The 115,343-nt window shown below is 49.1% G+C and carries 108 protein-coding genes, 3 tRNA genes and 1 pseudogene (1 of these 112 running past the window's edge); 47 read left to right on the plus strand and 65 right to left on the minus strand.

Annotated elements, in window-relative coordinates:
• The 3 genes from OCL06_RS14505 to OCL06_RS14515 form a co-directional block, all read right to left on the minus strand.
• Positions 1-57, minus strand: a tRNA-Met gene (locus OCL06_RS14505).
• A gap of 95 nt (positions 58-152) precedes the next feature.
• Positions 153-229 (minus strand) — tRNA-Met (locus OCL06_RS14510).
• Positions 230-390: 161 nt separating this feature from the next.
• Positions 391-693, minus strand: a complete 303-nt coding sequence (locus tag OCL06_RS14515) for a 4a-hydroxytetrahydrobiopterin dehydratase (RefSeq protein ID WP_262995828.1) — start codon at positions 691-693, stop codon at positions 391-393.
• A gap of 607 nt (positions 694-1,300) precedes the next feature.
• Between OCL06_RS14515 and OCL06_RS14520 the strand changes: the two genes are divergently transcribed.
• Together OCL06_RS14520 and OCL06_RS14525 are read left to right on the plus strand one after the other, a co-directional pair.
• Positions 1,301-2,287 carry a mechanosensitive ion channel family protein gene (locus OCL06_RS14520; protein ID WP_262995831.1) on the plus strand — a complete coding sequence of 329 codons (987 nt, stop codon included), beginning with the start codon at positions 1,301-1,303 and terminating at the stop codon, positions 2,285-2,287.
• Between the two features lie 29 nt (positions 2,288-2,316).
• Entirely contained in the window at positions 2,317-2,478 is a 162-nt protein-coding gene (locus OCL06_RS14525; protein WP_262995833.1) for an entericidin A/B family lipoprotein, read from the plus strand.
• A 28-nt stretch (positions 2,479-2,506) separates the two neighbouring features.
• Here OCL06_RS14525 and OCL06_RS14530 read toward each other — a convergent pair whose 3' ends face one another.
• On the minus strand, positions 2,507-2,965 hold the full coding sequence (locus tag OCL06_RS14530) for a MaoC/PaaZ C-terminal domain-containing protein (RefSeq protein ID WP_262995834.1): 459 nt from the start codon (positions 2,963-2,965) through the stop codon (positions 2,507-2,509).
• A 135-nt stretch (positions 2,966-3,100) separates the two neighbouring features.
• On the opposite strand from OCL06_RS14530, the gene OCL06_RS14535 reads away from it, so the two are divergent.
• The 4 genes from OCL06_RS14535 to OCL06_RS14550 all read left to right on the plus strand — a co-directional run bounded on the left by OCL06_RS14535 (position 3,101) and on the right by OCL06_RS14550 (position 5,895).
• Positions 3,101-4,003, plus strand: coding sequence for a LysR family transcriptional regulator (locus tag OCL06_RS14535; protein WP_262995836.1), 903 nt, complete (start codon positions 3,101-3,103; stop codon positions 4,001-4,003).
• A 168-nt stretch (positions 4,004-4,171) separates the two neighbouring features.
• Positions 4,172-4,564, plus strand: a complete 393-nt coding sequence (locus OCL06_RS14540) for a DUF3718 domain-containing protein (protein ID WP_262995838.1) — start codon at positions 4,172-4,174, stop codon at positions 4,562-4,564.
• Between the two features lie 321 nt (positions 4,565-4,885).
• The gene (locus tag OCL06_RS14545) at positions 4,886-5,281 is read left to right on the plus strand and encodes a DUF3718 domain-containing protein (protein WP_262995840.1); all 396 of its coding nucleotides are present in this window, start codon (positions 4,886-4,888) and stop codon (positions 5,279-5,281) included.
• 218 nt (positions 5,282-5,499) lie between these two features.
• The gene (locus OCL06_RS14550; protein ID WP_262995842.1) at positions 5,500-5,895 is read left to right on the plus strand and encodes a DUF3718 domain-containing protein; all 396 of its coding nucleotides are present in this window, start codon (positions 5,500-5,502) and stop codon (positions 5,893-5,895) included.
• Between the two features lie 140 nt (positions 5,896-6,035).
• On the opposite strand, the gene OCL06_RS14555 is transcribed toward OCL06_RS14550, so the two are convergent.
• Positions 6,036-7,835 carry an acyl-CoA dehydrogenase C-terminal domain-containing protein gene (locus tag OCL06_RS14555; protein WP_262995843.1) on the minus strand — a complete coding sequence of 600 codons (1,800 nt, stop codon included), beginning with the start codon at positions 7,833-7,835 and terminating at the stop codon, positions 6,036-6,038.
• Between the two features lie 429 nt (positions 7,836-8,264).
• On the opposite strand from OCL06_RS14555, the gene OCL06_RS14560 reads away from it, so the two are divergent.
• A complete protein-coding gene (locus OCL06_RS14560) occupies positions 8,265-8,531 on the plus strand; it encodes a hypothetical protein (RefSeq protein WP_262995845.1) in 267 nt (88 codons plus the stop codon).
• Positions 8,532-8,630: 99 nt separating this feature from the next.
• Here the strand turns inward: OCL06_RS14560 and OCL06_RS14565 are convergent, their stop codons facing one another.
• From OCL06_RS14565 to OCL06_RS14580, 4 genes are read right to left on the minus strand one after another with little or no spacing between them, the layout of a single operon-like run.
• Positions 8,631-9,620, minus strand: coding sequence for an NADPH:quinone oxidoreductase family protein (locus tag OCL06_RS14565; RefSeq protein ID WP_262995847.1), 990 nt, complete (start codon positions 9,618-9,620; stop codon positions 8,631-8,633).
• An 18-nt stretch (positions 9,621-9,638) separates the two neighbouring features.
• On the minus strand, positions 9,639-10,676 hold the full coding sequence (locus OCL06_RS14570; protein ID WP_373318495.1) for a phosphotransferase family protein: 1,038 nt from the start codon (positions 10,674-10,676) through the stop codon (positions 9,639-9,641).
• On the minus strand, positions 10,669-11,910 hold the full coding sequence (locus tag OCL06_RS14575; RefSeq protein ID WP_262995850.1) for an acyl-CoA dehydrogenase family protein: 1,242 nt from the start codon (positions 11,908-11,910) through the stop codon (positions 10,669-10,671). The genes OCL06_RS14570 and OCL06_RS14575 overlap by 8 nt, the downstream gene beginning before the upstream one ends.
• A gap of 13 nt (positions 11,911-11,923) precedes the next feature.
• The gene (locus OCL06_RS14580; protein WP_262995851.1) at positions 11,924-12,598 is read right to left on the minus strand and encodes a histidine phosphatase family protein; all 675 of its coding nucleotides are present in this window, start codon (positions 12,596-12,598) and stop codon (positions 11,924-11,926) included.
• A 267-nt stretch (positions 12,599-12,865) separates the two neighbouring features.
• Here OCL06_RS14580 and OCL06_RS14585 point away from each other — a divergent pair, with 267 nt between their 5' ends.
• Complete coding sequence (locus OCL06_RS14585) at positions 12,866-13,192, plus strand: Plug domain-containing protein (RefSeq protein WP_262995853.1); 327 nt, start codon at positions 12,866-12,868, stop codon at positions 13,190-13,192.
• A 22-nt stretch (positions 13,193-13,214) separates the two neighbouring features.
• Here OCL06_RS14585 and OCL06_RS14590 read toward each other — a convergent pair whose 3' ends face one another.
• From OCL06_RS14590 to moaB, 7 genes are read right to left on the minus strand one after another with little or no spacing between them, the layout of a single operon-like run.
• The gene (locus OCL06_RS14590; RefSeq protein ID WP_262995856.1) at positions 13,215-14,216 is read right to left on the minus strand and encodes an ATP-binding cassette domain-containing protein; all 1,002 of its coding nucleotides are present in this window, start codon (positions 14,214-14,216) and stop codon (positions 13,215-13,217) included.
• The gene (modB, locus tag OCL06_RS14595; protein WP_262995858.1) at positions 14,213-14,893 is read right to left on the minus strand and encodes a molybdate ABC transporter permease subunit; all 681 of its coding nucleotides are present in this window, start codon (positions 14,891-14,893) and stop codon (positions 14,213-14,215) included. The genes OCL06_RS14590 and modB overlap by 4 nt, the downstream gene beginning before the upstream one ends.
• Complete coding sequence (modA, locus tag OCL06_RS14600; protein ID WP_262995860.1) at positions 14,890-15,648, minus strand: molybdate ABC transporter substrate-binding protein; 759 nt, start codon at positions 15,646-15,648, stop codon at positions 14,890-14,892. Before modA ends, modB begins: the two co-directional genes overlap by 4 nt.
• Positions 15,641-16,129, minus strand: a complete 489-nt coding sequence (locus tag OCL06_RS14605; protein ID WP_262995862.1) for a molybdenum cofactor biosynthesis protein MoaE — start codon at positions 16,127-16,129, stop codon at positions 15,641-15,643. The genes modA and OCL06_RS14605 overlap by 8 nt, the downstream gene beginning before the upstream one ends.
• Positions 16,130-16,378 carry a molybdopterin converting factor subunit 1 gene (gene moaD, locus OCL06_RS14610; RefSeq protein ID WP_262995864.1) on the minus strand — a complete coding sequence of 83 codons (249 nt, stop codon included), beginning with the start codon at positions 16,376-16,378 and terminating at the stop codon, positions 16,130-16,132.
• On the minus strand, positions 16,369-16,875 hold the full coding sequence (gene moaC / locus OCL06_RS14615; protein WP_262995866.1) for a cyclic pyranopterin monophosphate synthase MoaC: 507 nt from the start codon (positions 16,873-16,875) through the stop codon (positions 16,369-16,371). The genes moaD and moaC overlap by 10 nt, the downstream gene beginning before the upstream one ends.
• Positions 16,872-17,387, minus strand: coding sequence for a molybdenum cofactor biosynthesis protein B (gene moaB / locus OCL06_RS14620; RefSeq protein WP_262995868.1), 516 nt, complete (start codon positions 17,385-17,387; stop codon positions 16,872-16,874). Before moaB ends, moaC begins: the two co-directional genes overlap by 4 nt.
• Positions 17,388-17,489: 102 nt before the next feature.
• Here moaB and OCL06_RS14625 point away from each other — a divergent pair, with 102 nt between their 5' ends.
• Together OCL06_RS14625 and OCL06_RS14630 are read left to right on the plus strand one after the other, a co-directional pair.
• Positions 17,490-18,257 carry a HesA/MoeB/ThiF family protein gene (locus tag OCL06_RS14625; protein ID WP_262995870.1) on the plus strand — a complete coding sequence of 256 codons (768 nt, stop codon included), beginning with the start codon at positions 17,490-17,492 and terminating at the stop codon, positions 18,255-18,257.
• A gap of 5 nt (positions 18,258-18,262) precedes the next feature.
• Positions 18,263-19,393: a M14 family metallopeptidase gene (locus tag OCL06_RS14630; protein WP_373318496.1), complete on the plus strand. Its 1,131-nt coding sequence runs from the start codon at positions 18,263-18,265 to the stop codon at positions 19,391-19,393.
• Positions 19,394-19,425: 32 nt separating this feature from the next.
• Here OCL06_RS14630 and OCL06_RS14635 read toward each other — a convergent pair whose 3' ends face one another.
• The 4 genes from OCL06_RS14635 to recC all read right to left on the minus strand — a co-directional run bounded on the left by OCL06_RS14635 (position 19,426) and on the right by recC (position 30,677).
• Positions 19,426-21,807 (minus strand): zinc-dependent metalloprotease, encoded by a 2,382-nt coding sequence (locus OCL06_RS14635; RefSeq protein WP_262995872.1) that lies wholly within the window; start codon positions 21,805-21,807, stop codon positions 19,426-19,428.
• Positions 21,808-21,922: 115 nt separating this feature from the next.
• The gene (recD, locus tag OCL06_RS14640; protein ID WP_262995874.1) at positions 21,923-23,806 is read right to left on the minus strand and encodes an exodeoxyribonuclease V subunit alpha; all 1,884 of its coding nucleotides are present in this window, start codon (positions 23,804-23,806) and stop codon (positions 21,923-21,925) included.
• On the minus strand, positions 23,803-27,393 hold the full coding sequence (recB, locus tag OCL06_RS14645; protein ID WP_262995876.1) for an exodeoxyribonuclease V subunit beta: 3,591 nt from the start codon (positions 27,391-27,393) through the stop codon (positions 23,803-23,805). Before recB ends, recD begins: the two co-directional genes overlap by 4 nt.
• Positions 27,390-30,677 carry an exodeoxyribonuclease V subunit gamma gene (gene recC / locus OCL06_RS14650; protein ID WP_262995878.1) on the minus strand — a complete coding sequence of 1,096 codons (3,288 nt, stop codon included), beginning with the start codon at positions 30,675-30,677 and terminating at the stop codon, positions 27,390-27,392. The genes recB and recC overlap by 4 nt, the downstream gene beginning before the upstream one ends.
• Before the next feature lie 512 nt (positions 30,678-31,189).
• Between recC and OCL06_RS14655 the strand changes: the two genes are divergently transcribed.
• The gene (locus OCL06_RS14655; RefSeq protein WP_262995880.1) at positions 31,190-31,846 is read left to right on the plus strand and encodes a dUTP diphosphatase; all 657 of its coding nucleotides are present in this window, start codon (positions 31,190-31,192) and stop codon (positions 31,844-31,846) included.
• A gap of 21 nt (positions 31,847-31,867) precedes the next feature.
• Here OCL06_RS14655 and OCL06_RS14660 read toward each other — a convergent pair whose 3' ends face one another.
• Both OCL06_RS14660 and OCL06_RS14665 read right to left on the minus strand, forming a co-directional pair.
• Complete coding sequence (locus OCL06_RS14660) at positions 31,868-32,242, minus strand: hypothetical protein (protein WP_262995882.1); 375 nt, start codon at positions 32,240-32,242, stop codon at positions 31,868-31,870.
• 136 nt (positions 32,243-32,378) lie between these two features.
• Positions 32,379-34,058, minus strand: a complete 1,680-nt coding sequence (locus tag OCL06_RS14665; RefSeq protein WP_262995884.1) for an AMP-binding protein — start codon at positions 34,056-34,058, stop codon at positions 32,379-32,381.
• Between the two features lie 316 nt (positions 34,059-34,374).
• On the opposite strand from OCL06_RS14665, the gene OCL06_RS14670 reads away from it, so the two are divergent.
• A complete protein-coding gene (locus OCL06_RS14670; protein ID WP_262995887.1) occupies positions 34,375-34,830 on the plus strand; it encodes a (2Fe-2S)-binding protein in 456 nt (151 codons plus the stop codon).
• The gene (locus OCL06_RS14675) at positions 34,827-37,070 is read left to right on the plus strand and encodes a xanthine dehydrogenase family protein molybdopterin-binding subunit (RefSeq protein WP_262995888.1); all 2,244 of its coding nucleotides are present in this window, start codon (positions 34,827-34,829) and stop codon (positions 37,068-37,070) included. The genes OCL06_RS14670 and OCL06_RS14675 overlap by 4 nt, the downstream gene beginning before the upstream one ends.
• A gap of 77 nt (positions 37,071-37,147) precedes the next feature.
• Here OCL06_RS14675 and OCL06_RS14680 read toward each other — a convergent pair whose 3' ends face one another.
• From OCL06_RS14680 to OCL06_RS14730, 11 genes are all read right to left on the minus strand, one after another.
• Positions 37,148-41,272: an EAL domain-containing protein gene (locus tag OCL06_RS14680; protein ID WP_262995890.1), complete on the minus strand. Its 4,125-nt coding sequence runs from the start codon at positions 41,270-41,272 to the stop codon at positions 37,148-37,150.
• Positions 41,273-41,574: 302 nt separating this feature from the next.
• Positions 41,575-42,078, minus strand: a complete 504-nt coding sequence (locus tag OCL06_RS14685; RefSeq protein WP_262995892.1) for a hypothetical protein — start codon at positions 42,076-42,078, stop codon at positions 41,575-41,577.
• Entirely contained in the window at positions 42,078-42,281 is a 204-nt protein-coding gene (locus OCL06_RS14690; RefSeq protein ID WP_262995894.1) for a hypothetical protein, read from the minus strand. The genes OCL06_RS14685 and OCL06_RS14690 overlap by 1 nt, the downstream gene beginning before the upstream one ends.
• A 145-nt stretch (positions 42,282-42,426) precedes the next feature.
• On the minus strand, positions 42,427-43,731 hold the full coding sequence (locus tag OCL06_RS14695; RefSeq protein ID WP_262995896.1) for a ribonuclease J: 1,305 nt from the start codon (positions 43,729-43,731) through the stop codon (positions 42,427-42,429).
• A gap of 216 nt (positions 43,732-43,947) precedes the next feature.
• A complete protein-coding gene (locus tag OCL06_RS14700) occupies positions 43,948-46,116 on the minus strand; it encodes a S46 family peptidase (RefSeq protein WP_262995899.1) in 2,169 nt (722 codons plus the stop codon).
• 256 nt (positions 46,117-46,372) lie between these two features.
• On the minus strand, positions 46,373-46,609 hold the full coding sequence (locus OCL06_RS14705) for a DUF2789 domain-containing protein (RefSeq protein WP_262995900.1): 237 nt from the start codon (positions 46,607-46,609) through the stop codon (positions 46,373-46,375).
• Positions 46,610-46,797: 188 nt separating this feature from the next.
• Positions 46,798-47,154, minus strand: coding sequence for a DUF2750 domain-containing protein (locus OCL06_RS14710; RefSeq protein ID WP_262995902.1), 357 nt, complete (start codon positions 47,152-47,154; stop codon positions 46,798-46,800).
• 1 nt (position 47,155) lies between these two features.
• Complete coding sequence (locus OCL06_RS14715; RefSeq protein WP_262995904.1) at positions 47,156-48,565, minus strand: M16 family metallopeptidase; 1,410 nt, start codon at positions 48,563-48,565, stop codon at positions 47,156-47,158.
• The gene (locus OCL06_RS14720; RefSeq protein ID WP_262995906.1) at positions 48,565-49,977 is read right to left on the minus strand and encodes a M16 family metallopeptidase; all 1,413 of its coding nucleotides are present in this window, start codon (positions 49,975-49,977) and stop codon (positions 48,565-48,567) included. The genes OCL06_RS14715 and OCL06_RS14720 overlap by 1 nt, the downstream gene beginning before the upstream one ends.
• Before the next feature lie 65 nt (positions 49,978-50,042).
• A complete protein-coding gene (locus OCL06_RS14725; RefSeq protein ID WP_262995908.1) occupies positions 50,043-50,876 on the minus strand; it encodes a LysR family transcriptional regulator in 834 nt (277 codons plus the stop codon).
• A 123-nt stretch (positions 50,877-50,999) separates the two neighbouring features.
• Positions 51,000-51,164 (minus strand): hypothetical protein, encoded by a 165-nt coding sequence (locus OCL06_RS14730; RefSeq protein WP_262995910.1) that lies wholly within the window; start codon positions 51,162-51,164, stop codon positions 51,000-51,002.
• A gap of 340 nt (positions 51,165-51,504) precedes the next feature.
• Here OCL06_RS14730 and OCL06_RS14735 point away from each other — a divergent pair, with 340 nt between their 5' ends.
• The 3 genes from OCL06_RS14735 (at position 51,505) to OCL06_RS14745 (ending at position 54,116) form a co-directional block, all read left to right on the plus strand.
• The gene (locus OCL06_RS14735; RefSeq protein ID WP_262995912.1) at positions 51,505-51,861 is read left to right on the plus strand and encodes a MaoP family protein; all 357 of its coding nucleotides are present in this window, start codon (positions 51,505-51,507) and stop codon (positions 51,859-51,861) included.
• A gap of 198 nt (positions 51,862-52,059) precedes the next feature.
• Entirely contained in the window at positions 52,060-52,797 is a 738-nt protein-coding gene (locus OCL06_RS14740; protein WP_262995913.1) for a PRC-barrel domain containing protein, read from the plus strand.
• Positions 52,798-52,799: 2 nt separating this feature from the next.
• Positions 52,800-54,116: a class II fumarate hydratase gene (locus OCL06_RS14745; RefSeq protein WP_262995916.1), complete on the plus strand. Its 1,317-nt coding sequence runs from the start codon at positions 52,800-52,802 to the stop codon at positions 54,114-54,116.
• Positions 54,117-54,165: 49 nt separating this feature from the next.
• Here the strand turns inward: OCL06_RS14745 and OCL06_RS14750 are convergent, their stop codons facing one another.
• Positions 54,166-54,480, minus strand: coding sequence for an ArsR/SmtB family transcription factor (locus OCL06_RS14750; protein ID WP_262995918.1), 315 nt, complete (start codon positions 54,478-54,480; stop codon positions 54,166-54,168).
• A 191-nt stretch (positions 54,481-54,671) separates the two neighbouring features.
• On the opposite strand from OCL06_RS14750, the gene OCL06_RS14755 reads away from it, so the two are divergent.
• A complete protein-coding gene (locus OCL06_RS14755) occupies positions 54,672-55,019 on the plus strand; it encodes a rhodanese-like domain-containing protein (RefSeq protein ID WP_262995920.1) in 348 nt (115 codons plus the stop codon).
• A gap of 107 nt (positions 55,020-55,126) precedes the next feature.
• Positions 55,127-56,062: a LysR family transcriptional regulator gene (locus OCL06_RS14760; RefSeq protein WP_262995922.1), complete on the plus strand. Its 936-nt coding sequence runs from the start codon at positions 55,127-55,129 to the stop codon at positions 56,060-56,062.
• A gap of 29 nt (positions 56,063-56,091) precedes the next feature.
• Here the strand turns inward: OCL06_RS14760 and OCL06_RS14765 are convergent, their stop codons facing one another.
• Positions 56,092-56,697 carry an exopolysaccharide biosynthesis protein gene (locus tag OCL06_RS14765; RefSeq protein WP_262995924.1) on the minus strand — a complete coding sequence of 202 codons (606 nt, stop codon included), beginning with the start codon at positions 56,695-56,697 and terminating at the stop codon, positions 56,092-56,094.
• Positions 56,698-56,871: 174 nt separating this feature from the next.
• Here OCL06_RS14765 and OCL06_RS14770 point away from each other — a divergent pair, with 174 nt between their 5' ends.
• From OCL06_RS14770 to OCL06_RS14815, 10 genes are all read left to right on the plus strand, one after another.
• Positions 56,872-58,206: a sigma-54-dependent transcriptional regulator gene (locus OCL06_RS14770; protein WP_262995926.1), complete on the plus strand. Its 1,335-nt coding sequence runs from the start codon at positions 56,872-56,874 to the stop codon at positions 58,204-58,206.
• A 13-nt stretch (positions 58,207-58,219) separates the two neighbouring features.
• On the plus strand, positions 58,220-58,444 hold the full coding sequence (locus OCL06_RS14775; protein ID WP_262995928.1) for a hypothetical protein: 225 nt from the start codon (positions 58,220-58,222) through the stop codon (positions 58,442-58,444).
• Positions 58,445-58,449: 5 nt separating this feature from the next.
• Positions 58,450-59,961, plus strand: coding sequence for a sensor histidine kinase (locus tag OCL06_RS14780; RefSeq protein WP_262995930.1), 1,512 nt, complete (start codon positions 58,450-58,452; stop codon positions 59,959-59,961).
• Positions 59,954-60,406 carry a response regulator gene (locus tag OCL06_RS14785; RefSeq protein ID WP_262995932.1) on the plus strand — a complete coding sequence of 151 codons (453 nt, stop codon included), beginning with the start codon at positions 59,954-59,956 and terminating at the stop codon, positions 60,404-60,406. The genes OCL06_RS14780 and OCL06_RS14785 overlap by 8 nt, the downstream gene beginning before the upstream one ends.
• Positions 60,407-60,421: 15 nt before the next feature.
• Positions 60,422-62,413 (plus strand): response regulator, encoded by a 1,992-nt coding sequence (locus tag OCL06_RS14790; RefSeq protein ID WP_262995934.1) that lies wholly within the window; start codon positions 60,422-60,424, stop codon positions 62,411-62,413.
• Between the two features lie 218 nt (positions 62,414-62,631).
• The gene (locus OCL06_RS14795; RefSeq protein ID WP_262995936.1) at positions 62,632-62,958 is read left to right on the plus strand and encodes a DUF883 domain-containing protein; all 327 of its coding nucleotides are present in this window, start codon (positions 62,632-62,634) and stop codon (positions 62,956-62,958) included.
• A complete protein-coding gene (locus OCL06_RS14800) occupies positions 62,958-63,473 on the plus strand; it encodes a hypothetical protein (RefSeq protein WP_262995938.1) in 516 nt (171 codons plus the stop codon). Before OCL06_RS14795 ends, OCL06_RS14800 begins: the two co-directional genes overlap by 1 nt.
• Positions 63,470-63,727 carry a hypothetical protein gene (locus tag OCL06_RS14805; protein WP_262995940.1) on the plus strand — a complete coding sequence of 86 codons (258 nt, stop codon included), beginning with the start codon at positions 63,470-63,472 and terminating at the stop codon, positions 63,725-63,727. Before OCL06_RS14800 ends, OCL06_RS14805 begins: the two co-directional genes overlap by 4 nt.
• A 14-nt stretch (positions 63,728-63,741) precedes the next feature.
• Entirely contained in the window at positions 63,742-64,302 is a 561-nt protein-coding gene (locus OCL06_RS14810; protein ID WP_262995942.1) for a CC0125/CC1285 family lipoprotein, read from the plus strand.
• Between the two features lie 255 nt (positions 64,303-64,557).
• The gene (locus OCL06_RS14815) at positions 64,558-65,013 is read left to right on the plus strand and encodes a DUF2383 domain-containing protein (protein ID WP_262995944.1); all 456 of its coding nucleotides are present in this window, start codon (positions 64,558-64,560) and stop codon (positions 65,011-65,013) included.
• A 4-nt stretch (positions 65,014-65,017) separates the two neighbouring features.
• On the opposite strand, the gene yfbR is transcribed toward OCL06_RS14815, so the two are convergent.
• Positions 65,018-65,680, minus strand: coding sequence for a 5'-deoxynucleotidase (gene yfbR / locus OCL06_RS14820; RefSeq protein WP_262995946.1), 663 nt, complete (start codon positions 65,678-65,680; stop codon positions 65,018-65,020).
• Positions 65,681-65,917: 237 nt separating this feature from the next.
• Here yfbR and OCL06_RS14825 point away from each other — a divergent pair, with 237 nt between their 5' ends.
• Together OCL06_RS14825 and OCL06_RS14830 are read left to right on the plus strand one after the other, a co-directional pair.
• A complete protein-coding gene (locus OCL06_RS14825; protein ID WP_018982048.1) occupies positions 65,918-66,094 on the plus strand; it encodes a DUF1328 domain-containing protein in 177 nt (58 codons plus the stop codon).
• Between the two features lie 34 nt (positions 66,095-66,128).
• Positions 66,129-66,323, plus strand: coding sequence for a hypothetical protein (locus tag OCL06_RS14830; RefSeq protein WP_262996244.1), 195 nt, complete (start codon positions 66,129-66,131; stop codon positions 66,321-66,323).
• Positions 66,324-66,761: 438 nt separating this feature from the next.
• On the opposite strand, the gene OCL06_RS14835 is transcribed toward OCL06_RS14830, so the two are convergent.
• From OCL06_RS14835 to OCL06_RS14855, 5 genes are all read right to left on the minus strand, one after another.
• Entirely contained in the window at positions 66,762-69,212 is a 2,451-nt protein-coding gene (locus OCL06_RS14835) for an MMPL family transporter (RefSeq protein WP_262995951.1), read from the minus strand.
• The gene (locus tag OCL06_RS14840; protein ID WP_262995954.1) at positions 69,169-70,047 is read right to left on the minus strand and encodes an MlaA family lipoprotein; all 879 of its coding nucleotides are present in this window, start codon (positions 70,045-70,047) and stop codon (positions 69,169-69,171) included. Before OCL06_RS14840 ends, OCL06_RS14835 begins: the two co-directional genes overlap by 44 nt.
• Complete coding sequence (locus OCL06_RS14845) at positions 70,034-70,384, minus strand: hypothetical protein (protein WP_262995955.1); 351 nt, start codon at positions 70,382-70,384, stop codon at positions 70,034-70,036. The genes OCL06_RS14840 and OCL06_RS14845 overlap by 14 nt, the downstream gene beginning before the upstream one ends.
• Positions 70,385-70,578: 194 nt before the next feature.
• The gene (locus OCL06_RS14850) at positions 70,579-70,758 is read right to left on the minus strand and encodes a hypothetical protein (RefSeq protein ID WP_262995956.1); all 180 of its coding nucleotides are present in this window, start codon (positions 70,756-70,758) and stop codon (positions 70,579-70,581) included.
• Between the two features lie 280 nt (positions 70,759-71,038).
• Positions 71,039-71,722 (minus strand): BON domain-containing protein, encoded by a 684-nt coding sequence (locus tag OCL06_RS14855; protein WP_262995957.1) that lies wholly within the window; start codon positions 71,720-71,722, stop codon positions 71,039-71,041.
• A gap of 301 nt (positions 71,723-72,023) precedes the next feature.
• Between OCL06_RS14855 and OCL06_RS14860 the strand changes: the two genes are divergently transcribed.
• Positions 72,024-73,028, plus strand: a complete 1,005-nt coding sequence (locus tag OCL06_RS14860; protein WP_262995959.1) for an endonuclease/exonuclease/phosphatase family protein — start codon at positions 72,024-72,026, stop codon at positions 73,026-73,028.
• Here OCL06_RS14860 and OCL06_RS14865 read toward each other — a convergent pair.
• The 6 genes from OCL06_RS14865 to OCL06_RS14890 all read right to left on the minus strand — a co-directional run bounded on the left by OCL06_RS14865 (position 72,967) and on the right by OCL06_RS14890 (position 77,122).
• Entirely contained in the window at positions 72,967-73,407 is a 441-nt protein-coding gene (locus OCL06_RS14865; protein WP_262995962.1) for an MgtC/SapB family protein, read from the minus strand. The two genes, OCL06_RS14860 and OCL06_RS14865, sit on opposite strands and share 62 nt — an antisense overlap.
• A 242-nt stretch (positions 73,408-73,649) precedes the next feature.
• Complete coding sequence (locus OCL06_RS14870) at positions 73,650-74,048, minus strand: response regulator (protein WP_262995964.1); 399 nt, start codon at positions 74,046-74,048, stop codon at positions 73,650-73,652.
• Between the two features lie 190 nt (positions 74,049-74,238).
• Positions 74,239-74,826, minus strand: a complete 588-nt coding sequence (locus OCL06_RS14875; protein WP_262995966.1) for a hypothetical protein — start codon at positions 74,824-74,826, stop codon at positions 74,239-74,241.
• Positions 74,827-74,957: 131 nt separating this feature from the next.
• On the minus strand, positions 74,958-75,548 hold the full coding sequence (locus tag OCL06_RS14880) for a hypothetical protein (RefSeq protein ID WP_262995968.1): 591 nt from the start codon (positions 75,546-75,548) through the stop codon (positions 74,958-74,960).
• Positions 75,549-75,818: 270 nt separating this feature from the next.
• Complete coding sequence (locus tag OCL06_RS14885) at positions 75,819-76,349, minus strand: DUF3750 domain-containing protein (protein ID WP_262995970.1); 531 nt, start codon at positions 76,347-76,349, stop codon at positions 75,819-75,821.
• 377 nt (positions 76,350-76,726) lie between these two features.
• Positions 76,727-77,122 carry a DUF3718 domain-containing protein gene (locus OCL06_RS14890; RefSeq protein WP_262995972.1) on the minus strand — a complete coding sequence of 132 codons (396 nt, stop codon included), beginning with the start codon at positions 77,120-77,122 and terminating at the stop codon, positions 76,727-76,729.
• A 287-nt stretch (positions 77,123-77,409) separates the two neighbouring features.
• On the opposite strand from OCL06_RS14890, the gene OCL06_RS14895 reads away from it, so the two are divergent.
• The 11 genes and pseudogenes from OCL06_RS14895 (at position 77,410) to OCL06_RS14940 (ending at position 84,635) form a co-directional block, all read left to right on the plus strand.
• Positions 77,410-77,850: a hypothetical protein gene (locus OCL06_RS14895; RefSeq protein ID WP_262995974.1), complete on the plus strand. Its 441-nt coding sequence runs from the start codon at positions 77,410-77,412 to the stop codon at positions 77,848-77,850.
• 290 nt (positions 77,851-78,140) lie between these two features.
• The gene (locus tag OCL06_RS14900; RefSeq protein ID WP_262995976.1) at positions 78,141-78,638 is read left to right on the plus strand and encodes a phage tail protein; all 498 of its coding nucleotides are present in this window, start codon (positions 78,141-78,143) and stop codon (positions 78,636-78,638) included.
• Between the two features lie 27 nt (positions 78,639-78,665).
• Complete coding sequence (locus OCL06_RS14905; RefSeq protein WP_262995978.1) at positions 78,666-79,253, plus strand: phage tail protein; 588 nt, start codon at positions 78,666-78,668, stop codon at positions 79,251-79,253.
• 9 nt (positions 79,254-79,262) lie between these two features.
• Positions 79,263-79,853: a phage tail protein gene (locus OCL06_RS14910; protein WP_262995980.1), complete on the plus strand. Its 591-nt coding sequence runs from the start codon at positions 79,263-79,265 to the stop codon at positions 79,851-79,853.
• 13 nt (positions 79,854-79,866) lie between these two features.
• Positions 79,867-80,568 carry a hypothetical protein gene (locus OCL06_RS14915; RefSeq protein WP_262995982.1) on the plus strand — a complete coding sequence of 234 codons (702 nt, stop codon included), beginning with the start codon at positions 79,867-79,869 and terminating at the stop codon, positions 80,566-80,568.
• A gap of 351 nt (positions 80,569-80,919) precedes the next feature.
• Positions 80,920-81,039, plus strand: a pseudogene (locus tag OCL06_RS14920) (transposase); the annotation flags it as partial.
• Positions 81,040-81,415: 376 nt separating this feature from the next.
• A complete protein-coding gene (locus OCL06_RS14925; protein WP_262995984.1) occupies positions 81,416-82,597 on the plus strand; it encodes a tyrosine-type recombinase/integrase in 1,182 nt (393 codons plus the stop codon).
• Positions 82,598-82,684: 87 nt separating this feature from the next.
• Positions 82,685-82,891, plus strand: a complete 207-nt coding sequence (locus tag OCL06_RS16225) for a helix-turn-helix transcriptional regulator (RefSeq protein WP_373318497.1) — start codon at positions 82,685-82,687, stop codon at positions 82,889-82,891.
• Between the two features lie 676 nt (positions 82,892-83,567).
• Positions 83,568-83,861, plus strand: a complete 294-nt coding sequence (locus OCL06_RS14930; RefSeq protein ID WP_262995986.1) for a hypothetical protein — start codon at positions 83,568-83,570, stop codon at positions 83,859-83,861.
• Positions 83,861-84,424: a recombinase family protein gene (locus tag OCL06_RS14935; protein WP_262995988.1), complete on the plus strand. Its 564-nt coding sequence runs from the start codon at positions 83,861-83,863 to the stop codon at positions 84,422-84,424. Before OCL06_RS14930 ends, OCL06_RS14935 begins: the two co-directional genes overlap by 1 nt.
• A 4-nt stretch (positions 84,425-84,428) precedes the next feature.
• Positions 84,429-84,635 carry a hypothetical protein gene (locus tag OCL06_RS14940; RefSeq protein WP_262995989.1) on the plus strand — a complete coding sequence of 69 codons (207 nt, stop codon included), beginning with the start codon at positions 84,429-84,431 and terminating at the stop codon, positions 84,633-84,635.
• A gap of 247 nt (positions 84,636-84,882) precedes the next feature.
• Here the strand turns inward: OCL06_RS14940 and OCL06_RS14945 are convergent, their stop codons facing one another.
• The 13 genes from OCL06_RS14945 to OCL06_RS15005 all read right to left on the minus strand — a co-directional run bounded on the left by OCL06_RS14945 (position 84,883) and on the right by OCL06_RS15005 (position 105,779).
• Complete coding sequence (locus tag OCL06_RS14945) at positions 84,883-86,298, minus strand: UvrD-helicase domain-containing protein (protein WP_262995991.1); 1,416 nt, start codon at positions 86,296-86,298, stop codon at positions 84,883-84,885.
• 9 nt (positions 86,299-86,307) lie between these two features.
• Complete coding sequence (locus OCL06_RS14950; RefSeq protein ID WP_262995993.1) at positions 86,308-88,017, minus strand: ATP-dependent nuclease; 1,710 nt, start codon at positions 88,015-88,017, stop codon at positions 86,308-86,310.
• A 185-nt stretch (positions 88,018-88,202) separates the two neighbouring features.
• A complete protein-coding gene (locus tag OCL06_RS14955; protein ID WP_262995995.1) occupies positions 88,203-88,664 on the minus strand; it encodes a hypothetical protein in 462 nt (153 codons plus the stop codon).
• A 429-nt stretch (positions 88,665-89,093) separates the two neighbouring features.
• A complete protein-coding gene (locus OCL06_RS14960) occupies positions 89,094-90,827 on the minus strand; it encodes a DNA-binding transcriptional response regulator (RefSeq protein ID WP_262995997.1) in 1,734 nt (577 codons plus the stop codon).
• Between the two features lie 2 nt (positions 90,828-90,829).
• A complete protein-coding gene (locus OCL06_RS14965; protein ID WP_262995998.1) occupies positions 90,830-91,180 on the minus strand; it encodes a hypothetical protein in 351 nt (116 codons plus the stop codon).
• A gap of 18 nt (positions 91,181-91,198) precedes the next feature.
• The gene (locus OCL06_RS14970; protein ID WP_262996000.1) at positions 91,199-93,616 is read right to left on the minus strand and encodes a reverse transcriptase family protein; all 2,418 of its coding nucleotides are present in this window, start codon (positions 93,614-93,616) and stop codon (positions 91,199-91,201) included.
• 271 nt (positions 93,617-93,887) lie between these two features.
• Positions 93,888-94,289, minus strand: a complete 402-nt coding sequence (locus OCL06_RS14975) for a hypothetical protein (protein WP_262996002.1) — start codon at positions 94,287-94,289, stop codon at positions 93,888-93,890.
• Between the two features lie 16 nt (positions 94,290-94,305).
• On the minus strand, positions 94,306-95,568 hold the full coding sequence (locus tag OCL06_RS14980; RefSeq protein ID WP_262996004.1) for a DUF2130 domain-containing protein: 1,263 nt from the start codon (positions 95,566-95,568) through the stop codon (positions 94,306-94,308).
• A gap of 160 nt (positions 95,569-95,728) precedes the next feature.
• On the minus strand, positions 95,729-97,669 hold the full coding sequence (locus tag OCL06_RS14985) for a nuclease-related domain-containing DEAD/DEAH box helicase (RefSeq protein WP_262996006.1): 1,941 nt from the start codon (positions 97,667-97,669) through the stop codon (positions 95,729-95,731).
• A 337-nt stretch (positions 97,670-98,006) separates the two neighbouring features.
• Complete coding sequence (locus tag OCL06_RS14990; RefSeq protein ID WP_262996008.1) at positions 98,007-99,182, minus strand: restriction endonuclease subunit S; 1,176 nt, start codon at positions 99,180-99,182, stop codon at positions 98,007-98,009.
• Positions 99,179-100,747, minus strand: a complete 1,569-nt coding sequence (locus OCL06_RS14995; protein ID WP_262996010.1) for a type I restriction-modification system subunit M — start codon at positions 100,745-100,747, stop codon at positions 99,179-99,181. The genes OCL06_RS14990 and OCL06_RS14995 overlap by 4 nt, the downstream gene beginning before the upstream one ends.
• A gap of 42 nt (positions 100,748-100,789) precedes the next feature.
• Positions 100,790-104,221 (minus strand): DEAD/DEAH box helicase family protein, encoded by a 3,432-nt coding sequence (locus OCL06_RS15000; protein ID WP_262996012.1) that lies wholly within the window; start codon positions 104,219-104,221, stop codon positions 100,790-100,792.
• A 64-nt stretch (positions 104,222-104,285) separates the two neighbouring features.
• On the minus strand, positions 104,286-105,779 hold the full coding sequence (locus tag OCL06_RS15005; RefSeq protein ID WP_262996014.1) for a sigma-54 interaction domain-containing protein: 1,494 nt from the start codon (positions 105,777-105,779) through the stop codon (positions 104,286-104,288).
• Between the two features lie 257 nt (positions 105,780-106,036).
• On the opposite strand from OCL06_RS15005, the gene OCL06_RS15010 reads away from it, so the two are divergent.
• Positions 106,037-106,771 (plus strand): hypothetical protein, encoded by a 735-nt coding sequence (locus OCL06_RS15010; RefSeq protein ID WP_262996016.1) that lies wholly within the window; start codon positions 106,037-106,039, stop codon positions 106,769-106,771.
• On the opposite strand, the gene OCL06_RS15015 is transcribed toward OCL06_RS15010, so the two are convergent.
• Both OCL06_RS15015 and OCL06_RS15020 read right to left on the minus strand, forming a co-directional pair.
• Entirely contained in the window at positions 106,726-108,354 is a 1,629-nt protein-coding gene (locus OCL06_RS15015) for a hypothetical protein (protein ID WP_262996018.1), read from the minus strand. The two genes, OCL06_RS15010 and OCL06_RS15015, sit on opposite strands and share 46 nt — an antisense overlap.
• Positions 108,355-108,663: 309 nt before the next feature.
• A tRNA-Pro gene (locus OCL06_RS15020) sits at positions 108,664-108,740 on the minus strand.
• Between the two features lie 299 nt (positions 108,741-109,039).
• Between OCL06_RS15020 and OCL06_RS15025 the strand changes: the two genes are divergently transcribed.
• Positions 109,040-109,255 (plus strand): hypothetical protein, encoded by a 216-nt coding sequence (locus OCL06_RS15025; protein WP_262996020.1) that lies wholly within the window; start codon positions 109,040-109,042, stop codon positions 109,253-109,255.
• Between the two features lie 34 nt (positions 109,256-109,289).
• On the opposite strand, the gene dcd is transcribed toward OCL06_RS15025, so the two are convergent.
• The gene (gene dcd / locus OCL06_RS15030; protein ID WP_262996022.1) at positions 109,290-109,874 is read right to left on the minus strand and encodes a dCTP deaminase; all 585 of its coding nucleotides are present in this window, start codon (positions 109,872-109,874) and stop codon (positions 109,290-109,292) included.
• A 65-nt stretch (positions 109,875-109,939) separates the two neighbouring features.
• Positions 109,940-111,025: an iron-sulfur cluster carrier protein ApbC gene (gene apbC / locus OCL06_RS15035; RefSeq protein ID WP_262996024.1), complete on the minus strand. Its 1,086-nt coding sequence runs from the start codon at positions 111,023-111,025 to the stop codon at positions 109,940-109,942.
• 110 nt (positions 111,026-111,135) lie between these two features.
• Between apbC and metG the strand changes: the two genes are divergently transcribed.
• On the plus strand, positions 111,136-113,199 hold the full coding sequence (gene metG / locus OCL06_RS15040; RefSeq protein WP_262996026.1) for a methionine--tRNA ligase: 2,064 nt from the start codon (positions 111,136-111,138) through the stop codon (positions 113,197-113,199).
• A gap of 66 nt (positions 113,200-113,265) precedes the next feature.
• Here the strand turns inward: metG and OCL06_RS15045 are convergent, their stop codons facing one another.
• Positions 113,266-114,036 carry a methyltransferase domain-containing protein gene (locus OCL06_RS15045; protein WP_262996028.1) on the minus strand — a complete coding sequence of 257 codons (771 nt, stop codon included), beginning with the start codon at positions 114,034-114,036 and terminating at the stop codon, positions 113,266-113,268.
• An 87-nt stretch (positions 114,037-114,123) separates the two neighbouring features.
• Here OCL06_RS15045 and gloB point away from each other — a divergent pair, with 87 nt between their 5' ends.
• Both gloB and OCL06_RS15055 read left to right on the plus strand, forming a co-directional pair.
• On the plus strand, positions 114,124-114,915 hold the full coding sequence (gene gloB, locus OCL06_RS15050; RefSeq protein WP_262996030.1) for a hydroxyacylglutathione hydrolase: 792 nt from the start codon (positions 114,124-114,126) through the stop codon (positions 114,913-114,915).
• 65 nt (positions 114,916-114,980) lie between these two features.
• On the plus strand, positions 114,981-115,343 hold the 5' portion of the coding sequence (locus OCL06_RS15055; RefSeq protein WP_262996032.1) for a lytic transglycosylase. It continues 1,305 nt past the right edge of the window; the window shows 363 of its 1,668 coding nt (coding positions 1-363); its start codon is at positions 114,981-114,983; its stop codon lies beyond the right edge, outside the window.

Consider the following 115,343-nt stretch of genomic DNA (forward strand, 5'->3'; position numbering starts at 1 on the left):
CAGGATTTGAACCTACGACCTTCGGGTTATGAGCCCGACGAGCTACCAGACTGCTCCATCCCGCGTCTGAACTGGTTTTGTAGTACTTGATAACGTGACCACTGCACTGTTATCTGATTCTAAAGCTGCGTACTACTGTCAACTTTAGTAACTGGTTGCGGGAGCAGGATTTGAACCTACGACCTTCGGGTTATGAGCCCGACGAGCTACCAGACTGCTCCATCCCGCGTCTGAACTGGTTTGAAAGACTTAGCGTGTTTAGCCTGTGCCTCTCAAGTGGTGCGTATTATACATAGCGAATTGACCTTGGCAAGGGGAGTTTTAGCAAATCCAGTCGATTTCCTGTCACCTGCTTCATTAACCATCAATTCGCATAATCTTTAGACTTTTCTAGCGAAATTTCTCCATTTTTTCCGCCAATGAAAAGTCCAGTTCACTTAATCCATCCACATCGTGAGTGGTCAGCGCCACCTCTACACGGTTATATACGTTGAACCACTCCGGATGGTGCTTTAATTTTTCGGCCCAAATGGCAATTTGTGACATCCAGCCAAACGCGCGGATAAAACTTTTAAAGGTAAACGTTTTGGTAATTTTATCGCCGTCACGTTGCCACTGTTCGTCAGCTGCGAGCGTTGCGTTCAATGAACTTAATGCTTCGTCAATCTGAGACTCTGTTAATCGCTCTGCCATAGACACCTCCTGTTGGCTTTCACTCTTACCCGGTGAGGATGGTCGAAACCTCCTCCGGGTCATCTCTTAATTATCTGCCAATTAAGCCTAACCCTCAGGTATAGAATTGTCACCTTGTATCCCCAATGGGGTTCACTGCAGATGGTGTCAGGAGTTTACAAGCAACTCTTGGTACTGCAAGAGCGCTTTCCCCCACCCCCTTCTTAACGTTCGACCACATGGCGAGCATTTAGTTGCCGTCCTCGGGGGTTATGCTCTTTTGCCTTAAAACCACTATTCGTAAAGACCTAAAGTGGTCCTTCGTCATTCGCAAAAAGTGACTACACTGTTATTTGAAAATTTAATCTACTATTTACACAAGGTTAAGCATTCGCCGTAGTGAGGCGAGTTATCAGGCCATGAAAAATTTCCCCGATTATTGGGTAATTCTTTCGGCCTGCTGTTCTGCGCTATTTAACGCATGTTCAAGGCAGACAATTAAAACCATCTTAATCAATAAGTTAAATGCAATAAAAAGAATTCACATGAATAGGTACAGTTTTTGAATCGAGCTTTGCCAACGAAATAAAAATTGAAGCGATAGCCAGCTAACACTCTGAAGAGGCCTATGGATTTTCCAGAAATAGATAAAATTTATAAACTGATTAATGAAAAGCTTCAGGTTTGGTTAGAATCCGGTATCAAGCACCTCCCTAACTTTGTAGTTGCCATTCTTATCGCTATTGGCTTCGGTATTCTTGCCAAGCTGGTTGGTAACCTTGTTCAGCGTCTTATGCGGCGCGCCTTTGAATCTAAACAAATTGCAGATCTGCTAACGTCTATTGTCAAAGCGATAGTAGCCATAGCGGGCATATTCATTGCGCTCGACTTTATTGGGCTAAGTGGCACCGTTACCTCACTTCTGGCCGGTGCCGGTATTGTGGGTCTGGCCATTGGCTTTGCTTTTCAGGACATGACTGAAAACCTCATTGCCGGGATTGCAATGGGGATCCGCAAGCCCTTTCAGATTGGTGATGTAATTGAGGCTGACGGCGTATTCGGCAATGTGGAAGCTATTAACTTGCGGAATACTCTCGTTGAGACCTTCTACGGGCAACGGGAAATCATTCCCAACAAAATTCTTTTTCGCAATATTGTCACGAACTACAGTGTACTGGGCTACCGAAGAATTGAGGTGCCGGTGGGGATCTCCTACGCTGACGATCCAGATGAAGCGGCCAAGGTGATTGTCTCCGCCATTAACGAATTGGATTACGTCATCAAAAAAGACGAAACCGCCGTTTACGCTGAATCTTTTGGCGACAGCAGCATCAATCTGCTGGTGTGGTTCTGGATTGATTATCCCGGCGACACCGGATTTATGCAGGCGCGACACGACGCGGTAGCAATAGTTAAACGTGTATTGGAAGAGAACGACATTCTTATTCCATTCCCCATTCGCACGCTGGATTTTGGTGCTAAGGGCGGTGAAAAGCTTAACAGCATGCTGCCTGACCAACGCCAGAGCCAGAGTGAAGACCAGAGCAATACCAACGCAGATAACCCAAAGGCGGACGCATCCGGTGAGGACGGGGACGCCGAGGGTGATAACTAACTTTCAACCAAACGACAACGGAGTGACTTATGAAATCTCTCGTCAAAACCAAACGTATCCGCTCACATTACACTGTGCTGATCCTGGCGTTTTTAGCCAGCCTGGTTACCGGCTGTGCCACTATTGAAGGTGCAGGTGAAGACATTGAAACAGCAGGAGACGCTGTAGAGGATGCCACTGACGGCCAGTAAAATCGAGCAGGGCTGGTGAGTGAGCTAATCAGCGCGCCAGCCCTTCTATCACCGCTAATAACAAAAACTCCCCCACCAACGCAGGCTTGTCCCTGCCCTTTATTGCACAGCTGGCGCGAATGCGAAATAACCGTCCTGATGGTTTGTCAGTTACCTCGGCAACGGTGAACTGATACTGCACTTCACTGTTTACGACTACAGGTTCAAGAAACCGCAAGTTATCTATCCCATAATTAATCAGTGATGTGATACGAGCGTCTTCAGTAAGAATCGACGAGAAAGCATCCGGCATCAGGGATGCCGTTAAAAAGCCATGCGCGATGGGTGCCTTGAATGGACTCTCCTTCTCACAACGTGCGGGGTTAGTATGGATCCATTGGTAATCACCGGTGGCTTCTGCAAACTGGTCAATAGACTGTTGCGTGACCTTGTGCCAGCTATTTTGTATGACAGTATCGTTTATTTGTAAGTCGAGGAGGCGGCTCATATCCCGTTCTCTTTTTGCGCTGTTTGAAACAAAAGGTACTATTAACCGGTTGAATAATTCAATGCAATTTTAATAATATAGAGTTATAAGATGGCTGCTTAGACACACTGTGAACCACCAAAAGGATTGCTCGCTATGAATTTAAACCGCATTGATTTGAACCTGTTTGCTGTATTCGATGCTATTTATACGGCTGGCAGTCTGACCAAAGCAGCAGATGTGCTGTGTATTACCCAACCTGCGGTAAGTAATTCACTGGCTCGCTTACGGGATATGCTGAACGATCCGCTATTTGTCCGCACCGGGCACAGCATGACGCCCACGCCGGTTGCACAAAATATTATTGTACCAGCCAGGCAGGCACTGGCATTGCTAAGGCGCAGCGTGCAGGAGAGCCATACGTTTGACCCTGTTACTGCCGAGAAAACCTTTAACTTTGCCAGCCGCGATTTACTGGAAGCCAGTATTATGCCCCGCTTAATGAGCCGTCTACAGAATCTGGCCCCGAATATCAGCCTCACCAATTACGAAATGAACCGCAGTCAGGTTGTCTCAGCGATGGCCAGTGGCAACCTCGACTTTTTTGCTGACGCGTCTGCGTTTACTGACCCCCATCTTTGCAAAGAAAAAATTGCGCAGGACAGATTTGTGGTGATGGCCCGCAAAAATCATCCGGCCTTACAACAAGGACTCAGCTTAGACACGTTTCTGCGGCTGGGTCATATTAATGTATCGCATCGAAAAACCGGTGCAGGCCCTATTGATGTTGCGCTGGACAAACTCGGGAAAAAGCGCAAGGTTGTCATGCGTGGACAACACTTTCTCACCGTACCCAGCACCATTGTAAAAACTGACCTCATCGCTTGCTTACCTTATCACCTGGCAAAGCATTACGATTTGGCCATTTATGAAGTGCCATTTGAGATCCCGCCGGTTGAATACTTCCTGTACTGGCATGTCAGCGCCGATCATGACTACGCCCATTTGTGGATGCGGGAACAAATAATGGAAGTTGCCAAAGCCTATAAGCCTCATTAGCAGTTCGCCGTTGAGTTATGAAAAAAGTTTTCTGTCAATGGCTTACCGCAAGCTGCGTATAAAAAAACATACGAAGGTATAACAACCACTTACTCTGTACAATTTTTATACACTTTACTTAGTGCTGATCAGGCATCGGGTTGCCTGCCACTTGTAAAGGATTTCTCCATGTTGAAAATTATATTTCGCTGCGCGTTGGTAAGTATTTTACTGACCGCCACCTTCGCGGCTAACGCAGATGTAAACCGTGCACTTACTAATATGTGCGAGATTGTTAAATCTAACGATAAAAGCGAGCTCCGCAAAAAGATTCACAATGTGGCAACCTACTACCGCATGAAGCTCAACGATTATTATGATGCAGTGTCGTGTGACGGTTATAGCCTCATCAGAGCGGCCATACTTTTTAATGCGTTGGAATCGGGTAGCTTGCTCATCAAAAAGATGCCACGAGGAGCGCTTGCTGCGCCTGAGGCCGACGGTAAGACCTTGCAAGCCTGGGTAGCCGAACAGGGCCTGAATAACACTGAAATTGCCATGCTACTGAATGACCGTTTATGAGCCAGACGGGTATAAGGAAGCCCAGTTAGGCGTGGGCTTCCTCATACCTGGGACCAATAAAACTCATTCAACACGAATTACTTAAATTTTGTACGACTTTCTACTTTTCTTTACCTGCGCTACCGACAGGTCACTCTAAAAACCAATATAACATTATATTTCAACAGTTTATATTTTCACACCCCGACCCAATGTTGCTTTTATGTTAATAGCTTGCGTATCAAATAACATAACACTGTATTTCCCCGGTTATTTTTCCTTCGATTTGATTGTATTTAACTAACTCCATCGAACCTCACCGACAACCGAAGGATATTAACCATGTTGAAAATTGTTAAAACTTCTTTGATTATCGCGGCATCTTCTTTTGTGTTCGCCAACTCAGCACATGCCAACGTAAACGACGCACTTGCCAATATTTGCAATATTGTGCAGGCAGACGACAAAGGCGAATTACGCAAGAAAATGCGCCGGGTACAGTCAGACTACCGTTTAAAACTGCATGACTATTACACAGGGATCAGCTGTAACGGCAATAGCCTGATCCGCACAGCGATTGAGAGTAATGCAGTTGAAGTCGGCACCCTTTTGGTAAAGAAAATGCCCAGCCGGGATTTACAAACCCCTGAAGCCGATGGCAAAACATTGCAGGCCTGGATTGCTGAGAAAGGTCACCAGTCAAGCCCTATTGCCGCCGAGCTAAACGACCGTATTTAACGACACCGCACATTCACACCATGTGAGCTCCGTTCAACATGGTAGCGGAGAAAGCCTCCGCACTTCTGGCCCCGAGAGGGGCCACCTCTTTCCTTCCCAGGCTTTTATGTATTATAAAAAATACCTTCGTATCACCGTGATACTGGTGGCTTTTTCAACGATCGCGTTAAATGCGCCGCGTTAAGTCATGAGGTATGACTGATTAGAGGAAAAACACCATGTTGAAAATTGCAAAAATCTCATTTCTGGCGGCAGCACTTGGCTTTGGCTTCCACTCTTCCGCGTCGGCTGATGTTACTGAAGCGCTGGCTAATATCTGCACTATCGTTCAGGCAGATGATAAAGGCGAACTGCGCAAAAAAATGCGTGATGTGGAACAGGACTACCGTCTTAAGTTACGCGACTACTACACAGGCGTAACCTGCGATGGCAACAGCCTTATCCGCACTGCTTTGCTGAATAATGCAATTGATTCCGGCACGCTGCTGGTGAAAAAAATGCCTAAAGGTGACCTGGCTGAACCAGAAGCTGATGGCAAAACCATTCAGGCATGGATCAGCGAAAACGGCTTACAGGCTAACCCTATCGCTCAGGAAGTAATGAGCCGCATTTAATTTAGCCGTTACAGGCAAGCTATACTGAAGCAATTCGGTATAGTCGGGGATTCCCCCAAATAAAACAGGCGCCTTGAAGGCGCCTTTTTTATTTTTATTACTTGGGTGCTTACGCTCCGGTAATACCCGCAGTGGTTCAGTTACTCGACCCGAAACATTGCTTCTGGCATGCTCATCAGGTTATCAGCGCCAGACTGTATTGAAGAGACCAATGACCGGGTGCGGGTGAGCATACGATCAAAGTAGAACCGGGCGGTGTGGAGTTTAGCTTCATAGAAATCCCGCTCAGTGCTGCCCTCATCCAGCTTTTGCTGTGCCACTACAGCCATTTTCAACCAGAAATATCCCACGGTGACGTAACCTGAATACATCAGGTAATCCACCGACGCTGCGCCCAGTTCATCCGGGTTCGTCGCTGCCGCCTTACCGATATCCTGGGTAATTTGCTGCCATTCATCCAGGTGGGAAGCTAACGCATTTGTCCAGGCACTGAACTGGGCATTGTCTCGCAATGATGAGCAGTAGTGGCGGATCTCTTCAATAAATACGCTCAACAATTCCCCTTTCGAGCCCATGACTTTGCGGGCTAGCAAGTCTATCGCCTGAATGCCCGTAGTACCTTCATACATGGTACAGATGCGGGTATCCCGGGCCAGTTGTTCCATGCCCCACTCGCTAATGTAACCATGCCCGCCGTACACCTGCATGCCATAACTGGTGGCCTCCTGCGCTGTTTCAGTAAGGAACGCTTTGACAATGGGGGTTAACAGCGCCAGTTTCGCCTCGGCAGTTTGCTTTGCCACATCGTCTTCACCGTACAGGGTTTCATCGACCAGTTGCATGCAGTAACACGCCATGGCCCGGTTCCCCTCGGCGAGGGCTTTCTGGGTCAACAGCATTCTTCTTACATCAGGATGTACGATGATAGGGTCGGCAGGACCGTCTGGGTTTTTCTTGCCGGTCAGGGCACGAAACTGTAAACGATCTTTGGCATAGCGTAAGGCTCCCTGGTACGCAGCATCAGAGGCCGCCAGCCCTTCCAGCCCGGTGCCGATACGAGCCATATTCATAAAGGTGAACATACACGCCAGTCCACGGTTAGGCTCGCCTATCAGGTAGCCCTTCGCCCCGTCGAAATTAATTACGCAGGTGGCGCTGCCCTTAATGCCCATTTTGTGTTCAATACTGCCACACTGTACGGCATTGCGATCCTCGATATCGCCGTCGGCAGACACGTTGTATTTAGGGACCACAAATAAAGAAATTCCCTTTGTGCCCGCAGGGGCATCGGGCAGACGCGCAATCACGATGTGCACAATATTGTCTGACATATCGTGCTCGCCGGCAGAAATAAATATTTTAGAGCCGGTTAACCGGTAGCTGCCGTCCTCTGCAGGTTCGGCCCGGCATTTCAGCATGCCTAAATCTGAGCCACAGTGGGCCTCAGTCAGACACATGGTGCCTGTCCAGCTGCCTTCCACCAGCTTGGGTAAAAAACGTTTTTTCTGCTCATCATTACCGTGAGCTTTTATTGTTTTAATACACCCCTGACTCAACCCCGGATACATGGCCCACGCGTGGTTAGCGGCTGAGAACCATTCTGCCAGCGTGGTCCCTAACGAGTAAGGCAGCGCCTGGCCACCAAATTCTTCAGGATGCGCAAGCCCCGGCCAGCCACCTTCCACATACTGGTGGTAAGCCTGTTTAAAGCCACTTGGAGTGGTAACCTCGCCGTTTTCAAACTGACAGCCTTCCTGGTCGCCGTTGGCATTAATGGGAGCCAGGCTGTTTTCAGCAAACTTTCCGGCTTCATTAAAAATGGCGGAAACTAAATCCTCTGACACATCCCCGAACCCATGGCGTGCATAATGGGACTGAAAATCTAACAGTTCGTGGGTGACGAACATGGCGTCACGAATAGGCGCTTTATAATCTTGCATATTAGGTATCCTTAACACAGCTCGCCCCGCGGGAACCGGGACTCTGCCATCATCTCTTATTGAGGTTGCAGATGATGGTAGGACAGGCACTTGAATCATCCAAGTTTATTGGTTTTATAGTGAACTATCATTTGTACCAATATTAAAGGCAGCAGAGTTGGTGGTAGCCAGCCAACATAAAGGTGGATCCCTGGCTCAAGCTGCAGGTGTTAGGATGAGGGGATTGCGCCTACGCAGGGGTGCGCGGGCATACGCAGTAGGCTGACGCGAGCAATACTCAGATCCTCTAAGGTATTTATAATAATACGCAAGTATAACCCTATGCCTTTCGTTCTGTGCTCCCGTCACGTTTAATATCCCTGAACAAACAAGCAAACCGACTGATGAAGCGGCATAAGCCGCTTCTGAAGTTTAAGGCCCAGGGTAACGATGAAAACTTTTATATTGCTGGCGACGCTTACTCTCACCTCTGCATCCCTACAGGCTAAGGGCGATGAGACTGCGACGCTGGAAAACTGCAACGCCGGCGACAAACTGGCAATGCAGATAAATAAAAAACCGCGTTCGACGCAGCTGACTATGCGCGTTACCCAAACAGCAACTAACAACTGCACGTCAACGCAGGTCGAGTCAACCGACCGTCAGGAAGCCCTGCTTAATCGCCAGCTTCCCGGTACGTTGATAGCAACAAGATAACAACACTAACCATTTCAACATGGTAAGCAGAGTGCGCTCTGCAACTTCAAAAGGCTCCTCCGGGAGCCTTTTCCTTATCCGTTTAGCTGAGAATTGACCCTAGCCTTCACTGATGTCAGGGACTAATACCATTTTTCCTTTTACCTGACGGTCCATCACTTTAGACAGTGCCCGGGCAGCGTCAGCCAAAGGCAGTGCTTCGTCAACCACGACTTTAACCTTACCGTCTTTATACCAGCTAAGTAACTCCTGCATATTTGCACTGAAGCCCTGCGGGTCATGCTGAGTGAATGCCCCCCAGAATACCCCCACAACCGCATACCCTTTTACCAATGCCAGGTTCACTGGTAGTTTCGGTATTTCGCCACTGGCAAATCCAACCACCAACAAACGCCCCTGCCAGGCCATACTGCGCGAACAGGCGTGAAATGTGTCACCGCCAACACATTCATAAATCACATCGGCGCCCTTCCCGGCAGTCTCTTCTTTTATCGCTTCTTTTAAGTCTCGCTTTTGGTAGTTAATCAAAAGATCGGCGCCGTGGGCTTTTGCCAGCGCCAGCTTTTCGTCCGTGGAGCAAACCGCGATCACTCTGGCCCCCATTTGCTTGCCGATTTGCACTGCTGCCAGCCCTGTCCCGCCAGCTGCACCGGTGACCACCAGAGTCTCGCCGGGTTGCAACCGCGCCCGCTGTTTCAGTGCGTGATGCGCGGTGGCATGGGCGGTTACCAACGCCGCGCCTTCCTGCATTGGAATACCGTCAGGTAGCGGCATAACGTGGGTGGCTGGCACGCAGACCTGTTCGGCATAGCCGCCCAGCTGTGTAAGCGCAATAACTCGTTGACCGGGTTGCAGGTGGGTCACCCCCTCCCCCGTTTTACTTACCACCCCTGCCACTTCGTTACCCGGCACAAAGGGGAAGTCTGGCTGCATCTGATAAAGCCCCTGCACTAACAATCCATCCGGAAAATTCACCCCACAGGCACGTACAGTAATGACTACCTCTGCCTGGCTCGGCACGGGCGTCTCAATATCCTGATAAACCAGCCCCTCGACGGGACCAAATTCGTTACACACTATCGCTTTCATGTGACCTCCTTGCTCTGCTCAAGCTGATTGGATAAGGGGCGTAGCCATTTGCGCCAGCGGCCGCACCATACTGCCAAGCTGTCTGGCTTTGTCACTGGACGCGTTACCATCCTGCGCACGCTTGGCAACGCCTTGCAGAATTGCCGCCAGCCGAAAGAAGCTGAATGCCAGATAAAAATTCCAGTTGTCTATGCCATCAATGCCGCGTCGCTGGCAATACGTGTCAACGTAAGCCTGTTCGCTGGGAATACCCAGCGCTTCACGACCGAGACCGGCCAGACCGGGAGCCTGAGGTAAGGTGGCGGGTAACCGTAATTGCATGCACTGGTACGCTAAGTCTGCGTAGGGGTGCCCTAAGGTGGATAATTCCCAGTCCAGCACCGCTCGCACCGAGGCCGTCTCATCCGACCGGGGGGCAAAAATCATATTATCGAGACGGAAGTCACCGTGAACCAGGGCTACCTGACCATCATCGGCTGGAAGGTTGTTATCGAGATACGCAATCAGCGATTCAATTTCTTCAATCTTGGTGAGCTCAGACGCGCGATACTGCTGTGTCCAGCGCGACAATTGCCGGGCAAAGTAATTACCCGGCTTACCGTAGTCGGTCAGCCCGATCTCATTGATATTCACGTTGTGTAACGCTGCCATTACCCGATTCATTTCGTCATACATATTATGGCGTGCTTGTTCGCTGTTGCATTCTGGCAGCGCACTGTTCCAGTAAATGTCGCCTTCTACAAAATCCATCACGTAGAACATGCTGCCCAGTACACTGGTGTCTTCGCACAGGTGATGTACAACCGGCACCGGCACCTCGGTATCAGCCAGTGCCTGCATAACCCGAAATTCCCGGTCCACGGCATGCGCGGACTTTAATAGCTTGCCCGGTGGTTGCTTACGCAACACATAGTTACCCGCTGAAGTCGTCAGCAAAAAGGTCGGGTTCGACTGGCCGCCACTGAACTTGCTGGTTTCTTTCACTTTGCCAATGGCCGGACAGGCAGCAGCCAGATAGGCATTTAATTCATCAATACTGAAAGAATGACTAGTCACTGGGCACCTCATTTCGACGGGAAGCCGCCGTTTCAGCAATAAGGTTTTTGCCCAGTTGCATCATATGCACCTGATCCGGGCCGTCAGCGAGTCGGATCGTACGGGCATAAGCGTACATGGCCGCCAAGGGTAGGTCCTGACTGGTACCTGCAGCACCGTGCATCTGAATAGACGCATCAATAACCCGACAAGCCATGGCGGGCGCCACTATCTTGATAGCGGCAATCAGATCCCGAGCAACTTTATTCCCGTACCGGTCCATTTTGTCTGCGGCTTTCAGGGTCAGCAGACGGGCCTGCTCAATCTCGCAATACATGCTGGCGATACTTTCGCGTACTGACTGCTGTTTTGCCAGCGGTCTGCCGAAAGCTATACGGCTGTCTACCCGTGAGCAGGCCATATCCAGTGCCCGCTGGGCGCAGCCAATCAGGCGCATACAATGATGAATTCGTCCTGGTCCCAGCCGGCCTTGTGCAACCTCGAACCCCCGCCCTTCGCCATGAATAAGGTGATCTGCCGGCACCCGTACATTGTCAAAAAGTACCTCGGCATGACCTATAGGCTCATCAAAATAGCCCATTGCCGCCATGGGTCGCACCACGGTGACTCCGGGAGTGTCCATGGGCACCAGGATCTGGCTCTGTTGTTGATGACGGGGGGCGTCGAAATCGGTTTTCCCCATGACGATCATTACTTTACAGTTTGTATTCATCGCCCCGCTGGTATACCACTTGCGGCCATTAATTACGTATTCATCACCTTCACGGCGAATGGCCGTTTCAATGTTTGTGGCGTCACTACTTGCTACCTCGGGTTCGGTCATGGCAAACGCTGAACGAATATCTCCTGCCAGTAGGGGCTCCAGCCAGGTCTTACGTTGTGTCTCACTTCCGTACTTAGCCAGTACTTCCATATTGCCCGTATCCGGGGCACTGCAGTTGAAAATTTCAGCGCTGAATGGCACCCGCCCCATTATTTCACACAAAGGCGCGTATTCGAGGTTACTTAGCCCGGCGCCAAGCGGCAGATATTCGTTGGGCAGGAATAAATTCCACAGACCGGCCTCTTTGGCCTTAGCTTTAAGAGACTCCATGATTGCCGGGGTCTGCCAGCGGTTTTCAGCCTGTTCCACCGACTTAATATATTCCTGCTCGATGGGATACACCTCTTTATCCATAAAGGTGTTCAACCTGTCCATGAGTGCGGTGGTGTTATCGTTGTACTCGAAATTCATTGTCACTCCGGTGTTAACTGTACGTGATTGCGTGAACGCGTTCGGGATGATCCAGGTGCGGCACATTGTTGAAACTACTCAGATGCACGCCACTATGGGATACCAGGCACTGGCTGAAACTGGCATTTTTTATTTGCAGGTTCATTTTTATAACCGTCTGGGGGTCGTAGCCCAGTACATGGCGTAGCATCATCGCTATCGCGCCTCCTGATGAAACCACCAGTACCCGTTCCGCCTGACACTGCATAAGTTGTTGTAATACTGTAGCTGCCCGGTCCTCAAACTCCAGCCAGCTTTCAGGGAGTAACTGAGCGTCCAGTTCGTCAGCGGCCCACGCCTGCATCGACTTTTTCAGCAGCCGGTAATACTCAGACGCCGGCGCCCCGTCTGCCGGTCTGGCCTGAGGGTGTTGGGTAACATACGCGGTGACCACGGCCTGAAAATCAAACTCATTCAGGCCGTCGCTGAATTCCATTGGGGGGACATGTCCGAGCCCCTCGCTGATGGCAGTTGCCGTTTCACGGTGACGCCGCAGGTTGCCGCAAAAGGCATAGTCAAACCCACGATCCCGTCGGTGAAAATACTCGCCCAGCCAGCGTGACTGCTGGATGCCTAACTCGCTAAGCTTGTCGTAATCCGCGGCACCAAACGATGCCTGACCGTGACGAACAAAAAATAATTCTGTCATAGCAGCTCAATTGTAATATGAATGTTAACCATGGTAGAGAATCTCCCCAAACAAGCGAATTAATAATATGAATAGGTATTAATCAGCCCGAATCATGCAGCCACCCGGGTTACTGTCACACCGTGCGCCTGCCTAAGCAGAAAACCGCTCACCTACGCTTACATTTTAGACGTGTAAAATATAGGCAGATACTGCACACTGACATCGGTATTGCTCATTGCAAGGCATGGGCGCGCTTATTTACACTGCCTGAAGAATAACGAAATTATGGAACAATTTACTTTTGGGCAGCGTGCATTGCCCATGCTGATTGTGGGTAGCCTTGCCCTTAGTACTACCTCCACTCTGGCTGAACAAATCGATTCACCACACGCCCTGGAGCACATCCAGGTCATGGTTCAGAAGAAAAGTGAAAACATGCAAACTGTACCGGTGTCCGTGAGTGCGTTCACAGGGAAAGATTTTTTACACACGGTTTCCCGCGACCTGTTTGATATTCAGCAATATGTGCCTGCCTTTACCGCTTTTCAGAGTCAAAGTGCCACTAACTCCAGATTGATAGCTGCGGGTCTAACATTGAATCAGGAGCTCTGAGAACCGGTTGCGGAATAGGCGGCTAACGCAGTTTAAAACGTGCTGTAACCGTATCGCCGGCCTGCAGTTTCATACGACTGGCTGACAGCTCACTGATAAGAGCAAACAGCTGACTCTGGCCCCTGGCCAGCCTCACCAGTACCTGCCCGGCGGCGGCCGGACGCAGGGCGCGAACTTCGCAGGTAAAGCCATTAAGAATGCTCGAGGCGTGCTGCTGTGCCAGGTCAATGCTGACATCCCGGGGGTCTACGGTAATTTTTGCCTGACCGTCTTCTACGAAGGGGTGGCGGGCATAGAGAACCTGGTCCTCACATAAAAACGGGGTGATTTGATGCGCCTCATCAAACTCGAGAGCCGGGCCGCTCAGCACTGCCACAGTGTTCTCAGCCTGATCAGACGTTACGTTATTCAGCATTTGGTTTACCGGGCCGCTACGAATAATACGTCCCCCCTTCATCGAGGCCAGTTCATCACAATACAAAGCAAGGGCACTGATATCGTGAGACACCATAATGACGTTGATGCCATGCTTCAGGCAGTAACGGCGCAGGAACTGTTGAACTTGCTGACTCAGCGCATTATCCATGGCGCTGAATGCTTCATCAAGCAACAGGATATCGGGGCTGTTCACTAATGCGCGACACAGCGCAACCCTCTGGCGCTCTCCGCCGGACAGGTAGGTTACCTGCCGCTCCAGTAAGGCTTCACACTGACAGCCCTGAAAGATCTCAGACGCGTCGGAGTTCGATTTTGCGTAGCGTTGCGCCAGGGCCAGATTACCAGCCACGTCGAGATGCGGAAACAGCAGGCTGTCCTGAAACACCAAACCAATGCGGGATGACGGGGAGGTCCAGCTACACTGGTAACTACTGGCCGGCTCTAAGTTCGCCAGCACGCGCAGCAAGCTGGACTTACCGGCTCCCGAGGGCCCCATCACGCCCAGAAACTGACAGTCGTCGTTCGTGCTTAACTGCGCATCGAGGGTAAAGTCCGTTGATACTTTCAGGCTGGCGATCAGCTTCATGCCCCCGCCCCCCGTGGTTTACGGCTAAGTTGATAAAGCGCCATTAATAACACGAAAGAAAATCCCAGCAGAGCCAGCGCCATCGCATGGGCGCGTGGATAGTCCAGTGCTTCCACGTGATCGTACAGGGCAATTGACAAGACCTGGGTTTCACCGGGAATGTTGCCGCCAATCATAAGTACCACACCGAATTCGCCAATGGTATGCGCCACAGTCAGTCCAAATGCTATCAGCAGATGCGGACGAATTAGCGGAAAGACCACATGCCGGTAACGGGCTATACGTGACATCCCCAGAGTCGCAGCGGCATCCAGATAGCGCCGGTCCAGTTGCTCGAAACCTGTATACAGCGGCTGCACGGCAAACGGCAGCGAGTACAACAGCGACCCTAGCACCAATGCGCTGAATGAAAACGCCAGCTGTTCACCTGTCAGCCATTGCCAGGCCTCCCCTATCCCACTGTCCGGCGCAAATGCCAGTAGCAAATAGAATCCTAACACCGTGGGGGGCAGCACCAGCGGTAACGCCACAATGGCCAGCACCAGGGTCTTCATGCGGCTTCGCCAGCCCGCCAGCCACCATGCCAGGGGTAACGCGAATATCAGCAGCAACCCACCTGTAATTAAGGCTAACTGCAGAGTGAGTATGACTGCCTGCCAGTCGTCCACGCTGCTCACTGATATTCATCTCCTACCGGCTGATAGCCCCGTTGCGCCAACCATTGCTGGGTTTCATCGGATAACAGGAATGCCACGAACTGGCGGGCAGCGGCACGGTTGTCTTGCGGTGCGGTGATCGCCAGCTGTTGCTGGATTGGCTGGTGGAGGCTGGCATCAATCAGATGAACATGTTTCTTAAGGTGGTAAACCTGCGAATAGGCCACTAAGGCACGGTCCACGTTGCCGGTGGCATAAAACTGATACGCCTGCTGAACATTTTTTCCGGTCACCAGCCGGGTAGCGAGGTTGGGCCATAACGTGAGGGTATGCAACGCTTCCTTTGCAGCGCGGCCATAGGGTGCAAGGCGTGGATTGGCAATTGCCAGCCGGGTGCCCGGTGCCAGCGCGTAGGTTTGCAGATCATGAATGCCGGGAGCGCGCACGTCTCTGTCCAGGTATGCCAGCCGGCCTATGGCATAGGTCATCACATCGTCAGAGCCTACCCGGCCACTTTCCACCAACGCTTGCGGTCGCTCACTGTCGGCTGACAAAAACACATCCAGTTGGGCACCATGTTGAATTTGCGCATACAGGGTGCCACTGGCGCCCACGGTCAGGGTAGTGGTGATGCCGGTTTGTTGCTGGTACCGCTTACTAATCTCTTTAAGTGGCTCAGCAAAGTTCGCGGCCACGCCCAGTCGCAGGGTTTGCGCATGCCCCACAGTGCTCATTAGCATGGAAATAACAAAGCAAACAATGCGCCGGCTATTCACTCTGGGCCTCCTTGTCATCCGACTTCAGCCACTGCATGGCAGCCTGGGTATCGCTGGCTTTTGGTTTAACCCACGCGCCCTCCCCGTTTGTCGCAAACTCTTTTTTCCACAGCGGTACAGCCTGTTTGAGCGTATCCATAATAAATGCTGCAGCATCAAACGCGGCCTGGCGACGCATGGCAGCGCATCCCACCCAGACAATATCTTCGTTGTTAGCAATATGCCCTACCCTGTGTACCACGCCAGCATCAATCAGCGAAAAGCGCTCTCTGGCTTCATCAAGCAGCTTAGCCATCGCGTTCTCAGTCATTCCGGGATAATGTTCCAATTCGATACCGTCGAGGGCCCCGGTATCATTAAAATCGCGTACCCGACCGGTAAACGTCACAATTGCGCCGGTTTCACCAGCCGGCAGCTGCGCAGTAAAGGTCTCATAACAGGTCGGGGCGTTCAGCGGCGAGGTGGTTACAGATGCAAACATTCAGCCTCCGGTAACCGGTGGAAATAGTGCCAGCTCGTCGCTGGCATTTACTTGGTGGCTGCCGTCTACCAGCTGCTGATTGCACGCCATCAACAAGGGGCTGTCGAACACGTCGGCCTGGTCCGGAAAATGACGGGCAAGGGCATCTTTTACGTCTTTCATAGACGCAGGGTCAGTGACCTCAATCCGGACACGCTGACACCCTAACTGCTCTCGCAGCTGAGCAAAAAACTGTACGCTTACCTGCATGGTGGTGTCTCGTCCTGATGTTCGTCGGCCTGCCAGTGCCCGTGTTTACCGCCTTTTTTGTCCAGTACCCGCACATTGTGCAGGCGCATCGCCGGATCGAGCGCTTTACACATATCGAATAACGTCAGCAGGGCGACGTTCACCCCGGTCAGCGCTTCCATTTCCACACCGGTTTTACCGCTTAACCGGCAAAAACATTGCGCCAGCAACCGTTGGTTGTCTGCATCCACCTCAAATTGAATATCGACTTTGGTCAACGCCAGAGGATGGCACAATGGAATCAAGTCGGCGCATTTTTTGGCCGCCTGAATACCAGCAACTCTGGCTACAGCAAATACATCGCCCTTCGCGATTTTGCTGTCGCTGATCGCGGTGATCACCGCTTTACTGACATGCAGTTCGCCGGCGGCCGTGGCTTCCCGGGTTGTTACGGCTTTATCACTGACATCCACCATGTTGGCTTCGCCACCAGCATTGAGATGACTAAACCCGCTCATGATTCCGCACCTTTCAGCAGGTGCGACACGAAATTACAGGGTTTAAAGTCTGCGTCCAGCTGGCTGCGGATAATCTTTTCCCAGCCGGTGCGACAGGCACCGGACGAGCCAGGCAGGCAAAACACCACCGTGTTATTCGCAAACCCGGCCACCGCACGAGACTGAATGGTCGCGGTACCGATTTCTTCATAGCTAAGCTGCCGGAACAACTCTCCGAAACCGTCTACCTGTTTATCAAACAGCACACTTAAGGCCTCTGGGGTGGAGTCCCGGTGGGTAAAGCCGGTGCCACCGGTTACCAGAATTGCATGAATGCCAGCATCGGCGATCCACTTAGACACGACTGCACGCTGTTGATAGATGTCATCCTTTACCAGCACCCGCTCCGCCAGTTTATGACCCGCGGCGCTCAGTGCATCGGCCAGGTACTGCCCCGAGGAATCTGTTTCCAGGGTGCGGGTGTCGGATACCGTTAATACCGCGATAGACAACGGCGTACTTACAGCAGTCATAAGAATTCCTAAATTGAGATACGAATTATGAGGTAGCTTTGGTACAGTTAATACAGCAGGCATAAGCCGCCCGACCACAATGAATCACCACCCAGAGTAACTATGCCAGATCCCATCACTCACTCACAAGCAATGCGCTTTAATCGCCAAATTGTTTTGCCGCAATTTGATTTAGCCGGTCAGGAAGCACTGGCCAATGCCCGGGTGCTGGTCTTCGGCGTAGGCGGTCTGGGTAACGCTGCCGCAATGAGCTTAGTCACCTCCGGGTTGGGCGCGATAACCCTGGTCGACCCCGACGTGGTGGATGAACACAATCTGCCCCGCCAGTGGCTGTTCAGCGAAGCACAGGTGGGCCAACACAAGGTAGAAGCCGCCTTTGACAGTCTGCATGCCCGCAACCGCCACTGTGAAATCCGCACCATTGCGCAGACGCTGGGCGATAATGACATACAGACCTTGCTTAACGAGCACGACCTGGTGCTTGATTGCACTGACAACTTCAGCGCCCGGGAGCAAATTTGCCGGCTTACCTACCGCGCAGGCTTGCCGCTGGTTTCAGGCGCCGCGATTCGCTTTGAGGGCCAGCTATTCGTAGCAAGCCCTACCGGCGGCAGTAGCTGCTATGGCTGTCTGTCACAGTTATTTGAAGCCCCTGCCCTGAGCTGCACCGAGGCCGGTATTCTCTCCCCGGTGGTGAGTATTATCGGCCTGCAACAGGCCTTGTTGGCCATTAAACTGATCACTAACCTGGGTGAGGTGTCCGCCGGTAGCCTAGTGACTTTCGACGGACTCAGCCAGCAATGGCATACCTTCGACGTCCCCAAGCAGGGGAAGTGCCCGGTATGTTCCCCCTCTTCCACTAAAAGTTAATAATTATGTCGTTGATTGAAAAAGATTATATCGTAGTTGCTCAAAATGCATCTGGCCGAAATATGCATGTGCCGGTGTACCGTATTCGTGGCAACCGGCCGGGCCCAAAAGTGTATATTCAAAGTTCTATTCACGGTGCCGAGGTGCAGGGCAACGTGGTCATTTACCATCTGCTGCAACGTCTTAAATCGCTGGCCGTATGTGGCGAAATTGTGCTGGTGCCGAATTGCAATCCGGTGGGCACCAATATTAAGGCCGGTGAATACACCCTGGGCCGCTTTGATCCGGTCAACGGGACCAACTGGAACCGCGGGTATTACTACGATGAAAACGCCGTGCACGCATTTGCGGACACAGTCTCACCTCACACCAGTGATGCTGAAATACGCACCCGGTTCCGCGCTTTCTGGGCCCAGGCTATTGCCGATAAACTGGCGTCTCCCTGGGGCCTGGGGCTAGCCCAGCAGTTGAATCTGAAGTTACAGCAGCTGGCCGTGGATGCAGATTACGTCCTGGACTTACATAACGGCCCCGTTTCTACCCGACACATCTACATTCCCGAGTACGCCCGGGACTCCGCGAAGTTGTTTAATATCCCTCATTGCATCTTTATTCCTAATGTTTTCGCCGGCGCCCTGGATGAGGCCACCTTTTGTCCGTGGTGGACATTGCAGGACGCGCTAAGTAAAAAGTTTAGCCGTGAGATCAAGCTGGGCGTCGAAGCGTTTACGCTGGAAATGGGCAGTCAGGAAGTGATTGATTTTGCTGAAGGAGACGTGGATGCCACCAGTATTCTCAGCTATCTGACTGCAAAAGGCGCAATACAGGACACGCACATCAGGCCTGCCCAAATGATCCGACGGGGTGTAGCACTTAAAAATTACAAAACCCTGTATACCCAATGGGGCGGCATGGTGGAGTACCTGGCACGACCCGGTGAGCAGATCTCAGCTGGCGAGCCGCTGGCCCGGGTTCTTAATATTGATGAGCTGGACAATGACCGCGGCAGCGAGGTCGTGCCAGCGCCATGCGACCTTATTCCCATCCTGCATTTTCCGTCAGCCTCGGTGCTCAGCGGCACCCAGCTTTATAAAGTTTTTACTGAATACTTCACCATTACCACAGACACGGAATAACAGCGCGCGGGCATGGCCCGCGCTGGTATCCGTTAAATGGGTGAGCCCGGTGGCAGCGGCTTAATCTCCAGCATATAAGGCCATTCACCGGTCTCCCAGTAATAGGCCAGACGCTGGCGCATCAGTGCTGCTTCAGGCAGGTCACTGTCCTTTTTCAGCCAGCGGTCAAACTTCAGTAGCGCGACCTCAATGTTGGTGCGCACTTCCGGTGCCAGTTCCGGTGCCGTCAACGTGCGCATGACAGCATTCAACACTACATGCCGCAAACGCGCATTCAGACCATAGTCTGCTTTCTCTTCCTGATACCAGTGAATGTCGAGCATACGACTTACTATTTGCTCCACCGAGAGCATGCCGCGGCGCTGGCTGTGCTGCCAGCTTACCCGATGCAGGCGCTCTGGATGCAACAGTAAACTCAGCGCATAATCAGCCGCAGATTCCGCCGCTGTCACCGGATCCAGCACCCGGCCCATACGGCCATTGAAGTGCTCCCGGGTAATATCATCCCCAAAGGCAGTGGGTGGGATCAGAGCAAGCAGGTTTTCCGGCAGGCGTAGAAAATCCGCCGTGGTAGCGTCAATCAGCAGCGCCAGGGCTTTTTTCTGGATCGCTGGCGCCACGGGTTGCTGGCCGTGGGGGCTGGCAAACTCCCCTTTTAACTCATAGCTGTATTCAACGCCGCCAATTTGTTTGGCGAGGGCGGGCAACTGGTAGCGATGCAGTAAATAAACCGGCACCAGTGCGTCTTCCAGCGAAGACAGGCTGGCCCCGTCAGGCAGTGTCGCCAGTCCCATCTTTTCCAGTGCATGCTCCCGAACCCGGGATATTTGCTGAAAGGCGTCCAGCGGATCACTGCCATTATCCCACATATGCCCGCTTGCCGAACCATGGCGGGCAGCCCGGGTATCGGCGTCAGTCTTAAATAGCAGCCCGGCTTCACGGGTTTGTTGTAATTGTGCCGCCAGCCCCCTGGCTTCTGCGGCTTCACTCTCGTAGTCCTGATAGCCATACGCTACGGCATGCAGATCCCAGTCGCCCATACCACTGGCATAAGCTTCATCCAGCACTATCTCACCGTTCTCCAGTCTGATAACCGGGTGAGGATAATCCATAACTGACGCACGACCATTTTCGCTGGCCGCAAAGTTATGTGCAATTCCCAGCGTATGACCCACCTCGTGTGCCGACAACTGCCGGATGCGGGCAAGTGCCATTAGTTGCTGCGGGTCGGTCTCGGTATTTTCGCCGGTAAACGGACTGGTTAGTCCCAGTGCAATCAGATAATCCTGACGCACCCGCAGCGAGCCAAGGGTCACATGGCCTTTCAATAGTTCACCGGTACGTGGATCTATCACCGACGAACCATAGGACCAGCCCCGGGTTGCCCGGTGTACCCACTGAATCACGTTATAGCGCACATCCATGGGGTCGGCGTCTTCAGGTAATACTTTTACCTGAAATGCGTTTTCATACCCTATTGCCTCAAACGCCTGATTCCACCAGCCTGCGCCTTCTTTCAGCGCCCCCATAACCGGCTCGGGAATGCCCGGATCCAGATAATAAACAATCTGCTCTACCGGCTCACTCGACGCCGCCTGCGGATCTTTTTTCTGTAAGCGATGGCGAATAATGTATTTCTGCTCCAGCGGCTCAGCAATGGCAGTGGCGTAGTCAAAATAGCTGAACTTCCAGAAACCTGAGTACGGATGAAATGCGCGGGGCTCATACCCTGGCTCAGGCAGTGCAATAAACGAATGATGTAAGTGCACCGACAGGCTTTGGGGGTCGGGGGTGACATCAGACACGTACTGACCTGGCTTAGATCCGGAAAACGTTACCATGACCTCCAGTTCAGTGTTCTTGGGGAAAGCCTTACTTTTTGGCAGATACACCCCGCTGCGCTCGCTGTCTGCCTGATAGTTGCCTTGCTCACGATCGGCGAGCCGCTCACTGATGCCATGGATATCCGACATCAGGTACGGGGTGTAATCAATAAGCACCGTATTGTCGGTGCCGGCGGCCACGGTAAAGCCGGCAATGACTGAGTCTGCAAAGGCTTCATTAATGCTTTGTTGCTCAGCGCGATTGTCACTCAGCGCCCGGTATCGGGTATTTAACTGACGCAGCATGACTTTATTGCCGAAGCGCTCAAACTGAACCAGCCGCGTATCACCCAGCTGCCCGCGATCCAGGCCGATATCATTAGAGCCTACACCATGGGGTAAGCTGCTTTGAAACAACAGCGGCTGCTGCCAGCGGGAGACCGCCAGGTAGACTTTGTCGGTTTCACTGTCATAGTAGAACGGGATAAAGCCATCCCGTTTTTCCATGTTTTCGGTAAACGTGGTGATATCCGTGGCGGCCGAGACTGGTGCTGTAATACACACCAGCAGGCACATGATTTTGCGGATCATAAGGTGTCCTTTTTGCCTGTTATTATCAGTTTACTCGCTGCCTGCACCACTGCCACCGACAGTTGCAAGCCGCAATATTACCCTAGCGCATTGGTGCCGGCAGCGCCATTACCGGTTATTCGTCTGGCACAGATGCCGCCATACCACCGCCAAGCTTCGCTTCTAACCCCGAGTGTCGGATATAACGGCGGCCGATAACCTCATGCAAGACCGGCGTGTCGGCTACCAGCAGGCAGCCCTGTTTAGCCCGGGTCAGCCCCGTATACAACAGCGCCCGGTTGTTCAGCGCCCGGGCAGCACTACTTTGTGCGTCCGGCACCAGCATAACGACGTGGGCAAATTCAGAGCCTTGTGACTTGTGCACTGTCATGGCAAATACGGTTTCAGTGCGGGGCAATCGTGACAGACTCAGGCAACGTAACGGCGCATCTTTTTCACCGCTATCAGCCGCAAACCAGGCTTTGAGCTGGCCGTTTTCATCCGGCCACAGCACGCCCACATCGCCATTAAATAACTGCTGGGCATAACTATTTTCTACAACCATGATGGGTCTGCCGGCATACCAGCCACCGGGTGTGACCGGATAGCGCTGAGCCAGCGCCTGTTCGACCAGCTGATTTAACCCCTCCACCCCGTATGGCCCACGTCGCATCGGCGTCAGCCAGCGACACCTGAGCAGCGCGGCCAGCGCCTCTGCCGGGCTCTGGCTTTGCATCAGTGCCTGAAAACTGGTCAATGCCAGGGCATGCAATGTCTGAGGCTTATCGGGGAGCGGCGTCAGAGCGACGCCCTCATGCCAGATACCGGCGGTAGCCTTCTCGTATAACGTCACCTGTGCGGTGACCTGTTCCTGGCTGCCTTGCTGTATCGCCTGGGCCACTTCGGCCAGTACGCCCTTAAAACGCTGACTGGCGCGCAAAGTATGCACCCAATGCTGGTGTTCGGTGACCGGTAGCACTGGCAGATGGGAGCATAGTGTAGCCAGATGCGCCTGCATAGGTTCACTGGCACCTTGCCGCTCATGAGTATCACCAATCATGGCTTCCAGTACGTTACCCGACTCCACTGCCGGTAACTGATCGCTGTCCCCTACCAGATATAGTCTGGCATGCGGTGGCAGCGCCCGTACCAGACGCGTCATTAACGCCAGGTCCACCATGGAGGCCTCATCCACAATCAGCACATCTGTATTCAGTGGCTTGCTGGCGTCCCGCCGTGCCCCTGTTCCAAACCTGGCCAGCCCCAATAGCCGATGCAGTGTGCTGGCCTGAGTCGGAATACTGGCGATAAGATCTTTTGGTAATGATGCCGATAACGGCGCAAGGCTTTGCGTAATGGACTCCGTGAGTCGCTGCGCAGCTTTGCCGGTAGGCGCTGCCAGCTGAATATTCAGGTTGCCGTCATGGGCGGCCTGCAAGGCAAGCAACAGCCGGGTGACCGTATAGGTTTTACCCGTACCCGGCCCCCCATTGATGACACTGAACCCCTGCACCAGTGAACTGGCCACCGCAATCTGCTGCCAGTCTTGTTGTTCAGCGCGCGTGACAGGGAAAAGCGCGGGCCAAATCGTCTGGCAGTCGCGTAACTGCTGGTCCGTTAATGGGATGAGTGCAGTACGCTGGGAAATTGCCGTAGCCACCTCATTTTCGAACTCCCAGTAACGCTTGGAAAACAACTGACCATTCTCAAAAACTAACGGTACGGGCTCAGGCATACTGGCCAGGGCGGTGGTACAGACCTGTTCCAGTCTGGTGAGAGACGGAAAGGACAGCCCTTCTTTCAGCTCATCTTCAAAAAACTGCCGGCTGTCTGCCACTGCACTGAGTGTCAGGCAGGTGTGCCCCTGGCGTTGCATATACGACAATGCCAGTAACACTGTAAACCAGCATCGGCTGCCCTGCTCATCTAGTTGTGCATCTTCACATAATGCGCGGGCAACATAATAGTCGATGGCTTCCAGGCCGGTGGTGGTGTTCATTACCTGTTGTAGTGACATCATGCGGGCACCTCCCCGGCATCTACCGTCCCGAATGCGTTGTCCAGCGCGTCGAGCAGTGTTGGTGACAACGGTGTATAAAACACGCCGGCGCCAGGGTGCTGTGCACTCATGCCCCGTAAATATAAATAGTATACGCCGCCAAAGTGCTGCGCCGGCTCATAACCGGGTAACGCCAGCGTCAGGTAGCGATGCAAAGACAAGGCGTAAATCAGATACTGTAAATCATACAAATGCTGCTGATTATTTCGGGTCATAGCCGCCATACTGTAGTCGTCAAATGCCGCACCCAGCCACGTGGATTTGTAATCGGCTACGTAGTAACGCCCGTCGTGCTCAACAATTAAATCGATAAAGCCATGCATCATACCTTCCAGATCATACTGATGCAGAGCCGGCACGGGCACCGGCGCAGCGATGTCGGCCAGCGAGTCACGGTGGCTGCGAAGTACCGCCGCCAGCTTGGACCACTTCAGGTTGGTCATAGGAAAATAAAACTCGGCTTCGCGCAGCGTCTGCTCCGGCGATTTGTCAGCCAGCTGCCAGTCTGCGGGCGTCAGCGGTGCGTTTAGTGTGTCTTGCAGCCATTCAAAAAGCAGCGCATGTTGATCTGCGGCCAGACCGAAACGCTGGACAGGCTCGTGGCTGGCGGCTTCCCAGTCTGGCGATGAAAAGTCAGTAAGCTCCAGAATGTCATGGAGCAAATTACCGGCATTGGCGCCTTTCTCAAAACCGAACCGAAACTGACTGTCTGCGACTACCGGGGTGGGCATAGGGGGGGCACTCTGCGCTATATCTTCCAACTCCCGGTCAGATTGTCTGACCACCACCTGCTGACGGGCCAGCGCAGAAAATGAATACAACCGCCATGCCTCATCCACCTTGCCAGTAAACTCCCGCACAATCAGGTCAGTGAGCTCATCAGCCTGCGCAGCATTCTGCGTTGCTGGCGGCGCTGCCTCTGACACATCAATGCAGACACTGCTTACGTCCTGCTCCGCTGCCAGCTCTGTCAGCCGAGTGTGCCATTCCTGCTCCGAGGTCACACCCAACGCCCGTGCCAACGCGCTATTCTGACTGTCTTTAAACGGGGCCACGCCCAGATAGCAGCGGTGCGCCGCCCGGGTTACGGCGACATACAGCAGGCGCATCGCCTCTGCGTCGCCTTCTGCGCGCACCCGGTTTACGGCGGTATGGCTGTGACCCAACTGAATAGCCAGTTGCTGGGTAGCATCATCGAAGAACTGATAGTAGGCAGCCCACTGCTGCCCGGCTTTGGCCGGATCGCGGTAATCACTGGCAAACGGCACAAATACAATGGGGTATTCCAGCCCCTTGGAACCATGCTGCGTGACAATCTGAATAAGCGTGGCATCGCTTTCCAAGCGCTGCACCTGTTCCATCCGGGCCTGCGGGTCGGCCACCTGGCGGTGCAGCCAAAGCAGCAACTGATCAGGCCGGGCATGAGCCGCAGCTTCCCGTTCCAGCACTTCGGCAAGGTGCAGGTAATTCGTTAACTCGCGCTCTGGGTTATCGGCACTGCCCTGATAATAGTTTTGCATCAAATACAGCAGCACACTCATACATCCACGCTCAGTCCACATTTGTCTGAGCTGCTGCAAGCGTGAAATCAACGCTTCCCACAAGCTGTCCTTTTCGTGGTGCAAAATATCAACCAGCTGCTGATGAGTGTACCCGAACAACGGACTGGATAAGCTGGCCGATAGCCGCGCGTGATTATCCCAGTGCCAGATCCCATCCAGTACCCGGTAAATGTCGCTGGCTTGTGGCGACGCGAACAGGTTGGTTTTATCGCTTAAAAACACGGCACTGAGCCCTGCCCGCGCCAGGCTCTGTTTTACCACCTGCGCCTCTGTGGTGCTGCGCACTAACACCGCAATATCACTGGGTAAAACCGGGCGTTCGCCTAGAGTTGCCTGGGCCAGCAACCGGCTCACTTCGCCGGTCATCCAGTCAGCTAAGTGATGTTGCAACTGGGCTTTCGCCGGTTTTCTGTCCTCCTCCGCCACGAGCAAGGCGTAGTTCATGGCAGCCCGGTGCGGAGCTGGATCGGCCAGTGGCGTTGCGGCTGCCTTGGCGTGTTGCGTGGCGTTAACCGGCTCGTAAGTGATATTAAATCCAAATACGTCGGCTGGCCCGTTGGCCAGCGGCGCGCCATAGAACAGCCGGTTATAGGCAGCTACCATGGGCGCTACCGAGCGCCAGTTGGTATCCATGACCCAACGGTAGTCAGCGTGCTGGCCGGCCTTCAGATAGGTAAAAATATCGCCGCCACGAAAGCCATAAATAGCCTGTTTGGGATCGCCAATCATCATCAGACAGTGGTGCGAATGTCCCGCAGGATACACAGTATCCAGAATGGCATATTGATTCGCATCGGTATCCTGAAACTCATCAATCAGTGCTACCGGATACAACTGCCGTAACTGCCCGGTCACCGAACTGTCTGGCTGCTGGACCTGTGCGGCGAGCGCCACAATGAGATCATCAAAGTCAAGCACACCCAGCCGCCGTTTCTGCGCGGCTACATGCTGACGTATGTAAGCAATCGCCTGAGCAACCAACTGCAATGATGGCAGTGCTGCCAGCTGGTTATCCAGCGACTTTTCTAACTCCCCCAGCTCAGCTTTTACACTGGCAGCCAACTCCTTAACCAGGTCCAGCACTGCCTTGACATCTGGCTTATTGCGGTAACGGTTGCCATTAACAAACTTGCCGATTTCCGGCGGCGGCGCGACCAAATCCGGGCTGCTCAGCCATTGCAGAAGCACTTCCCATTCACGTTGTCTGGTGTCGGTGTCTGCTGCTTTTTTGCAGCTATTCACCAGCGCGTCCAGTAGCATCGCCTCATGTTCTAGCAACGTATTGCGTACCTCGGCAAATCTGGCAGCAAAGGACTCGGCCTTTGCGTCGTGGGCTGCTTTGGCTTCATTGCGCACGGTCGCTTCATCGCTGACCCGCGGGAGCAAATCGCTTCGCGCAGGCCGTTCAAACTGCTGCAGCAAAGTATCTGGCTGATGCCAGCCCTGTGCGACCAGTAACGCATAAGCGTCACTGTCACGGGCCTGTAGGCGGATCCAATCGCTGGCGGCCTCCAGATACATATCCCGGGTATCGGTGGCAAGACTTTGCGCCATCGCTGTGCCGCTGTCGAATGCCAGCTGGCCGAGCACCTTGTTACAGAAACCGTGAATCGTGAATACCGCAGCGTCATCCATTTCCAACAACGCAGCCTGCAGCATGGCCAGTCCCTGTTGGGGATCACACTGTTTGAATAAATGTCGGTAGACAGGGTCGGCACCCGGCAGCGTCGTTTCAGGCGATTCCATCGCCTCCTGCCAAAAGCTCATCACTTCACGGAGCGTGTCAGCCAGCCGCCCCCGTATTTCCTCGGTTGCCGCGTTGGTGAAGGTCATTACCAGAATCTGCTGCACCGGCAGCGCTTTTTCCAGTAACAGCCGCACGTACAAACGGGTGATATTATAGGTTTTACCGGTCCCCGCGCTGGCTTCAATTAAATGGCGACCCGACAAGGGCATGGCCGGGACATTCAGGGTTTGCTGGGTCATAATTTTTTATCTTTTAGCTGGTTGTCCATTGCCCGGCACAGCGGCTCAAGTTCGTGTAGCGGTAGTACGTCTGCAGATAATCCCTGGGGATAAAACCACTGAACATAGGGATCATCGGCCAGACTGGCCTGAAATGGTGAGGATGTCTGCACAATAGTCCGTACTTCCTGTGCCCCCACATCACTCACTGCAAAATCGGCCAATTGCTCGCCGGCGGCCTTCTTAAACAGCTTCATGGCCACGTCAGCAAACGCAGCCAACGGCTGTTGCAGCGCCCGGAGGTACACGTGCTCGATGTCACTGAGAAGCGCCTGCGCGCTTTCCCCGTCGAGCGGCTGAAAGACCGCTTTGCGCACCGTAAAGTTACCGGTCGCCCACTTCAGATAAAACACCTCATAAGGCTTGGCCATGCCAGCTGCTGAAAAACACAGTGACGTGATGAGCTGCTCGCATTTACGCTGTGTATGCTGGCTGCCTGCATGGCGCCATTTAAGTTCACTGGCGCCCTGCCATGCCTGCGTGGTGACACTGAGTTGCTGGCCTTGCCAGGTCACCGGAAGTGGTTCGGCATCACGCAGCCCAATGGCGTTTGTCAGTGCCTGTGCCGCGTCCTGCCATTGGGTCAGCACGGTGGTGGTAAGCGGCGTGTCCGGGAGGTCGCCGTGCATGCGGGTGCGCTGGGCAATCTTGGTTATGGCCTCATCAGTAACGCCTACGGCGCTCATGGCTTCTATTACCTGGTAACGGGAGAGGTTGTTTTCAGCAAATGGCTCCGTATTTTCCAGCAGCGGCGCAGCCGGATCCAGGTAAACACCCAGTTGATGATTTGCATAATAACGCAGCGGATGCGCCAGGCACCGGGCGATGTCGGCCGGAGTAACCTGGTCAGGCAGCACAGCGTCTTCCAGCGCAGCGGCTTGATTCGCGTCAGCGGCAAGAGGCTGTTGTATTGCCTGTGCCAGCTTCAGCCAGCCCCGCTCAAAGCCCGGCTTTTCCGAATTGAAGCAACCCGCACTGAATGGGTGTAACGGTAACGGCTTGACCAGCCGGCGTGCGGGGCACTGATACCCCGTGCTCAGCACGTTAAGAAACTCGGCCAGTACCAGAGAGGGCTGACGCGCACTGTTATCCTGGGCGCTGTTACCCTGATAGCTTAGGTACAGGTGATCCCGTGCAGAAATAATGGCCTCCAGGAACAAATAACGGTCTTCCAGACGTCGTGACCGATCGCCCAGTTTACGCGGTAGTGCAGACATCAAATCGATGCTGGCGGGGGATGCCTGACGGGGAAATTCACCGTCATTGAGCCCCAGTACCGCCACTACCCGGAACGGAATGCTACGCATTGGCAGCATCGAGCAAAACGTTATCTGTCCGGTCATAAAATGGTTACCCGCATCCGGTGAGGAAAAACGTTTCAGTAATACCTCCCGCACTTGTCGCAGATGCAGTGTCTGTTCATAACCGGCTTCATCACAGTGCGCAGCAAGATCGGCAGACGCCTTGCCCAGGCTCTCCCAGGTCACGGTTTGTTCCGGCAGCGGTGCAAAACAGCTGTCCCGTAAGGTCAGTAAATAATCATGCCACTCGTGAGCCGATCGCGGTGTGTTGAGCGCTTTAGCGTGCTCACTCAACACATCCAGAATTTGCATTAATTTGCCCAGGGTTACCGCCTGCTGCCCCTCCACATCAGGGAGCGTAAGCAGGTTGCGGGTCATGATCGGGGTATCCTGGTACACCATACCTAACAGCAAGCGGCGCAAGCCCCACCACCAGCTATAGGTGTCGGAGGCTGTCGCCCCCTCACTGATGGCATGCTTATGCTCGCCGTCCAGCCCCCAGTGCACGTGTGCCTGAGACAGCCAATAGGTCATCAGCTCGATATCGTCGTCATTAAGCTCAAACCGGGCTTGCATGGCATCCAGGCGCAATAAATCCATAATTTCGGCGACCCGAAAACGGCTATCCGGCAACGTCAGTAAGCTGATAAAGGCGGCGACCATAGGGTCGGCATCCAGTGGGGAGCGGTCGGCAATAGAACAGGGCAACCGCGGCGGCGAATGCGCCTCCGGCCGGGGCGTGCCCACCCGATGAAATACCGCATCGATGAGCGGCGCATATTCTTCGATTGCCGGGCACATCACTACGATATCTGAGGGGGTTAAGGTGGGGTCGTCCTGCATCCAGGCGAGGATCTGATCGTGCAGCGCCTGTACTTCCCGGAGCGCGGAATGCGCCGAAACTACCATCACACTGTCATCGTCTGCCGGTGGTTCAGTGGTATGCGCCGGCCTGGCCGCCTGTAAAATATCCTGTTGAATTGCTGAAAGCAGTCCCGGTTGCCCGGGAGACTCCCCGGGGACGGGCGTATCGAACGCACTGACCTCAAAGCTATCAAGCTGGGTGAGCAGATTGAACAAATCCCGACCTTGTTTGCCCAGATTACCCAGAAACGGGTTTGACTGATCGTCAGTCATCCATGCCTGGATCCCTGACTCACGAATAGCACGGGCCTGTTCGCGGTCGCTTTTACTGTCGCCCCAGTAGTTTACGCTGGGATTCAGGTGAAAGATGTGAATGTCAGTGTGCCGGGCCAGCGCATCGATAAACGCCACCAGTTGCGGCGCCATCGTATTAATGGCAAACACGATAATACTGGAGGGTAAGGCTGCCGGGCTTTTGCCCTCCTCTAACGCTGCAAGTGCCTGTTGGTGCAATCGGGCGGGGTGCAATGGCGCCTCTGCCACCAGCGCCCGCCACAAACCGGCCTGCCAGGCTTCCATGTTGTTATCTGCCTGCACTTGTTCGCCTGCTTCCCACGCAAACAGCCAGTCAGGGCGATACAGCAGGTATTGTTCGAAAACATCGGCCATCACCGTGGCCAGCTGCAACCGCTGCGCACTGCGCTCGACTTCGCTGGCAGGCCCCTGCCAGTATTCGATTACCGGCGCCATTTCAGTCTTGGCCATGAGCGCCTCATCGGCCAGTAATGTGTCAATTCGCCAGCTGAGCACCTCCCGACGGTACGGTGACTGGCGGGGAACGGTATCGGGTCCCAGCACCGCCCGGGCAGTATCCCACATAAAACGTACCGGTAACGGAAAGGCCAGATTCATGGCGACACCCTGCTGGCGTGCCAGTTCCATATTCAGCCAGTGCTGCATCCCCGGACTTTCCACCAGGATAGTCGTGGGAGTCAGTACCTGACCGGGTTGCTGTTTAAGCAGCGCGCCAAGCAAAAAGCTGAGATGTTCAAGTTTGTTCGAAGGATAAAGGGCAAGCAATGTCAGTAACGTCCTGTTTGCGTTCTATAATGCTATGTTACGGGATTCTCAGGACAGCATCTACAACGCAAAAGGTGGCAGGGAAATGTGTGCAGATAAACACAGCAGGCAAATGCAGAAGACGAAAAAGTCCGCACCGGCCTCAGGACACGAAAGCCGGTGCGGGGAAGGTTACTGGCCGGATCACGACAACCCGCCAGCAGTGTTGCCTGGCACCGTGGCGGGTTAGCGCCGCTTGCTGGCGCAGTTAACACACTACTGATTGCACGCTGAGTGCCAAAATTTCACACTCAATATGCAGTGAATTTTTTGCTTATTCATCATGATCTTATAAATTACCTTGGGACCTAATCCAATCCTGACGGCGGTCATCATAGTGCATACGCACCATGTTAAGGCAGCCTGGCTCCGGGCAGGCCCCAATGCTGACTTCCCCCCTCCCCCGGGATTCGCTACAATTCGGTTTTTCACTCATTCCGGCTTGCCTTGCCGGCGCGATACCAGGAATCATCATGCTTACCCAACAGCAATTAGCCACCATGCTGGCGCTGCAAAATAAAATGAACACGAAAGTGAACCCTCAGTGGCTCACCGCCGGCTACGGCTTTTTGCGGGCCGCGATGGTAGAGTCAGTAGAAGCGATAGAGCATCACGGCTGGAAATGGTGGAAATCACAACAAAAAGATCTGCCACAACTGCAAATGGAAATGGTGGATATCTGGCACTTCGCGCTCTCAGCCTGCATCATCGATTATCATGGTGACGTGCCTGCCACAGCTTCCGCCCTTGCCTCGCAGCTGGCTCAGGCTCATAGTCATGTGCAATTCGATGGTCGGGATTATTACCCTGAACAGCAGTCTCTGCTGGATAACCTCGAGCTGATGACTGGTTTATGCGCAGCCAAGCGCTTCAGCGTGCCGCTGTTTATGCACATTGTCAGCCAGTGTGAAATGACCGGGGAATCGTTGTATCAGCAATATGTAGGTAAAAATGTTCTGAATTTCTTCCGCCAGGATCATGGCTATAAAGATGGCAGCTACCACAAATTATGGGACGGACGGGAAGACAACGAACATCTGGTTGAAGTATTAGCTGAGCTGGATATTACCGCCAGCGATTACAGTGACCAGGTTTATCAGGGCCTGAAAGCCCGTTACCCGCAGTCATAAGCCCTTCCTGCACCGACCCGATCATTTGACGTAGTCAGCGGTCACTTTTTCATATTCCTGACACGCCGGGGTTTGCATGTTTGCCGACTTCAGCGCGTCACAGCTTTTCTCCAGCATGGAGTTCACGCAGGCCAGAGCCGGCTTAACCAACTTTGTATGTCCCTGGATACGACTCACGTCAAGCATAGAGTCACACATGCGGTTTACGGTCTCTTCTATCATCTGACGCATTTCTGGCTTCAGGTTATTCTTTCGCTGCATTTCCTGCAATGTGCACACTTTCATTTTTTCACACAACTCACCCAGCGCTTTATTAAGCGGAAAGTCAGGGTTGGCCGTAGCGGGCGGGATAATAAAAACGAGCAGGATAACTGACAGCCGGGTAAACGCATTCATGGTGGTACCTTACGTCACGGTTTTTCTGAGTATAGAAGACCATGAGCAAGCTGCAAAACCGTGGCGACCACGAGGTACTTCAGTTGATAACTAGCCTGGCGACTCCCTGCCATGGGAGCCGCCGGCCCCTCAGATATCAGGCTACACGCACCACAGGTGCATCATATTGTGCATGGATGACATCGTCATACCGTTCTTCGAGAATATGGCGTTTCACTTTCAGCGTGGGGGTTAACAAGTCGTTCTCGATGGTCCATTCCGATTCCATAATAATGACGTGATCGAGAACCTGATGACTTTCAAGGCGCTGGTTAATGCTGGTAAACGTCTCACGCAGACTCGTTTCGACCTGGTCACTGTCGAGCTTTTGCGCTTCTTCACTAAGCACCAGCAATGCCACCGGTTGCGGTAGGTTATTACCGGTAACACACACCTGTTCAACTAACTTGTTCTCCATAAACTTAGCTTCAATGGGCGCCGGCGCTACGTACTTACCTTTGGCGGTTTTGAAAATGTCTTTCAGGCGACCGGTAATTCGTATGTACCCTTCTTCATCAATACAACCACGATCGCCGGTTCTCAGATAACCATCGTCAGTAAAGACTTCGGCGGTTTTTTCTGGCTCAAGGTAGTACTCTTTCATGTTGCAGGGTGACTTCACCTGTATCTCATTGTCATCGGCGATGCGAATATCTACCCCGGTATACGGGCGCCCTATACTGCCAATTTTATCATGACGAAACGGCACGCTCGCGGTGCCGTAGGCACTGTTTTCGGTCATGCCCCAGCCTTCTGAAATATGAATGCCGAGCTTGGCAAACCACTCGATCACCGCCGGAGCCAGGGGCGCCGATCCGCTGGCCCACAAACGGGCGTGGTCCAATCCCAGTCCCTGACGAATTTTCTTGGCAATTAAGCCACGCACCAGGGGAATTTTGAGCAGGATATCCAGTTTGTGCTGAGGCATTTTTGCCAGTACGCCCATCTGGAACTTGGTCCATAACCGGGGCACTGAAATAAACAGGGTTGGCTGGCACTCTTTAACGTCGCGCTGGAAGGTATCCAGTGACTCCACAAAATAAATGCGCCCCCCGGAATACAGACTGGATAGTTCTACCAGCACCCGCTCGGTAATATGCGCCAGCGGCAAATAGCTTAACGAACGGTCAGACTGATCAACCTGCAGGTCGTTGAGCGAACTTTCAGCTGCCCAGCAGATAGAGTTATAGGTATGCACCACGCCTTTAGGCTGACCGGTACTGCCAGAGGTATAAATAATGGTCATGGTTTGCGCCATGTCCGGCTCCGGCGAATCAGTTATCGGATCACAATCGATAAACTCTGCCCACTGGTGGGACGCTGGTAAGTCAGGATAAGGAAAAGCAACGGTTTCAAGGTGATTCGGTATTGCCGCTACCTGCTCAGCAGTATTGTCCAGCTTGCCGACAAACAGCAACCTGACATCCGCATGTTGCACCACATAATGGATGGTCTCTTCACCGGCGGTAGCAAAAATGGGCACAGAGATATGGCCTGCCATCATAATGCCGAGATCGGTAATAAACCATTCCGCACAGTTTTTAGAGAAAATCGCAATACGACTCTGGGGAGGCAGAGCCATACTTTGCAGCCGGGCCGCCACCCGGCGGGCCAGGTTTGCCACCTGTTTCCAGCTATAGTTGTGATACTCCCCTGTCACCGGCTGAGTCAGGTAGGTGTCGTCCCCCCGGGCCTGCTCCCAGTGATAAAGCATCTTCAAAGGTGAGGTGACTTGTTGTTCAGTATCGGTAGAGGTTGCGTTCATGTCTAAGGGCATGGGTCACTCGCATGTTGTTATAATGTAGACCAGTTAACAAAACTTTCACAGCCTCCATAATAAGCACGATAATCCGCGTTCTGGCAACCCCTGCATAGTGCTAATCATCCAAAAAACCGTTTGTTTGCAGGGGTTTTAGCCGAATCATCATTTTTTATAGTGATTATTAGTCATAGCTGATAGTGACTACCGACGTACCGGTCAGACTGGCGGTGACAGATTATCTGATAAGCACTATGCTTTATCGCAGATAATTTGAATACCCCGGGTTTATTTGCTGCTGTGTGCAGTAGCCCACCCACTGACAGGCAGAATTATGAAACTGACGATTAACGGAAAATCCAGACAATACGACGGCGATCCCCAGATGCCGCTGCTCTGGTACCTGCGCGACGAGTTGCACATGACCGGCACCAAATATGGATGTGGGATGTCGCTCTGCGGTGCTTGTACAGTACACATAGATGGGCAACCCACACGTTCCTGCACCTTGCCGATGGCGGCTGTCAGCGGTAAACAGGTGACCACCATTGAGGGTCTTGATGCGAATCATGCTCATCCGTTACAGCAGGCCTGGAAAGAGCATAATGTCCCCCAATGTGGTTATTGCCAGAGCGGACAAATAATGCAGGCGGCGTCACTCCTGGCGAAAAACGCTGCCCCCAGTGATGAGGAAATTGACAGTCACATGTCGGGGAATATCTGCCGCTGTGGCACCTATCCCAGGATCCGCTCGGCGATAAAGTCTGCAAGTAAAGGAGAGGTCTCATGAGTTGCCCGACGTCACCTTCCCGCCGCGATTTTCTTAAAAAATCGGCGACTGTGTCAGGCTTTGCCCTGGGTGTCACCCTGATGCCAGGTATTCATCCCGTAAGCGCTGAGCAAACTGCCACCGAATCGCTGTCGCCAAATGTATTTGTTGAACTCGACGCCGATGGCCAGTTGCACGTCACCTGTCACAGGTCCGAAATGGGTCAGCAGATTCGGACTGCCATTGCTCAGATTATTGCCGATGAACTGGATGCGGACTGGCAACGGGTCACTGTTATCCAGGCTAACGGCCACCCCAAATACGGTGACCAGAATACCGACGGTTCGCGCAGTGTTCGGCGCAACCTGGAGCGTCTGCGCACTGCCGGGGCCACTGCTGCGCTCTTGCTACGGGAAGCGGCCGCACAAGGCTGGCAGGTCGATGTCAGTGAGTGTGAAAACGATAACCACACGGTGCACCATATTCCTTCTGGCCGGCGCGCAGATTATAAAACCCTGGTCGGAGTTGCCGCGACGCTACCCATCCCGCAGAGCGACGCAGTTACACTGAAGCCTCGCAGTAAGTGGAAATTCATCGGTAAAGTCATGACCAGCGTAGATATTGACGATGTGGTATCCGGTAACACCACATTTGGTCAGGACGTGCAGCTGGACAATATGCTGGTTGCGGTAATTCAACGCCCGCCGGTGATGTTCACCCAGCCTGTTTCTGTGGATGATACTGCCACCCGCAAAGTAGCGGGTGTAGTAGATGTGATCACTCTGCCTAAGGCCACGCCACCTGCTGCCTTTAATCCGCTAGGCGGTGTGGCCGTGCTGGCGAAGAACACCTGGGCCGCGATGCAAGGTGTAAAAGCCCTCAATGTTTCATGGTCTGACAACGCCCACTCTTCCTATTCATCAGAACAGTTTAAGCAGACACTGATAGACACTGCCCGCAAGGACGGCGAAGTGGTGCGCAAACGCGGCGATGCACTAACCGAACTGGAAAATGCGGACCAGGTTATTGAGGCCACCTATTATGCGCCGCTGTTGTCCCAGGCACCGATGGAGCCGCCCGCCGCCACTGCTCACGTAACTGCCGACAGCGCTGAAATCTGGGCATGTACGCAGACCCCTCAGTCAACCCGCCAAAACGTTGCGGCAGCGCTTAAGATGCCCGAAGAGCAGGTTACCGTGCATGTGACCTTACTGGGCGGCGGCTTTGGCCGCAAGTCAAAGCCAGATTTCTCGGTAGAAGCTGCCCTGTTGGCTAAGCAGGCTGGCCAGCCGGTGAAGGTAATCTGGCGTCGTGAAGACGATATTCAGCACGGCTATTTTCATACTGTCAGCGCCCAGCATCTGCGTGCCGTGCAGGATGAAGCTGGCACCACGACAGCCTGGCGCCATAACACCGTATTCCCCACCATTTCGTCGACCTTCAATGCCAGTGCTAACTCCCCGAGTAATGGTGAATTACGACTGGGCTTCATTGATAACCCGTTCGACATTGCCAACATGCAGCTGGAAAAAGGCCAGGCAGAAAACCACGTCCGCATTGGTTGGCTACGAAGCGTTGCTAACGTCTACCATGCGTTTGCCATGCACGCCTTTGCCGACGAGCTGGCCCATGCTGCGAAACAGGACAGCCGGGACTATCTGTTGTCGTTGATTGGCAAGGATCGGCATATCGATTTGGCGGCAGAAGGGGCAGAATACGACAACTATGGTGACCCTATCGATGTTTACCCCATCGATACGGCCAGACTGAAAAATGTTATCCGCCGGGTCACCGACCTGGCTGACTGGGATCAGCGTCATCAGCAGAAACGCTTTCTGGGGCTGGCTGCGCACCGCTCGTTCCTAAGCTATGCAGCGGCGGTCGTCGAAGTGGTTGTCGAGGATGATGGCAGCTGGTCGATTCCCAATGCATACATGAGTCTGGACGCCGGCACGGTGGTGAATCCCGGCCATGTAGAGGCGCAGTGTGAAGGTGGCATGATTTACGGGTTGAGTTGCGCCATTGGTCAGATTACCGCTGACAACGGTCAGATTAACCAAAGCAACTTCCACAACTATCAGGTGGCGCGGATTAATCACGCACCGCAGAATATCCACGTGGATATTGTAGAGAGTACCACGCCTCCGGGGGGCGTGGGCGAACCCCCTACACCACCGTTTGCACCTGCACTGGCTAACGCGCTGTTTGCGGCTACCGGCAAACGGATCCGTGAATTACCTATTCCGTTGTCATTAAGCTGACACATCTACTGCCGCCTGGGCTACCAATGCTCAGGCGGCGCTCTTTCTGAGCCTCGCGGGTCAACCGTGGTACCGGCTTAACCGCCAGATTGCCGGGCAACGGCTTCTGGATCGGAAGCCACACACCAGGACTGGTCAATCAGCGCCGGAATGGCCTCTGCGTCCACCGGACGTGAGAAATGATAACCTTGCTGGCGATCACAGCCCATCATCAGCAACTGCCGCGCCTGAGCCTGGGTTTCAATTCCCTCAGCGACACAGGTCATTGACAGGCTACGGGCTAAATTGATGGTGGTCGCCACCAGCGCGTCATCTTCATTGCCTGGCTGTATGCCGTCCACAAAGCTTTTATCAATTTTAAGTACCGACAGTGGATAGCGTTTCAGATAGCTCAGCGACGAATAACCGGTACCAAAATCATCCAGGGCCAGCACAAAGCCCGCTTCCACCAGCCGTTGGATCTGACGCAGTGCCCCGCCAGTATTATCCATCAACACCCCCTCGGTAATTTCAAACCGGAGAGAGGACACCGGCAGTGAAAACTCTTCCAGCAGCGCACGTATCCCATCAATATCGAACTCGGTTTTGAAATGCAGCGCAGACAGGTTAACCGACACGTAGCCGTTAAACCCCTGTTGATACCACTGCGCCAGATCCGACACCGCGCGGCGCATGGCCTGTCTGGTGACCTCAATGATATACCGCAGTTGCTCCAGAATAGGAATGAACGCGTCCGGATACAATGGCTCGTCGGCCATCTTACAACGTAGCAGCAGTTCAACCCCTTCGACTGCGCCGCTTCGCGCATTGATAATGGGCTGATACTGGTTATAGAAGCAGTCTTCGGTAAACGCTTTTTTCACCCGGTTTTCAAGGTGCAGACGATGGCGCGCCCGTTCATTCATTTCGGTAGTGAAATAGGTAAAGCCATTAAGGGTGTCTTTCTTCGCCGAATACATAGCTACATCAGCCTGTTTGAGCAATTCAGCGGGTTCTGCTGCATCGTCGGGATAGAACGACACGCCGACACTACAGGAGACTCGCAACACCTCTTTGCCCAGCGAGATGGGCGTCTCTACCGATTCAATTAACTCCTGCACAAAATGACTGAGGATATCGAGATTTTTTACCTCTTCAATTACCAGTACAAATTCGTCGCCGCCAAGACGCGCTACCGTATCAGCCTCGGCAGCCAGATTTCGCATCCGGTTAGCCACGACCTTCAACAGTTTATCGCCATAATCATGACCCAGGGAGTCGTTAATGCCTTTAAAACGATCCAGATCCACAAAGAGTACCGCCACTTTGGTGTCGTGGGCTTTTGCATTAGCTACGGCATGTTCAAGCCGGTCAAGCAACAGACTGCGGTTGACCAGGCCGGTCAGGCTATCGTAATTCGCAATCTTGATAAGCTTACGCTCAGCTCGCTTCTGGTCGCTGATATCGGAGATAACTAACAGGTAATGGTCGGTCCGCTCGGCGTTCTCTTCATCCCTGACCGCCGTAATCTCAATCAACACGTCGTGGTTGCGGCCGTCAGCTGCGTCTATGCTGTCTTCGTCCTTCCAGAACTGTCCCGGACTAAGACCAGCAAGGTGACCCAGTAATACCCGCGACAGTTTGGGATACCGGCGGTATAACTGGTTCATCTCACGCTTGAGGTTGCCATGTTCGGCAATACCAAATGCTTGTGCGAACGCCGGGTTCGCTGCCACTGGGGTTTTGTCAGCATCAAAAATGATTACCCAGTCGCGGGTTTGCCGGAATGCATCGCCAAACAGTCTCACCTGTTGTTGCGCACGGGCTAACCGGTTTAACTGTTGTTGGCGGGTAAATAAATAGGCCAGTAGCAATCCCAGCGCGATTAAAGCGTAGGTCGCGTAAGCCAGTGGTGAGCGTAACGGCGGGTAAGGAACAGCTATGCTGATATCCGCCGGAATAAAAGTCGCGTCGAAGCTGTTACTGGTAGGTGCCACTGTCAGCGTGTAAAAGCCGGGTTCGAGTGAGGCAAAGTTCAGCCGTGCATCCCGGGTCGTCCCCTCACTGACGATACTGTTGTCCCGTAGCAGCTTATAGGTATATCGGGCATCTGATTTATTGCCCATCACCATGGGCGAAAAGTACACGGTAATGCCGTAGTCATCGTGATGAAGGTCGAGTTTATCCCCATTCAGGGCGCGCAGCGGCAGAGCCCAGTCTCTGGAGTTCAGTGTGGCGGCGGTGATCGTCATGCGACTTGCACTGTCAGCCCCTGACGTCGCACTTAACAAAGATTCAGGGTTAAACATCACCACCCCATTTGTAGAGCCGAATGCCAGCCGCCCATCAGAGAGGGTTGTCACTGCCCCTTCATTAAATTCAGAGATAAACAACTGTCTGCCGTAGCGAAAGTTTTTAAGCTTATCGGTGGCTGGTGCATAACGGTGTAATCCAGAGTGCGAGCTGAACCAAAGTCCCCCCAACGCGTCGGGCTGTAATGAATAGACGATATCGGACGGCAGCTTATTGTCACTGTTGAGAGCCACCTTTTGTTCGAACGTGGTGGCATCCAGTCCTAACAGCCCGAATCGGGGAAAGGCCAGCCACAGGGTGTTATCTCCATCCACTGCAAACGCGCTCACAGACACTTCGTTATTGCGCTGTGACTCCGGAAACGCATATACCAGGGTATGCTCGAGGGTGCGGGTATCAATGAGCCACACACCATCAAGCATGGCGACCATTATTTGGTTCTCGTAGTGCGGACTGGTGCCCAGGAACCCGGAAAAAAAGTCCACATCAAACACGGCCGGATCCAGCGCTAACTTTTCCACATCCAGCGTCTGTGGCGAATAACGGTAAAACGCATCGGCAATAAAATAAATCCGCCCCTGGGTATCTGTATTGCTGCCAAAGTTCCACGACTGAAACATAGTCTGATCGCCGCCTTCCGCTACGGGAGGCAACGACACTGTCCCGTCTTCAATGGAGAACAATCGCAAGCCATCAAAGGTCTGTAACAACAAATGGCGCTCATCCCAGGGGAAAATCTTCTCTATAATTGACTCATAATCGGTGGCGATAGTGTCGGTACTGACCAGAAACTGTTCACTCTCACCGGTAGAAAACTGATAGCGGTTTAATCCGTTATCGGTGCCAATCCACAGCGTGTCGCTATCCGACTGATGAAGTGCCCAAACGGTATTATTACTTAACAGCGGCGACGCCTGATACCGTCGGTTCTGTAAGGTTTCTAAGCTGACACCCTGTGGCTGAAAGTACAGCGCGCCGCCATATTCACTGCCCAGCCACAAATTACCATTGTCATCTTTTGTGAGGGTTTTAATGTGCTTTTTAGATAATTCGGTAAAACCATTGCTGGGTTCAAGGATATGCTCTGCCTGCCAGCCCCCCTCTTGCCGGGAAAGCTGGAACAGGCCATCACTGGTACCCAGCCAGAAGCTATCAGCATTGTTCTGCACCATATCCCAGGTGTTGTGCTCACTCAGGATCTGGGTAAACGGATTTTCTCCCTGTCCTGCCAGGTAATCAGTGAGCGCCGCTACCGGCGCCATAAATAGCCCACCGACCGTGCCTACCCAAAAACGCTGCTGGTTGTCCTGCATCAACAGCTTTACATTTCTGGTATTTACGTCAGGCTCGACGCCATTTAAATAGTCCACGGGCGTGACTTTGCCGCTCTCACTCAAGGGCTTTGAATACAAATTATGGGTGGTCGCGATAAGCAGGGTTCCCGCTATTGTATCGACACGACGGATGCTTTCTGCCCGCTCCAGACTGGCATCACTGAGTGAGTACAGTACTTCATACGTGGCTGTGTCAGTGTGGAACCGAATCACCTCTTCCGCCATGCCTATCAGCACGGTGTCATTATTCAGCCACTTAAAGCTATTTGCATACTGGGCCCAGTCGGGCCGCTGACGATAAGGAATATTCACCATCTGCGAATACTCCCCGGTAGCAAATTCATAGCGATAAATGCCACTTGAGTAGGTGCTTATCCAAAGTGCTTCCTCATTTTCCAGGCTCAGCCGGGACACGCTGGTATTGGTAAGCATATTATCAGGGCCGGTTAGCGCCACCGCCCGGTAACCATCCCAACGCGCTACGCCGCCCTGGGTAGCGACCCACAAAAATCCGGCACTGTCGGTAACGACATGATTTACCACATCCTGGGGTAGCCCATTGCGGGTAGAGAGCACTTCAAATACCGGTTCCGGAATCCGCGGCGCAGCAACGCTTGCTAGGCTGAATACCTGAAGAAGGAGTAAGCTTAAGATTGTGAGATTTTTTTTACAGCTAATCATCATTGTTATGTGTGCCTGTCCTGCACACCTTTTATTATTGCGTGCCGACGTCTATTTCCGCACGGCTGCTGTTCAACCTGTAAGCATAATAACAGGACTTAAAACTTTTTCATCAGTTGTGCGGGGGTATGCACGAAATTGAAACTATCGCCAGTATAATAATTGGAAGGGCAAAATTTGTTGCTGACGTTTGCGACCTAAACGGTCCGTACACCGTGACGTAAAGACACAAAGGTGACTCTAATCACGTAACTTATCACAAACGCGGTAACCACAAGGTTGGTAAGCGGAATACCCTCGGAGTACAACCACGCCATCAGATTGGTGTCAGTAAACAACCGCTCGGCAAACCGCAGCATCTGTATAACCCCTAATACCAGATAGGTGAACAGAATAAACTGACTGGCCTTGTCGATGTCACTGCCAACCACTTTTGCCAGGTACAAACCGCATAAAAAAAACAGAAAATCGGTAAAGGCGAAACTGATGTACCAGGCATGAAAGACAAAAGAGAGACTGCGCTCGTCACTGAGAAAGCTGCGCAGGTATATGGCAATCCCCTGATGGAGAACATCTATCAGAAGTAAGCCTACTAATACAAAGGAAAAAAAGGTGATGCGTTTTACAGCCAGCGTGTAGAGAATTAACGCTGCCAGATTTAGCAGCGTTGTCAATGGAATTTGGATTACCTCTGCACTCATTATTTCTCTATAGGCTTAGGCTTCTCAGGTTCAAAGCCATCACCATTACCACCCGAAATTGTCATACCACACGCCCAAGGGGCTACTGAACAAATGTCACCGAAGACTTTATTAGACCGGTCCGGTGTCGATTGAAATGCTGTTACTGTATTTGATAATAAACCTATAACGGCAAAAACTGAAATTTTTACGAGCTTTTTCATGGCAAATCCTTAATAAGATGAAATCAGATGGCAACCAATCTGGTTGCTAATCATCATATCGGCTGTCAGGCCGTCAGCTTAACGAGATTTGCTTATGACTGCGCATATCCTTGCAGCATTTCCAGCTAATTATGCAGAGTAATGGCTAATTCTGCGCCACCGGTATGCGACCGGTCCGGATGACGCCCCGGCGAATACCCGCCTGCGGGGCAAGGCGATAAAGGTCACCGTTTAACCCCACGTAATGCTTACGCACGCCGCTAGCCAGTGCAATATCAGCATGAGCACGCAGGTGCTCAGGCTCCCCATGTACAGGGATGGCAATTTGAGGTTTTACCCAGCGGTACATCAATTTCAGTTCTTCAGCATAGGGGTGACCACTGGCGTGAATAGGTAAGAGGCTGTCTTCGCTCTGAATGGTGGTAATACCCCGGCCCTGGAAACGGGAAACCAGCCGGGCCACCTCCGCTTCATTACCGGGAATGACGATAGAAGAGAAAATGACGGTATCACCTTTGCCCAGTGTCAAATCCGGGTGACTGTCCAGCGCCAGGCGATTAAGCGCGGCACGCGGCTCGCCCTGACTGCCAGTGGCCACAGCCAGGACTTCCTCCGGGGGCAAGTAACCAATATGACGCGGATCAATTAACTCGACGTCTTCAGGCCATACTCCCGTGTGCCGGGCAATGCTGTGCATGTTAACCAGCGAGCGCCCCAGTAGCGCCATATATCGCCCGGTTTTCTTCGCTACCCGTGCCAGCGTGATTAAACGGGCAATATTACTGCCAAAACAGCTGACTACCACCCGCCCGCTTAACGGTTTAATGGTGGCGAACAAGCCATCAAAACAATTGCGCTCGGAAACAGAAAAGCCGTCCTTGGTGGCATTGGTGGAGTCGCCCACCATGGCCAATACCGACTCCCCTGCTAGCGCCTGAAAAACCTCGGGATTGAACGGTTTTCCCGTTACTGGCTGGGCATCAATTTTCCAGTCAGCGGTATGAAAAATATTGCCCACTTTGGTTTGAATAAGCAACGCGCTGGGTTCGGGCACCGAATGTGTAATAGCCATCCACCGCAATGTAAACGGGCCTAATTGCGCCGTGGCACTGGTGCCCACTTCAATAATAGGCACCCGCTGGTCTAACCCCCGCTGGGCAAGCTTGCGGCGCAATACTTCTGCTGTAAACGGCGTAGCGTAAACCGCGCACTGAAACCGCTGCCACAGATAGGGTACAGCACCGATGTGATCTTCGTGGGCATGAGTTATCACCAGGCCGCACAGATTTTCACGCTGACGCACAATGAACGAAGGATCCGGCGCGACTACCTCGTGGCGGGTGGCGTCTGACTGAGCCTGCCGATATGCTGGTACCAGCGGTTCATCGAATGAGATGCCACAGTCAACCATAAGCCATTTGCCATCATGACCATATAAATTGAGATTCATGCCTATTTCACCAGTACCGCCCAAAGGGACGAACCAGAGATCCTCTGCCGTGGGTGTCAGAACTGCCTCCTGTCTACGTTTACTACTCCATACCTGATCCAGCAGGATGGTGATCAACTTATCGTACTGGCTGAGAATTACAACGACTGCAGCCGACAAATAAAAAAAGGGGCTGACGCCCCTATTGGTTTAATGATTTACCGCCTGCCAGAAGGGTTATTCAGCGATCTTCATTTCGTTTATAAGGTTGTTCGCACCGTCCACATATTCCATTACCCACAGCATATAGCGTGTATCTACGTGAATAGTGCGGGTCGTTTTCGGGTCGAAGTCCCAGTCGGAGTTTACGCTTTCAAATGTACCATCGAATAATAGCCCCACCAGCTCGGCGTTAGCATTCAAGGTCGCTGAGCCAGAGTTACCACCGGTAGAGTCGAGATCGGACAGGAAGTTCACCGGGACACTGTTAATGCTGTCAAGCTTATACGGACCGTACTTCTGTTCGTCTATCAGTTCAAGCTGTTTGGTCGGTGAATCAAACGGTGCTTCGCCGGTGTCTTTCTCCGGGATCCCTTCCAGACGGGTGAACGGTTCATAAACCAGTCCGTCTTTCGGAGATCCGCCCAATACTGTGCCGTACGTGACCCGCAAGGTACTGTTAGCATCAGGATAGGCTAAGCTGCCCTGTGCCTTCTGCCAATCAATAATGGCGCGCATGTATTTCGGTTGTAATGCGGCCTCCTGCCCTTCCAGCGCCTTTGACTCATTTTCAATATGCATTTCAGTATCATACAGTGCTACTGCAAGCTCTATGAAAGGGTCATCGCTTTTCTCGAATGCGGCCGGATCAGCGGTCAGCCACTTCAGACGGGTGTCTGCATCATTAAGCTTAGTGTTGCTGTACATAGCAGAAAGGGTTGCCTCAATATCACGCTTGCTGCTGTCTTGTTTAAGCCCCAGAGCAGTGTCAAATGCGGCAATGCGGTTATCGTCCGGCTGGGCAAGGTACATATCGATAAATTGCATCCATACTGCCTTATCGACTGTCGCATCGAACCGTCGATTGAGTCGGGTCATGCGCTCTTCAAGCCGCTTATCGTCACGGGTCTGAAAGCCCGGTTCACGTTCCGCATCCGGCTTTTGCTTTTCAATAGCATTGCGATAAAGGGTTTGAGCGGCCGACAATAACTGCGCGCGGGTCAGATTGTTGTACCAGAAGTTTTGCTTGCTCATGGCCGCCGACTTCTCTTTAACCGCATCAAGCTCAGCTATGGCATCCTGATAATGTTGCGCATCGCCCTCCTGATTTAACCATTCTTCCAGCGCGGTCTCACGTGCTTCACGACGATCAAGCAGGCCCACCCGCTTGGCACCCGCCAACTGGCCTTTGGTGTTTTTCAGAAAGTTATTCAACCCTGCGAGCCTGGCTTCGTAAATGATGCGCGCGTCACTGCCTTCTGGCGCCGCATCTTCTATCGCATTAATCCAGTTGGTTACCAGGTCGATATAAGTGGGATACAGCCAGTTGAACATGTAATCCACAGTAACCAGTCGCGCATAGCGGTTGGTCGAGCCCGGATACCCGGCTGCCATCACGAAGTCACCGGCTTCCAGACCACCAGCAGACACCGTGAGCACATGTTCTGGTTGGTACGGCACGTTGTCTTTGCTAAAGTCAGCCGGTTTGCCGTCCTTGCCTACATAGGCACGGTAAAACGCAAAATCTCCGGTATGCCGGGGCCACATCCAGTTATCAATATCGCCGCCGTACTTACCAATGGCATCAGCAGGGGCATAGGCTATTCGCACATCTCGAATTTCTAGTTGTTTGATCAACTTATATTCAAGCCCATCAAAAAATGCCGGCACCGAGCAACGGTAACCCGGTTCTGATTCGCACTCAGCGATAATGGCTTTTTGATTTTTGACAATGGCATCGTAGCGCGCCCGGCCAGAAAGCTCGTCGCTTAGCCCACCTGTAACCTGCTCAGTCACATCAGAAAAACCTACCGTCACCCACATGCGGGTCCCTGGCGCGGCGGGTAACTCTTCGCTATGCGTCTTAGCTAAAAACCCATCTTTCAGGTAGTTGTTTTCTGATGACGAGTTATATTGCACCGATCCTCGCGCACAATGGTGGTTGGTTACAGCTAACCCTGAGTCAGAAACAAATGAGGCTGAACACCCTCCCAATGAAACTATAGCGCCCATGGGGAACCCGGTAAGGTCACTTAGCTGCTGGGGGGAAATCTCCAGCCCGGTGGCTTTCAAATCTTCTGCAATGGCAGGTAACTGCTCAGGGGTATACATTCCTTCCTTGGCGGTTGCAGCCAGTGAGGTCAGCATAATAGGCAGCGCCAGGCTGGTTAATACTTTTAATGACATTCCTTTTTCCTTGGCAAAATTACAATACAGCTAAGCAGGTATATCACACCTTCTTGCTGACGCCTATGTCAGTGGCCTAATTTGACTATAATTGTCGGTAAAGCAACAGCTTGGGACGGATATCGGCGTAGAAAAGAGGGGGTTAGGTTATTAATAGAAAGGCACGGAAACCGACGACGGCCAGAGGCAACCGTCGCGATTTAAGCCCGTTCCCTCCATCCCCGGATGGCAGGTAAAAGAGTACGGCGAACTGTCGTTAATCCTGATGCAGCTGCACGTTAAGCTGATCGATCACTTCCGCCCACTCAGCATCGTCCTCCAGGGCAGATTTCAGAAACTCCGACTGTGAATCGTTCCAGAACGGTGCTTCTTCGATGTGGCGACTGTCATTCATACCACGGTGTTTTTCTATAAAGTTATCAATTGCTTCATCACTGCTGTCCAGGCCAAGCTGAACGAACAGGTCTTGCATGGTGGGTTGGTCCGTATACATAGTTGATTCTCCTCATTAACTTACTGTCGTAAACGCCGACAACCTGCTCAGGGATCACGACACCATCACTGAATTCTACTCGCAGGTGAAAGTGTAGGCGTTTTTACAACAAAAGGAGTGTGTTTGTGTACGGCGTTACAGCAATAAAAAAGGCCGCGTACGCGGCCTTATTCGAAAGGAAGTGAGTATCAGCTTAATTGTTCGGCAAACTCAGCAGGTTCCAGCACTTCACCTTCTTCTCCGGGAACGGGACAGACCATTACCAGCAATTCATCTTCCTGCATGCCTGGCACCCATTTTTTATACCAGTCAGCCAGCGAGATCTGCAATGGCTCACAGTGCGCCCAGTCGTCGGTTGCCCATAAGCTGGCTATGCCTGCGTCCGGCCATACAGGGATCCCGTCTTCGTCTTCTGCTGTTAGCATAACGCAGCCGTGCTCGTCGGTTAAGATCCACAAGGCTTCGTTTTCTTTAATTGCAGCAAACGTTTCACGCAGACGCTGCTCTATTGAGACATTCAGCAGCGGGTGTGACATCGCACTCATATTACTTCTCCAATTGCGTCACTGGCAGCTTTTCCACCACCGACAGTTGTTCGTTCATCTGTTGTTTATCGCCGACAACAATAACAGACATGTCGTCTAAATTCAGATATTCAACTGCCACCCGGGAAACTTGCTCTGCGCTGACCTGATTAACCATTGAAATGTAATCTGTCAGACGCGCTTGCGGTAGGTCATTCACGTTGAGTCGTACCAGCTGCGCAATGACCCCGGCACGCGAGGAGTTGCGCAATACAAACAAGCCCGACATGTAGTTTTTAACACCCTGGAGCTCTTCAGCCGGTGGCGGGATTTCCTGAAGACCAGAAATTTCCTTCACAATTTCATTGATTGCGTCACCGGTACTTTCGGCCTGAATATCCGCGGCCTGATACCACACTGAAGCGTCTTTATAGCTGTAGAGCGCACTGCGGGGTGAATAGGTATACCCCTTATCCTCACGGATATTCTGGGTAATGCGACTGGAAAACATGCCCCCTAACAGGGTGTTCATCACCTCCAGCGGTACGTAATCCTTATGCGACATGGGCACCGTACGCTGCCCTATTCTGACGGTGGCCTGTACGGCCCCCTCACGAGGGATAAGTGTGAGCCCCGGAGCTGCCTGCTGCGCAGGCGGCGCCACTGGTGCTATCGGGCCGCCCGCAGGCAAGTCCTCAAAGGCATTGCGAATCGCGTTCTGCATCTGTGTTTGATTGAATCTGCCCGCAATATATAAATGAGCATTGCTGGCTGTGAGATAGGTTTCGGCGAACTCCCTGACATCGTCACGGGTGATGCTATGCAGTTCTGCCTTGGTAGGATAAATATGACTGTAAGGATGTTCGCCATACATTTTTTCATAAAAGGCAACCACTGCCTGCCCTTGCGCACGTGAGCGCGCCACTTCAATATCACGCCACTGGTTTTGGATGGCACGCTGAAGATCCGTTTCCTCAAACATGGACGATGCTACCAGCGTGGCCAGCAGTGACACCGCCTCACGGTTGAATTCACTTAACACGTCCAGCGCAATATGACTGCTGTTCATACCCACCCGTGTAGACACCTGGCCGCCCATAGAGGCCGCCTGCGTAGCGATTGCACTAGCATCAAGGGTATCAGTGCCCTGCTTTAACAGTTCAAACACGATGTCGGCGAGTCCGCCCTGGGTGTCGTCATGCTGGTTGCCTGTGTCAAACTGCAACACCATCGTACTTTTCGGCGTTTCACCATACGGAATAAACGTAACCTGCAGGCCGTTGGGTAATGTATAAGACGACACCGACGGCAGGGCAAAATCTTTTGGCTCACCCGGGGCCGGCGGCGTGGACGGGAAGTCAGAAGCAGTCACCGAGGCACTCATCACGGCAAACATTATCGGGGTTATAAGCTGACTGAAAATCCGTTTCATTAGTTAGCTCCTGCGGCTTGATTATTACCCGCCGCGTGGGCTGGCATGACGGTAAAAATGGTTCGGTTTGACGGCGCCAGGTATTTTTTTGCGGTCTGCTGTATCAACGCAGGGGTGACCTGAGCAAACTCGGCTTCAATCTCGTTGATACGAGCAGGATCATCGTCAAACAATGCAAAGCTGGCCAATAGATCCAATTTGCCAATGCCACTGCTGCCGTCAATTGTATCGTACAGCGCTGAGCGTAATTTTACCCGCGCACGATTGAGCATTTCTTCGCTTACCGGCTGGTTGTGCAACTGCTGAATGACATTATCAATACTGCGGGTGATCGCCTGCTCGCTCACCTCTGGCTCGTGCACCAAGGCAGCCGTCCATAACATGGGGCCGTTGTAATTAAACATATTGCCAAGCAGGTTTATCCCGCCAGACACATCCCCGGCGACACCCTGTTTTTCTACCAGTGTCTGATGCAGCAAACTGTCGTCGCCCTGAAGCAATAGCTGATCAATAAGTCCCATCGCGTAGTACTCCGGCGAGTTACGCTCCGGCATACGATACCCCACTGCGTAAGCGGGCTTGGGCGCCAGAGGGTCTACCCGGCTGGCCCGGCGCTCAGCGGTTTGGGAAGGCTCTGAGATGTCTGGGGCAGGCGCAAGGTCAGCGGCGGGGATCCCGGAGAAGTATTGTTTAACCCAGTCCATGGTTTGTGCCACCTCAAGGTCACCCGTTACCACCAGCACAGCATTATTGGGCGCATAGTATTGATCAAAAAAGCGTTCCACGTCTTCCAGGGTGGCAGCGTCCAGATCTTCCAGATCGCCGTAAAAATTGTGGGCGTTGTACCAGTTATCAAAAGCGTGCTGAGGTAAGTCCAGCCACGGAAAGCCACCATATGGCTGATTGAGGACGTTCACCTTCACTTCATTTTTCACCACGCCTTGCTGGTTGGTGAGCTCCGCCTGGGTAATATTCAGGCCGCGCATTCTGTCGGCTTCCACCCACAGAAACGTCCGCAGGGTATGAGCCGGCAGGATTTCATAATAGTTAGTGAAGTCGAACCGGGTCGAGCCGTTGTTAATACCGCCGTTGCCATTCACCAGCTTATCAAACTCACCTTTTGGCAGGTTTTGTGACCCCTGGAACATCATATGCTCAAACAGGTGAGCAAAGCCGGTGCGATCCTCAGGTTCAATCCTGAATCCAATGTTGTAGTACACCCCTACCGCCACGATCGGGGCAGTAGGATCTTTGGAAAGTACTACTTTGAGACCATTATCGAGGGTCTCATAGTGTACAGGCACGGTGAGTCGGGTCTGCGCGACTTCGGTCTGGCCGGTTTGAGTGTCTGGAGCCTGTTGGCAGCCGGTAAGCCCGGTCAGCAGGCCCAGTGCAACAACTAAATGTTTCATTCACGTTCCTTATTAGAATGGTATTCCGCTTCGACTGCTGCCCGGTCCCCCCCCGCCCTATATGGCTAATTGCCGCTGGGGGGCAGTAAACTGGCTATGACTTCTGACAGGCCGACACGTCGAACTGACTTCATTGTGTGCATATACAGGTTCACGTAACAGTCGTTAAGTGTGTCAAAATGTGTCGCCGCCCCCTGAGCTATCAGTTTGTCGGCAGAATCCTGGGGTAAGACGGCCACCCCGCCTTCCGCGCGCAGGGTAGTCAGCCCCAGTGACAGGGAGTTAGTGCGTAACTTTGCATCACGAAAGGTCGGATACTGGGTAAGCAGGGTATCCCGTACCTTACTGCCCCAGTCGATCGCCACAAATTCTGAAGACTCCCCGCCCTGTGCAGCGGGGAACCGGCATAAACACAACGGCCGCTGCTCCAGCACTGTGCTGGTGACTTCTTCAGATTTCAGCACTTCGGTTGAGAATGCCACATCAATGACACGCTCGTGCAGCTGTCGGGATAAATTATCCAGCGTCAGCACCTCTGCTTTCACCGACCAGTCCGGGAAGGCGTTATGCAGGTGGCTCAGAGCGCCGGGCAAAGACAGTTCGCTGGCTAATTGTGTGGCACCACATACTACGTATTCTGCCGACTGTACCTGTAGCTCCTGGCGCGCTTCATTCAGGGTGTCGCATAACTGGCGGGCAAACGGCAACAGTTTTTCCCCGGCCTGGGTTAGCTGGATACTGTTTCGCTGGCGAATAAATAATGTGGTGTGAAAGTACTCTTCCAGCAACTTAATTCGGGCACTGACTGCCGATTGTGTGAGGTATAAATTTTCGGCAGCTTTGCCAAAATGACGGGTGTTGACCACTTCGATGAAAGTGGTTAAAAAGCGAATATCCATGCGTGTACGTAAACGAACGAAAGTAGCGGTAAGCTGTCACAGATTTCGACACTTGTAAACACAAATACAGTCGCAGCGCCTCACTAACGTGACGCGCTGTACAGTGCGGAAGTACAAGCGAACTTAAAAGCTTTCCTGCTGAAGCCTGCGTTGCTTTTCGCGACGTTGCATGTCGCGTCTTTGCTTAGCCTTTATTTCATGTTCACGACGGGATTTCATTTTCTTCTCGCCAAGGTCTTCCTCTACCGGGTCCCATTCTTCGCGCTGGTAACGATAGTCTTTACTCATCATGGTCTCTTTGTTGTTGCCACACCTGCATTATTATTCGCCGTACAAAAATAGGAAACGAATAATTATCATCGTAACGATAATAATTTTTTGTTCAAAAACCCATCAGTTCTTCAGGGGCTTTTATTGTACATTTCACACACAGGTCGCTCATAACACCTGTGCCTGATATTGTTTTGTGTGCCCAAGCGGTGCTTCCACAGCCTTGAATTGTCAGACTTACCCGCCCTCGCTAATTGAACAATTTTTTTTATGCTCTGGAAAAAAAAATTTTGTTTTATCTTCTTGAAAATTTCCCTTAAAAGTCTGCCTGTAAACCAACCTAACGACGAGATAACTCATGCAAGCTCCAAATATTCGTGTCCCGCAAAAAACGTTTATCGACCGCGTGAAGTTTCCTTACGGGTTTCGAAAATCCGGTGATTTCAGTATCAGCGATGCTGACTTACTGAGCCGTTTTGGACATACCCTGCTGGCACTGGAAAGCGGCGAGCTTACCCCTGAGTCAGACGATGAAAAGCACTTTTTAGCCTTCACTCAGGGTATGGTGCCGGCCCAGAACGCGCTTGAAAAAGCCTGGCAAAAATATGTGCGACTTGCGCGGGGTAAAAAGCACTTCTACACCCTGCACAGCTCCGCCAGTAACCAGTCAGACTACGACGACGATTTCTCAGACGAAACCTTCGACGTCGCCTAAGTCACGAAAATACAGCCTGTTTTTGCTGGTGGTTCAGATACCACCAGCCTCCTCTGCAGTTGATCCTTCCAGCCTCCCCTCGCTTACCAACATTGTCGCGGCGTACAACGCCTGATCGCGAAACGCATTGGCAAGGACTACACTTACAGTGTCATAAACGCCCGGCAGATTAAGACGTTGGGACAGGAGGATCCGGACATGATGATATCGTTTAAGCAATTAAAACATTTTTCCCTGCACGCTACTGATGACGACATTGGAGGCTGCAAAGACATCCTGTTTGATGATCAGGATTTTATAATGCGGTACCTGGTAGCCGATACGAATACCTGGCTACCACTTAGTCGCAAAGTAGTCATTTCTCCTATCGCAGTGACGAAGGTCGATACCGATGAGAAAAAAATTCATGTCTCCATGTCTGCACAAACGCTCAAAGACAGCCCGTCAATTGACGAACACAAACCGGTCTCCCGGGAGTACGAAGAAACCTTATTTAAATACTTCGGCTATGGCTATTACTGGATAGGTCCGGGCGCCTGGGGAGACTTTGCCCACCCCACTGAATTGGCTGACGCCGACCGTGAGGCGGCCATGCAAGAAGACAATGCGCTGCATTCCCAGAATCACTTGCGCGCTTGTGGCGAGGTCAACGGCTACGATGTGGCAACCACCGAAGACGAAGTGGGTCATGTCACCGACTTCATCTTTGATGATACCAGCTGGGCATTACGCCTGCTGGTGATAGACACCCGCAACTGGTTGCCGGGCGGTAAGCATCTGGCGGTACTCCCTTCCGCTATTGAACATATTGACTGGTCCAGTCACAAGGTCAAAGTTAACCTTTCACACGATGCACTGATGGAAAAACCTGAGATAGATGTGGATCAGCTTGACGATGAAAACTACATTAATCAAATTCTTCAGCAGGCCGAGTAGTTATGTCAGACACGCTTTATCAAAAACAAACCGCGTTAGCACTGGACAACTTTCAAATCAGTGGCCAGCCTATGCCGGCGACCTTTATACATGCGCTGGGATATGTGAAGGCGGCCTGTGCCTCTGTCAATCACGAGCTGGGCAAGCTTGATAAGCAGCGGGCTGATGCCATCTGGGATGCCGCTCATGAAGTTGCCCAGGGCAAGCATGATGACGCATTTCCGCTGGATGTGTTTCAGACGGGTTCGGGTACCAGTACCAATATGAACGCCAACGAAGTTATTGCTACGCTGGCCTCCCGTGCCTGCGGTGAAGAGGTTCATCCTAATGACCACGTCAACATGGGGCAAAGCTCGAATGACGTGATCCCCACTACCATCCATGTCAGCGCGGTGATCGCGTCGAATCATCAACTCGTTCCGGCGGTAGAGAAACTTTGCGACGCCATTAAAAGTAAAATGACCGAAGCCGAGGGCATGATCAAAACTGGCCGTACGCATCTGATGGATGCCATGCCCGTGACGTTCAGTCAGGAAATGTCTGGCTGGCGCGCACAGTTACTCGCCAGCATAGACCGCATTGATCATACTCAGGAACGGCTTAGCCAACTTGCAATTGGCGGTACCGCCGTTGGCACCGGCATCAATACTCACCCTGAATTCGGTGCCCGGGTGGCCTCCGCACTGACACAACAGTTAGGCCACACATTTTTTGTTACCAACAACCATTTCAGTGCTCTGTCAGCGCAGGATACCGCCGTGGAGTTTTCCGGCCAGTTAAATGTACTGGCTACCGCCCTCATGAAGATCAGCAACGATTTGCGGTGGATGAACAGTGGCCCACTGGCCGGGCTGGGTGAAATCAGTTTAACCAAGCTTCAGGCCGGCAGCAGCATCATGCCAGGCAAGGTAAACCCGGTTATTCCGGAAGCCACGGCCATGGTCAGTGCCCAGGTAATGGGACTGAACACGGCAGTCACCGTAGCCGGCCAGTCAGGGAATTTTCAACTAAACGTGATGTTGCCGTTAATTGGCTACAACCTGCTTACCGCTATCCATCTGTTGGCAAACGCGTGTACTCATCTGGCGGACAAAGCCATTGCAGATATGCAGTTCAACGATGAAAAAGCACAGGAAATTCTGGCAAAAAACCCGATTCTGGTAACGGCATTAAATGCCCGTATCGGCTACGAAAAAGGTGCTGAAATTGCGAAACAGGCGTACCAGGAAAAGCGACCTATTCTGGATGTGGCCAAAGAAAATACTGATCTCAGTGAAGAAGAGCTTCGTGAGTTACTGGATCCTGGCAAGCTGGTATAGAGACTACTGGCCGCAGTAGCGGCCAGTCTTCAACCCTTGGCGGTCAGTGTTAACGGACGCAAAAAAATTCATAGAGTAATTTAATGGTTCTGCATACCCGGTCATCGGCCAGACGATAATAAATCACCTGCCCTTGCCGGCGAGTGGCCACCATACCGGCCTCTCTTAACACCGCCAGATGCTGTGACAGTACCGGCTGCGTAACCGGAATGCTGGTCAGCAATTCAGTTACCGAACGTTCTTCGTCCAGCAGCAGGCACATCACCATCAGGCGCGTTTTATTCGCCAGGTGCTTGAGGTAACGCTCTGCTTGTGAAGCATGCGCCATGAGTTCTTGTTGTTCTGCGATCTGCGAGCTTGTCATGAAGTACAGGTTAGAGTAGCAATACCTTATTCAATCGTAAAACAGCAACATCAGGCAAGGTCGTCTGTCGCAAATTAATGAACGTCTGCGGAACCCGGCGGATATTTTGTAAGTTACCGAAACTTCTCGAAATATCCGCCAACCCAGGCATATTAGTAAAGACTTATTCAAGCAGCAAAAAAGGAGCAACTATGCTAAAAACAATTCAGGAACGCCTGGCCGCCATTGAGCCGCCTGTGCGCCAGATTTCTGCTCAGGAAGCCGCTACAGAAATGCAACAGAATAATGGATTAGTCATTGATGTAAGGGAAAGTGCAGAACGGGAACAACACCCAGTGGATGCCAGTACCGGCATTCCCCGCGGCGTGCTGGAAATGAAAATAACTGATCATTGTAAAGATCCTGCGCGCCCCATTTATCTGCACTGCGCATCGGGCGTCCGTGCACAACTGGCTGCCGAACAGCTCCGTGCTCTCGGCTACCAGAATGTTACGGCTATCACCTGTAAACCTGATGCGATTAAACAGGCACTGGACTGATACTATTCCGCCGCTCACAGCACAGAACCAGATATTTTTCCTTGTTGTGACGCGGCATTTTGCAGCTACAATGCCTGCACCCGAACGAACAATGAGTAGCGACGCCTATGCTTAAAGCCACGTTAGAACAATGGCGCATGTTCAAAGCCGTAGTTGACGCCGGCGGCTTTAATCAGGCCGCAGTACTGGTTCATAAAAGCCAGTCGAGTGTCCACCACGCGGTGCATAAGCTTGAGCGCTCACTGGGCGTCACCTTGTTTGAGAACAGTGGCCGCAAAGTACGGCTGTCGCCTTCAGGTGAGCTAATGTATCGGCGTGCCGACTTCTTGCTTAACGAAGCACAAAAGCTGGAGGCGGTAGCCAGCTCGCTGCAGCAGGGCACCGAAACTCAGTTACGCATTGCTGTGGACATTGTCTTTCCCGCCACCCTGCTCTATGCCGTGTTGACCAAGGTCTCAGAAGAGTTCCCGTTGCTGCGGGTAGAAATAGAGGAAACTGTGCTCAGTGGGGCGAACTCTTTACTTAAACAAGGCAATGTAGACATTGGGGTGTCGCCCTTTCCTTTTTCAGAGGGCTTCAGTGAGGATTTGTGCGAAATTGAATTTGTGGCGGTGGCCCACCCCCAGCACCCGTTACACAAACTTAACCGCCCTATTACCACGGAAGACTTAAAATCTCATCGCCAGATTGTGGTGCGGGATTCCTCGGCTGATCGTAAAGCCGAATCCGGTTGGCTGGGCGCTGATCAACGCTGGACCGTGAGTCACATTCGAACCTCTGTAGACATTATCTCGCAGGGGTTAGGTTTTGCATGGCTGCCACTGGCAATGATTGAGCCTCAGCTGCAAGATGAAACGCTGGCAGCGCTCCCCCTTGAACACGGTGCACTGAGAAAGTCGCTGTTATATCTTAGCTTTGGTGACGGTGACAGGCTTGGTCCCGCCGCCCGGACGTTTATCGGCGAATTACGCTACCAACTGATAAATTTACCCTCCAGCACCGCTCACCCCGGCCTGGCGGGTCCTGCTGCGGATAATGCATAACCCCCTCATAAGACGGGAGTTATGCCCGGTTAAGGCAGGGCTTCGACAATTTGCGCGCCTGCCATATAAAAGCCAACCGCAGCAAGCGATAAGCCCAGCAATGCTACCAGCCCATCATCTGCAGCCATCCCCACGGCCATAATCAGCACGGCAAACGCCGGGATTAACCCTAAAAACGGGATCAGTTCCAATGGCACCATCATTGCGCCGCAGAAGGCGCAGGTGACAGCAATAAGTGCCCGGAAAACGTATTGCCGCATGAAAAACCAACGGGGGATGAGAAAACGATCCAGGTGCATGACGAAAGGTTTAATAGTGCCAATGCCGGTGTTGAGGGAATCCCGATCAAATTCGATATCGCGGATTGCGCTGGGCAGCCATGGGTGTTTTTTAGCCAGTAAAATTTGCAGGGCAATGAGAAAAATTGTCACACCGGTCACCGTCGGTATACCGGGAATGGCCCCCACCGGAGTAGCAGCAATAAAAGCCGGTACGGCCAGCATGGGCCCAAAGCCCCGCTTTTCCATAATTTCTATTAGCTCACCAAAGGCAACCTTATCCTCCGATTGCGCAGACTGCATGCGGCCCAGCAACTCGTACAGGGTAATGGAACGTGATAAAGTCCGGCTGTACATGACTCAAATCCTTGACATAATCCTGAGTGTGCATTGCGATTACTGTGCCAATAGCTCGCTATTGCAATTGCGTCCCGGTTTCCGGCACAATCTCTGCATACACAGGGGATTGATCCACTTAACGAGGCATCCAGTAATTTAATTACTGGGGACTCACAACAAAAGGAATTTTAAGTGCTAACTGTTTTACTGGTCGATGACGATCCCGAGTTTACAGATGTAGCCTGTACTATTATTGAATTTCTTGGCCATGAAGTGCTCACCGCAGCTAACCTGGCCGAAGCGCGTGACTGGCTGAACAAAGAAACCTTTGACCATGTACTTTTAGACTTCATGCTCCCTGATGGTAGTGGCGCCCATTTATTCGATGAATTAGACGCGCTTCCCAAGCGTCCCAGAGTCACGCTCATCACCGGCCACCCTTCGGTTAAAGGCATTATCAAAGGTCTCTGTGGCCCCAATATCGACTATCTGGTAAAACCCATTCAGCGCGAAGAAATTGAAGCCGTGCTATCGGGTAAAAAAGAACAGAAGAAAGACAAGTCCGGGCCGAAAATCAAACGCCATTTTGGCCATTTGATTGGCGAGTCCACGCCAATGAAAGAGCTGTACAAATTAATTGAACGAGTTAGTCGCACCAGTGCCAATGTCATGTTGCTGGGTGAAAGTGGTGTCGGTAAAGAAGTGGTGGCCGCAGCTATCCACGCCGCCTCTGACGTCGAAGGCCCGTATATCGCCACGAACTGCGGTGCGTTTTCTAAAGAACTGATTGGCAGCGAGTTATTTGGTCACGAAAAAGGCGCCTTTACAGGTGCAGTCGGTCGCAAAGCCGGTGTGTTTGAGCAATCAGAAAACGGTACGTTGTTCCTCGATGAAATCACTGAAATGCCCATTGATATGCAACCTAACTTATTGCGTGTCCTTGAAAATAAAGTGGTTATCCGCGTCGGCGGTACCAAGACCATTCCGGTGAGCTGCCGTGTAGTCTCTGCCACCAACCGCAGCATGGAAGAAATCGCAGAGAGCAAGGTGCTCCGTGAAGACATCTATTTCCGCTTAGCGGTCTTCCCGATTACCATCCCGCCTTTACGCGATCGTAAGGAAGATATCCCGCTGCTGGCTATGTATTTTATCGAAGAGCTGAACAAGGAAAATGGCACTCAGTTTGAATGGGACCAAACCCAACTCGATACCCTAAAAGCCTATGACTGGCCGGGCAATGTGCGTGAGCTACGTCACTTTGTTCACCGCGCAGCCATTATGAGCGACCCCGACACCAGCGATCTGGAATTGCCGAAAACAATCGAGTCACCTTTTGCCAAGAAACAAAGTACCACCCCAGCCCTCCAGGCAGGCCGCACTATTGAGGATGTCGAGAAAGAGCTAATTTACGCGACACTCGAAAAGGTGAATGGAAACAAGACCCTGGCGGCCGAAATGCTGGGGATCAGTACCAAGACACTGTATAACCGGCTACACGCCTATGGCGACCTCAACAAAGAAGAATAATAAAGGATAAGCCATGACAGAATCAGAATTAACCCTGCTATCAAAACATGTGCACGATGCAAGGAAACCGCTGAATCGTATATCGATGCAGGCGGAGCTCGTAAAAATGGCCCTCAACGGCGATGTTCCTACCGAACGAGCTGTAGAAGCGCTGGATAAAATTATCGCCAGTACGAAAGCATGCAGTGACTCGCTCACTACCATGATGACGGAGCTGAGTGACTCGCAACCGGAATAAGCGACATGTTTCAAAAGATCCTGTCATCGCTGTATAGCTGGGTGGCAATGGTGGCTGTGGTGCTCCTTGTTATCACAGCCAACTCTTTTTATGTAGTACATACGCTGGAAGAGCTGGCCTCCCTTGAAGCCAGAATTTTCACTACCAACCGGGTAATAAACAGCCTTAATACGCTACACGTGGCCGTACTCCGAGCGGAGTCCGGCCAGCGTGGCTATTTGCTCACGCAGGAAGAAGAGTACCTGGCTAATTACACGGAAACCCTAAACCAGATTAACGGATTAATTGATCAGGTAGAAATTAGTGGGTTAGCGTCTGATTTACCCGGCCAGGTTTCCCGCATAGAGAACCTGCTCAGGCTCGCCAAAGCTAAACTTAATACCATTATCCGCGTGGTCGAACTGACCCGGGAAGGCAACCTGAAAGAAGCTCGCGAATTGCAGGGCAGCGATCGGGGGCTGGTATTATATGAAGAGTTCGAAAACCTGTTCGACATTATCGACAAGTCTGAGCGAAGTATGCAGGGTGAGCATCTCGAAAGTCTGATGACACTGCGTAGCGACTCAGTCAATACATTAATCATTTCAGCTGCCTCGACGGCCTTTCTGATTATCGCCATTTTTGTGTTGCTGAAGATGAACGTGCGTGAAAGTCTGCGCCATCAGCAAACGCTGGAAGACAGTAACGCGAGGCTGGAGTCGAAAATTGAGGAGCGTACTCAGGAACTGAAAGTCTATTCAGACGAATTGGCGCGGAGTAACCGCGAACTGGAAGATTTTGCGTTTGTTGCCTCCCATGACCTGCAGGAACCGCTGCGTAAAATACGTGCGTTCGGCAACCGTCTGGACTCCGGCTACAGCGACGTTATCGACGAACGCGGCCAGGACTTTTTAAAGCGTATGCTGAATGCTGCCGAGCGTATGTCCATGTTAATTAGTGACTTGCTGGCATTCTCCCGGGTATCTACCCGCGGCAAAGAGTTTTCTGAGGTGAACCTGGATGAGGTTTTCGCGCAAGTGCTTAGCGATCTGGAGATTGCTATTGAAGAAGCAGATGCCAGTGTCTCGGTAGACCCGCTACCTACCATCCAGGCCGACAAGTCTCAGTTCGAACAACTGACACTGAACCTGCTGTCCAATGCCCTTAAGTTCAGAAAACCTGATACAAAACCGATAATTACCGTCACCTGTGAGGATGCATCAGAAGCTGATGTGCACGGGTTACTGCACGCCGAACAATACCAGTGGAAAAAGATTACTATCAGCGACAACGGCATTGGCTTTGAGCAATCGTTCGCTGAGAAAATCTTTGCTCCGTTCCAGCGTTTGCACGGCAGAAGTGCCTACAAGGGGACGGGCATTGGGTTGGCCGTATGCCGTCGCATTGTGGAGCGCCATAATGGCACAATAGCTGCAGACAGTGTTCCTGGCGAAGGCGCTATTTTTACAATAATAATCCCGATTGACGGGGAACCATTCGCAACTAACAATTCAGAGGGAGTGGTCAGCAATGACTGATAAACAAGCATTACCCATTAATATTCTGATGGCGGACGACGATGAAGACGACCGCTTGCTAACTGTTGATGCGTTGAAAGAAAGCCGGGTTTTAAACAACCTTTTCTGCGTGGAAGACGGTGTCGAATTGCTAGAATTTCTCAGAAGAGAAGGCAAGTACAGCGATCCAAAAGACGCACCGCGCCCCAGCTTAATTCTGCTCGACTTAAATATGCCCCGTAAAGACGGCCGTGAAGCCCTGCAGGAGATAAAGAGCGACCCTAAACTCAGAAGTATTCCTGTGGTCATCCTGACCACCTCTAAAGAGGAAGAGGATATGCTGCGAGGCTATGACCTGGGATGTGCATCATATATTACCAAACCCGTGAACTTTGAAGGTCTGGTAGACCTTATGCGTGCGCTGGGTAAATACTGGATTGAGTTCGTAGAACTCCCTCACGATTAAGATTGAGGTACTGGTTTGACTGATGTAATTCGGATCCTGTTGGTTGAAGACGATGAGGATGACTATTACCTGACGGCAGATTACCTGTCACAGTGTGAAGAGCCTCGCTTCAAGATTACGTGGGTAACCAACAGTGCCGACGCGTTAAGTGTGCTTAAAAGACAGAGCTTTGATTTATGTCTGCTCGACTACATTTTAGGTGCCGAAAATGCCATTGATGTGCTCGAAGTACTGAAGTCAAACCAGATCACCCTACCCGTGGTGATCCTCACCGGCCAGTCGGACAGCAAAGTCGATGAAATGGTGATGCGCGCAGGCGCAGCAGACTATCTGACCAAAAGTGAAATAGAAACGCCCCGGTTTATGCGTACGATGCGCTATGCCATGGTACGCAGAGAAATTGAAAACGAGCGTATTGAGCGTCACAAGGTCGAACAAAAGAACAAGGCGAAGGATAAATTTCTGGCTCATCTTGGCCATGAATTGCGTACCCCGCTGACATCCATCCTGGGCTATACCGAACTTTTGCTGGATGAAAAGCAGAATATGGAGATGGAACAGGAATTATCCATTATTCATTCTAACGGCAAGCATTTGCTGAGTTTGCTAAATGACATGTTAGACATGTCTAAAATTATGGCGAACAAGCTTGAGCTTACTCCCAAAGAAGTTAACCTGACCGGTTTCTTAACCGACCTCCACGCGCTAATGGGTCTTGCCGCCAAGGACAAAGGTCTGAAGCTGGACCTCATCGCTCAGTCGGAGATACCGGAACATATCACCACCGATCCCACCCGTTTACGTCAGGTTCTGATCAACCTGCTTAGTAACGCCATCAAGTTTACCGACTCCGGGACCATTCGCGTGTATGTGGAAACCATCAAACCTCTGCGGGAAAGTGAACCGGAAATGCTGCTGTTTAAAGTGGAAGACAGCGGTATTGGCATGCCGAAGAATAAGCTGGCCAGTATATTCCAGCCCTTTGAGCAAATTGAAGATGTCATGCGTGCTAACCATGGCGGTGCTGGCCTGGGGTTGGCCATCTCCCGGGAACTGGTGCATAAAATGGGGGGCGAAATTCATGTGGATTCCGTCTTTGGCAAAGGCAGCGTATTTTCCTTTACCATTAATCCCGGTGACATCTCAGGAGAACCTCGCGAAGAGTTAAAACTGGATCGCACCTGTACCCGGGAAAATGACAAACTGACATTGCATGTGTCCGGTCGGGTGTTGATTGTAGATGACTTACGGGAGATACGCCGACTCACCGGCCATCTCGTCAGTCAGTGTCACGCCACCGTTGCGTATGCAGAAAACGGGGTGAAAGCACTGGAAGCCGTACTCGAAGCCGAAAAAGATCAGCGCCCTTTTCATTTAGTGCTGATGGATATTCACATGCCTGTTATGAATGGCATCGATGCGCTTAAAGCTATTCGTCGTCACAACTGCAATGTGGCCGTAGTGGCTGTGACCGCGGCCAGCAGAAAAGGGTTAAAGCAGTCTCTACTGGATGAAGGCTTTGACGGCGTCATAGGTAAACCCATAGATCGGTTTGAATTAACCGGGGTACTCGACAGATATCTGATACGAACCGCCGGGCCAGCTCCCTCTAACGATCACGAAAAAGAGCGGGCGCATAATCATGAGATCTCCACCAAAAAGAGCCAGAAAGTGCTCATTATTGAAGATGACCAGGATGCGGCGGAGCTTATTCAGCTGCTTATCGTGCATGAGGGCCATGACGTCATTATTGCCAACACGGGAACGGATGCACTTAATACGCTTAAACGGAACGTGTTTGACATTATTCTGATGGACCTCACGTTGCCTGATTACCATGGCTATGACCTGGCTAACGATATCAACGCCCTGCAATCGGGCGCCAAACTTGTGGTCGTCAGCGGTAATGAGCCAGAGCCGGAGCGGATGGAGGAACTGGGAATTAGTGGTGCCCTGCTTAAACCTGTTTCCAAAGACGACCTTACCAATCTGTTTGCAGACAGTTAGTCACTGACCCCACCCAGTGACTGCGCCATTTTGGCGGTCATACCTTCTTTCCTTCTTCACCCCACGAAATTATTACATCCGCACGCTGCAAGTTTTACGGTAATTTACCCTCCTCAAAGTAATGAAACCAATATATGGCTTTAAATTCAGGCACTTATTTTGTGGTATATGGCTTGCACCTGCCACTGGTGTATTCGTAAATCATAAGGAGATACATCATGGCAACACAATCAACTTCGGTACCCAAAACTCCGAAAGTAAAAGCGAACAGCGTAACTGACTCAACTCATCCAATGACGGACAAGTTGCAGGAAACGTTACACAGCTCTGTAGATAAGCTGGCAGGTACAGCGAGTGTTGCTGAGGAAAACCTGCGGGACACGGCCTCTGCTTCAGCAGAAAACATGGCTGCTCGTCAGCGCTTAGCCAAGCAGAAGTGGCAAGCTTCTTCTATCCGTAAATACGCAGTAGAGAATCCGGTCGCCGCTGCAGGCATCGCATTTGCAGCAGGCATGTTCCTGACTTCTATTCTGCGTAAGAGATAATGACTCAGTTAATCCAACCGGATTTTCGACAGGCGTCGTTCTCACCTGAAACCGAGAACATGTACTGCCCGACCAGTTCTACTGGCCGGGCAGATGCCTGTCGGGCCGAAAAGACGCCGGAAGACGATACCACCGTCAGTGACACCATCCAGGCTTTTAAAGACACCTACGCACAGAAGTATGATGAGATGCTTGCTTTGGCAGACGTAGTCGCTGCTGAATCGGCACTGGTGAAAAAATCAGCCGTGGTCACTGGTCTCAGCGCTGGCGCTGCCGCCGTATTGGGTTGTTTCTGCTGGCTGATAGTTAATATAACACTTGCCATTGCCTGCTATCAGGCTGGTATCCATTACCTGCTCATTACCACGGGTTTGCTGTTGATCAATGGTGGCCTGGGCGTATTTGCCGTTAAGGTAGCACGTGATGCGTATAAGCACATGAGCCTAATGCCGGTATTTAATAGTCTTATGGGCCAGATCCCCAACGGCAAAGAGGAACGCGGGGAGGCGAAATGAAAAACCTGTTCTTACAGCGCGAATTACACCAGGTAGAGGTAAGTAAACAGCGCTACCACATTGCACAGCGACGCACCGACCATACTTTTGGTCGCGCGAAAATGAATGCCAGATTGCTCGCAGCTTCACCTGCTGCCCTACTGACCTTTTTCGGTATTGGTGCGTACAAAGGAGCAACAACGGATAATCCGCCGTCCAGACGCAGACAAGCGGTAGTCACGTTCTTACGTACAATTGTTCTCAATGCAATTTAAGAAAAGGATGGCTTATGCCCATGTTCTCACGAATTCAGCTTGTAAGTTGCTCACTGGCCGCGATGCTCACACTAGGGGGTTGTTCCACCACCTCGTCACCAGGCCCTACCCCGTATCAGGCCGCCAAAACTGAAAATGCCTACGGGTATTCCAGTGTTCAGTTAAGCGATTCTGAATACCGGATTTTATTTAAAGCATCAGAAAATACCCCCGCCGATCTCGTCCAGCAGTACACTGTTCTGCGTGGAGCGGAAATTGCGAAGCGCCAGGGGTACGACTGGCTTACAGTCGTTAAAACCGATATCCAGCGTAAAAAATCCACTGCGAAGAAAATAGTCAGGAAAGAAGGCCGGGAAGGTCACGTGTTTCCTCCTGAGCAGCAATGCACCATGTCAGGATGCCAGGAAGTCGGCCAGCCATTTGATGGCCCTGTTGGCGAAGTGGAAGTAGATAATGTACCTACTAAGGACGTGTATTATTCAATATTAGTCCGCTTTGGTGACAGCCAGGTAAGTACCGATGGCAACGCGCTGCGGGTAAGTGAAGTATTAAATAACCGTCCGGAAACAGATTAATTTATCCCTGTATCTCGCGCCCGTGGCCACGGGCACGAGCCAACTCTACACATTCCTCGTAAGATTTTCTTAAGCTGACTGAGCCCCTTCCCCTGCTAAGCAACAACTCAGCGTCCCCTCCAGCCTCGCCACCATAAAAACACCTGTAAAACAACATCTTATAGATTTATACCAAAGGAGAATAGGCATGGAACAGTTGATGCATCGATAATATAAACGACGATTGACCGATATTACGCATATACGGAGGCAGTTATGCATTCTTCTTCTCCAGTCGGAGAAATCACGGACATTGTTAAAAAATTAAACAGTGGCGCAAGCTTTTATGCTGACGCTATCTCTCATGTTGCATCTGAAAATTATCAGGCAATGTTTACCAGAATGCAGGAAGAAAAGGTGCGTGCAATAAATACGTTACAGCCCTTATCCAACCTGGAAAAGGACAATGCCAAGGCAGGCAGTAACGGCTGTATAGAGCTCAGACACCTGTATACCTCTATTCTGGCCACTATCGCCAGTGACCACGACTACACCTATATGAAGCAGCTTATTGAGGTAGAAGAAAGTATCTTACACGCCATTGATAAAGCACTGGATGTGGGGCCTCCTCCGGAACAGGCGTCTACTCTGCGCTTGGTTCGCACCCGCATGCAGCAATGTCATGACGAAATGCTTTCGTTACACAGTGCTGCTGTCTCGCAAATCGCGTAACGGGTTAATCTTTTTGAGCGCCAGCATCTTTTAAATGCATAGTGTTGGCGTGTTCCACCCAATCCAGGTCGCGCGTTTGCTCATCCAGCGTCCCTTTAGCATCTTCCAAAAACACTTGGCAAAAATAATCTACACTGGGGAACATTTCACGGTATTTTGCCAACTGAATATCCATTTCGTGCATCGCATTCGCAAATTCTGAGTTAGATTTAGATAACTCATAGTCACACTTAAGATAGGCGCATAGTACATCAGCCGCTTTTGCCAGCTGTACATGAATATCTTCTTTGTCCTGTTCGATTAATGGCTTATACCGTTGCTGCAGGGCTTCTGGCAGCGTCTGGATCAGCATTGCCTCAAACCGGCGTTCCAGCTTTTTAATCGCCGCCGTGGTCTCAGGGTCATGATATTTAACCGGACTGGGTATATCACTCATACCAGCAATTTCACTGCCTTCGTGAAACAAGGCCATGCTGGCAACACGATCCGGTTGCACGTCCTCTCCTAAGACATCAGCGGCAATTGTGCCTAACATGTGGGCCACTACAGCAGCCTCATACACGTGGGTGGACAGCATTTCCTCCTGGAACTGAGCCATTAAGGGCCATCGTTTTACATTGCGGGCCCGCTGCATCAGTCCGATAAATGCTGAGTGTGTTTTCGCCATCACTTGCCTACCTGTAATTCAAAAAACAAAGTATACCAGAAAGCCTTCCATGCTCATGCCCGTTTACGGGGAAATTCGCTATGTAAAAAGTGCAGATTATACTGTAATAGTGGTGAGTAAAAACTGCTCCCCGTTTTCACACCAAATTAAAAAGCCATTGATATCATCAAGTTACACTTGTGGCACACTTCAAGCATAACTGTATGTGAGTTAAGGAAACGATAAGAGGATTATCTTATGTTAGGTTGGGCCATTACATTTTTTATTATCGCCATTATTGCAGCAGTTTTTGGCTTCGGTGGAATTGCCGGTGCAGCTACAGGCATTGCTCAGTTCCTGTTTTTCGTATTCGTAGCACTTTTGGTTATTTCGTTAATCGCCAATGCATTGCGCGGTAAATCACCGAAAGTATAACAACACACTTTATTAAGGATTTGGAGAAAGGACTATGTTGACACATAAAGCATTTTTGAAAACATTGATGGTAGCCGCGTTTGCTTTTTCACTGGCAGCCTGTGGTGACGGTGAAGCGGAAGATGCTGGCGAAGAGCTGGACGAAGTCGTCACAGACGCAGGTAACGCTGTAGAGGACGCCTGTGAAGATGTTAAAGAGGGCGTTGACGCCGAAGATGACGACTGTTAACAGCCAGTCCGACTAAAAAAACCAGGCTCACATGCCTGGTTTTTTTGTGTCCGTACGGATCACACCGGCCGGTTGCGATACTCCTCCCCTTCCCGCATTGGGCCTCCGCTATCACCTCGGTTAGAAGAGTTGGCATAATCTCACTGACTGCTCACATGCTGACCGGATTGCTTCTGCTATATCCACAACCGGCATTTGCACACCTCCTACCGTTTGCATAAAACCACAGAGCGGTGAGGGAGACATACAACAGCACATGCGCTGACCGATATTGCTAACCTGCCACCACCAGCCAGTCTGGCCACACCGCCTGATGGAAAACTTCATGCGCGGTTCCCCTTGCTAATTACTTACGACAATGGCCGCTTTCAACGCCACTCGGCACAAGCCACACAATAGCTACAGCGACTCGTCGCCATTACTTCTAGTCAATCTTGTTCAGGCTTGTGCTTTTCGTTTGGTGACAAACAAGGCAAGCAACGCTGGTAACAGGGTGGTATCCGTTACCAGTGCCATCATCATAGCGGTAGCGGTGAGCAAACCGAAATAAACACTGGGTAAAAAGTTAGAAAAGCCAAACAGTGAAAAGCCGATGGCAATGATGCTGGTAGTATAGAAAATGGCCAGCCCAGTATGTCCGAACGCGCGCTGGGAGGCGGCTTCAGCGGGCTCATCGCTATTGCTTTTTTCGGCTCCTTCAAGCCAGGCGTGCAGAAAGTGGATAGTGTCATCAACCGCAATTCCCATCGCAATGGCGGCGATAGTTATCGTCATAATGTCCAAAGGAATACCCAGCCAGCCAATTATACCCAGTATCCCCAGCGTGGTGAGGATATTGGGTACCAGGGCGATTAACGCCACTTTCACTGACCGGAAAATAGCCAACAGCACTAACCCCAACACAACGTATACAATGCCCAGTGTCTTTATCTGTGAGTCGAATAACCGGCTCAGAATATCCTGATACAGAATAAACAGGTTGGTGAGTGAGTATGACTGCTCGTCGACGCCCACCGTGCTCAGGTCCTGGCGTAGTTGCTTTACAAACGTTTCGCGATCAAGGTCTTTAGTGGTGTCCTGAATGCGAACGGCAATACGTAACTGTTCTTCCTCGGCAGAGAAGTAGGCGCCTACCAGCTGCTCTACCACCTGTTTATCTAACAGGTGATAAATACTGGTTAACTCATATTCGGTTAGCGGCATCCCGTCATTCAGTTGCTTTGCCAGTGCGGTAAAATTAGCCAGCGACGTTACACTGCCGGTGGCCTCAAATGCTTCTACGGCCTGTTGTACCAGCTGCAACTGATTAACCATATCGGCAGACAGTACCAGCTGCTCGTTCTGAACATGTTCGGGGATGTCTAAGATAATATCCAGCGGGGTCGAACCACCGAATTGCTTATCAATAAATGCCAGCTCCTGATGAACCTGTGTATCGGTGTCGAAATAATCAATAAATGAATTTTCCACATCCAACTTCGGCAGCCCGAACGCAGTAACCGCAAAAGCCAATAAGATGACGGACGATACCCGTTTAGGCGCATGAAGCGCCCACTGGCGTAACCTTTCCAGCACCCGCTGCAAGCCAGTAAACTCATTCGTTTCAGCAGACTTAGAGACAAAGCATAACAGTGCAGGAAACAACAGCAGGCTCACCGACATTGTCACCAACATGGACACAAGCATCATCCAGCCGAAATCCACCACGGGCTGCAGGCCGCTGAAAATCAGTGAGCCGAAGCCTACCGAGGTGGTCAGCGTGGCATAAAAACAAGGTGACAGCTTATCAATCAGCGTGGCTTTTATCCGCTCTCGCTGTGATAAACCGGGTTCATCCCGACTTATTTCCCGGTAGCTGCCAATGAGGTGAATCATCACCGCTAACGTCAGAATGAGCTGCAGTGCAATGAAGTTCGCAGAGATTACCGTGGTCCGCATATCGAGCATGCCGAATAAACCCATGGTTATCAGCACACTCACAGCACAGGCGAGTATAGGAAATACCACCCACTTTACCGAACGGTACAATACCGCCAACATAATCGCGATAACCAGTGCAATGGCACTGCCAAACATTTGTAGATCTGATTTGATGATGTCAATAAGGTGCTGCCCGACAACGTAACTTCCCCCTAAATAGGTATCTGCCCTGTCGCTAACCGTTGCAGCAATCTTCTCAATTTCAGCAATTTCCTTTTGCCGTTGCTCAGAAAGCGATTGCCGGATCGGATCAGCCTGAGCCTTAAGCTGTGCTAACTCAGCTTGCTGTTGTTCAGTAAGCTCACCTTCCAGTAGCTTGGCCTGGATGTCAGTAATCTGTTTTTCCAGCGCACGCAATTCCGGGTTTGGCCTGAAAACGATTTGGATGGCGGTGGCGGTCTCTTCCCGGTTGATAAGCAAATCAGTAAAGATAGGATGCCCGGCAATCAGCTCTTTCATCACTTGCGGTGAATACCGCTGTTGTTGCCAGGTCAGTGAGCTCACATCGGTCCCGCCCGTCAGGGCGTCGGCATTGTCAACAAGGGGCACGGTGAGGATTGAAGTTACCGCTTCCACCCGCTCCAGCTTTCGGATCTGGGAGGAAAGCTTATTAATATCGTTAAACGTCTTATCACTGAACAACGCGTGTTGTTCAGGTGCATACGCCAGCAGGATGAACTCCTCCGGTGAAAAAACTTCGTTAGCGAGTTGGGTACGGATATAGAGCTTATTGTCTTTAACCAGCAGGGTATCGGCTGAGGCATCAATTTTGAACTGCGGCAAGTAGAATATGGCCACCGCAATTATTGCAGTAAAAACTGCAATAATTACCCAGCGGGCAGAAATAATGGCCTGAGCAAGGGTATTAAGGATTTTGTGGCTGGTTGTCGCTGCTGAAGACTGCGTCACGACGCTTTCCCTGTATATATTGGTTTCTGAAGTAAAGGTATGGATCTTCCGCATTCTCATAGAGTGAGCGGTAGGTGTCGGCTTGCGATGAGAAGTCATCGAAGCCGTCGAAAAATCTCAGTTGATAACTTTCTGGCGGTTCAGCAACAAAGTTAATGGGGTGTAAGACGCTCTCAGTCACTGTAGAAAACGCGCCGCGTGAATCACTGGGGCCTAATAGCGGTAACACCAGATAAGGGCCAGCGCGAATATCATGCTGGCTGAGCGTGTCAGCCACGGTCTGTTTCTCGGGAGCGAGATCAAACCAGTCTGTCGCAGGGTCAAATAGGCCAAACAGTCCCACAGTTGTATTAATTATGAAGCGGCCTAAATTGGTCCCTGCCTCGTCAAACTCGCCGGCGAACGTATTATTCACTAAGTTGAGAGGTTCGCGGATATTATTAAAAGCATTGCCGATTTTATCTCTTGCCACCGCCGGCACCACGTAACGGTAACCGTCCGCAGCAGGCAATAGCACATAACTATAAAGGTAGTGATTGAACGAGAAGATGGCGCGGTTCATTCCTTCCCAGGGATCATGATAATAAACATCCTGGGTAACGTCTGGGGAGGTTTGGGCGTCGGTGATGGCAACCACGGCGGGCTCCACTTCCATAGTGCCCTGAGAGGTTGTTACGGTGACAGTTTCACCGGCAGACAGATCCCGTACCTTAGCATTTTCGGTCTTATTCGCAGCAACTGGCTTAGCCGGTTCAACCTCCTTGTCCGGTGGGCTTGCGCAGGCTGATAAAAAGCCTGCGGCAACGGCCAGTAAAAACTGCTTATAGACTCGCATAGGCACTGTTTTCCATTCGTTCGTGATGCGTCAGGATATTGTTAGCCCGCTCCAGAGCTTCATCCCGGTTGTAATACCATTCATGTTGATGGTAATGCTTTGCACGGCTTATGTAGTGCTCAATACGCTGTTTACGCAAAAAGTGATCGCGATCACCTAAATTAAATTGCGCACTATGAAGCAGGCCTTCCAATTGCGCAATTTCTTCAGCCGGGTAGCCTGTTTGGGCACCCGCTTCTGCAGAAGAGACAAAACCCACGATAGAGTCCGATTTGCTGGTGACTACGAGCAGCAGAGTTACCAACAGGACGACACTTGATAATTTGACGAATTGCATTGTAACCACCTCACATTTGTTCACTGTAATAGTTAATGCAGGGGGCGTACCAGAAATCCACACAAATAAAAATCGTAAGGTGTTGAAAATTAGCTATTTATAAGGGGGGGGTAATATAAAAATGGAAGGGAGTTTGAAGAGGGAGGGCAATAACTACAAAAAAGTGCGAAGATATTGCCCTTATTCCGGCTTTACTAGCCAGCTCGTTTTGCTAACCAGCTTTCAGAGTCATCCACACTCTGGGCAATAGCATCGACGGCTGCATTGCTTTTTTTCTCATATCTGTCGAACCAGTTATACACTGGCTGACTCCGCAAAAACTCTTGAAAACGATTCTCAGCTTTAGGTGGGAACTTAGGTTTTAGCAGTTTCATGTGAAATGTCCTCGTTAACCAATTGACGAGCAGTTGTGTATGGCCACAATGCTTTGCCTGAATACTAAGACATTCAAGATCTGATCCAGTTTTTTATAAAACATGCATGGCGCGCCATATATAGCCTTTAGTATAACCTGGTCAGACAATGAGCATCTCTTTTCGCATCGCTGTCGTCAGCTTTACCTGCCCTTGAGTAAAAATTACATTCATGTAACTTTTCTCGGTAAAAACAAAAAAAGAGCGCCGAAGCGCTCTTTCCTATTTTGCTCAACAAACTTTATTTTGTTGTCGACATTGCCGTTTCGTTAACTACCTTCAAATCAGCTTCCACGTTTACTACGTCTGAAGCATTTTTTGCAATCTGTACCGCCAGGTCTCGCTCTGCGTCTGTGTCGACTTCGCCAGTCAGAGTCACGATGCCATTCTCTACATCCACATCAATGTCGAAACCGGAGATATCAGAATCCATCAACAAGCGGGTTTTAACTACCGTCGCAATTTTTGCGTCCGTGAGTGCGCTTATTTCCTCTTCTGACTCTTCTTCAACATTGTTGGCAACTTCTTCAGATTCTTCCTCAACATTATTGGCTACTTCATCTGCCTCTTCTTCCATCTCGTCGGCGGCATCCGCAAGCTCATCGGCGCGGTCGCGCTTGTCAGTTACTGACAGCTGATTGTCTACCGATGTCACGCCTTCGATATTAGCTACCAGCTCTTCTGCCAGCTTTTTATCTACTGAATTTTCTACGCTACCGGTAAGCACTATCTCTCCGTTACGGACATCTGTGTTGATGTCGAACGAGTCCAGGTTGCCATTGAATAATAAAGTGGCTTCCGCTTTACCATCTATCCATGCATCTTTGGCACCTTTTTCCCAGTTGTTTCCTGATGTTTTGTCATCTGCAACAGCCGAGGTGGACAACACACCCGCAACAATTAAAGAAAGTATTGAACGTTTCATAGCAGCTTCTCCTTTGTGTGAAACATACATGCTAATGCGAATTGTCTGCCAACTCAGATAAGTCAATGTATTCCAGTGACTTATCGATTTGCGATGCGGCTCAACTGTCGCACTTTTGCTGCAACCTTTACGTCCGCGACAGTATTTTTTACCGGTTTGCTACACTATGAGACTGACATTCGGAATGATTATTGAATAGCATGCGTGTACTGTCAGTCAGTAATGTGAAGAAAGAGGTATGAATCGCTTCATTTGCTGACCTAATACCACAAAGAGCCGTTACGGTTAGGGATAAAAAATCATGAAAGAAACCCTTTACGTTTTAAGTGGATTACTCATATTTACCACGCTTGCCCCCCACTTGCCGGGCAAACATTGGCTGATACGGGTATGGGAGTTTCCCCGGGTCCAACAGGTGGTGGCGATGGGCGTTGTACTGGCGCTGTGGGCTATATTACCGGTAAGCGTAGACTTCTTTGCTGCTATCACCATAGGCATATTGATGGCCGCCGGTATTTATCAGCTATTCTGGATAATCCCCTACACCAGCCTCTGGTCAGCTGAAGTAGAACGTTATTCAGGCAAGGACGATGAGGCAGCCACCGTGAGTATCATGACCAGCAATGTGTATATGCACAATAAAAACAGTGCCGGACTCATAAACTTAGTCAATAAGTATCAGCCGGACATGCTGGTCACCCTGGAAACCAATCAACGCTGGGAAGATGAGTTAGCGGAGCTGCATGCCGATTATCCGCATAGAATGGCCTGCCCATTGGAGAACCTGTATGGGATGCATCTGTATAGCCGCCTGCCATTTGAAAAGCAGCAGCTGCGGTTTGTTGTAGAAGATGGTGTACCGTCGATGCAGGTGGACGTACTTCTGGGCAAACAAACGGTAACCATGTATTTTCTTCACCCTAAGCCCCCCAGCCCTACAGAAAATAAGACTGCGCGCCCGAGAGATGTTGAGTTGGCGATAATAGGCCAGGAAATCGCGAAGGCTGATAATCCCGTGGTGGTGGCAGGCGATTTAAACGATGTGGCCTGGTCGCCCACTACCAGGGAGTTCAGAGAAATCAGCAATGCTCTGGATCCCCGCATCGGACGCGGCTTTTTCAATACCTTTCACGCTAAGTACCCGTTGATCCGCTGGCCACTGGACCATGTTTTCCATAGCAAGGGCTTCATGCTGTGCGATATAAAGCGCCTGGAAGGGTATGGCTCAGACCACTTTCCCCTGCTCACTCGTCTGGCTCTTTCACCCCGCAATGTTTCTTCATCGGATCGGAAAACTGAAAAATGAAGAAGCCTAATGCGCACAATACCAGGCTTATTTCATAGCGGGCGTAGGCCACGGTAACGCCTATCGCCCCTACTAACCAAATACCAGCGGCAGTGGCCGTCCCGGCCACTCGTTCACTGTTTTTCAGAATTGCGCCACCGCCTATAAAGCCGATACCGGTGATAATGCCATACATCACCCTGGCTTCGGCTTCACCGTCCTGATACACCTCGCGACCCACAAGCATAAACGCACAGGCAGAAATTGCCACCAGCGGGAAGGTTCGCAAGCCGGCATTGTCTGACTTGTATTCCCGGTTGTAGGCAATGGGCAACGCCAGGGCGAACGCAATACCCAGTTGATAAAAGTGATAAATAATCAGGCTAAAATCAATATCCATACAATAGGCTCCTAAGCATGTTCCTGTTAGAAACATAGCAATATCGGTGCCTGAATATGATTTATACTCTGGCAAGCATGCTACTGCAGTAAGCCGTCCACTGCGGATTTATGGAATTTGCAATTATGTTCAGCGGGCTATCGTGTTCTTCTTAGTGGAAGAGAACACTGTATTTTTTAGCGAGCAACAGCAAGGGAGTATCGTTCCCGCGCCAGTCAACAGAACCACACAACGCGGTAGTGTTATGCACTTTGCGGAATAGAAACGGATGACAATACTGTCTGACAGCGGGTGACCAGGTCTTTGTAATTGGTAGGATCGCTGACTACATCATCGAAGTGCGGGGCAAGAGACGAGGGTTCAATGTCAGGACTGCCCGTGTCTGCCAGCAGAATTGCCACCCGACAACACTGCTGCTCCTGCTTCAGGATGACGCACAGCTCTGCACTTTGCATATCAGGAAGCCGGGCATCACACAGAACCACATCATAGCGCTGTTGCTTACCGAACTCGACCGCCCTGGCACCGCTGGCGGCAAAATCTACAGACCAGCCCAACCCTTTCAGCATAGTGGTTAACTGGCTTGCTACAACGGGATTATCATCAATCACCAGTACCTTGAGTAGGCTCACTGACTCCATGGTAATGTCTCCTTTGGGGCTCCTTCCCTACCGCCAGATTGCGACTGCAGAAGCTGCGATAAATTTTACATTCGCCAATATATGACGAGGAGAACCATGCACATATCGTGCAAGGTGCCAGTATTGCCCCAATTCAATAAAAAGCGTAGCAGATGGAAGCGATTCTGGGTAGCAGAAAAGCCTATTCTGCCTACATAGGACCGTGAGCCGCTGAGCCGGACATGGGTCCGTTCGTACCGTTATTCCGTGTGGACGCCAGGCATGCACGAACACGTTCACATACCTGTTCCCGACGTTTGAAATGTGCCAACCCTAAGACTCTGTCGTCACGTGGCCACACCGCCTGATTAAGAACCTCCACATCAGCTTCTGTCAGCGCCGCCGTATTAAGCTTGATAGCCACTGCTTTTTTATTGGGTTTAATGAGTGTCGGTTCTACGTCGCGAACCAGGCCGCCGGGAACACAAATAAACTCTCTGGCCTGCGGATCTTTCACCACACAAACATGATCATCGTCACAAATAATGGAGGGCCAGCCTTCTGCGATCCGGCTTTGCGCAAACATGGCGACCGTAAAGGCGACGAGCACCAGCATTGTCATGAGAATAAACTGTGCGCTTAATTCCGGTGCCACAGCCACGATTGCCGCAACCCCACCGGCGAACAGGATCCAGCCCCCAAACACCCGCCGCATTGCATTCGGTGAAATACCGGATATCACCTCTGCCTGCTGAATTTGGGCTTTATTGAAAGTTCGCACTACTATAGGTTTTTTCATACCGATACCGAACCACTACTTAAGAAGCGCAAGTGTACATTTAATTATAGTACGCGCAATAGCTTAGATGAGATTAACAAAGATGCTATAGGTATCTGAAGTGAGGGGAAAAAAGAGTTTTACAAAGTTACTCAGGCGCTGGCGGACAAGTCGGTGCGTAATTCGTTAACTTCAAAATGCATGGCATCAGGGTGTGAGCCTTCGTTCTGACGCAGTCGGTTCAGCACCACTTCACGTTGAGGTTTGCCGTAGAAATACCAGTCACAGACATGATTTCGCATACCTGCACTACGTAGTTGATACACGTGCACAATATAACGATAGCCTTTGTCGTAGGCTTTCTTGTGTTCATCAGCTTCGTTGACAAGGGTATACCCAGGACTATGGTATTCCGCAAGGGACGTAATCCCGGCACTCTTAGAGGTAAAAAAACCGCTGCCTAGTGTGGCAATGCGTTCCAGTGCAGCCTGCTCAATATCTTCCAGCGAGCATTCGAGGTAGCCTTTTTCCAGACTCCCGAATGCACGGCAAGCATTCGGGCACCCTGCCACTAATCCTACCGAATACCCAGTATGCTCTTTCCCCTCCCATGGCCTTAACCAGACGTAGGGACTAATGTGTACGAAGTACTCCTGCCCCTCAAAAACAACTGGAAACACGTCCGGAACAAGAACGTTTCGTACATTCACCAGCTCATTAGGATTACGGGGATCAAACAGCATGGAACCTCGAAGTCAAATAGACAAAAGTATAATTCTTAACAGTTGAGATTATCGCACATTCTGACGACAGCTGTCAGGTATATTACAGCAGCTTAATACTTTATATTACCTGGCTTGCTGGCAGCGTCTATGAGGCTTTCCCCCCAGACTGATATTGGCGTTCACATTTAATAGCAATACCCAGTACCTGTGAATAACGCATTATATAGCTATATAGCGAATGGCTCCGTCCACATGTCTGGGCGGTATCCACGCATAGCATTGCTGACGTTAATCTATATACCCCTTCCCTATTGCCCGAAACGGCAACTCTAACCCCAGCTCAGGTACTTGCTGGCCCACCCAGGCCGGGAACGTATTACTGTTCGGCCCAGGAAAAACTTTGTACTCGTCTGCATAAGGGTAACTGCGCACAGCGTCCTGGATATCGGCAATCAGCACCTGTGCCTTTATCCCCTGCAAGCTCAGCACTTTTTCGGGGCGAGCGCCATACCAGTAGCGGTCCGGACTCGCGGTGCGATACTCACGAAGTGCGGGCAGCCCATTGCGCACGCGCCAGCCTACGACCTCATACACTATATACTCACTGGCATTGGCAGGCTTAAGTGCCAGCCAGGTATGCACAGCAAACCAGCCCCGCCAGCTAAACGCATCGGCTGCATAAACTTCTATGACTGCCTCTTGTTGTTGCTGGGGGTCTGGGGCTATCCCGGCAGGCTCCCGACTGGCAGTGCGCCAGTCCTGAGTCTGACACCCTATTAGCATCAGTACCACTGTACTTAGTAATATCAACTTGTTCATACGTGCCCCTAAAACTGCTGCCCACACTGACCGGTGATGATCTTGTGACAGACGACCCGTTAAGATTACTGCCAATAACCAACCCGCACGCAATGCCTGCACAGTTCCCACATTGAAGAGCAGCGCCTGCGGGGTGGCGTATTACTTACTTAATAGAGTACGAAGGAGAAATAGAAGGAGGTCAGTGTTGTCGCCGGGCGCTGAATACCGCGCGCGCATTCTGGGTGTTCGGATGCATTGTGCTGGGCAAAGCCCAAAGGGTGAAAAAGAAAGACTGGGGGCCAGAAAAGGGTGTAGCCCCTTGCGGGGCTACGATGCGGAGTAGGACTCCGCGACCATGTTGAAATGATTTCACATGGTGTGAGTTCGGTTGTCGCTTAGATGCGGCCGTTCAGTTCGGCGGCAATCGGGCTGCTCTGCAGACCTTGCTCAGCGATCCACGCTTGTAGGGTTTTACCATCTGCTTCTGGTGCAGACAGCTCACGGCTTGGCATTTTCTTAACCAGCAGTGTACCTACTTCTACCGCGTTGTTTTTGATAGCGGTACGAATAAGACTGTCACCGTTGCAGCTAATACCTGTGTAGTAATCATGCAGCTTCAGGCGGTAGTCAGATTGAACGCTACGCATTTTCTTACGCAGTTCGCCTTTATCGTCGGCCTGAACAATATTACAGATGTTTGCCAGTGCGTCGTTTACGTTAGCTTGTGCAGCGTTAGAAAAAGCCAGAGTAGACGCAGCAACAATCAGAGAAGTTTTAACAATTTTCAACATGGTTATATTCCTAAGATTAATTTAGTTCACTCGGTGAGAACGAGATGAATTAAACTAAATTAACTTATGAGTGAAAATACTTAAGGCAATACTTAGGTATACGGCACCATACCAAATCGCAGTGAGCTATCCTGCTTTGAGCAGGTGGAACACAGGTTTCATTGCACTCCCCTTTCTCGCCAGACGCGACCAACATCAAGCATCTGGTTCTGATTTTCACAGCACGGCATTGCACTGTAAGCGTTTTGTGGTTATTTTTTATTCGTAAAAATACAATCAAGAATCACATGGACTTACAAGCAGCTCATCTCATTTTGAATCAACTGGCCACGATTTGTACCTACCTGGGCGGTTTTTCGCTGGTGTTTCTGGGGGCGCTTATCACCATGCGGGGCACTGAATCCCGCGCTGCACAAGTGACGATTGTGAGCTCCGCTGTGGCATCCTGCTGTTTTATATTAAGCGCAGTTGGGTGGGGAATCCTGCAACTTAGCGCCGCACTTCCCGCTAACGATGTTCCCGTTGATAAAATGCTCGACGCATTGTTCGGCACCAGACATAAACTCTTTTCCCTACTCTATCTTGCCGGTCAGTTCAGTTTATTCGTTTGTATTGGATCCAGTGGGTATTTGCATTCCCGTAAAATTGGCCATCTCACTTTTGGAATAGGTGCGTTCGGTTTTGCAATAATGGGCTATGTACTATCGCCCTATGTGAACTTTGGTTGACCCCCTGGGACACAGAGCCTTGTCGGTATTTTTTACACTCCCCCGGAAACCTTTCCTGTGTAACACCATAAATACTTGTAAATAAAGCATAAAATTATACTGGCGCGGTTACTGCAAGGTCAAAAAATGAGCAATCATTGCGGTATCCGCTCTCCCGCTGTCGTCGTTCGCTCCCTCTAATGTGTCCTTAGGAAAGGTGACTTATGATGTCAATACTACGAATAATAATTTATACCGCTTTTACACTAGCTAGCGTGGTTTTCACCGCACCTGTATACGCTCAGGAGCACATGGTGGGGGAAATACGGTATTTCGCCGGAAATTTTGCTCCAAGAGGCTGGGCTTTTTGTGACGGACAGCTACTTCCTATTTTTCAAAACGATGCGTTGTTTTCGTTATTGGGTACCACCTATGGCGGTGACGGCAGAACCACGTTTGCTTTGCCTGATATGCGCGGACGGGTGGCCCTGCACAATGGCACAGGCGCCGGGTTGAGTTCCAGAACTCAGGGCATCCGGGGGGGAAGTGAAAACAAGCAACTGAACGCAATGAACCTCCCTACGCACTCGCACCCTATGCAGGTTGCCTCAGATAATGCTAGCAGCAACGTGCCCGCTAATAAGTCGCTAGCCTCAGCCGAGATTTATACCACCTACGACAATACTAACGCTGTGAATTCTGAGCCAACTTCTTCGGCCGGAGGCGGGCAGCTGTTTACCAACATACAGCCCTCGGCCACGGCCCATTGCATTATTGCTCTCACTGGCGTTTATCCTTCCAGATACTAATTGCCAACAAAGCATGAGGAACACCGAATGAATAAATTAACAAGAACGTTTTTACCGCTGCTCTGCCTGTTGTGGCAGACACCATCAAGCTTTGCCCAGGAACCGATGCTAGGTGAGATGCGTTATTTTGCAGGTAATTTTGCACCGCGCGGCTGGGCTTTCTGCGACGGTCAGTTGTTACCTATTTCACAAAATACCGCGTTATTTTCACTGCTGGGGACGACTTATGGAGGCGATGGCCGCACTACCTTTGGATTGCCGGATATGCGTGGACGAGCACTAATTCATCCGGGTAACGGCCCAGGCCTTTCTAGCTACAGGCAGGGACAAAAAGTGGGCGTTGAAGAGACAACCTTAACCGCAACGACAATGGCTGCACACTCTCATACCGTAGTCGCTTCAGCTGCACCTGGTGATTCGGATAACGCCGCCAACGGAGTACTCGCAGCTGAGCGCATGTACTCAACCCGCGCTCCCAATAAAACGTTGAACTCAGCAACCCTGGGTGAAGCAGGCACGCCTGCCCCAGCGACCGTCCCTGTCACCAACGTACAGCCGGTAATTGCGATTAATTGCATCATTGCCATGTCTGGCATTTATCCAAGCCGGAGTTAGGAGTCTGTTATGAGAAAACTATCATTTGTTTGCAGTGTGGCACTCGCGGCAGCTTCGTTGCAGGTTACCGCACCCGCAGTCGCGGAGCCCTTGTTAGGGGAAATTCGCTTCGTTGGTTTCAATTTCGCTCCCAGAGGGTGGGCCGAGTGCGATGGTCAGCTGTTACCGATTTCCCAGAATTCAGCGCTATTTTCTATTTTAGGCACGATTTACGGAGGCGATGGCAGAACGACCTTTGCATTACCTGATATGCGTGGGCGTACCCCTGTACATGCAGGCAGTGGTCCAGGGCTATCTTCATATACCCTTGGAGCGCGCACCGGTACTGAGTCTAACAGGCTTACCCTGGCAAATATGCCTCCACATCATCATCACGTGCAGGCCACCAATTCGTCAGCCCGCACCAGTTCACCAGCCAGTAATACGCTGGCTCGGACCAGAAGTAACGGTCGCGCCTATGTGAATGAAGATCCAAACGTAACGTTGCACCCATCGAGTATTGCTGAAACAGGTACTGCTGCGCCGGTTGATAACATGCAGCCTTTCACCACGCTGAATTGCATTATTGCCACCCAGGGATTGTTCCCTTCCAGAAATTAAGCAGGAAATTATTATGTCGTACATTCAAACAAGTAAAAAATTAGCATTTGTCCTTACACTCACTTTCACTGCATTCTTGTACAGCTTCTCTTCACAGGCTGCCATTGTGGCCAGCTACGATGCTGAAGTAGATGTATCGGTTAGCGCTGATTTTGATATAGACGACTTTGAGTCTATATTCTTTGACTCATTTACATTCTTTGGGGGAAGCGGAGTCGCCTCCGCCAGTGGCGACTTGTCTGCCAGTGCCCCCCTTCCTGCCGGAAGCACCGGGCTTATTGGCGCAAACGCCTCCGGCAATATCAATGGTATATCCGGTTTTGCTGATTCGGGATATCTTACCAATGGGTATCTGTCGGTGACTAACTCCACCCAGAGCACGCTTTCCGGTACTATCACGATCGTTATCGACATGTTGCTGAGCGCCTTTGCCAGCACCCCAGGTGATTTCTCCCTCGCCTTTGGCTCGGTATATATTGAGCGAGGAGATGGCACTGTTATCTTCGATGATTTCACGGAAATTTTTGGGGACAACCCAGAAACCACGTTCTCGTCAAACACACCCGTCACGTTAGCTGTAAGCCTTGCCCCCAGCGAACAACTTGAGCTCTTCTTTGAAGTAGATGCGGATGGCTTGGCAGTGGTTTCAGCACCCTCAACTGTTGCCGTCTTTGGTCTTATGCTAATTGGTCTTGTCAGACTAATGAGACGATAACTTCCTTTAAAAACTAGCAGAGGGGGGCTTAGCCCCTTTTTTTTTGCCTCCCACTTTAATGTAATACCCCACCTCAGAGTATGGCGTCAGTGGAGATTTAAACCACTGGTCGATATCTCATGCCTTACCATAAACGTGACTTGCAGGTCTCGCGCCTTGATCTTCTTCGTCATAGTTATGCCCTGTTTGGTACACCTCAGAATTAAATAGTTTCGGGAAAGGAGAATTTTGACAATTGATGCCGCAGCGTTCGTCTAGAAGAACCCGATGCCTTAGCTAAGAAGAGGTATAAAACTTAAAACAACAACTACTGTATAATGTGACAATTATGGGGTAGAGCCTACGTAGCGCTTCCACAACAAAATGGAAATGCTATCGAGAAGAGCGTATGGTTTTAGAAACTTCGAAAACTACCGAATAAGAGTAATGACTCATTGCGGATGGAATGGTGTTATTAATCGTGTACGTTGAGTGCTGATCCCCCGTTTATGGGGTAGAGCCTGGTGTTATTAATCGTGTACGTTGAGTGCGGATCCCCCGTTTATGGGGTAGAGCCGCAATCAATGAGCGGGGTAAGTCATTGAAAAATAGGAGAGATTGGTCGGTGTGAGAGGATTTGAACCTCCGACCCCTGACACCCCATGACTTTATCGTAGTAGTAATATTGCACATTTCTTAATCGAAAATAAATACTCAATAGCGCTGTCTATGAGAACTTTCCTGAATGTCAGCGTTTTCTTTTTTTTAATACTGTACATAATAACACCGTGTTGATTCATACAGTGTCACGTCATCGTGTACACCAAATGAGTACACATTAATTTTGTCAAATTAGAAGGTGATTATTATGATCGTAAACAATTTAACACTACCAACTATCTATAAGAGAGAAAAGAAAAGCCCATCCGGCAAACGATTCGAATTAACGTTTGGTGATGGTCTGGGATTAAGAGTTTCAAAAAAAGGCATTTTCACTTGGCAATGTCGGTTTCGTTTAGACGGACGACAACATCGCATTGATTTGGGTCGATATCCCGAATTAAGCGTCAGTCGAGCTTTAGCTGAGCATAAGGCTTTTAAAGAAAATATAGCTGAAGGCATTGATCCTCGGGAAGATGTGCCGGATGACATCAAAACAGTCGGTGGTCTGTGCAATTACTGGTATCAAGAATACGCCGAGGAGCAGCGAAAAAGACCCGAAATCGCACGTCGCTCTCTTGACGTTGATATCATACCCGAATTAGGCCACAAGACTTTACTGGGCATAAGGTCGATTGATGTACATCGTTTTTTGCGAAAAATTGTCAAACGCGGGTCAAAAACGCAAGCACTAAAAACGCTTAGCTTACTTAAGCAGATATTTCGGTTCGGTGAAAGCCTTGGGCTAGTTCACTCCAGTCCGGCTGCGTCGATCAAGAAGCGTGACATATGTGATGTGCCCCAACCTAAAAAACGTTGCCTTAACGATGAAGAAATCGCTTGTTTACTCAAGAAGCTCAACGAAGGACTGTTGTCTGAGCAATTTTCTCTAGCGACTAAGATTTTACTTTTCACAGGACAACGTAGAAGCGAAATAACATTAGCTGAGTGGACAGAGGTTGATATCGTCAAGGGTGAATGGTTTATTCCAGCGCACAAAAACAAGTCGAACAGAGACCATGTCGTTTTTCTAAGCCCGTCCGTTAAAGTGTTTTTTCACCGGCTAAAACAATTAAGTCGTGATTCAATTTGGGTGTTGCCTAACATGCATCAAAAAGAAAACCACATTTCTGAACGAGCACTCACGCGAGCCATAAACCGAAAACAGCATCAATTTGGTTTGCCAAAGTGGCGGCCGCACGATCTCCGTAGAACTTTCGTTACCGGCGTGAACGACCTAGGTACTCCTCTTCAGGTGACAGAGAAGATAGTCAATCACACTCTTGAAGGAATGCTCAAAATTTACGACAAAGGTAATTACGACGAGCAGCGCTTGGAAGCGATGTTCAAGTGGGATGAACACCTGAATGAACTGATGAAAAATGGGTAACTGAGTAATCATTCGCCAACGTAAGGAGCATTATATTGCAATCTAAGATAATCAAATTTAATTTAAATTTAAAAGGCAGTAACATTTATGAAAAAACAAATAATCACTACGATTCGATCTGATGAGCTAAGAAACATATTGGGGATCAGCAAGAGTACTTACTACCGGATGATCAAAACTGGACGCCTTCCAAAGCCAAATCCAGTTTCAGATCGCATCAGAGTTTTCGATGTGGAAGAGGTAGAAGAGACTCTCGGTTTTACTCTAACCAGCTCCTGTTCAAAAGCTCATTAGTGAAAAGCGAGTGGCGGAGACTACACAACAACACACTCGTTTTTTAATTTATTCAACTGAATCAAATCAAGCTTCAGGTCACAAACAGTTAACCACTGCACTACTGGCTTGGTCTATATTCACCCAAATGACTTTCAGAATTTACCCCGCAACCTCTCTGAATGCAGCAGAAACAAACCTATTGGTATCGTATGGCTGGCAATGTGTCCAGAACTCAGCGTTAAGATCCTTTTGCTAGTATATTGCTAGCAATGTGATCACAACTCAGCGGTAATATCCTCTTGCTAGTATATTGCTAGCAACGTGATCACAACTCAGTAGTAATAGCCTATCACTATTATATCGCTAGCGACGTGATCACTACTCAGCAGTAATATCCCCTTGCTAGTATATTGCTAGCAATGTGACCACAACTCAGCGGCAATATCCTCTTGCTAGTATATTGCTAGCAACGTGATCACAACTCAGCAGTAAATTCCCTTGCTAGTATATTGCTAGCAATGTGATCACAACTCAGTAGTACTGGCCTATTGCTTTTGTATTACCACCGATGATTAGACTCATAAGTCATAAGAGCATTTTGAACATGTTCAAAAATAAATATTTAATATTTTGAACATGGGTAATCTATACTGTTCAAATATTTTAATTTTTGAGCAGTCCCGGAACGATGACTTTGAAGCTGGATATAGAAGTTCTCGCTAAAGATGACGATGAAGCGCTATCGCTTCTTACTCGCTTTGCCCATGAAAAACTAATGGCAGCGGATGTACACGAACTCGATGGCACTAAAACGCTTAACATCGATGGCGGTGAAAACGACATCCGCGCAAAAATTTCTAACGCTACTATCGAATTTTGGGTGCGCTACAGCCACGATGAGTCCATGTATGAAAAAAAGTTGCTCGATTTCTGTCGGCAACACAATCTCACTGTAAGGTTTAAAACCACTGACAGAGGGGATAAGTGATGGCACTAGTTGGCTTCGCACGCGTCAGCACAACCGCACAGGACTTGGCAGCACAACTGGAGCAGTTTGACAGGATTGGTTGCGATAATGTTTTTGCTGGCAAACAGGGTGGCACAAAAGACGAAAACGAGCGAAAACTCGAAGAGATGATTAGCTATATTCGGGATGGTGATGTGGTTGTCGTTACAAAGCTGGACCGACTTGGACGCTCTTTGAGAATGATCCTGAGTGCTATCGATGCAATTCACAAAAGAGGCGCTTCTCTTCGCACGCTCGATGGCGCTATCGACACATCTAATAACTCGCCGTTCGCTCAGGCGCAAGTCAGCTTAATAGGCACATTTGCACAATTAGAAAGAGATCTAATCGTGTCTCGGACAGGCGACGGCCGTGAACGCGCCAAACTCAAAGGTGTACCGTTCGGAAGAAAGCCTAAGCTCAATTCAGACCAAAAGCGGGAAGTCGTAAAACTATACAATTCAGGCAACGGCACAAGCATCAGCAAGCTAAGCCAGAAATTCAACGTATCAAGAATGACCATAAGCAGAATAGTGAATGAATAATGCTATGAATGATCCACACTTTAGTGAAATATGGCCTCTAGTAAAGCACTGGTTTGATTCAAAGGAAAGCGCGTGGCGCTGGTACACTGAAGAACAAATAATTGGTTTTGGCGGAAAAACACCAAATGAACTTGTTGATGAACAAGGCAGTCAAGGGGTTCATGAAATAGAAAAGTTTATCAAGTCAAAAAACCTAGGCGGATTCGAATGATCTCACCGAACTCACTATATCAATTATGTGTCGCTGCTCAGATATAATCTGACACTTTCATGTGTACGGGCAGTTAGGCAAGATTAGTTACAGACTTAGGTGCTACAATGTGATTTTCTATTTCTGAAATCAAGCGCACGTAGAAGATTTACCGCCATCTCTAGAATGACGCTACCGAATCAAGGATTTTAACCTGTTCTATGTAATATATTAGATTAGACAATCTGTACTTAGATTATACGCGAGATTAGGGAAGCGTTTTAGTTGAGCTTGCAATAGATATTGTTTTGGCACCTCTTGATAAAGCGACATATAAATTTTGTCTATTCATGTTGCTGACATCAATAATTAAACTGTGATCGGCTTCCAAGCCCTTAAGCAATAAAGTACTACCAATAGCCAAATTTGGAATACGGGTATCACCTCGTTGACGCAGACTTTCTCTGGATCTCTCCATGCCTTGCTTGAAGCTCAAGGATGGTTCACAAACAACGCTATTAACGGCTCTATTTAATGCTCTGAATGCCGCTCGTCGATAGATTCTAACATTATTGTCAGCTTCAACAGCATTCATAATTACCAAAAAATTAGCGGCTGTTTTCGAATGAATGAATGCAACTATTGCAGCTTCAGTCGGGGTTGGTCCGCTTCTGTTTCTGCCCGCTATTATTGTCTTTATTCTTGGAACCCAAGTTGAAGCTCCCATTCCTGTGGCCAATGCTCCAAAAATATTGATTACACTGATCACTAATTGTTCACCCAGTTCAACGTCTAATTGTCCAGTGAAGGCAACTAAATCTCTTAAATCAACGGGTTCAACCACATCAATCCCGTTATTTTGACTCGCATATAAATGTCTTGAGTTCGTGTTGATTGAGTCGCCAATAACTAGCAAAGAATCTTGGGGATAAATGTTCCTAAGGTGATACTGTGCTGCACTCTTAAGGCGCATATTTTCTTGATGATTTCTGCTCAGTTGAATATGTGATACAGAGCTAGGGCTATGTGTTAAATCAATACTGCTATTGGCTATCAATCTCCTGCGGCATTCCAGCACCCACTCACCTAGCTCTTGGTTTTGTGCATTTATCCAGCGCCAAGGTGTATTCAACTCTGTTAGCAGCGGGAAATGATTTAAAACCTCTGCTTGCCAATTTGGAATCTGCGTGCCTCGAAAATTGAAGATCAACTGCATTGGATCCCCTAAAACTGTAGTTGGAATACACTGTGCAATAGAGCAAACGATATTATGTTGTTCTTGGTTACAATCTTGGTATTCATCAACAATCAGTCGTGAATATGATGCCCTGATCACTTCGTGCAGACTTCCAGAAGCCAAATAACGACTCACTACATTTCTTAATTCAGGGTAATACGTTTGAGAATTTTCAACATGTGATGCTATTTGACAATTGTGGCTAAAACTACTCGCGATTCTCACCGACCAGCCATCGATCGTCGACAATACATAATTCTTTGCTGGTACATTTGCCCTAGTTAGCCTCTTTCGAAGAGCTGCAACGCCAGCAGTAGTATGGGTTAATACAAGATATGGCTTAACGGGTGTAACAGCCAACGCTTCAACTATAAGTTGAGTCTTTCCACATCCTGCTGGAGCTTCAATAGCACCAATTTCATTTTCTAGTACGATTGCTGCTGACACTTTCAGTCCCTATTGTCGTGCCCACGCAAGAAGGTCATCTAATACTTGAGTAAATGCAGGCTCTATGAATAGTTTGTTAGGCCAAAGAACAGTTTCAGCAACGTTTTCCATAGGCTCAATGTCTTTATACCACTCTTTTTTCTTTGCTGTTATACCAAGATACGGTCGATAAGCATCCTGAGGAGTCTGGATACAACTTATGAGATTAAACTGACTTTCAGTTGCGTTGATAATGTGCGTATTTACGGCATCATTAGTTTTTCTCTCAATCGCAATATTTAACAGTTGAGGGATGAGATGGAGGTGACAATTATTAAATATTGCCTGCTCAGTGGCTTGGTTTTCACCCCATTCAAACATAGGTATGCTCAGTCGTATTGCTTCGGTGATGGATGCCTGCTGCTGATCATTGATATCTGAATCTTTAAATATTGCAACAGGGTAACCTAACTCATTAAAGACCTTGGCTCGCTTAAACATATGACTTCCGCCGCCATCTGCGTGCATAACACCAAGTGATTGGATGCTATGCTGCCCCTGTACCTGTTCAACAGCATCAACACCTTTTAAAAGTCCAATTTCTGTTTTCCCTTCGCAGACTATTACTTTATTACTCAAGAATGCTTCAGCACATACTCGCAAAGTCGATTGATGCTCGTCGCTATCATTCATTGAATATATAACGTGATTAATTTGAGGTTGCCCAGTTATTGAATACTTTCTCAAAATATGTAGTTGCGACGACTTTAATTCTCGGAGAACATAAGGAGAGTGCGTTGTAATAAATACTTGCTGTGTTGGTTGCTGTTCTTTTGCTCCTATCTCTTTAAGCAAACGGCTAATTCTAAATGGTTCTAGACCGAATTCTACCTCATCAATTATCAACAGTTTTGAGTTGGAAACCAATTTTTGAAGTCCCGCTAAAAGCAACCTAGTTGAACCAGTACCCATTTGTCTAATTGGCGTTGAGTTAGCATCATGTAAGCTCACTGCACCATGCGAGACTGAAACACTCGACACATCAAGTAAAGCTTTAAGCTCACCTACATTTACGCCGAGCGTATCTGCTACACCTTGAACACTTGCAAGGGCACTATGAATCCCATCCACATTTTGCTGTGCAAAGGCTTGTCTGGCGTTGCGAGAAACTTCGGTAAGAACTTCACTTACGTCAAATCTATCATCTAATAGTTTGTTTAGAAGTGAGTTACGTCCCCACGTAAAATGGCGAGATGAGCCTTCCCCTAATCTAGTGGGTGATATTAACTCCCTGTGACTCCAAGGAAGTCGCTTCTCTAATCCTTCCTGAGCAGCGCGATCTGAATATAAGCCCCAGTCTGGATCCAAACCTTTATCCACTACTAACCTAACTGTAATAACAGTTTCAGCGCCTACTTGAGGCTCATCATACAACTCCTGAGTAGTAAGATTGTAAGAACGGAGAAAACTGCCATAGCGCTCAATGCTTAGAAGTTCATCACTTAAGCGTCCCAAAGTGACATAGATTTCAATTGGGTTATCAACATTGGAATTATGGAAGTCAGCATCTGTAAAACTAATATTGCGTCTAGCACCGAGACAAAGGTCAATTGCATCAAGGACGGAAGATTTTCCCGAATCACCGGGCCCAATTACACAATTTATGCCTTCGATTGGATACCAATCTAGAGATTGAATACCTCTGAAATTACGTATAGCGATGTGACGAATAATCGACATGAAACTCCCTGATTTAACATTCCCTTATCGTGGTAAAACATAACGAAAGCAACAAAGAAAGGCAAAGTCTTATTCGTGCTAAGATGTTCAAAACACTTTTTCATTAAATAGCGACACTTGCTTTTCTTTTGAAATGCCCACTTCACGCATAAAAGCAAGAAAGGTAAAGTGTGGTCAATGAGCTCTCACTGGCTCATCATCAGACTTTCGCATAAATCTCGCCAGCATGCTTCTTTATATGCTTCCTCAAAATCAGAAAATGACAAGTCTATTTCTCTAAGTGACCTATGATGGCGAAATAACCACTGGATGAGCTCGTCAGATATTTGTGGCTTTTCATGCCACTCATGAGCATCAGCCGGAAGTCCTCTTTCACAAATGACAAACCCTACAAACGCTTTGTGCTTATCTATTTGTTCATCGTCATAGAGCTCCTGCAAAAACTCATAGAGTTCATATGTTTTGAAATGCTGTAAATGAGCATAAAGCTTCGCCTGTGACACACGCCAAGAATGTTTTATTTCGTTGAGACATTTAACATTAACCCCACTCATTTTTTTATAGGTGTTTAGATCTTCAATCTCATCTTGTCTAAGTCGAACAAATTGCTCAAAAGTTCTCAGTATATCTTCGGTGGTTGTGCGCATTGATGGACTCCGCGTTACCTGCTAAATGCCTCAATTGTGGCGCGGAGATTTTCAATGTCACATTTTTTTAGATCTTTTTTGATTGGAGAAACCAGATGTCTTGACAGGCACTAAACGTGTCGCACGCGACATTATCGATGCCATTCTTGGCACCACTGACGCCTCTCGTGACATCAATGATGGCGCCCGTGACATTAAGCAAAGCAAAATATCGTTAGAATTGTTGTTGCAAAAAACACGGAGTTTTACTCACATTATTTTTATTTATAATTTTATAACTCTTTATAACTGTTAAAGTAATTTATAACACAGAAATACGTTTAAATGGCTGTCAACTTCCAAAACTTTGACTTTAATCACAATGAATTTTCTTCTTAAACAACAATGTCAAATGAGTTCGGGCATTTTGATGCTGCTACCTCTTTCCTATCAATGTGATCTCTGAGATCGCAAGAGCCTGTCCATCAAAGTCCAAATTATCAATAACGACGTTTCGATATTTGCAACTTCAGCATGCTTTACATCACCGTTGCCTTCTGAGCCGTGAATTATTGGTAACTTGTTTCGAACGCTTTTACAGGATTCATATTTAGATAAAAGGTTTGAATCAAACTGAGAATCAATGCACTCCAACGTATCGTCTATTATTTTTGTATGACGTCCCTTGGTGTCTTTTTTAACTCTTTTAGATGAGTACAGCGTTAACTTTTCCGTCGTGTTATTCCAAAGAAATTTTTCTATTTCATTAAATAGCTCCATTGTTCCAAGGAATATTCTGTCATTAACGCTTTTTTCATCAATACCCTGCCATAACATCCATGTAACTGAGTGTTGAGTTTCTACAAAAAAGTTTCGAGTTCTCCGTTGAAAAGGCGTTCCGGTAAAAGGCTGCTTTTGACAGATTTCATCGAGAATTCTCGCAATAGCAAACACTCTGCAATAGCGTACCTGACGAAGTCCGCTTGTCATCTTCTCAACAAACTGACAGTAGATATCCATTGCAGTCGCTACGGCATGAGAATTAGCATTATTAGAACTTTCATCTGATTTACGCCAATATGCCATCGCTCCTTTCTTTATAGCCTTTTCAAGATTCCAGAGTTTGTTGGAAGCAGATGCTATTAAGACAGGAAGCCCGGGAACGGCATTTAAGAGAGATTCAACGACTGCAAAGCCGCTCAGATCGTCAGAATCATAGTTTTCAAAAGCAGACTCGTGTTCAGATAATCTTAAGTCTACTATCGCCAGTTCAGGTAATTTTCCCTCCCCGTGCAATTGAGACATCTTCAAAAACAATTCAACGTCAGCCTGACTATTAAAACATCGAATATCGGCATTTATATCAGCCAACATGCTGTCTACCAATTGGTACCAACCATCTGCATGCTGATCATCAACAAACCAAATTTGTAAACTTTCACTACTTTCGAATACGTCACTTGAGAGATGAAATGTCTCATGCAAGTCATTGTAAAAAGACATGACAGGAGTGCTCTGACTCATGGACCTCTTTACATGACTCCACGTAGTTGTGAGTACTCTTCTCTTTTTTAAACAAATCTGTATTTTTCTATTAATAAAAGCTCTGAGATCTCCGCTGTGCAACTCATCCCATCGTTCGAGAATCTCCCACATCATCATGGCGTTTTCCTGATTGTGCAAAAAAGAACAGGCGCTATGTAATGTTAGCTTGGAAGTCTCATTGAACAGAGTAAGGTCGCCTTCAACTTTTTGCAGTTCAAGCAGATCGAGTACTAATGAGAGTAATACGGCACCTCTGATATTTTTAACAGCATGCGGATCTAATAAAGACGCTGGTTGCTCAGGCATGTCATTGCAATCAAAGATTAGCGACTGATCATCTCTAAGAGCACCCGTTTCTTTTTCTACTTTCTCAATGATTGCGTCATCTACGTCGGAAAAAGCAATAGTAAACAACCGAAGGTTGGAAGATTCGAGACCTTGTACTAACTTCAACAATGTCTTGAATTTATCTACAAAAAGCCCTTGCTGACATTGGTTCAGATTAGAGATGTTAATCACACACTCTTCAGAAGTTAAGTTGCGTTTCAGCAACCGGAGTAAATTAAAAGGGTTAAATTGACCTGAATGATTGAAAAGAAATTTACTATGCTTTGAAGTAAGTTTTAAATCAAATGTCATTATCAAGCTTCCCGCTTGATTGATTGACAACGCTCGATAAATTCAGGCAATACTTTTTCAAAGTAATCACTATCAATACTGAAGTAAGGTCTCCCGGTGCCACTTTGTCGCAGATAGGGAGTACTATCGACAGAACCCGAGTAGACCATCATTGGCCAATTATTCTTTTTAGCGAAGTGGTTTACGATGTCATATCCAGTCATACCCGAATGGCATATGACACCATCAATTTTCAACGACGCAATGTAATCGACGTCAACTGTTTCACAAACTTCGATTATATTTCCATAGCCCAACCGTTCAATCTTTTCCTTAAACGACGAATTACGCTCGGGACGTCGATCGTCGTCCATGTAGATAATTCTAAGCATTTAGTCTTTAAACTCTCTTAGGGTAAACATTAACCTTCCTTTTTTCGCATCTACAGCTACAGACGCTTTGTGAAATGAATGCTCTGTCAGATTTACAATAATATTTTCCAACACACTTTTGCTGTTACGTTCTTTAAAGCTCCCATGAACTAAAAGATCTCCCACAGGTAAAAATTCCCTAGCAGCAGAAGTTAGATCTCCACCAGCGATCCATTTTTTGACTAGACCCGAGTCTGATGCCATATCTATTTTCGGCATTTTGCTGAATGGCAGTCCTGTATCTCGCCTGAATATTTGCAAACATCTAGGCTCTTTGGTTTCCGGATCCTCGTTAATAAAACAGAGCACATACGGCTTATTAGCCGATGATGTTCTCACCCTTTCACTATCAGCCATATGCTGCTTAATACTATCAAGAACCTTCTTTAACGAATCTCGCCACGCTTTAATATCTGTGACGACTCTGTCTTCCATGTTACTTCTATCGATTTCAACAGCGTTCTCCATACCCGCGGCAGATACAGCGGGCAAAGCAATTTGTTGATAAAAGTTGTCAGTATCATTTTCATAAAGTCGTACAGCAGATTTTAAATCACGAATTGCTTGTACTGCTTTAGCCGATTGCTTAGATGGTTTTTCAATATTAATGCGAACATCATCTCCATTGCTTCGCAGCAGGTTAAGAAGCTCTTTATGAGTATTTGATAGCTTCTGTTTTAAGGTTTTTGAAAGATATCTAAAGTTTTGGGCAACTGACTCAGACAAATTGTCAACAAGCTGTTTCACACTATGTCCATCTCCATTAGTGCTTTTGTGAAAAAGATCGTCCAGCGGGTACATATTCAATTTTTGACAAACAACACGTTGTTTTTTGGGATCTGGCCAACCTTGTTCGACTAGCATCTTAATTTTATCCAGATCAAAGGAAGAATGAGACTTACAATGCACTATCAATGCTCTCTGTAAATTTTGAGGCGCACTGTTAAAGAAGGTCTCATAACGAGATTTGTCTGACTTTAATTTATCGGCTTGCTCTTTAAGGCTTTTTTCTTGTTCAGATAGTAAGCCACTATCCAAAGCCAGATAGGGCTGAGTCTTTATTAGGGATTGAAGGTGAGTAAGCTTATTGGCGAGCCTAAGCACTACGTGTTCAACAGGCCACTCAAATTTCATCGCAATGCGATAAAATGCTCCTAGCATCTCTTCATATTTTTTTATTCGGGCATACTGTTTCGGAGAAATTGAACGTCTCTTGTCCAAATCATAGGGCGAGTTAACTGCCGTACACACAACTTGCCCGTACCAATGAATTCTTCCCAACAGATGCAGAGCATAAATTTTGTGCATTTCATCTTCTGTTATTGGCTTAGGATGCTTGACTCCCTTAGATGGTGAACGTAAAAAACGCCCGAGCGTTCCGTTTTTAAAAAAACCAATGGGCAAAAATGCATCAAATGCTCTTTTATTTTTTAGCTTCCAAAATTCCAATATCGACTTCTCAACTGAGTCATATTTGTGCTCGAGGTTGTAAAGTGTCGCTCTGAGTGCGTCCACATGTTTTTTATGCAAATTTAGTCCATCATTAACCACTATCCCCGTTACCATCTGACGCGTACTTCGATACATTATTTTTGTTTTGGCCTCATTGATTTGAAAGCCATTTCTTCGCACATGACGAGTTACTTCATCTATTATTTTTTGTGGGGATATCCGCTTTACATTGTTGGTCGATATCGTCAAGTCATCGGCGTAACGCGTATAAGTTAAATCATATTTTGCTGCAAACTTTCCAAGCTGATAATCCAACTTTTTGCAGATAAGGTTTGAAAGCAAAGGGGAACTAGGGGCGCCTTGCGGTAACCCTCTGTTGATATCAATCTCTTTTGGCAGACAAACTAAAGATGCAGCTACAGCCGCCTGACGATGACTAAAACCATATGGCTTTTTAATGAGCATCCCAACTATTCTAGGGAAGGTAATAGAAGGGAAAAAATCTTTAAGGTCGATGCTTATCACGACCTTTTTTCCAGTATGTGCCAACGCATTACTCACGACACCCCTAGGCCTGTCTACGCCGCTGACGGATTCAACATCCTGATCATCTTTGAGCGGTTTTACTGAATTTGCGGAGACAAAGCCGTAGGCATACTGTGAAACGTCATGATTTTTCTCAAGATACTTTCTCAGTTTGGACTGATACTCTTTAAGCTTGTGGTCAACTGTGACTAGCTGCCTTTCAGTACCATTGCGCTTTTTGATGGAAAAGGTTTTATAGTGTTTCTTTGTTATTGGCCAACACCCATTTTTCGATAGCAGTTTGGTATCAAAAACAGGTTCACTCGCTAGCAACTCTTCTAGCAATGAAAAGATGTCTTGTTCTTTTTCTGTATTTTTCGAAGTTGGTTTAATTATTTTCATTATTCAATTGAGGTCGCGCTTCCCCAGATTACTCATCGCGCTTGCGCGAAAATTGTCCTATAGTGTCACTCATGTATTCTCATGAATGTTAGATATTACATAACGCTACGTGTAACACGTAACAAGCCAATTGCCTGATTCGGAGTAAGTGAGCAACAAGTGCTCAATTACCCTACTACAGACAACGACTTAACTAATCTGGAGAAGCGCTTTTAAAGTTTATCAAATTTTTCAGACTGTCTCTTCAATTTTCAGTTTTATTTATGAAGCATTAGACTTGTTTTGAAAAAACTATTTCAAAGTTATCCGAATCCCATTTTGTTATTGAACCCACCCAATCTATTTTAGGCGAGAACGTGTTCTTATACTTACTGGCGTCCTCACCACAAGCAATTGCCTCCGGCGAATTCGTTTTTGCAATAATTGCGCGAACTGTTGCCCCATTTTTAGTTGCTAGATCAAGCTTTTCTCTAAACTCGGAGTTGCCATTGCCACTCCATCGACTGACTCTATCAACGTACTTCATAGCCCGCTCTCCGTTAACCGTTACCGGCTGAAAGAATTGGTGCCACAGACTCAGTACAAGCTCACCTTTTTCATTAAATGCCGATACAGACCACTGCACGTTGTTTTGCGTAGCTTTGAATGCCTTGAACGCCTCTGAAATTAACATAGCCATCTCCTTTTACTTAATCCAAAGCACCTATCTGGTCCAATAACGGCATTCCATCATCAGCCAATCCTTGAAGTTCACCGGCCATTGACATCATTTGGTTCGTGATCCCATCAATTTGCTTTTCGCGCTTGTTCCAAATACGAGTCATGGCATTACGTTCCTTCTCAAGTTCTTCCTTCATGACTCTTTGGTGATCAACCACTGCTTTTACTCGTTGAAGAAACTGAGGACTGCAAATATAGTCATAGACAGCCTCAATATGTTGTTCACGACCCGTACTAATTACTTTTTGTCTCTGCACTTCAAGTAATTGCATTCGTAATGCGTCAGCCAAACTTTTAACCAAACTAGGCTTTACTAACCAAATATCGTCTCTTATGACCATCGAGCCCCTTTCTTCTGCCGGGAACACTTCTGTTACGATTACACCTATGTTGCCATTAACTGACTGCATGTCTGTTTTAAGCTTACTGATCCAGTTATTACTCCAGTTCTCAGTGCGCTTTGTTTCCCATACCACTTTCCCACACTCAGTGCCGGAGCGCATTTTCACCGTTTGAATAATGTCAGCACCTCGCGCCCCCGTTTTGACAGCTTCCACTTCGTCTAAGGGATATTCAGTGGCAAGAAGTGATTCCAGCTCAAGCTCAAGCACTTCACCTTGAAGCTGCTGAGATCCTTGAGCAAGCTTTCGCTTCATCTCTTCATTCGCTTTCACGGCATCAGCGAGCTTTTTATTGTATTCAGCCTCTCTTAACTTAAAGCTTTCCTCCAAACTCTCTTGAATAGACTTCTTTTCTTCATCGAGCTTTCGTGCCACTTCCAGCTCCAAGTTCTTTCGGCTTTCTTCAATAGATGCTTTTTCTTTCCTCAGCTGCATTTCCCTATTCCGAAAATCTGCTATTTGCTCTTTTTGCATGGCAATGGAATGTTTGAGCTCGTCACTCTCCAGTTTCATATTCTCAATGGCCAATTCTGCTGCCTTTTGCTTTTCTCGCTCAATGCGCTGCTCCAACCTCTTAGCGGCCTCACCACTATCTTGTAATTGCTGGGTCAGCTCTTCGATTTGGCTTTCCTTGTCTTTTACCAAAGATCGCTCCAACTCCTTTCGGATCTGTTCTTCCAGCCCAGACTTGGACTCTTCGAGTTGCTTTAAAAAGTCAGTCTCATGCTTCTCTATCAAATGACTTGCGATACCATCTCTCAGTTGGAACTGTGTATCGCAGTGTGGGCAGGTAATATGGTCGTCGGAGTTGATGATTATTTTGGCGCTCATGATATTTTTCCTAAATTAAAAATTCTTTCCATAATGTAAGCACCTTACGTGCCAAAAATAAAAGCCCTTATTTTACAAATACTTAAGAAGCATTACTGTATACAACCCAATTAAAATAGCAAATATAATTACCATTTAGCAAAATTATTAGCGGTTATTTTTATTTCATAGCCTTAGAAAAGAAAGGTGAAGCGACACTTCTGCCCCCGCAGTCCAATATCACCAAGTTTTCCGTTGAGCGAGTGATGGAGGTATAAATAAGTTCTGGCTCATCTTCTTCCAGCATGATGTAAAACACTGTTTTTGCTTCTAATCCCTTATAGCTATGTGTTGTTGACAGCTTGATGTTGCCTGAATTTGCGTAAAAATGATTTTTCTTTATGCGTCTGACTCGCTCAACCTCACTCGAACTTGCAGAAATCTCTTTATTGACTTCATGTTCTGTCATCTGTTCTAGAAGCCCCTGTTCTACACCCAATATCGCAGCTAGCTCCTGATATGTTTCAAACATACAGTGAGTCTTTTCTCTAGCAGTCAAAAGATCGTTCAACTTTCGCAACGGAAATATTTTTGAACTAATTATGATGGTGTCATTTGGGTGTAAATCATAAGCCTTTATCAGCTCCTGAATCGTCTCGAATGCTAACTCTACAAAATCTGCGGTTGGCAGCTTTTCATGTTTCAAGAGGCTGAAGCCCATACCCAATTGTTCTGCGGGTGTCTCTATTACGTCCGTGTCGGAATATTTATCAATCAAAAAGTTGAGCTGGAACTCTTTGAACAATCTATTCAATGGGGAGTCATAACTCGTTCTGTAAGAGCGCGTTAACTTGTTCCAACGTCCAAAACCTTGAGCTATAACGGCCGACCGGCCTGAGTTTCTTGCGTAGATATCTTGAGAATCATCGCCAAGCAAAACCATTTCACCATCTTGCTTCAGAAAATTGTCTCTGATTATTTTTACCCACTCAGGCTTATAGTCCTGAATTTCGTCCACGAGCACAGTGTCATACTTCACTGTATCTTTTTCACTGAACAAATCTACGTCATACAGTCGCTCCAGACCGTATCGTGCAACAAGCTCTACTATGTCCCGTGATGTGTTATTGAGTTGTGAGTTAAAAAACTGATGGTAATTTGAGATTTCAAAGCTAGTAAAGTCACGCCCCCCTTGCAGATCGCTAAGTTTATCACGTATGTAATTTTTTAAAGTAATATTGAAAGTAAGTATGAGCACTTCTGAGCCATGACGACTTCGCGCGTTAATCGCTCTGCTAGCTAAGATGGTCGTTTTTCCGCAACCGGCGACCCCCTTAATCTTTTGCTTACCATTATCACTTAAAGTCAAACGTTGCTGTTTATCGTCCAACTTAATATCAATACCCTGTTTGATTTCATGCTCAGATGGACTCAAACGTCGTTTAAAGTCCCTATAAACATCTTCGTCAAAGAGAACGTGATTGTCTTGATTTCTGATTTTTTTCACCAGTTTCTGAATGCTGTCGTAGCCAAACGACATCCGTTCATCTCGCTGGATTTGGCGTTTTTTGTTTAACAAAGACTCATTAACACGCTCATATTTTTCAAAACGAATAGCACCACTGCGATAATCACTTTGAACTTGCTGTCTATGCATAGCATTTGAGCTGTGGACTGGCTTATATAACGAGGTTAACTGTTCCTGACCTGCTTTGTGAAAATACACGAAACAATGAACAAGATTGTAAAAGTTCGGGTTCGTTAAACGGCGAATGCCTACTACGGGAAGATGCAAGTCATAAAGGTTTTTCTTGTAATTAAAGGCTTGTGATTGCGGCGATTTTACTCTCTGTCTTCCTTGACCGGCCATGACTGACCAAGAGTTTTTATCATCAATTGTGTATAGGCCGAGATCCCAGTCTTTTACTTCAATAACAAACACGCCAATACCCTTCTTCATTATAATGATGTCAGGGCGGTCACCATCTAGATAAGGATTAAAGAAAACCTCATAGGTCTCGTCTAGGTTTTGCTCCAAATACTTAACTAAATGCAGCTCGCCATCTGTTGGCGGAACCTTCAATCTTTGAATGTTTTCTAACGTTGGATAAATCGTGGCCAAAATCTTTCCTTTGATATTACAAGCTACGTTTTCTTCGGGTCGATAGTGACACTCTTGTCAGTATCTTCCCTTGAATTACATGTGATTTCCTTTCCGAAAATAATCTTCTGTTACCAATTCCTAATCAGTTAGCTATCAGATTTAAATGTATTAATCTGACCATTCAAAAACCTTTCTAATGACTCGCTTAACATGGAGGTTTGCCTAAGCGTTTCAGCTTCACTTAGAAAATTGACCCAACCGTATTCAGGCATGACAAGTACCTAAAGCTGGACTAAATGAATACTTTTTGTCTTCTTCAATCTTCCTGATTACATCCATAACATATCCTTGTTTATTAAAGCTCTCCTGCAAAGGCTTTTTGGCTCAGTGAATCGAAAAGCTGTATTTGTTTTACAGAAGAATCTAGTTGCTTCGAAATCTTTCCGACAGCATGCTCTATTATTTCAGAGTATTTAAGCTGTAAATTTGCTGGTGGAAGCAATATATTTAAATTTTTTAAAGCAACAATCTTAAGCTCAGCAAATGTAGTTCCTGAAGCAATCGAGCTGTAATTTGCAAAAAATATTCGTTTTAAAAAGCTTCTCAGGTAATCAGAGTTTATCGTTGTTTGGCTAGACTTTATCCAAAGCACTCTTCCATCTTTAAAGTAAAATGGTTCATTGTGACTTACCTGCCAAATACGCCCATCAGGACAAATTGAAGGAAGCAATAAGTCCCCAACTTTTGGAACACCACCGTGTGCTTTCAAGGCTTCGTAGTGTTCTTGTGATATAAATAGGCTGGGATTGATTTTTTCACTATTTCCTAGCTTTCCTACCTCTGTGCCACGATAAAAGGGAATACCTGAGTCTACAAAGTCGTCCACGAACACTCTTTTGCTCGAACCGACTGCACAAATATCACCAAGTTTTTTAGATTCCCATCCCATCGGATTCGTCACCGGATCACCGAACATATCCAGAAAGACGCTTTTGAGAAAATCATCGGCGAGTTGGATGGCTTGCTGGCGTTTGCGGCGGATGGCATCGGCATTGTCTAAAATTGCGGCAATGCGTTTTTGCTCGTCGAGTGGGGGGAGTGGGATTTTTGTATCTTTAATCATCCCTTGACTGATATTCGGTTGGGCTCCACCAACAGCATTTCTCAGGAAATCAGGTACAAGTGAACGAAGTGCATAATAGACATACTTTGGAAATGCTTTGTGTTCGTCTGGAATTATACTACAAACAGCCTGATTGGTGGCCGCATCTATTCCTAGCATGGCCATTCGACCTACTGTTGCACCATACATGGCAAGTAAAATAGCGCCTTTAGGAACAAGTTTGGCACTGCTTTTTTTAACACCTAATTGGGTAATGAATTCCGACGCTTCCTCCACGACTTTTTCACGTAAGTCGCCAGATTTTATCCACGGAATGTCTCCGTTATAAAACTCAGTGTTCCTCCTTGATGGAGTACCACCGCTTCCCGTTTTACAAAAATCACCTATCGCAACCAGTGGCCAACTCACAGCATTCCCTCCAATGCTTTCAAATCGGCCATGATGTCTTCTTCAAGCTTTACCAGCTTACCCAAGATCACCTTGGGCTCTTCGAACTCTTCTGCCTTATAAACCGTTTCTTTGTAGCGGTTGATAGATAAATCATATTTGTTATCAGCAATTTCTTCCTTGCTCACCCAGAACGCTTTTTGTGTTTTATCATTCTGCTCAGTGCCAGCTATCGCTTTGTCGCGCGATTTATATTTGGTCACCATATCTGGGAGATCATTGTCTTTGATTGGCGTGCGTTTATCGTCCAAACTAAAACCATCTGCTTTCACATCATAAAACCATACATGGTCTGTGGTTCCGCCTTTCGTAAAGATAATTATGGCAGTTGAAACCCCTGCATAGGGTTTGAACACCCCGCTCGGAAGCGAAATCACGGCTTCTAACTGATTATTTTCTACCAGTAGTTTGCGAAGCTGTTGGTGTGCTTTGGATGAGCCAAACAGCACGCCATCAGGAACGATAGTCGCGCTTTGCCCCCCTATACGTAACATACGTTCTATCAGCGCAACGAAAAGCAGCTCGGTTTTTTTAGTTTTGACTTTACGGAGAACTTCGGGACAAACATCCTCTTCATCCAGCGAGCCTTTGAAGGGTGGGTTCGCATAAATCACGGAAAAGCCCTCTTTGGCCTCTTTGGGGAATTTCTCACTGAAGCTTTGGCTGAGCGTGTCCTGATAGTGAATATCAGGCTCTCTAATGCCGTGCATCACAAGGTTCATGGCGGCCACGCGAAGCATAGTCGCGTCAAAGTCGAACCCATGGAACATATCCGTGTCGATATGCGTCCTATCCTCAGGCTCTAGAAGGTCGCCCGAATACAATACATTCTCCACCGGCTTACCATTGACATCCACAAGCGGTTGGCCGTTTTCATCAAACAGCGGCTCTCGCTCTACCCCTTCTTCTGATGTGTACTTTTCCAGTAAGTACTCATAAGCAACGGTCAAGAAGCCGCCTGTTCCTGTCGAAGGGTCGCAAATACGGCTGTCTTTGCTTATCTCAACCATCTCCACCATGGCGCGAATAATATGACGCGGGGTTCGAAACTGTCCATTGATACCGGCAGTAGTTAATTTACTCAGCAGATATTCGTATAAGTCACCCTTGGTATCGGCGTTCTCAAGCGGTAAGTCATTTATCAGCTCAACGGCTTTCACCAGCAGGCTCTGCTTTTGGATCATGAGCTGCGCGTCTTTCATAAACTCGCTGAACAGTGCGCCCTTACCTGATGTTTCTGCAAAGTAAGGAAAAAGCTCATCACGGATAGTTTTGTACAGCTTTTCCGCACCAAGGTGACGCAGGTTCTGCCAACGCAAATGCTGCTGTTCATCAGTAAAGCGACGATTAAACGGTTTGCCCGTACGGGCACTTCGTTTTTCATCTGCCTGCTCTGCCATGTCGAGCATCCGGGCGTACATTAAAAACGTGACCTGCTCGATAACCGTTAACGGGTTGGTGATACCGCCGGTCCAGAATTCTGTCCAGAGCTTGTCGATTTTGCTTTTTAGTTGTCCTGTTATCATTCTTTTCTCTTTACTGCTTATAGGTGAGCCACGCGCTTGTAATTAATCCCGTGGCTGTTGATTGTTCTGATTTCGCTTACCTAATTGCACACCAAACTGTTGCACAAATTGTGCAATCACATCGGCTTGAGCTTCACTGAATACGCCATCCAAGCCGCCATCATGAATTTGTGTAAATGGCGCTTCATATAGCTGCTCGACTTGGATAGTGCCAAAGCGCACCAAGTGATTTTTCAGCAACGTAATAAAGCGCTGTTGTTTGCTATTTAAGTGGGTATGCACCTGCTGAACAAAATCGGTAAACGCCTGCTCGATGGCAGCTCTATCCATGCCCACGATGGTACGCAGGATCTTATCAAGTGATTCTGTCGACTCCGGGAAGAATTCTTTCAGCGTGTTCAGTTCAACGTTGGGGTTTTGCACATGAACCAGTGCGTTTAATTGCTCCAATTCGGCTTCTGTCACAGGTTCACCACTGCGAATTTTCTGGAGTACCGCATCGGTTTCAAACAGTGGCGTCAGCGTTTTTTCTACTTCACGACGAAAAATTTCGTAGTCGACCGAGACGATTTTGGCCTTGCGCTCCTGCACCTGAATGCCGTCGGCCTCCTCCGTTACATCGATAAAGACTTCTGGCCGAGGTTCATAGGTGTCCTTTTTACGCAGGTGAATAATACTGCGTAACGCTTTGCGACTTTCCTCTAGCTTGAAGAAAGTTAAATCCTGCCAATATTCATCCTGCTGAATATTATGTATTGCTGCCGCCTGTGCACGCACTTCATTCAAATGCATCTGCAACTTCGACACTTTGATTAGTAACGCCTGCTTGGCGACATCTATTTTGCTTTTATTGGTAAACAGCATGAGTTGTAACTGCGCCATTTCGTTGTCGAAACGCAGAGCTTCACCCAACCCCATTATGTTGCGCCATTGCATGAGTGGCGCAATCACTTCCTGTAATCGTGTTTTCGTTTGAGGAGCAAACGTCTTAAGGCGTTCTAAATCTTTACACACCTCGACATCCTGCCAGTTTTCCCGCACGCTAATCGTATTCATATCAAGCGCACAGATGTCTTCATAAATTAAGCCTATGACCTCTTCAAAAGCATCCATTTCAGCACGTTGTAGTAGAGTTTCAGCCAGCGCCAAACGGGTTTCAAAAACGCGCTGACATAATGACTTACTTTGACTGACATCGTCCTCATCCGGATCTTCATCGAAGTATTCAAAATTACCCCAGTGGTCAAAGATTAAGAAGTACGACTTATCCTGCCCCTCGCCATAAAGATTCGGGCACAGGCGTGTGCCACGGCCAATCATCTGCCAGAACTTAACTTTCGATTTGATCGGCTTGGCGAAAACCAGATTAACGACTTCGGGCACATCAATGCCCGTATCGAGCATATCGACTGAAATGGCAATACGAACGCTGCTTTCATCAGTCGATTTAAAGTCATCAATGAGCTCTTCCGCACGTTCATATTTTGAATGGATCACCCGGCAGAAATTATCTCCCATCTGAGGATAGAGCTCGGCAAACAGAGTCGACAGCAATTCTGCGTGGGCAATATTTCGGGCAAAGATAATGGACTTACCGGGCAGTTGGCCATCGGCATCTCGCTGCCCCTTTTCCATCAAATTGCGTAGGATATGACGGTTGGTGTCTTTGTTTTTTACCGCCTCGTCAATTTGGGATGCCTCAAAATCCAGCTCATTAGGATCAATGCCTTGGTCTTCCAGCTCCGCTATTTGCTCTTCGGTCAGCTTTTCTGACTTAATACCATCACGCAAAAACTGGGTGGTATACGACACCACTTTATACGGCACCAGATTACCGTCAGAGATTGCCAGTTTTAAAGGATAGTTGGCGGTAGGCTTTTTGTAGTCACAGCCAAACAGCTGACACGTTGACCGCGAGACCATTTCTACCGGTGTTGCGGTTAAGCCAACTTCCAGCGCATCGAAATATTTAAAGATATCGCCGTAAATGTTGTAAATAGAACGATGGGACTCATCGGCTACTATCAGGTCAAAGTAACCTACATCGTATTGCTGGAAGATACGCATCATGCCGGGATAGGTGGCAATGAACACACGGGCCCCAGCAGCAGCATCTTTTTTACTTTTTCCAACCACATAAAGCGGCTCGTTGGTGTGCTCATTGAACGCATTGCCCGCCTGCTTGCGAAGCTCTTTTCTGTCGCAAAGAAACAGCACGCGCTTCGCCCAACCTGCTTCCAGTAGGCGTTTGGCCAGTGCAATCGATACCCGCGTCTTGCCCGTACCTGTCGCCTGCACGACGAGTGCTCGACGGTGTTTGTCGGTAAAGCGCTCACATACCCGTGAGATGGACTCCATTTGATAGAGCCGTCCGGCGACATTCGTATCAATGGGAGTCCTATTTAAATCTTTTTTCAGTGAACGCTGCTTAATGAGGTATTGCAGGCTGCTTTTGGAGTAATATCCATATAGTGTTCTGCTGTTATAGCCCTGCGCATCATCGAGAATTCGGATATCATAACCGTTTGAATAGAAGATCACTGGGCGCTGGCCATGCTCTTTCTCTAGTGCATTTGCGTAAAGGATTGCTTGCTGACGACCTTTTTCCACTGACTCACGGGTACGTTTGGCTTCAATAAGCGCTAATGGTTTACCGTCATCATCCCAGAGCACATAGTCAACGTAGCCTATGCCAGTTTGCGTCGGTTGGCCAGAGACTTCAACTTCCTTACCAACTTCCTCAGTACAGCTATCATCAATAGATACGTCCCACCCTGCGGCGCGCAAATCCATATCGATAATACGCTTTCTCGTTTCGGCTTCATTGAAATCAAAACCAGACATCGATTCAAAGCCTACTTTTGCAGCATCAATTGCGCTCTGATCAATGGCCTGTTTTAGTTTTGCTGCTTCCTGTTGCGCAGCCAACTGTGCCTGTTCAGCCGCTTTGAGTTCATCTAACGCCTGTTGCAGCCGCGCTTCACTATCTTTTAGTTTAGCTTGTAGTTTCTTGTTCTCACGAGCAAACGTGGCATCAGACTGAGTTGCTGTTTTCTCACAGTCCGGTGCTTTGAACTCTGGTAAGTCTTCCCGTTTGCCACCACAAAAAGCGACGTAAAAATAACTGGAAACAAAGTAGCTCTCTTTGAGGATCCAAACCGCGTCCTGTTGACTAACTTTACCTTCGTGCGCTGCACGATTACCGCTTTTGCGTATCGCATGCAGTTTGTCTTGAATGGGCTTTGGGACAACACTTCGAAACTCATCTGCGGTGAGCTTATCCATGATGTTAGCATTGGGATAAACCGGCAGATTCAACTTGGCGTATATAACACCGACGAACTTTTCGATGAGACAACGCATTTTCACCAGCGCACTTTGAGGATCGCTGCACGCATAGTCTTCCGCAAATGCTGCGAGCTGGTGTAACTCAGGCCAAGGCTGTAAATGTTCAAAACTCATAGATTGCTTCATTCAGTAGTATCCCTGTTCTGGTATGAGCGAAATTGATGCCAAATTTGTTTTTCTGTGGATTCTCTCATTCAATTTTCAGACTTTTCATCCAGTTTTTTAACGTCTGTCGATTGCTGAGACTGAGCATTTCTGCCGTTCTAGTAAGATGATTTCCGGTAGCTTTTAACGCTGCCAGTATATATTTTTTCTTCGTGTTTTCAATAATTTGCTCTAACTCAACCTGCTGTCCAAACGCGAGATTTATTTGTGCATTATCGCTATGAGCCTCCCGTTTTATCATGGCTTTTTGAATATCTTCTGCTTCAATATTCGATTTTCCTGAAGTTATAAATACGCGATTCATCGTGTTCCAAAATTCACGAATATTGCCCGGCCACGGTTGACTTTCAACAAATTTAATTGCGCTTTCGGAAAGTTTTTTACGTTTATAATTGGGCTGTTTGCTACATGTATGGTTGATGGTTTGTTGAAACTCATCTATCAAAACCGGGATATCGTCGGCTCTTTCTCTCAATGCTGGAATTTGTATGATGCCAACTGCAAGGCGATAGAATAGATCTTCTCGAAACACACCGTCGATCATCATTTTTGTGAGATCTCTGTGTGTCGCACCGATGACCCTAACATCAACGCTGATTGTCTTATCATCGCCAACCCGGTTTATTTCACCTTGTTGTAGGGCTCGCAACAGTTTCACCTGCACGTCTGCACTTAATTCGCCGATTTCGTCCAGAAACAACGTTCCACCGTGGGCTTGTTCAAAGATCCCTTCTCTATCGGAGTTAGCGCCTGTAAACGCCCCTTTTATGTGACCGAACAGTATGGAATCGACTAATGTTTCGGGAATGGCTCCGCAATTTATAACCCTCAGAGGTTTGTCAGCACGCAAACTTGCCTGATGAATAGCTTTTGCCATGTTTTCTTTACCAGTACCGGTTTCACCCGTTATCAGTATTGGTACATCGCTTGCGGCCAAATTTTTGGCTTCTGCAATGGTTTCTTTCATTACTGCACTTTTGGCTGTGATTGCAGAGAAGGCTTTCCCTGTATTTGGTAGCTTTAAAGCTTTCGAAGCCGCATTCTTCGCAGCAGATTTTACATACTCTCGTCCGAAATCAAGTGGAATGACAGCTTCGGCTATGGTGTTATCCGGTGCAGATTGATAGAAGGAAGTATTATCTTTTCCCTTCCCCAGCAGCACACTGATAACTGCCATCGCTGGTGTACCAGATGAAATATTGATACACAGTGAATCGCTTTTTTCAGCTAATGGTGTGATCCACGATTCAGTAGCGACATGAATGCTCTCGTAGTCAATGGGACTTACTAACTCAACATTTTTGACCTGAAGACTCCCGCAGGATCTGTCGTTTTTATTAAGTAAATCAGACAACCACGAGTGATAAGCAAGTGTTTTGTCATGCCAGCTATTTGCGAGAATAATGATATTGTCGAATGCTGGCTCGTGCTTCAGCGCAATTGACGCAAGTGCAGCCAATTGTCCCTTTTGCATATTTTCGATATCAGCCTTACCGAGCCAACTTAGCAAAGTATTCATAGTGCTTTATTATCTTTTTACTGTGGAAATATATTTACATAAAGCAAATATTTTTGCGAACAATATTACTTGTGCACAATAATAAATCGTTAGAAAGCGACTAGTTATCAACATTGTTTTAGTTTGCGTGAGGCGCGTCACATTTTCAGATAATCATCCGGTTGATCGGCGAAAAGTAAGATATAAAAAAGGAGCGTGATGCGAGATTACATATTTTGTAATCAACTAAGATTTGAAATCAAACGTGGTGAGCCTTTATGACTGAAATGAGCTGTAACTCAATAATCAATATATGTGCAAAAGTCAGAGGAGATGAATTCTCATTGCCCTCCTTTTTCACGCCGATGCTACGCCGAGCTTCAAAAGATAATGATTTTTCCGAGTTGAATGCCAGCATCGAACATTACTCTTTAAACAGTAAAGTTTTAGGTGTATTGATCAACGATACCATTGATCATGGCTGCTACCGCACTCTTCGCTATGTAGTAAATGAGTGCTGCAAAAGCCCGATTTCAGAAGGAGTGTGGTTATCGTCAATCTCATCTCTGATCCTTAACAAGGAGCTACGTGCTCTAAAATTCTGTTTACAGTACTTTAAGCCTGAGAATTATGATGATGATGTCGTACAGGCTGAGCTAGAAATGGCGTTTTATAATTTTTATTGTCAGGAAACCAATAGCTTTTTACCTTCGGATATCGATAAATCTGTCGTCAGAGCCGTACTGCCACACTTTCCTAATCCCCTCTATGATCACCTGATTGATGCATTAGAAAGTATATGTGGCTATGATCTAATCGTTTACCTTCCCGCGTTCACTCAATTACCAGAGCATTTATTGCGCTCTTTTCTTACATATAAAAATGTAAGTCCGACAACATACTTGAATACACTGCCTATAGGTCACCCTCACGCATCACTTGCGTTGAAAATCTTCTTAGACAGCTTTCAGTCGAAAACGAGTGGCGATAACAAACTGTTCTGCACTAAATAGCTGGCTCTTTGCTTTTTATCAATAGGAATATACCGCTGACTAGTGAGATCCAAGCCTTGTCGTTCAGATTCAGCTAAAACCTCACTTAACGTTAATTGATCAGGCCTTAGATAGATGACGATATTCTTATTCTGTTCATGATATTCAAATTTCAAACGATCATTTTCAACTTGAGCAATGAATGACTCAGTATTTTCGGAGTTGCTATGAAAATGATGCTGAGAATCGCAATGCTGTGCACCTTGTATCTCAAAAAAGACGTCTAATAAACGAAAATGTATAAGCAAGTCAGCTCGAAGTGACCACTTTTTACTACGCCCCTTAGATAACGGTATCTCCAGTGCGCTAGCTAATGGATTTTTGTTATGGTCAAAACGCGAAGACAATATTGCATAAAGTCTTTTGCCACATTCGTCATAAACACGTGAACAGCTTACGATCGAGTCTTTCAATTCTGGATACGCTGTTATCAAAACTTGCGTGATGGTTAGACCCGGCATAGATGCCAGATAAGAAAGTTTGTAACGATTAAAGTCACTCTGCCCCAATAAAGATAACTTTTGAATTTTTGACAGCGGTGAATTTTTACCGAAAACTTGTTCGGTAAGCCAGTCAATAGCTTCTCTTGCTTTTTTACATTGGAGCTCGCCACACTCATCTCGCCAGTAAAAGTTCGGTACCCCTCCTATGAACTGAAAAACCTTGAAATTTTGTTCTGGGAATAACTCAATACATAGTTGAGCAAAAGGAGTATTACGATTTCTAGAGCACGCGGAAGAGATAGATCCATTATTTAATTGGGCATCTAATTGCTTCAATGAAAGCTCAGGGAGAGCTGTGATTGGCTTTCCCATATTTTGCAATGCAGCAACAATTCTCTCTCGAATAAACTCAGGAGAGTCCCATGCATTATTAGGTGCAACGTGTGTCTCAAATTCTTTTTCACCAAAGTAAAGACACATTTTGGATACACTGTTACCAAACTTGTCCATCAGCTTCACCCCGAACCAATCTTTCCTTAATGAATCAGTATTCGGCCACTTGTTATCAATACCAAGTCTGATCTTCATTTTTGTAAACAGATCAAGTGCAACTTCTGGTTGTTTTTCAAAAAAATTATTCGGTAAGGAACTAACCCGCTCGTAATTAATTTCTCCAAGAATTGAGGATTTAAGTTCTGTTGTATGTAGGATTGCACTGGGCAACAGAGTTTTTATTACTGGATCATTCCGCAGCTGCGATTGAGTTAGCTGTTCAATTGAGCATTCATTTACTTCTGCGCATTGAAACAATAACTGTGCTGCTCGCCCACAGCTCAGAAGAAACGATTTTCTTGTTCGCGGTGACAAACAGTGCACAACCTCTTCATTAATGCCCAACGCCAAAAACGCTTTAGAATAATTGTCACTCTTCGACTCAGCAAGCCTGCGTATCTGGTGTCGACTCAACCCAAATTTACTAGCCAGTTGCTTCAAATCCGGTAAATTGAAATTTGCTTTTATGTGGTGAATTACATCGAAAAAGCTACAGTCTCTGAGATCTGCAATTGTTGATACTGTTTGGAGCTTGGTAAATACAGCCATTGTCTAGTTCCGTAATTCTTTCAACGAAGTACGGACTACGAAGACAAATCAAGTGCCTCTCATACTTTTTGTGCGTGATAAGCTCAGTATAGCTGGAGATCCAAAAAGCTATTACGAGACACCGAGTTTATCCAATCCTCACCGTATTTATTTCTACATATACACTAGCTTGACTTTGAGGCAATACAGTTTAAAACTTGTTAGTACACACGGTGAGTACACAAATTTGATATGGTAATGAGCTGTTATTGCGAGCCAACAAGTTTCAGTTGTAACGTATTGAATTTTAGAGCTTTTGAGGTAAGGAATTGGTCGGTGTGAGAGGATTTGAACCTCCGACCCCTGACACCCCATGACAGTGCGCTACCAGGCTGCGCTACACACCGACCGAAAGAGCGGACAAGTGTACTCATTTTTTCCGTTAATGCAACGCGAAACACGTAAAAAACTGCGCCGTCGAATCTGTTTGTCTGAATAATCATCAAGTGCATGGAAATTGGCAGTTGGCAGCCTTTCTAAAGGCTAGCTCAGAGTACAGTTGTGCTTCTGTGTGTTACCGATAAGCTTGAAAATACAGAACATGATGCCGTAAGTAACACAAAGAACTATACCGCCCGCTTTACAGCTCATGGCTTTATCCCCCTTGTGCGTAGGGACACATCGAACCCCACATGGAATCGACGACATGACATCATTTAAAATCTTGGTCTTGCTAAGTGGTTTTCTTATCAGCGTTGGGTTAGGCGGTCTGCTGATGTACGCAACCGCTTTGTACCTGCCTGAACTCAACGTTTGGCAAGAGCTGCTGTGCTATACGGCCATCGGTGCTGGCGTAGGCGCTGGCGCGTACCGATTATGCATTAAGCCCGCGCTGAGCCAGGACAGCGCGCAAACAGAATAGCCCACCGGCTAGGGGGCTGCCGCCACAATCAGCTTTATGAATCTGAGCTTATGCGGCTTGCCACAGCGCCGTCCTGCCCTCGGTACTTGGCATCCAGCCGGACACTGTAAGGTTTTTCAGCAGGGCGCGATAACAGCTCAAAACTTAGCGCCCCTATTTTCATAAGCGGCTTTAACGCCAGCGGCAGTTTACCGCTGTTAAAAAACTCGAGCACAATATTGCCAGACCAGCCCGGATCAATACGGTGAGCGGTTACATGCACCATCAGGCCCAGCCGGGCTAACGATGAACGACCGTCAAGCCAGCCTACAATATTGTCAGGTAGCGTGACCGATTCATGGGTGATCGCCAGCGCCAGTTCGCCGGGATGTAAGAAAAACGACTTATCTTCCGGTAACACAATTTCATCGCTCATTACGGTTTCCAGTGCCTGTTGCACTTGTGCTTTCGGGCCGCTCAAATCGATATAAGGGGCCTGGTGATCTTCGAACACCCGAAACTTATTACCCAGGCGAATATCCACGGTCACCCCGCTTATCTGGTCGTAGCTGGGCGTGGGCGAAATGCCTATTTTCCCTTCCTGTAAATACTCGTATATATCGCGATCACTTAAGCGCATATGTTGTCCTGAAACGTAAAAGTCCACGGTGAGCAGACACAATAAAACCGAAACCTGGCGCTATACTACACCGGCTTGAAGCTAATAGGGTCACCTTTCACGTGTTGTTCATTTTCGGTGGCCGGTTGGCTTAATGCCAGCTGCATAGAAAGCGCTCGCGCGGCCTCACAAAATGTATTGGTTAACGGGTCATCCGGTTGTGCAGACACCAACGGTTCGCCACTATCGGCATAAGCACGCAATCGGGTTGCCAGCGGTAGCGCGGCTAACAGTGGCAGGCCATACCGGTCCGCCAGCGCCTCCCCGCCCGCTTCACTGAAAATTGTGTCTTTATGACCGCAGGCCGTGCATTCGTAATAGCTCATATTTTCGATTAACCCCAATACCGGCACGTTCACCTTATTGAACATAGTGATGCCTTTCTGGGCGTCGGCCACCGCCAGATCCTGCGGCGTAGTCACCACCACCGCGCCGCAAAGCGGCACCTGCTGAGCCATGGTCAGCTGAATATCACCGGTACCGGGGGGCATATCGACGATCAGGTAATCGAGTACCGGCCACAGCGTTTCGTCCAGCAGCTGTTTGAGGGCGCGACTGGCCATAGGCCCACGCCACACAGCCGCGTCTTCCTGTGGCACCAGATAACCAATAGAGTTGGCCACAATGCCATAGGCCTCCAGCGGCTGCATATGCTTATTATCGCTACTGGAAGGAGACGCATCCGGGTTACCCAGCATAATCGGTATTGAAGGCCCGTAAATATCCGCATCCAAAATGCCTACCCGGGCGCCCTCCTGGCGGAGCGCCAATGCCAGGTTCACGGCAGTAGTAGACTTACCTACCCCGCCCTTACCCGACGCTACAGCAATAATATTTTTAATATTGCGGATGGGCGGTTGCTTAGTATGGGCACTTTGAATGTGCTGGGTCACCGTAACGTCTACCCGGTGCCCACTCGCCTGTAAGGCATCTTCTACATAATGGGCAATGGTGAGGTGCTGACTGGTGGCACAGAAAGGCAGTGTGATAGCTAAACTGTCTTTTTCCAGCTTACACCAGCGCTCGGTTTCGTTAGGCTCCAGGCTGAAATAATCGGCCAGTGCCTGACTTGCTGCCTGCGTGATTTTGTCACCCTTACGGGAAAAAAACATAAATTGCCCTTATTTGCGACTTCATGTTGAATTACGTAATGCAAAAATAGCGGTTTTCCGCTAGTATTTGCTCCCATTTTTCAACGCGAAGATTTAAGTTAACCGTCATTATGTCAGAAAACACTTTGTCCACCGCAGCGACAGGCGAAACTAACCAGCGCCGTATTCTGGTAACCAGTGCGTTACCTTACGCGAACGGCTCTATTCACCTGGGTCATTTGCTTGAACACATCCAAACCGATATTTGGACGCGCTTCCAGCGTCTGCGCGGCAACGAGTGCTACAGTGTCTGTGCTGACGATGCCCACGGTACGCCGGTTATGCTCAAAGCTCAGGAGCTGGGCATAACACCAGAAGAAATGGTGGCCAGAACCCGTGCCGAACACCATCAGGACCTGCTGGACTTTCATGTTGAGTATGACAACTATTATGTGACCCACTCGCCTGAAAACAAGGCTATTTGCGAAGAGATTTATCATCGTCTGGATGATGCCGGGTATATTTCCAAGCGCGTCATTAATCAATTATACGATCCGCAGAAGGAAATGTTCCTGCCTGATCGCTTTGTGAAAGGCACCTGTCCGAGCTGTGGCGCAGAAGATCAGAACGGCGACAGCTGTGATGTGTGCGGCGCAACCTACAGCCCTACTGAAGTAAAAGAACCGCGCAGCGTGGTATCAGGAGCAACCCCAGTACTGAAAGAGTCAGAGCACTTCTTTTTCGACCTGCCCCAGTTTGAAGGCATGCTGAAAGACTGGATCCGTTCAGGCGCACTGCAAGAGGAAATGGCCAACAAGCTGCAGGAATGGTTTGAAGAAGGGCTTCAGCAGTGGGACATCAGTCGCGATGCGCCCTACTTCGGCTTTGAAATTCCCGGTGCGCCCAACAAATTCTTTTATGTATGGGTAGACGCCCCGGTTGGCTATATGGCCAGCTTTAAAAACTATTGCGACCAGCACAACGTGGACTTCGACAGCTTCTGGAAAGCGGATTCAGATGCTGAGCTTTATCACTTTATTGGTAAAGACATCACTTACTTCCACTGTCTGTTCTGGCCCGCCATGCTCGAAGGTGCCGGCTACCGCAAGCCCACCGGAGTGAACATTCATGGTTTTGTTACCGTAAATGGCGCCAAAATGTCGAAGTCGCGGGGCACCTTTATTAAAGGCCGTACTTATCTGGATCACCTGAACCCTGAGTACCTGCGGTATTACTTCGCCTCAAAACTTGGGGACGGAGTTACCGATATTGACCTGAATTTCACTGACTTCGCGCAGAAAGTAAATTCAGATTTGGTGGGCAAAGTAGTCAATATCGCCAGTCGCTGTGCGGGTTTCATTACCAAACGTTTTGACGGTAAGTTATCTGACAATATCCTCGAGCCAGCCCTGCTCAAGGAGTTCCAGGATGCCTCTGACAGCATTGCCAACCTTTATGAGCGCCGCCGTTACCACCAGGCTATTCGCGAAATCATGACGCTGGCAGATAAAGCGAACCAGTTCATTGATGCCAATGCGCCCTGGGTGACTATCAAAGAAGAAGGCAAAGAAGCCTTTACCCATGATGTATGCTCAATGGGTATTAACATGTTCCGCATGTTAGTGGTGTATCTGAAGCCGGTACTGCCCATTCTGGCCGATAAAGCCGAAGCCTTTTTGAACGACAGTCTGACCTGGTCGTCCACGCAGTCTGCGCTTACCGGCCACGCAATCAATAAATTTAAGCCCATGATGCAACGGGTCGAAATGGAGAAAATAGACGCTATGGTAGACGCATCTAAAGAAAGCCTGGCAGCGGCTGAGCCTGCTATCAACCCAGACAGTCCGCTGGCGAAAGATCCTATCAGTGAAGAGATCACCTTTGATGACTTCGCTAAGGTAGACTTACGTATTGCCCGCATCGCGAAAGCGGAACATGTAGACGGTGCCGACAAACTATTGCGCCTGGAGCTGGACTTAGGCGGTGAAACCCGTCAGGTCTTCGCCGGTATCAAGTCAGCCTATGCGCCAGAAGCGCTGGAAGGCAAGCATACGGTAATGGTAGCCAACCTGGCCCCGCGTAAAATGCGCTTTGGGTTATCTGAGGGTATGGTACTGGCCGCCGGCCCTGGTGGTGAAGACTTGTATATTATGGAGCCGCACGAAGGCGCCAAGCCTGGCATGCGGGTAAAATAATCGCTGCGTGTGCAGTAGAATATAAAAATAGCGCCTTAAGGCGCTATTTTTTTACCTGTAGTTCGGTTAACCGTGTTCGTGCCCATCATCTGAGGTCATACGATTGCTACCCTGCATGCTGGCGCCCACCGGCGCAAACTGCGGTTTCAGTTTTTTCACTTTGGGTTTGATAGCCGTCATGGGCATCACCCGCTTGCGCGCCAGAATGACGTACACTGAACTGCACCAGGGCAGATAGCGCGTCAGCCAGGCCTGCAATTTAGGCTTGTCGCGAAAGGTATAATTTAAAAAAAGCATAGAAAACAACACGTGTCGCTGCTCGACAATTTCAAAGCCCAGCAACTGCAACCAGTCCTTGATTCGTCCACTGGTAAAAAACCGCGCATCGTGGAGTACGTTGCCCCGTTTAAGTGGCAGATATTTACCCAGCCAGGTCAGGCTGAAAGGGTTAAAGCCGCTGATAATCACATAACCACTTTGGGTAATTGCCCTATCCACCTCCCTTAAAATCTGGTGAGGATCCTGCGCAAAATCCAGCTCATGAGCCAGTAAAAAGCCGTCAATGCTGTTTTCGGTAAAGGGCAACGCGTGGGAGCGGCCAAGCAACGAGGAGTTCTCCCCCGGTGTGGGCGTCAGATTGATGTGATGACGGATAGAGCAGGATGGGAGCGCCAGCTGCGTACTAAGATGCCCCAGCCGCACAAAGTGATAGCCAAATATACGCTGCGTAAGTTCGTCACATACGTCCTCGATGGCGCTTTTTACCAGCCTGGAGGCCGGTAGCGCGTCCCAGTTTTGTGGGTAACGCGGCTGTTTATTCAGAAATGCGGATCTCATGAAGATGCTGTCTGATCCATTTAGTTGCCCTGCCGCTAACAAGTTTTTATAGTATCCCATTACACCCTTTTCACAAGCAGGTGCGCAATGACCAATCACACTATGCCACAGGATCTGACGATTTACCCTATTCCTGCCTTCACCGACAATTATATTTGGTGTCTGCACGATGGGACGAACGCCGTCGTCGTCGACCCGGGCGATGCTCAGCCGGTAATGGCGTATCTAAACGAGCACAGTCTGACGCTGTCGGCGATATTAATTACCCATCACCATCACGACCATACCGGCGGTATTGCGCGGCTGGTGACAGCGAACCCCAGCGTGCCGGTGATCGGCCCCCGGGGCAATCATATCCGAGGGATCACCAAAAGCGTGGCGCAGGGTGACACAGTACATCTGCCGGTATTATCACTGACGTTTTCTGTCATCGAAACGCCTGGCCACACCCTTGATCACATTGCGTTTTACGGCCACGGTGCGCTGTTTTGTGGCGATACACTGTTCGCCGCGGGCTGCGGACGGCTGTTCGAGGGCGCGCCGGAACAGATGTTGCACTCGCTGAACAAATTAAAGCGGTTGCCGGAAGACACAAAGGTGTACTGTACTCATGAATATACCCAGGCAAATGTGGCATTTGCCAAAGCGGTCGATACGGACAACCCACAACTACAGGCTTACTCTGACTGGGTAGATACTCAGCGTGAGCAAGCGTTACCCACGCTCCCCAGCACCATAAAAACTCAGCTGGATGTGAACCCGTTTTTACGTAGTCACCGTGATGACATTCAGGCATCACTGGCGCGTCACTGGGGGGAAACACCAGCAAATGACATTGCAGCCTTTGCCGCGGTCAGGCGCTGGAAAGATGAGTTTTGATGCAAAACAGGCGATTAATCCGTACAATGCGGGGTTTGCGATTCACAAAACGAGGTGTCTTCATAATGAAAACGCAGTTGTCCGTACTGACGTCACTGGTCGCAATTTCTTTTCTATCCGGCTGTCAGTCCACGTCTGAACAAACCCAGACTTCCTCTCAACCCAATACGCACGCGTCGACACCTTGTGAAGTTGCGCATACTGATATTCAGGATGCAAGTGACTGCGAAGTGGCAACAGAAGGCGTCATTGAGGTTATTCATCCTGAAGAAGATATCGCGGCTGACATCGAAGTTAAGGCTGCCGAGCAGGCCGATGTTGAAGTTGCAGTGACCGATGTCTGGGATCGTATTGCTAATCAGCTAAACCTGCCTATTCCTGAGGACCGCCGGGTGGCGGTACAGAAAAACTGGTATCTGAAACACCCG

The organism is Alteromonas salexigens, from assembly GCF_025628895.1.
GTDB classification, from domain to species: domain Bacteria; phylum Pseudomonadota; class Gammaproteobacteria; order Enterobacterales; family Alteromonadaceae; genus Alteromonas; species Alteromonas salexigens.

Excerpts from the sequence above, each read along its gene's own strand:
- OCL06_RS14515 (WP_262995828.1), bottom strand. The coding sequence starts at position 693 with ATGGCAGAGCGATTAACAGAGTCTCAGATTGACGAAGCATTAAGTTCA.
- OCL06_RS14520 (WP_262995831.1), top strand. The coding sequence starts at position 1,301 with ATGGATTTTCCAGAAATAGATAAAATTTATAAACTGATTAATGAAAAG.
- OCL06_RS14525 (WP_262995833.1), top strand. The coding sequence starts at position 2,317 with ATGAAATCTCTCGTCAAAACCAAACGTATCCGCTCACATTACACTGTG.
- OCL06_RS14530 (WP_262995834.1), bottom strand. The coding sequence starts at position 2,965 with ATGAGCCGCCTCCTCGACTTACAAATAAACGATACTGTCATACAAAAT.
- OCL06_RS14535 (WP_262995836.1), top strand. The coding sequence starts at position 3,101 with ATGAATTTAAACCGCATTGATTTGAACCTGTTTGCTGTATTCGATGCT.
- OCL06_RS14540 (WP_262995838.1), top strand. The coding sequence starts at position 4,172 with ATGTTGAAAATTATATTTCGCTGCGCGTTGGTAAGTATTTTACTGACC.
- OCL06_RS14545 (WP_262995840.1), top strand. The coding sequence starts at position 4,886 with ATGTTGAAAATTGTTAAAACTTCTTTGATTATCGCGGCATCTTCTTTT.
- OCL06_RS14550 (WP_262995842.1), top strand. The coding sequence starts at position 5,500 with ATGTTGAAAATTGCAAAAATCTCATTTCTGGCGGCAGCACTTGGCTTT.
- OCL06_RS14555 (WP_262995843.1), bottom strand. The coding sequence starts at position 7,835 with ATGCAAGATTATAAAGCGCCTATTCGTGACGCCATGTTCGTCACCCAC.
- OCL06_RS14560 (WP_262995845.1), top strand. The coding sequence starts at position 8,265 with ATGAAAACTTTTATATTGCTGGCGACGCTTACTCTCACCTCTGCATCC.
- OCL06_RS14565 (WP_262995847.1), bottom strand. The coding sequence starts at position 9,620 with ATGAAAGCGATAGTGTGTAACGAATTTGGTCCCGTCGAGGGGCTGGTT.
- OCL06_RS14575 (WP_262995850.1), bottom strand. The coding sequence starts at position 11,910 with ATGAATTTCGAGTACAACGATAACACCACCGCACTCATGGACAGGTTG.
- OCL06_RS14580 (WP_262995851.1), bottom strand. The coding sequence starts at position 12,598 with ATGACAGAATTATTTTTTGTTCGTCACGGTCAGGCATCGTTTGGTGCC.
- OCL06_RS14585 (WP_262995853.1), top strand. The coding sequence starts at position 12,866 with ATGGAACAATTTACTTTTGGGCAGCGTGCATTGCCCATGCTGATTGTG.
- OCL06_RS14590 (WP_262995856.1), bottom strand. The coding sequence starts at position 14,216 with ATGAAGCTGATCGCCAGCCTGAAAGTATCAACGGACTTTACCCTCGAT.
- OCL06_RS14605 (WP_262995862.1), bottom strand. The coding sequence starts at position 16,129 with ATGTTTGCATCTGTAACCACCTCGCCGCTGAACGCCCCGACCTGTTAT.
- moaD (WP_262995864.1), bottom strand. The coding sequence starts at position 16,378 with ATGCAGGTAAGCGTACAGTTTTTTGCTCAGCTGCGAGAGCAGTTAGGG.
- moaC (WP_262995866.1), bottom strand. The coding sequence starts at position 16,875 with ATGAGCGGGTTTAGTCATCTCAATGCTGGTGGCGAAGCCAACATGGTG.
- moaB (WP_262995868.1), bottom strand. The coding sequence starts at position 17,387 with ATGACTGCTGTAAGTACGCCGTTGTCTATCGCGGTATTAACGGTATCC.
- OCL06_RS14625 (WP_262995870.1), top strand. The coding sequence starts at position 17,490 with ATGCCAGATCCCATCACTCACTCACAAGCAATGCGCTTTAATCGCCAA.
- OCL06_RS14630 (WP_373318496.1), top strand. The coding sequence starts at position 18,263 with ATGTCGTTGATTGAAAAAGATTATATCGTAGTTGCTCAAAATGCATCT.
- OCL06_RS14635 (WP_262995872.1), bottom strand. The coding sequence starts at position 21,807 with ATGATCCGCAAAATCATGTGCCTGCTGGTGTGTATTACAGCACCAGTC.
- recD (WP_262995874.1), bottom strand. The coding sequence starts at position 23,806 with ATGATGTCACTACAACAGGTAATGAACACCACCACCGGCCTGGAAGCC.
- recB (WP_262995876.1), bottom strand. The coding sequence starts at position 27,393 with ATGACCCAGCAAACCCTGAATGTCCCGGCCATGCCCTTGTCGGGTCGC.
- OCL06_RS14655 (WP_262995880.1), top strand. The coding sequence starts at position 31,190 with ATGCTTACCCAACAGCAATTAGCCACCATGCTGGCGCTGCAAAATAAA.
- OCL06_RS14660 (WP_262995882.1), bottom strand. The coding sequence starts at position 32,242 with ATGAATGCGTTTACCCGGCTGTCAGTTATCCTGCTCGTTTTTATTATC.
- OCL06_RS14665 (WP_262995884.1), bottom strand. The coding sequence starts at position 34,058 with ATGCCCTTAGACATGAACGCAACCTCTACCGATACTGAACAACAAGTC.
- OCL06_RS14670 (WP_262995887.1), top strand. The coding sequence starts at position 34,375 with ATGAAACTGACGATTAACGGAAAATCCAGACAATACGACGGCGATCCC.
- OCL06_RS14675 (WP_262995888.1), top strand. The coding sequence starts at position 34,827 with ATGAGTTGCCCGACGTCACCTTCCCGCCGCGATTTTCTTAAAAAATCG.
- OCL06_RS14685 (WP_262995892.1), bottom strand. The coding sequence starts at position 42,078 with ATGAGTGCAGAGGTAATCCAAATTCCATTGACAACGCTGCTAAATCTG.
- OCL06_RS14690 (WP_262995894.1), bottom strand. The coding sequence starts at position 42,281 with ATGAAAAAGCTCGTAAAAATTTCAGTTTTTGCCGTTATAGGTTTATTA.
- OCL06_RS14695 (WP_262995896.1), bottom strand. The coding sequence starts at position 43,731 with ATGAATCTCAATTTATATGGTCATGATGGCAAATGGCTTATGGTTGAC.
- OCL06_RS14700 (WP_262995899.1), bottom strand. The coding sequence starts at position 46,116 with ATGTCATTAAAAGTATTAACCAGCCTGGCGCTGCCTATTATGCTGACC.
- OCL06_RS14705 (WP_262995900.1), bottom strand. The coding sequence starts at position 46,609 with ATGTATACGGACCAACCCACCATGCAAGACCTGTTCGTTCAGCTTGGC.
- OCL06_RS14710 (WP_262995902.1), bottom strand. The coding sequence starts at position 47,154 with ATGAGTGCGATGTCACACCCGCTGCTGAATGTCTCAATAGAGCAGCGT.
- OCL06_RS14715 (WP_262995904.1), bottom strand. The coding sequence starts at position 48,565 with ATGAAACGGATTTTCAGTCAGCTTATAACCCCGATAATGTTTGCCGTG.
- OCL06_RS14720 (WP_262995906.1), bottom strand. The coding sequence starts at position 49,977 with ATGAAACATTTAGTTGTTGCACTGGGCCTGCTGACCGGGCTTACCGGC.
- OCL06_RS14725 (WP_262995908.1), bottom strand. The coding sequence starts at position 50,876 with ATGGATATTCGCTTTTTAACCACTTTCATCGAAGTGGTCAACACCCGT.
- OCL06_RS14730 (WP_262995910.1), bottom strand. The coding sequence starts at position 51,164 with ATGAGTAAAGACTATCGTTACCAGCGCGAAGAATGGGACCCGGTAGAG.
- OCL06_RS14735 (WP_262995912.1), top strand. The coding sequence starts at position 51,505 with ATGCAAGCTCCAAATATTCGTGTCCCGCAAAAAACGTTTATCGACCGC.
- OCL06_RS14740 (WP_262995913.1), top strand. The coding sequence starts at position 52,060 with ATGATGATATCGTTTAAGCAATTAAAACATTTTTCCCTGCACGCTACT.
- OCL06_RS14745 (WP_262995916.1), top strand. The coding sequence starts at position 52,800 with ATGTCAGACACGCTTTATCAAAAACAAACCGCGTTAGCACTGGACAAC.
- OCL06_RS14750 (WP_262995918.1), bottom strand. The coding sequence starts at position 54,480 with ATGACAAGCTCGCAGATCGCAGAACAACAAGAACTCATGGCGCATGCT.
- OCL06_RS14755 (WP_262995920.1), top strand. The coding sequence starts at position 54,672 with ATGCTAAAAACAATTCAGGAACGCCTGGCCGCCATTGAGCCGCCTGTG.
- OCL06_RS14760 (WP_262995922.1), top strand. The coding sequence starts at position 55,127 with ATGCTTAAAGCCACGTTAGAACAATGGCGCATGTTCAAAGCCGTAGTT.
- OCL06_RS14765 (WP_262995924.1), bottom strand. The coding sequence starts at position 56,697 with ATGTACAGCCGGACTTTATCACGTTCCATTACCCTGTACGAGTTGCTG.
- OCL06_RS14775 (WP_262995928.1), top strand. The coding sequence starts at position 58,220 with ATGACAGAATCAGAATTAACCCTGCTATCAAAACATGTGCACGATGCA.
- OCL06_RS14780 (WP_262995930.1), top strand. The coding sequence starts at position 58,450 with ATGTTTCAAAAGATCCTGTCATCGCTGTATAGCTGGGTGGCAATGGTG.
- OCL06_RS14785 (WP_262995932.1), top strand. The coding sequence starts at position 59,954 with ATGACTGATAAACAAGCATTACCCATTAATATTCTGATGGCGGACGAC.
- OCL06_RS14795 (WP_262995936.1), top strand. The coding sequence starts at position 62,632 with ATGGCAACACAATCAACTTCGGTACCCAAAACTCCGAAAGTAAAAGCG.
- OCL06_RS14800 (WP_262995938.1), top strand. The coding sequence starts at position 62,958 with ATGACTCAGTTAATCCAACCGGATTTTCGACAGGCGTCGTTCTCACCT.
- OCL06_RS14805 (WP_262995940.1), top strand. The coding sequence starts at position 63,470 with ATGAAAAACCTGTTCTTACAGCGCGAATTACACCAGGTAGAGGTAAGT.
- OCL06_RS14810 (WP_262995942.1), top strand. The coding sequence starts at position 63,742 with ATGCCCATGTTCTCACGAATTCAGCTTGTAAGTTGCTCACTGGCCGCG.
- OCL06_RS14815 (WP_262995944.1), top strand. The coding sequence starts at position 64,558 with ATGCATTCTTCTTCTCCAGTCGGAGAAATCACGGACATTGTTAAAAAA.
- yfbR (WP_262995946.1), bottom strand. The coding sequence starts at position 65,680 with ATGGCGAAAACACACTCAGCATTTATCGGACTGATGCAGCGGGCCCGC.
- OCL06_RS14825 (WP_018982048.1), top strand. The coding sequence starts at position 65,918 with ATGTTAGGTTGGGCCATTACATTTTTTATTATCGCCATTATTGCAGCA.
- OCL06_RS14830 (WP_262996244.1), top strand. The coding sequence starts at position 66,129 with ATGTTGACACATAAAGCATTTTTGAAAACATTGATGGTAGCCGCGTTT.
- OCL06_RS14840 (WP_262995954.1), bottom strand. The coding sequence starts at position 70,047 with ATGCGAGTCTATAAGCAGTTTTTACTGGCCGTTGCCGCAGGCTTTTTA.
- OCL06_RS14845 (WP_262995955.1), bottom strand. The coding sequence starts at position 70,384 with ATGCAATTCGTCAAATTATCAAGTGTCGTCCTGTTGGTAACTCTGCTG.
- OCL06_RS14850 (WP_262995956.1), bottom strand. The coding sequence starts at position 70,758 with ATGAAACTGCTAAAACCTAAGTTCCCACCTAAAGCTGAGAATCGTTTT.
- OCL06_RS14855 (WP_262995957.1), bottom strand. The coding sequence starts at position 71,722 with ATGAAACGTTCAATACTTTCTTTAATTGTTGCGGGTGTGTTGTCCACC.
- OCL06_RS14860 (WP_262995959.1), top strand. The coding sequence starts at position 72,024 with ATGAAAGAAACCCTTTACGTTTTAAGTGGATTACTCATATTTACCACG.
- OCL06_RS14865 (WP_262995962.1), bottom strand. The coding sequence starts at position 73,407 with ATGGATATTGATTTTAGCCTGATTATTTATCACTTTTATCAACTGGGT.
- OCL06_RS14870 (WP_262995964.1), bottom strand. The coding sequence starts at position 74,048 with ATGGAGTCAGTGAGCCTACTCAAGGTACTGGTGATTGATGATAATCCC.
- OCL06_RS14875 (WP_262995966.1), bottom strand. The coding sequence starts at position 74,826 with ATGAAAAAACCTATAGTAGTGCGAACTTTCAATAAAGCCCAAATTCAG.
- OCL06_RS14880 (WP_262995968.1), bottom strand. The coding sequence starts at position 75,548 with ATGCTGTTTGATCCCCGTAATCCTAATGAGCTGGTGAATGTACGAAAC.
- OCL06_RS14885 (WP_262995970.1), bottom strand. The coding sequence starts at position 76,349 with ATGAACAAGTTGATATTACTAAGTACAGTGGTACTGATGCTAATAGGG.
- OCL06_RS14890 (WP_262995972.1), bottom strand. The coding sequence starts at position 77,122 with ATGTTGAAAATTGTTAAAACTTCTCTGATTGTTGCTGCGTCTACTCTG.
- OCL06_RS14895 (WP_262995974.1), top strand. The coding sequence starts at position 77,410 with ATGGACTTACAAGCAGCTCATCTCATTTTGAATCAACTGGCCACGATT.
- OCL06_RS14900 (WP_262995976.1), top strand. The coding sequence starts at position 78,141 with ATGGTGGGGGAAATACGGTATTTCGCCGGAAATTTTGCTCCAAGAGGC.
- OCL06_RS14905 (WP_262995978.1), top strand. The coding sequence starts at position 78,666 with ATGAATAAATTAACAAGAACGTTTTTACCGCTGCTCTGCCTGTTGTGG.
- OCL06_RS14910 (WP_262995980.1), top strand. The coding sequence starts at position 79,263 with ATGAGAAAACTATCATTTGTTTGCAGTGTGGCACTCGCGGCAGCTTCG.
- OCL06_RS14915 (WP_262995982.1), top strand. The coding sequence starts at position 79,867 with ATGTCGTACATTCAAACAAGTAAAAAATTAGCATTTGTCCTTACACTC.
- OCL06_RS14925 (WP_262995984.1), top strand. The coding sequence starts at position 81,416 with ATGATCGTAAACAATTTAACACTACCAACTATCTATAAGAGAGAAAAG.
- OCL06_RS16225 (WP_373318497.1), top strand. The coding sequence starts at position 82,685 with ATGAAAAAACAAATAATCACTACGATTCGATCTGATGAGCTAAGAAAC.
- OCL06_RS14935 (WP_262995988.1), top strand. The coding sequence starts at position 83,861 with ATGGCACTAGTTGGCTTCGCACGCGTCAGCACAACCGCACAGGACTTG.
- OCL06_RS14940 (WP_262995989.1), top strand. The coding sequence starts at position 84,429 with ATGAATGATCCACACTTTAGTGAAATATGGCCTCTAGTAAAGCACTGG.
- OCL06_RS14950 (WP_262995993.1), bottom strand. The coding sequence starts at position 88,017 with ATGTCGATTATTCGTCACATCGCTATACGTAATTTCAGAGGTATTCAA.
- OCL06_RS14955 (WP_262995995.1), bottom strand. The coding sequence starts at position 88,664 with ATGCGCACAACCACCGAAGATATACTGAGAACTTTTGAGCAATTTGTT.
- OCL06_RS14960 (WP_262995997.1), bottom strand. The coding sequence starts at position 90,827 with ATGACATTTGATTTAAAACTTACTTCAAAGCATAGTAAATTTCTTTTC.
- OCL06_RS14965 (WP_262995998.1), bottom strand. The coding sequence starts at position 91,180 with ATGGACGACGATCGACGTCCCGAGCGTAATTCGTCGTTTAAGGAAAAG.
- OCL06_RS14970 (WP_262996000.1), bottom strand. The coding sequence starts at position 93,616 with ATGAAAATAATTAAACCAACTTCGAAAAATACAGAAAAAGAACAAGAC.
- OCL06_RS14975 (WP_262996002.1), bottom strand. The coding sequence starts at position 94,289 with ATGTTAATTTCAGAGGCGTTCAAGGCATTCAAAGCTACGCAAAACAAC.
- OCL06_RS14980 (WP_262996004.1), bottom strand. The coding sequence starts at position 95,568 with ATGAGCGCCAAAATAATCATCAACTCCGACGACCATATTACCTGCCCA.
- OCL06_RS14995 (WP_262996010.1), bottom strand. The coding sequence starts at position 100,747 with ATGATAACAGGACAACTAAAAAGCAAAATCGACAAGCTCTGGACAGAA.
- OCL06_RS15000 (WP_262996012.1), bottom strand. The coding sequence starts at position 104,221 with ATGAAGCAATCTATGAGTTTTGAACATTTACAGCCTTGGCCTGAGTTA.
- OCL06_RS15005 (WP_262996014.1), bottom strand. The coding sequence starts at position 105,779 with ATGAATACTTTGCTAAGTTGGCTCGGTAAGGCTGATATCGAAAATATG.
- OCL06_RS15010 (WP_262996016.1), top strand. The coding sequence starts at position 106,037 with ATGACTGAAATGAGCTGTAACTCAATAATCAATATATGTGCAAAAGTC.
- OCL06_RS15015 (WP_262996018.1), bottom strand. The coding sequence starts at position 108,354 with ATGGCTGTATTTACCAAGCTCCAAACAGTATCAACAATTGCAGATCTC.
- OCL06_RS15025 (WP_262996020.1), top strand. The coding sequence starts at position 109,040 with ATGACATCATTTAAAATCTTGGTCTTGCTAAGTGGTTTTCTTATCAGC.
- dcd (WP_262996022.1), bottom strand. The coding sequence starts at position 109,874 with ATGCGCTTAAGTGATCGCGATATATACGAGTATTTACAGGAAGGGAAA.
- apbC (WP_262996024.1), bottom strand. The coding sequence starts at position 111,025 with ATGTTTTTTTCCCGTAAGGGTGACAAAATCACGCAGGCAGCAAGTCAG.
- metG (WP_262996026.1), top strand. The coding sequence starts at position 111,136 with ATGTCAGAAAACACTTTGTCCACCGCAGCGACAGGCGAAACTAACCAG.
- OCL06_RS15045 (WP_262996028.1), bottom strand. The coding sequence starts at position 114,036 with ATGAGATCCGCATTTCTGAATAAACAGCCGCGTTACCCACAAAACTGG.
- gloB (WP_262996030.1), top strand. The coding sequence starts at position 114,124 with ATGACCAATCACACTATGCCACAGGATCTGACGATTTACCCTATTCCT.